77 protein-coding genes, 1 tRNA gene and 1 pseudogene are annotated in these 85753 nt (G+C 73.6%); 19 read left to right on the top strand and 60 right to left on the bottom strand.

Features of this window, described 5'->3' with window-relative positions; translation table 11 throughout:
• Window positions 1-138: 138 nt before the first annotated feature.
• Window positions 139-2994 (bottom strand): DEAD/DEAH box helicase, encoded by a 2856-nt coding sequence (locus tag ACFY0X_RS32330; RefSeq protein ID WP_387759932.1) that lies wholly within the window; start codon window positions 2992-2994, stop codon window positions 139-141.
• Between the two features lie 422 nt (window positions 2995-3416).
• Window positions 3417-4625 carry an aminotransferase class V-fold PLP-dependent enzyme gene (locus ACFY0X_RS32325; protein ID WP_387759920.1) on the bottom strand — a complete coding sequence of 403 codons (1209 nt, stop codon included), beginning with the start codon at window positions 4623-4625 and terminating at the stop codon, window positions 3417-3419.
• A gap of 53 nt (window positions 4626-4678) precedes the next feature.
• Here ACFY0X_RS32325 and ACFY0X_RS32320 point away from each other — a divergent pair, with 53 nt between their 5' ends.
• The gene (locus ACFY0X_RS32320; RefSeq protein ID WP_387759919.1) at window positions 4679-6745 is read left to right on the top strand and encodes a prolyl oligopeptidase family serine peptidase; all 2067 of its coding nucleotides are present in this window, start codon (window positions 4679-4681) and stop codon (window positions 6743-6745) included.
• 186 nt (window positions 6746-6931) lie between these two features.
• Window positions 6932-9313 carry an immune inhibitor A domain-containing protein gene (locus ACFY0X_RS32315; protein WP_387759918.1) on the top strand — a complete coding sequence of 794 codons (2382 nt, stop codon included), beginning with the start codon at window positions 6932-6934 and terminating at the stop codon, window positions 9311-9313.
• A 194-nt stretch (window positions 9314-9507) separates the two neighbouring features.
• Here the strand turns inward: ACFY0X_RS32315 and ACFY0X_RS32310 are convergent, their stop codons facing one another.
• Entirely contained in the window at window positions 9508-10965 is a 1458-nt protein-coding gene (locus ACFY0X_RS32310) for an MFS transporter (protein WP_387759917.1), read from the bottom strand.
• A 48-nt stretch (window positions 10966-11013) separates the two neighbouring features.
• Here ACFY0X_RS32310 and soxR point away from each other — a divergent pair, with 48 nt between their 5' ends.
• Window positions 11014-11487, top strand: a complete 474-nt coding sequence (gene soxR, locus ACFY0X_RS32305) for a redox-sensitive transcriptional activator SoxR (RefSeq protein ID WP_387759915.1) — start codon at window positions 11014-11016, stop codon at window positions 11485-11487.
• 125 nt (window positions 11488-11612) lie between these two features.
• On the opposite strand, the gene ACFY0X_RS32300 is transcribed toward soxR, so the two are convergent.
• From ACFY0X_RS32300 to ACFY0X_RS32280, 5 genes are read right to left on the bottom strand one after another with little or no spacing between them, the layout of a single operon-like run.
• Window positions 11613-12614 (bottom strand): ABC transporter ATP-binding protein, encoded by a 1002-nt coding sequence (locus tag ACFY0X_RS32300; RefSeq protein WP_387759914.1) that lies wholly within the window; start codon window positions 12612-12614, stop codon window positions 11613-11615.
• Complete coding sequence (locus tag ACFY0X_RS32295; RefSeq protein ID WP_387759912.1) at window positions 12614-13612, bottom strand: ABC transporter ATP-binding protein; 999 nt, start codon at window positions 13610-13612, stop codon at window positions 12614-12616. The genes ACFY0X_RS32300 and ACFY0X_RS32295 overlap by 1 nt, the downstream gene beginning before the upstream one ends.
• Window positions 13612-14598: an ABC transporter permease gene (locus tag ACFY0X_RS32290; RefSeq protein ID WP_387759911.1), complete on the bottom strand. Its 987-nt coding sequence runs from the start codon at window positions 14596-14598 to the stop codon at window positions 13612-13614. Before ACFY0X_RS32290 ends, ACFY0X_RS32295 begins: the two co-directional genes overlap by 1 nt.
• Window positions 14595-15719 (bottom strand): ABC transporter permease, encoded by a 1125-nt coding sequence (locus ACFY0X_RS32285; protein ID WP_387759909.1) that lies wholly within the window; start codon window positions 15717-15719, stop codon window positions 14595-14597. The genes ACFY0X_RS32290 and ACFY0X_RS32285 overlap by 4 nt, the downstream gene beginning before the upstream one ends.
• Window positions 15720-15732: 13 nt before the next feature.
• Complete coding sequence (locus ACFY0X_RS32280) at window positions 15733-17481, bottom strand: ABC transporter substrate-binding protein (RefSeq protein ID WP_387759907.1); 1749 nt, start codon at window positions 17479-17481, stop codon at window positions 15733-15735.
• 161 nt (window positions 17482-17642) lie between these two features.
• Here ACFY0X_RS32280 and ACFY0X_RS32275 point away from each other — a divergent pair, with 161 nt between their 5' ends.
• Window positions 17643-19094 carry an aminopeptidase P family protein gene (locus tag ACFY0X_RS32275; RefSeq protein ID WP_387759906.1) on the top strand — a complete coding sequence of 484 codons (1452 nt, stop codon included), beginning with the start codon at window positions 17643-17645 and terminating at the stop codon, window positions 19092-19094.
• A gap of 16 nt (window positions 19095-19110) precedes the next feature.
• On the opposite strand, the gene ACFY0X_RS32270 is transcribed toward ACFY0X_RS32275, so the two are convergent.
• From ACFY0X_RS32270 to ACFY0X_RS32250, 5 genes are all read right to left on the bottom strand, one after another.
• Window positions 19111-19416, bottom strand: a complete 306-nt coding sequence (locus ACFY0X_RS32270) for a helix-turn-helix domain-containing protein (RefSeq protein WP_387759905.1) — start codon at window positions 19414-19416, stop codon at window positions 19111-19113.
• Window positions 19417-19436: 20 nt separating this feature from the next.
• On the bottom strand, window positions 19437-19808 hold the full coding sequence (locus ACFY0X_RS32265) for a type II toxin-antitoxin system RelE/ParE family toxin (RefSeq protein WP_387759903.1): 372 nt from the start codon (window positions 19806-19808) through the stop codon (window positions 19437-19439).
• Window positions 19809-19908: 100 nt separating this feature from the next.
• The gene (locus ACFY0X_RS32260; protein ID WP_387759902.1) at window positions 19909-20931 is read right to left on the bottom strand and encodes a nitronate monooxygenase; all 1023 of its coding nucleotides are present in this window, start codon (window positions 20929-20931) and stop codon (window positions 19909-19911) included.
• Window positions 20932-21012: 81 nt separating this feature from the next.
• Complete coding sequence (locus ACFY0X_RS32255) at window positions 21013-21645, bottom strand: response regulator (RefSeq protein WP_387759901.1); 633 nt, start codon at window positions 21643-21645, stop codon at window positions 21013-21015.
• Complete coding sequence (locus tag ACFY0X_RS32250) at window positions 21642-22847, bottom strand: sensor histidine kinase (RefSeq protein ID WP_387759899.1); 1206 nt, start codon at window positions 22845-22847, stop codon at window positions 21642-21644. Before ACFY0X_RS32250 ends, ACFY0X_RS32255 begins: the two co-directional genes overlap by 4 nt.
• Before the next feature lie 164 nt (window positions 22848-23011).
• On the opposite strand from ACFY0X_RS32250, the gene ACFY0X_RS32245 reads away from it, so the two are divergent.
• Together ACFY0X_RS32245 and ACFY0X_RS32240 are read left to right on the top strand one after the other, a co-directional pair.
• Window positions 23012-24088: an ABC transporter permease gene (locus ACFY0X_RS32245; protein WP_387759898.1), complete on the top strand. Its 1077-nt coding sequence runs from the start codon at window positions 23012-23014 to the stop codon at window positions 24086-24088.
• The gene (locus tag ACFY0X_RS32240; protein ID WP_387759896.1) at window positions 24085-24765 is read left to right on the top strand and encodes an ABC transporter ATP-binding protein; all 681 of its coding nucleotides are present in this window, start codon (window positions 24085-24087) and stop codon (window positions 24763-24765) included. Before ACFY0X_RS32245 ends, ACFY0X_RS32240 begins: the two co-directional genes overlap by 4 nt.
• A gap of 160 nt (window positions 24766-24925) precedes the next feature.
• Here ACFY0X_RS32240 and ACFY0X_RS32235 read toward each other — a convergent pair whose 3' ends face one another.
• Window positions 24926-25636, bottom strand: coding sequence for a GntR family transcriptional regulator (locus tag ACFY0X_RS32235; protein WP_387759894.1), 711 nt, complete (start codon window positions 25634-25636; stop codon window positions 24926-24928).
• Window positions 25637-25817: 181 nt separating this feature from the next.
• On the bottom strand, window positions 25818-26699 hold the full coding sequence (locus tag ACFY0X_RS32230; protein WP_387759892.1) for an NAD(P)-dependent oxidoreductase: 882 nt from the start codon (window positions 26697-26699) through the stop codon (window positions 25818-25820).
• A 227-nt stretch (window positions 26700-26926) separates the two neighbouring features.
• On the opposite strand from ACFY0X_RS32230, the gene ACFY0X_RS32225 reads away from it, so the two are divergent.
• Together ACFY0X_RS32225 and ACFY0X_RS32220 are read left to right on the top strand one after the other, a co-directional pair.
• Window positions 26927-27484, top strand: coding sequence for a TetR/AcrR family transcriptional regulator (locus ACFY0X_RS32225; RefSeq protein ID WP_387759930.1), 558 nt, complete (start codon window positions 26927-26929; stop codon window positions 27482-27484).
• 145 nt (window positions 27485-27629) lie between these two features.
• Window positions 27630-27959: a hypothetical protein gene (locus ACFY0X_RS32220; RefSeq protein WP_387759890.1), complete on the top strand. Its 330-nt coding sequence runs from the start codon at window positions 27630-27632 to the stop codon at window positions 27957-27959.
• Window positions 27960-27963: 4 nt separating this feature from the next.
• On the opposite strand, the gene ACFY0X_RS32215 is transcribed toward ACFY0X_RS32220, so the two are convergent.
• From ACFY0X_RS32215 to arc, 24 genes and pseudogenes are all read right to left on the bottom strand, one after another.
• Window positions 27964-28896: an ornithine cyclodeaminase family protein gene (locus ACFY0X_RS32215; protein WP_387759889.1), complete on the bottom strand. Its 933-nt coding sequence runs from the start codon at window positions 28894-28896 to the stop codon at window positions 27964-27966.
• Between the two features lie 56 nt (window positions 28897-28952).
• Window positions 28953-29981 carry a proline racemase family protein gene (locus ACFY0X_RS32210; RefSeq protein ID WP_387759888.1) on the bottom strand — a complete coding sequence of 343 codons (1029 nt, stop codon included), beginning with the start codon at window positions 29979-29981 and terminating at the stop codon, window positions 28953-28955.
• Window positions 29981-31345: an aldehyde dehydrogenase family protein gene (locus ACFY0X_RS32205; protein ID WP_387759928.1), complete on the bottom strand. Its 1365-nt coding sequence runs from the start codon at window positions 31343-31345 to the stop codon at window positions 29981-29983. Before ACFY0X_RS32205 ends, ACFY0X_RS32210 begins: the two co-directional genes overlap by 1 nt.
• Window positions 31346-31382: 37 nt before the next feature.
• Window positions 31383-32387, bottom strand: a complete 1005-nt coding sequence (locus ACFY0X_RS32200; RefSeq protein WP_387759886.1) for a proline racemase family protein — start codon at window positions 32385-32387, stop codon at window positions 31383-31385.
• Window positions 32388-32507: 120 nt separating this feature from the next.
• Window positions 32508-33371: a dihydrodipicolinate synthase family protein gene (locus ACFY0X_RS32195; protein WP_387759926.1), complete on the bottom strand. Its 864-nt coding sequence runs from the start codon at window positions 33369-33371 to the stop codon at window positions 32508-32510.
• Between the two features lie 130 nt (window positions 33372-33501).
• Window positions 33502-34911, bottom strand: a complete 1410-nt coding sequence (locus ACFY0X_RS32190) for an NAD(P)/FAD-dependent oxidoreductase (protein WP_387759884.1) — start codon at window positions 34909-34911, stop codon at window positions 33502-33504.
• Window positions 34892-35209 carry a (2Fe-2S)-binding protein gene (locus tag ACFY0X_RS32185; protein ID WP_355250421.1) on the bottom strand — a complete coding sequence of 106 codons (318 nt, stop codon included), beginning with the start codon at window positions 35207-35209 and terminating at the stop codon, window positions 34892-34894. Before ACFY0X_RS32185 ends, ACFY0X_RS32190 begins: the two co-directional genes overlap by 20 nt.
• A 97-nt stretch (window positions 35210-35306) precedes the next feature.
• The gene (locus ACFY0X_RS32180) at window positions 35307-36467 is read right to left on the bottom strand and encodes an NAD(P)/FAD-dependent oxidoreductase (protein ID WP_387759882.1); all 1161 of its coding nucleotides are present in this window, start codon (window positions 36465-36467) and stop codon (window positions 35307-35309) included.
• Window positions 36468-36622: 155 nt separating this feature from the next.
• Window positions 36623-37567, bottom strand: coding sequence for a twin-arginine translocase subunit TatC (gene tatC / locus ACFY0X_RS32175; protein ID WP_387759880.1), 945 nt, complete (start codon window positions 37565-37567; stop codon window positions 36623-36625).
• A gap of 112 nt (window positions 37568-37679) precedes the next feature.
• Window positions 37680-37979: a Sec-independent protein translocase subunit TatA gene (tatA, locus tag ACFY0X_RS32170; protein ID WP_387759879.1), complete on the bottom strand. Its 300-nt coding sequence runs from the start codon at window positions 37977-37979 to the stop codon at window positions 37680-37682.
• 191 nt (window positions 37980-38170) lie between these two features.
• Window positions 38171-38383: a hypothetical protein gene (locus ACFY0X_RS32165; protein ID WP_387759878.1), complete on the bottom strand. Its 213-nt coding sequence runs from the start codon at window positions 38381-38383 to the stop codon at window positions 38171-38173.
• A gap of 20 nt (window positions 38384-38403) precedes the next feature.
• Window positions 38404-38610: a hypothetical protein gene (locus ACFY0X_RS32160; RefSeq protein ID WP_387759876.1), complete on the bottom strand. Its 207-nt coding sequence runs from the start codon at window positions 38608-38610 to the stop codon at window positions 38404-38406.
• A 27-nt stretch (window positions 38611-38637) separates the two neighbouring features.
• Complete coding sequence (locus tag ACFY0X_RS32155; RefSeq protein ID WP_387759875.1) at window positions 38638-39594, bottom strand: helix-turn-helix transcriptional regulator; 957 nt, start codon at window positions 39592-39594, stop codon at window positions 38638-38640.
• Window positions 39591-40565, bottom strand: coding sequence for a helix-turn-helix transcriptional regulator (locus ACFY0X_RS32150; RefSeq protein WP_387759873.1), 975 nt, complete (start codon window positions 40563-40565; stop codon window positions 39591-39593). Before ACFY0X_RS32150 ends, ACFY0X_RS32155 begins: the two co-directional genes overlap by 4 nt.
• Before the next feature lie 199 nt (window positions 40566-40764).
• Complete coding sequence (locus tag ACFY0X_RS32145) at window positions 40765-41175, bottom strand: FKBP-type peptidyl-prolyl cis-trans isomerase (RefSeq protein WP_387759872.1); 411 nt, start codon at window positions 41173-41175, stop codon at window positions 40765-40767.
• Window positions 41176-41307: 132 nt separating this feature from the next.
• Window positions 41308-42618 carry an FKBP-type peptidyl-prolyl cis-trans isomerase gene (locus tag ACFY0X_RS32140; RefSeq protein WP_387759871.1) on the bottom strand — a complete coding sequence of 437 codons (1311 nt, stop codon included), beginning with the start codon at window positions 42616-42618 and terminating at the stop codon, window positions 41308-41310.
• 214 nt (window positions 42619-42832) lie between these two features.
• Window positions 42833-43822, bottom strand: a complete 990-nt coding sequence (locus ACFY0X_RS32135) for an FKBP-type peptidyl-prolyl cis-trans isomerase (protein WP_387759869.1) — start codon at window positions 43820-43822, stop codon at window positions 42833-42835.
• 124 nt (window positions 43823-43946) lie between these two features.
• On the bottom strand, window positions 43947-45308 hold the full coding sequence (gene pafA / locus ACFY0X_RS32130; RefSeq protein WP_387759868.1) for a Pup--protein ligase: 1362 nt from the start codon (window positions 45306-45308) through the stop codon (window positions 43947-43949).
• Between the two features lie 121 nt (window positions 45309-45429).
• Window positions 45430-46185 carry a proteasome subunit alpha gene (gene prcA / locus ACFY0X_RS32125; protein WP_359819840.1) on the bottom strand — a complete coding sequence of 252 codons (756 nt, stop codon included), beginning with the start codon at window positions 46183-46185 and terminating at the stop codon, window positions 45430-45432.
• A 31-nt stretch (window positions 46186-46216) separates the two neighbouring features.
• Entirely contained in the window at window positions 46217-47014 is a 798-nt protein-coding gene (prcB, locus tag ACFY0X_RS32120) for a proteasome subunit beta (RefSeq protein ID WP_387759925.1), read from the bottom strand.
• Window positions 47011-47088: pseudogene (locus ACFY0X_RS32115) on the bottom strand (recombination endonuclease VII); the annotation flags it as partial. The pseudogene ACFY0X_RS32115 and the gene prcB, both read right to left, overlap by 4 nt.
• Window positions 47089-47221: 133 nt before the next feature.
• Window positions 47222-47440: a ubiquitin-like protein Pup gene (locus tag ACFY0X_RS32110; RefSeq protein WP_355250385.1), complete on the bottom strand. Its 219-nt coding sequence runs from the start codon at window positions 47438-47440 to the stop codon at window positions 47222-47224.
• 174 nt (window positions 47441-47614) lie between these two features.
• Window positions 47615-49126, bottom strand: a complete 1512-nt coding sequence (dop, locus tag ACFY0X_RS32105; protein ID WP_387759866.1) for a depupylase/deamidase Dop — start codon at window positions 49124-49126, stop codon at window positions 47615-47617.
• 228 nt (window positions 49127-49354) lie between these two features.
• Window positions 49355-51121 (bottom strand): proteasome ATPase, encoded by a 1767-nt coding sequence (arc, locus tag ACFY0X_RS32100; protein WP_387759865.1) that lies wholly within the window; start codon window positions 51119-51121, stop codon window positions 49355-49357.
• Between the two features lie 286 nt (window positions 51122-51407).
• On the opposite strand from arc, the gene ACFY0X_RS32095 reads away from it, so the two are divergent.
• Complete coding sequence (locus ACFY0X_RS32095) at window positions 51408-51710, top strand: ferredoxin (protein WP_387759863.1); 303 nt, start codon at window positions 51408-51410, stop codon at window positions 51708-51710.
• Window positions 51711-51718: 8 nt separating this feature from the next.
• Here the strand turns inward: ACFY0X_RS32095 and ACFY0X_RS32090 are convergent, their stop codons facing one another.
• The 3 genes from ACFY0X_RS32090 to ACFY0X_RS32080 form a co-directional block, all read right to left on the bottom strand.
• A complete protein-coding gene (locus ACFY0X_RS32090) occupies window positions 51719-52333 on the bottom strand; it encodes a hypothetical protein (RefSeq protein ID WP_387759861.1) in 615 nt (204 codons plus the stop codon).
• Window positions 52334-52462: 129 nt separating this feature from the next.
• On the bottom strand, window positions 52463-53422 hold the full coding sequence (locus ACFY0X_RS32085) for a tRNA (adenine-N1)-methyltransferase (protein WP_387759860.1): 960 nt from the start codon (window positions 53420-53422) through the stop codon (window positions 52463-52465).
• Between the two features lie 59 nt (window positions 53423-53481).
• The gene (locus ACFY0X_RS32080) at window positions 53482-54693 is read right to left on the bottom strand and encodes a site-2 protease family protein (protein ID WP_387759859.1); all 1212 of its coding nucleotides are present in this window, start codon (window positions 54691-54693) and stop codon (window positions 53482-53484) included.
• Window positions 54694-54859: 166 nt separating this feature from the next.
• Between ACFY0X_RS32080 and ACFY0X_RS32075 the strand changes: the two genes are divergently transcribed.
• Window positions 54860-55762, top strand: coding sequence for a RecB family exonuclease (locus ACFY0X_RS32075; protein ID WP_387759858.1), 903 nt, complete (start codon window positions 54860-54862; stop codon window positions 55760-55762).
• Window positions 55763-56434, top strand: coding sequence for a response regulator transcription factor (locus ACFY0X_RS32070; protein WP_188299078.1), 672 nt, complete (start codon window positions 55763-55765; stop codon window positions 56432-56434).
• 96 nt (window positions 56435-56530) lie between these two features.
• Here ACFY0X_RS32070 and ACFY0X_RS32065 read toward each other — a convergent pair whose 3' ends face one another.
• From ACFY0X_RS32065 to metH, 3 genes are all read right to left on the bottom strand, one after another.
• Window positions 56531-58135 (bottom strand): ABC transporter substrate-binding protein, encoded by a 1605-nt coding sequence (locus ACFY0X_RS32065; RefSeq protein ID WP_387759857.1) that lies wholly within the window; start codon window positions 58133-58135, stop codon window positions 56531-56533.
• A gap of 221 nt (window positions 58136-58356) precedes the next feature.
• Entirely contained in the window at window positions 58357-59061 is a 705-nt protein-coding gene (locus tag ACFY0X_RS32060) for an HAD family hydrolase (protein WP_387759856.1), read from the bottom strand.
• A 139-nt stretch (window positions 59062-59200) separates the two neighbouring features.
• Window positions 59201-62713 (bottom strand): methionine synthase, encoded by a 3513-nt coding sequence (gene metH / locus ACFY0X_RS32055; protein ID WP_387759855.1) that lies wholly within the window; start codon window positions 62711-62713, stop codon window positions 59201-59203.
• Between the two features lie 136 nt (window positions 62714-62849).
• On the opposite strand from metH, the gene ACFY0X_RS32050 reads away from it, so the two are divergent.
• Window positions 62850-63950 (top strand): hypothetical protein, encoded by a 1101-nt coding sequence (locus ACFY0X_RS32050; RefSeq protein WP_387759853.1) that lies wholly within the window; start codon window positions 62850-62852, stop codon window positions 63948-63950.
• Between the two features lie 321 nt (window positions 63951-64271).
• Window positions 64272-65225, top strand: a complete 954-nt coding sequence (locus ACFY0X_RS32045; protein WP_387759852.1) for a PAC2 family protein — start codon at window positions 64272-64274, stop codon at window positions 65223-65225.
• A gap of 115 nt (window positions 65226-65340) precedes the next feature.
• Here the strand turns inward: ACFY0X_RS32045 and mshC are convergent, their stop codons facing one another.
• The 6 genes from mshC to ACFY0X_RS32015 form a co-directional block, all read right to left on the bottom strand.
• Window positions 65341-66570 carry a cysteine--1-D-myo-inosityl 2-amino-2-deoxy-alpha-D-glucopyranoside ligase gene (gene mshC / locus ACFY0X_RS32040; RefSeq protein ID WP_387759850.1) on the bottom strand — a complete coding sequence of 410 codons (1230 nt, stop codon included), beginning with the start codon at window positions 66568-66570 and terminating at the stop codon, window positions 65341-65343.
• A gap of 242 nt (window positions 66571-66812) precedes the next feature.
• A complete protein-coding gene (locus tag ACFY0X_RS32035) occupies window positions 66813-67649 on the bottom strand; it encodes a carbohydrate-binding protein (protein ID WP_387759849.1) in 837 nt (278 codons plus the stop codon).
• Between the two features lie 126 nt (window positions 67650-67775).
• Window positions 67776-68705: an AraC family transcriptional regulator gene (locus tag ACFY0X_RS32030; protein ID WP_387759848.1), complete on the bottom strand. Its 930-nt coding sequence runs from the start codon at window positions 68703-68705 to the stop codon at window positions 67776-67778.
• 148 nt (window positions 68706-68853) lie between these two features.
• The gene (locus ACFY0X_RS32025) at window positions 68854-69651 is read right to left on the bottom strand and encodes an SCO1664 family protein (RefSeq protein WP_387759924.1); all 798 of its coding nucleotides are present in this window, start codon (window positions 69649-69651) and stop codon (window positions 68854-68856) included.
• A gap of 44 nt (window positions 69652-69695) precedes the next feature.
• Window positions 69696-70265 (bottom strand): DUF3090 domain-containing protein, encoded by a 570-nt coding sequence (locus ACFY0X_RS32020; RefSeq protein WP_387759846.1) that lies wholly within the window; start codon window positions 70263-70265, stop codon window positions 69696-69698.
• A 196-nt stretch (window positions 70266-70461) separates the two neighbouring features.
• On the bottom strand, window positions 70462-71154 hold the full coding sequence (locus ACFY0X_RS32015) for a histidine phosphatase family protein (RefSeq protein WP_387759845.1): 693 nt from the start codon (window positions 71152-71154) through the stop codon (window positions 70462-70464).
• Between the two features lie 203 nt (window positions 71155-71357).
• On the opposite strand from ACFY0X_RS32015, the gene ACFY0X_RS32010 reads away from it, so the two are divergent.
• Window positions 71358-72338 (top strand): magnesium and cobalt transport protein CorA, encoded by a 981-nt coding sequence (locus ACFY0X_RS32010; RefSeq protein ID WP_387759843.1) that lies wholly within the window; start codon window positions 71358-71360, stop codon window positions 72336-72338.
• A 34-nt stretch (window positions 72339-72372) separates the two neighbouring features.
• Here ACFY0X_RS32010 and ACFY0X_RS32005 read toward each other — a convergent pair whose 3' ends face one another.
• Window positions 72373-73419: an LLM class F420-dependent oxidoreductase gene (locus ACFY0X_RS32005; RefSeq protein ID WP_387759841.1), complete on the bottom strand. Its 1047-nt coding sequence runs from the start codon at window positions 73417-73419 to the stop codon at window positions 72373-72375.
• A gap of 250 nt (window positions 73420-73669) precedes the next feature.
• On the opposite strand from ACFY0X_RS32005, the gene ACFY0X_RS32000 reads away from it, so the two are divergent.
• Window positions 73670-74650 carry an aldo/keto reductase gene (locus ACFY0X_RS32000; RefSeq protein ID WP_387759839.1) on the top strand — a complete coding sequence of 327 codons (981 nt, stop codon included), beginning with the start codon at window positions 73670-73672 and terminating at the stop codon, window positions 74648-74650.
• Window positions 74651-74708: 58 nt separating this feature from the next.
• Window positions 74709-76922, top strand: a complete 2214-nt coding sequence (locus ACFY0X_RS31995) for a helix-hairpin-helix domain-containing protein (RefSeq protein WP_387759837.1) — start codon at window positions 74709-74711, stop codon at window positions 76920-76922.
• 154 nt (window positions 76923-77076) lie between these two features.
• On the opposite strand, the gene ACFY0X_RS31990 is transcribed toward ACFY0X_RS31995, so the two are convergent.
• Window positions 77077-77682, bottom strand: a complete 606-nt coding sequence (locus ACFY0X_RS31990; RefSeq protein WP_387759836.1) for a hypothetical protein — start codon at window positions 77680-77682, stop codon at window positions 77077-77079.
• 365 nt (window positions 77683-78047) lie between these two features.
• On the opposite strand from ACFY0X_RS31990, the gene ACFY0X_RS31985 reads away from it, so the two are divergent.
• Window positions 78048-78254, top strand: a complete 207-nt coding sequence (locus ACFY0X_RS31985) for a DUF5703 family protein (protein ID WP_360261758.1) — start codon at window positions 78048-78050, stop codon at window positions 78252-78254.
• Window positions 78255-78433: 179 nt separating this feature from the next.
• Here ACFY0X_RS31985 and ACFY0X_RS31980 read toward each other — a convergent pair whose 3' ends face one another.
• The 3 genes from ACFY0X_RS31980 to ACFY0X_RS31970 all read right to left on the bottom strand — a co-directional run bounded on the left by ACFY0X_RS31980 (window position 78434) and on the right by ACFY0X_RS31970 (window position 81466).
• Complete coding sequence (locus tag ACFY0X_RS31980; RefSeq protein ID WP_387759834.1) at window positions 78434-79270, bottom strand: chaplin; 837 nt, start codon at window positions 79268-79270, stop codon at window positions 78434-78436.
• 369 nt (window positions 79271-79639) lie between these two features.
• Window positions 79640-79876, bottom strand: coding sequence for a chaplin (locus ACFY0X_RS31975; RefSeq protein WP_387759832.1), 237 nt, complete (start codon window positions 79874-79876; stop codon window positions 79640-79642).
• 258 nt (window positions 79877-80134) lie between these two features.
• Window positions 80135-81466, bottom strand: coding sequence for a M20/M25/M40 family metallo-hydrolase (locus ACFY0X_RS31970; protein WP_355267768.1), 1332 nt, complete (start codon window positions 81464-81466; stop codon window positions 80135-80137).
• Between the two features lie 291 nt (window positions 81467-81757).
• Between ACFY0X_RS31970 and ACFY0X_RS31965 the strand changes: the two genes are divergently transcribed.
• A tRNA-Leu gene (locus ACFY0X_RS31965) sits at window positions 81758-81842 on the top strand.
• A gap of 195 nt (window positions 81843-82037) precedes the next feature.
• On the opposite strand, the gene ACFY0X_RS31960 is transcribed toward ACFY0X_RS31965, so the two are convergent.
• The gene (locus ACFY0X_RS31960) at window positions 82038-82307 is read right to left on the bottom strand and encodes a hypothetical protein (RefSeq protein ID WP_387759830.1); all 270 of its coding nucleotides are present in this window, start codon (window positions 82305-82307) and stop codon (window positions 82038-82040) included.
• Between the two features lie 540 nt (window positions 82308-82847).
• Here ACFY0X_RS31960 and ACFY0X_RS31955 point away from each other — a divergent pair.
• A complete protein-coding gene (locus ACFY0X_RS31955; protein ID WP_387759829.1) occupies window positions 82848-83351 on the top strand; it encodes a MarR family winged helix-turn-helix transcriptional regulator in 504 nt (167 codons plus the stop codon).
• Here ACFY0X_RS31955 and ACFY0X_RS31950 read toward each other — a convergent pair.
• From ACFY0X_RS31950 to ACFY0X_RS31940, 3 genes are all read right to left on the bottom strand, one after another.
• Window positions 83344-84684 carry a chloride channel protein gene (locus tag ACFY0X_RS31950; protein ID WP_387759828.1) on the bottom strand — a complete coding sequence of 447 codons (1341 nt, stop codon included), beginning with the start codon at window positions 84682-84684 and terminating at the stop codon, window positions 83344-83346. The genes ACFY0X_RS31955 and ACFY0X_RS31950 overlap by 8 nt on opposite strands.
• Window positions 84685-84829: 145 nt before the next feature.
• Window positions 84830-85513 (bottom strand): TetR family transcriptional regulator, encoded by a 684-nt coding sequence (locus tag ACFY0X_RS31945; RefSeq protein WP_387759922.1) that lies wholly within the window; start codon window positions 85511-85513, stop codon window positions 84830-84832.
• Window positions 85514-85657: 144 nt separating this feature from the next.
• Window positions 85658-85753 (bottom strand): acyl-CoA dehydrogenase family protein (locus ACFY0X_RS31940; protein ID WP_157849844.1); only part of this gene is annotated, 96 nt, incomplete at its 5' end.

Here is an 85753-nt window from a genome sequence, read left to right as displayed (position 1 = left end):
CCCCACCAAACCATGGCTCCGCCCCCGGCGGGGGGGGGGGGCCCCCGCCCCCGCCCCGGGGCCCGGGGGGGGGGGGGGCGGGCGGGGGGGGGCCCGCCGGGGGGGGGGGCGCGGGGCGGGCCCCTCGGGGGTGGCCGGTCAGCCGACGGAGGAGTAGGCGATGATGCCCCGGCGGAGGCCGTCGACGGCCTTGCGGGCCGTCCGGCGGAGTTCGGCGTCCTCGCCGGCGGCGTCCTGGATCTGGCCCAGGACGTCGATCAGCTGCTTGGTCCAGCGGACGAAGTCGCCGGCCGGCATGTCGGCGTCGCGCAGCACCTGGTCGAGGTTGTGGCCGAGCGCCCAGCGGTAGGCGACCCAGGCGAAGCCCAGATCGGGCTCGCGCTGGCCGACGCCCTCGGCGGTGTTGATCCGGTGCTGCTCCTCCAGGGCGTCCAGGTGGCCCCAGATCCGGACCATCTTGCCGAGCGCCTCCTTGGCCGCGCCCTCCGGCACCCGGGGGGCGCCGGCGTCGTCGGACTGGCGGGCCTCGTACACCAGCGCCGAGGCGCAGGCGGCGAGTTCGGCGGCGGCCAGGCCGCTCCAGACGCCCTCGCGGATGCACTCGGAGGCGAGCAGGTCGAGCTCGCCGTAGAGCCGGCCGAGCCGCTTGCCGTCGTCGGTGACGGTGTCGCCCTGCAGGTAGCCGAGGTCGGTGAGCAGCGCGCAGACCCGGTCGAAGGTGCGGGCGATGGTGTGGGTGCGCGAGCGCATCCGGCGTTCCAGCAGCTCGGTGTCGCGGTGCAGCCGGTGGTAGCGCTCGGCCCAGCGGGCGTGGTCCTCCCGGTCGGAGCAGCCGTGGCAGGGGTGCTGGCGCAGTTCGGTGCGCAGCCGGGTGATCTCCGGGTCGTCGGCGGCGGCCGCGCGGCCGCGCCGGAACCGCTCGGGCTCCAGGTGGCCGGCCTTGGTGCGCAGTGCCGAGGCGAGGTCGCGCCGGGACTGCGGGCTGCGCGGGTTGAAGGACTTGGGGATGCGGACGCGTTCGATCGCGGCGACCGGGTGCGGGAAGTCGATCATGGCGAGCCGCTTGACCTGCCGCTCGGCGGTGAGCACCACCGGGCGCGGGCCGTCCTGGAAGTCGGGGTGGCGCGGGCCGCCCCGGCCGGAGCGGTGGACCGGCGGCAGGCCCGGGTCGAGGACCAGGGCGAGGCCGGCGAACTTGCCGGTGGGCACGTGGATGACGTCGCCGGGCTTGAGCTGCTCGATGGACTCGACGGCGGCCGCGCGGCGCTGGCTGCTGCCCTCGCGGGCCAGCTCGTTCTCGCGGTCCTTGAGCCGGCGGCGCAGCTCCATGTACTCGTCGAAGTCGCCGAGGTGGCAGGTCATCGACTCGCGGTAGCCCTCCAGCCCCTCCTCGTTGCGCTGCACCTGGCGGGCGATGCCGACCACCGAGCGGTCCGCCTGGAACTGGGCGAAGGAGGTCTCCAGCAGCTCGCGCGAGCGGTGCCGGCCGAACTGGGAGACCAGGTTGACGGCCATGTTGTAGGAGGGCCGGAAACTGGACTTGAGCGGGTAGGTGCGGGTGCCGGCCAGGCCGGCCAGCGCCTCCGGGTCGAGGCCGCGCTGCCAGAGCACCACGGCGTGGCCCTCGATGTCGATGCCGCGCCGCCCGGCCCGGCCGGTGAGCTGGGTGTACTCGCCGGGGGTGATGTCGGCGTGGGTCTCGCCGTTCCACTTGACCAGCTTCTCCATGACCACCGAGCGGGCGGGCATGTTGATGCCGAGCGCCAGGGTCTCGGTCGCGAAGACGGCCTTGACCAGGCCCTTCACGAAGAGCTCCTCGACCACCTCCTTGAACCGGGGCAGCATCCCGGCGTGGTGGGCGGCGATGCCGCGCTCCAGCCCGTCCAGCCACTCGAAGTAGCCGAGGACGTGCAGGTCCTCGTCGGGGATGTCGGCGCAGCGCTCCTCGACGATCGCCCGGACCAGGGCGCGGTCGGAGTCCTTGTTGAGCCGCAGGCCGGAGCTGAGGCACTGCTGGACGGCGGCCTCGCAGCCGGCCCGGCTGAAGATGAAGGTGATCGCGGGCAGCAGGCCCTCGGCGTCGAGCCGGTCGATGACGTCCACCCGGCCCGGTGTCCAGACCCGGCCGGGACGGCCGTTGGGCATCGAGCGGCCCCGGCCGCGGCCGAAGCGGTCGCGCGGGTTGCGGTCGAGTTCGGAGCGGGCGAGCCGGACCAGCTCGGGGTTGACGGCCTTGCCGGGGTTCTTCAGGTTGTTCTTGGGGCGGCCGTCCCGGTCGGGGTTCGCGAACAGGTCGTACATCCGGTTGCCGGCCATCACGTGCTGCCACAGCGGCACGGGCCTGGTCTCGGAGACGATCACCTTGGTGCCGCCGCGCACGGTGTCCAGCCAGTCGCCGAACTCCTCGGCGTTGGAGACGGTCGCGGAGAGCGAGACGAGGGTGACCGACTCGGGGAGGTGGATGATGACCTCCTCCCAGACGGCGCCGCGGAAGCGGTCGGCGAGGTAGTGCACCTCGTCCATCACGACGTAGCCGAGGCCGTCGAGCGTGCTGGAGCCCGCGTAGAGCATGTTGCGCAGCACCTCGGTGGTCATGACCACCACGGGTGCGTCGCCGTTGACGGTGTTGTCGCCGGTGAGCAGGCCGACCTTGGCGGCGCCGTAGCGCTTGACCAGGTCGCCGTACTTCTGGTTGGAGAGCGCCTTGATCGGCGTGGTGTAGAAGCACTTGCGGCCCGCGGCCAGGGCCAGGTGCACGGCGAACTCGCCGACGATGGTCTTCCCGGAGCCGGTGGGGGCGGCGACGAGGACGCCGGATCCGGCCTCCAGCGTCTCGCAGGCCTCCAGCTGGAAGTCGTCCAGCGGGAAGTCGTACAGCTGCTGGAAGCCGTACAGGGCGGTGGCCTGCTCCTGGGCCCGGCGACGGCTGGCCGCGTACGCCTCGGCGGGGCTGAGCTCCTGGTCGCCCTGGGGCTCTGGATCGGGGGTGTTCATCGCCGTCCGGGTGTGGTTGGTGTGATCTCGCATCTCAGCGAGAGGTTACCCGGCGGGACTGACATCGATAGCACCGTTTTTCCGTGCGACGAGATCGCCCCCGGGGTCGCTCCCGAGGTCACTTCCCTCTCAGATCCATAGTGGCAAATGTCTTCGAGTGATCGGGAGGGGCCAGGTCCGAACGTCTCCGGTCATTCCCGGTGGCATCCGGTGGTTGCTCCCCACCGTCGTCGTCACAGCCGCGGACGGGCGCGGAACGAGCCGCGGATCAGCCGCCGACCCACGGGAGGACAGCCACGATGGCGAACCCCCCGCCACCGGCTCAAGCAGATCGAAGCCGCGCTGGAGACCCTGAATCGGGACCGACCCCGGGAAGGGGCCCGTGGCGACGGGGGCACGTCCGGCCCGGGCCGCCCGACCGCCTACCCGCGCAGCAGCTCCGCCAGCCCGTCCGCCAGCCGCTCGTACTCCCCCGGCCGGTTGTACAGCTGCGCGCTGACCCGCAGCACCCCGCCGCCGGCCCACGGGCGGACCGCGACCCGGGTGCCGAGCCGGCGCCACACCTCGGCCATCAGCGCCTTCACCTGCGGCTCGGTCTCGCCGTACCCGGCCGGCAGCCGGACGGTGCGCATCCACACCCCGGGCGTCGCGGGCAGCGCCGGCAGGCCGGCCCGCTCGACCAGCGCCCGGTGGCCGTACCCGGCGAGGGCGGTGTTGTGCGCGGCCACCGCGGCGCGGCCGAGTCCGCGGAGCAGTTCGAAGCCCGCCGGGGCGGCCAGCCAGGGCGTGTAGTCGCAGGTGCCGCGCCACTCGACGTTGCCCGGGAAGCCGCCGTCGTGCTCCCAGGAGAGCGCCAGCGGGCGCACCCGGCCGGTCCACTCGGGGCGGACGGCGAGCACCCCGGTGGCGCGCGGGGCGAAGGCCCACTTGTGCAGGTTGCCGAACCAGAAGTCGGCGTTCGGGTCGATCGGGGCGGGCAGCATGCCGGGGGCGTGGGCGCCGTCCACCACGGTGGTCACGCCGCGGGCGCGCAGGTCGGCGAGCAGGGCCGGGCCGGCCACCAGTCGGGCGGTGGGCGAGGTCAGCTGGTCCAGGACCGCGACGGTGGTGCGCCCGTCCACGGCGGCCAGCACCGCCTCCCGGACGGCCTGCTCGTCGGGGGCGTCCAGCGGCACCCGGGCGACCACCACCTCGGCGCCCGTCTCGGCGGCCTTGCGGGCGGCCGCCCGGGTCACCGCGCCGTAGCCGTGGTCGGTGACCAGGATCCGGTCGCCGGGCGCGAACGGGATGCTGTCCAGGGCGATCGCGGCGGCCTCGGTGACGTTGGCGACCAGCGCGAGCCGGTCCGGGTCGGTGTCCAGCTCGGCTGCGATCAGGGCGCGGGCGGCGGCGATCCGGGCCGGGAGGTCGGCGAAGAAGCCGTCCGGGTCCCGTTCGTGCTCGGTGCGCAGCCGCTGCTGCGCCCGCTGCACCGGGAGGGGCACGGCGCCGAAGGAGCCGTGGTTCAGATGGGCGGTCCCCGGGGACACACTGAACAGTCCGTCGGCGGCGGGCAGCGGTGCCGGGGGTTCGACGGTCCGCAGGTCCTCGATCACGGTTTCCTCCGCTTGCACCAGACTGATGTGTGACATTTCACATGACAGACTACTGGTCGGGACACGCACCTCGCGACCACCATCGGGCCGTGACCATCACCGACGCCTTCCTTGCCCTCAGCGCCCGTACCGGTCGGTTCACCTTCGGCGCGCCGCGTGCGTTCACCCTCGCCGAGGACGGTACCCGGCTGCTGCTGCTCCGCTCGACCGGTCCGGAGGATCCGGTCGACCGCCTCCACCTGCTGGACACCGCCACCGGCGAGGAACGGCTGGTCGCCGACCCGGCCGCGCTGCTGCCCGGCCGCACCGGCCGGCGCGACGACCTGCCCGCCGTCGAGCGCCGGCTGCGCGAGCGCACCCGGCTGGTCGCCGCCGGCATCGGCACCTACGCCGCCACCGCCGACCTCGCCACCGCCGTCTTCACCCTGGACGGCCGGCTGTTCCGCACCGACACCGCCGCCGGCACCAGCGACGAACTCCCGGTCGCCGGGCCCGCGTTCGACCCCCGGCCGGACGCCACCGGGCAGCGCGTCGCCTACGTCGCCGAGGACGCCCTGTACGTCACCCCCGCCCTCGAACCGTTCTCCCCCGCCGACGGCGCCCGCTGGGGCGTCGCCGAGTTCGCCGCCGCCGAGGAGCTCGGCCGCGCCCGCGGCCACTGGTGGCGTCCGGACGGCGGCGCGCTGCTGGCCGCCCGCGTGGACGAATCCGCCGTCCCCCGGCGGTACTTCGCCGACCCGGCGCACCCCGGCGAGGCGCCCGAGGACTTCGCCTACCCGCAGGCCGGCGGCCCCAACGCGGACGTCCAGCTCTGGGTGCTCGGCCTCGACGGCACCCGGGTCCGACTGCGCTGGGACGCCGAGGAGTTCCCGTACGTCTGCGCCGCCTCCTGGGCCTCCGCCGAGGAGGTGCTGCTCACCGTCGCCGACCGCCTGCAGCAGACCGTACTGCTGCTGAGCGCCGACCCGGCCACCGGCGAGACCGGTGAACTCTCCCGCACCACCGACGCGTTCTGGGTGGACGACCTGCCCGGCACCCCCGCCCGGCTGGCCGACGGCCGGCTGCTGACCGTCCACGACACCCCGCAGGCCCGCGGCCTCGCACTGGACGGCAAGCCGCTGGACACCACCGGCCTGCAGATCCGCCGGGTGGTCGGCCGGCTGCGCGGCCGGCTGCTCTGCGAGACCGGCGAGGGCGACCCCTTCGACCAGTACGTCCACCTGATCGACCCGGACGGCGGCGAGCCCGAGCCGCTCACCCCCGGCCCCGGCCTGCACTCGGCCCTCGCCACCGCCGACGTCCTGCTGCTCACCTCGGCCACCGCCGACGGCGTGCGCCGCGTCGTCAGCCGCGACGGCCGCGAGCTGCCGCTCACCGACCGCAGCGCCCCGCTGCCCCACCGGGTGGAGCCGCAGCTCGCCCGGGTCACCGAACGCGCCCTGCCCAGCGCCGTGGTGTACCCGCGCGACCACGTCCCCGGCCGGCGGCTGCCCGTCCTGCTGGACGTCTACGGCGGGCCCGGCTACCAGGCGGTGGCCGCCGAGCCGCGCCGCTGGCAGCTCAAGCAGTGGTGGGCCGACCAGGGCTTCGCGGTGGTCACCGTCGACAACGGCGGCACCCCGTTCGTCTCCCCGGACTTCACCCGGACCATCTTCCGCCGCTTCTCCCGGGTGGCGCTGGACGACCAGGTCGACGCCCTGCACGCGCTCGCCGAGCGCCACCCGGACCTCGACCTCGGCCGGGTCGGCGTGCGCGGCTGGTCGTACGGCGGCTACTTCGCGGCGCTCGCCGTACTGCGCCGCCCGGACGTCTTCCACGCCGCCTGCGCGGGCGCCCCGCCCACCGACTTCCGGCTCTACGACACCGCGTACACCGAGCGCTACCTCGGCCTGCCGCAGGACAACCCCGAGGGCTACGCCGACGACTGCCTGATCACCGACGCGCCCGGCCTGAGCAGGCCGCTGCTGCTGATCCACGGGCTGGCCGACGACAACGTCCACCCCTCGCACACCCTGCTGCTCTCCCAGGCGCTGACCAGGGCCGGCCGCCCGCACAGCGTGCTGCCCTTGCCCGGGGTCACCCACATGACCCCGGGCGGACTGCTGGAGCAGCTGGCGCAGGCCGAACTCGCCTTCCTGCGGGCCTCCCTGGGGTGATCCGTCGCGCCGCCCGGGCCCGGTGAGGAGAGGGCGCCGCCACCCCGAGGGTGCGGCGCCCTCTCGCTTGCTCCCGACCCCTTCACGTAATCCGTGACATGTGAAATATTACCTGCGCTTCAGCTACCGACCCCGGAGCACCGGAACACCCTCCGAAGCACCCCATCCCCCGAAAGGACCGGTCAGTTGCGCAGACTGTCCGTGGCCCTCGCTGCCGCGCTCACCACGAGCGCGATAGCGGCCACCCTGCTGGGCACCCCCGCCCAGGCCGCTCCCCCCGCCACCCTCACCGCCACCGCGGCCGCCGAGTCCGCCCAGCAGGGCGCCGAGGCCCCGCCCGCGCCGATGGCCCCGCAGGAGCGCGAGCGCCAGGCCCTGCGCGGCAAGGCCCTGGAGCAGCTCAACAACGGCGCGCTCGACCAGGGCGCCGCCGCCAAGTCCGCCGCCAAGCGGGCCCCGGCGAAGGTGCGGATCGGCGACGACTACGTCCAACTCGCGCACCAGCGCACCGACAAGGTCTTCGTGATCCTCGCCCAGTTCGGCGACCAGGTGGACGACACCACCCAGTGGAACGGCCGGCCCCGCTACGGCGGCACCCCGGGCCCGCTCCACAACCGGATCCCCGAGCCGGGCAAGGACGACAACCACACCCTGTGGTCGGCGGACTTCGACCGCGCCTACTACCAGAAGCTGTTCTTCGACGACACGCCCGGCACCGTGTCGATGCGCAACTACTACCGCACCCAGTCCTCCGGCCGGTACGACGTCGAGGGCACCGTCAGCGACTGGGTCACCGTCCCGTACAACGAGGCCCGCTACGGCAGCAACAAGGGCCCGCAGGGCTCCGGCGCCTGGACCCAGGGCCAGGAGTTCATCCGGGACGCCGTCAAGGCCTGGTACGACGGCGAGATCGCCAAGGGCCGCTCCGCCGCCGACATCAGGGCGCAGCTCGCCCAGTACGACGTCTACGACCGCTACGACCACGACAAGGACGGCGAGTTCGGCCGGCCGGACGGCTACCTGGACAACGTCGTCGTAGTCCACGCGGGCGTGGACGAGACCTGGGGCGGCGGCGCCCAGGGCGCCGACGCGCTGTGGGCGCACCGCAGTTGGGCCTTCCCGGACGCGACCGGGCAGACCGGCCCGGAGGGCAACCGGATCGGCGGCGCCCCCGTCGGCGACAGCGGCCTGTACGTCTACGACTACGTCCAGGGCGGCGAGAACAGCGGCGTCGGCCTGTTCGCCCACGAGTACGGCCACAACCTCGGCCTGCCCGACCTGTACTCCACCACCGGCGGCGACAACAGCGTCAACTTCTGGTCGCTGATGTCCTCCGGCTCCTACCTCGGCAAGGGCCCGAACACCACCGGCGGCTACCCCGGCGACCTCGACGCCTGGAGCAAGCTGCAGTTCGGCTGGCTCGACTACGACGAGGCGCAGGCCGCCACCCGCTCCACCCACGCCCTCGGGGTCAGCGGCTACAACACCGACCAGGCCCAGGCCGTCCTCGTCCACCTGCCCGACGGCACCACCCGCACCGACCTCGCCGACCCGTACGAGGGCGGCAGGCAGTGGTGGAGCGACACCGGCGACAACCTCGACAACTCCCTCGCCCGGGAGGTCGACCTGCGCACCGCCGTCGGCCCGGCCGCCCTGGACGCGGCGGTCTGGTACGACACCGAGCAGGACTACGACTTCCTCACCGTCGAGGCCTCCACCGACCAGGGCCAGCACTGGACCGCCCTCGGCGGCACCGTGGACGGCGCCCCGATCGGCAGCACCAACGCCAACGTCCCCGGCCTGAGCGGCAGTTCCGGGAGCTACAAGCAGCTGCACATCCCGCTGGACGGCTACCTCGGCCGGCAGGTCCGGCTGCGCTTCCACGTCACCTCGGACGGCAACACCCACGGCCGGGGCGTCCTAGTGGACGCCGTGAAGGCCACCGCCGGCACCGCCGTGCTGTTCGCCGACGGCGCCGAGAACGGCACGGACGGCTGGACGGCCAACGGCTTCACGGTCATCACCGGCCGCACCGCCGTCAAGCAGCACCCGCGCGCCTACCTCGCCGAGAACCGCCGCTACACCGGCTACGGGGCGTTCCTGAAGACCGGCCCCTACAACTTCGGCTACACCGGCGTCGCGGGCAAGGCCAACGTGGTGGACAACTACCCGTACCAGGAGGGCGTCCTGATCTGGCTGTGGGACACCTCGTACGGTGACAACAACACCAAGGACCACCCCGGCGGCGGGCTGATCCTGCCGATCGACGCCCGCCCGGCGCCGGTCCGCTTCGCCGACGGCACGCTGGTCAACGGGCGGGCGCAGACCTACGACGCGACCTTCTCGCTCAAGCCGACCACCGCGTTCACCCTGCACAAGGGCGGCGTCGCGGTGCGCGTGCCGGCCAAGCCGGCCGTCCCGGTGTTCAACGACCGCACCGGGGTGTACGGCGACGCGGCCACGCCGCAGCTGACGGTGAAGGTGCCGGACACCAACACGAAGATCGAGGTGGTCCGGGAGTCCCAGGGCGGGAGGATCACCACCGTCCGGGTGGGCCCCGCCGCCTGACCCCACGGCCTGACGCGGCCTCCTGAGCCGACCGGCCGGCCTGACCGGCCTGACGGACCGACCCCACCGGCTCGACCCGCTCGACCGGCCCGACCGGCCCGACCGGCCCCTCGGAACGCGCGAAACGGCCCCGGATCCCCCCGACGAAAGGGATCCGGGGCCCGCTCGTGCGCCCGGAGGCGGTCCGGCGCCCCTCAGCGCCCCGGGCCGCGGGCGGTGCGCGCGGCGGTGGCCACCCCGAGGACGGTGATCGCGGCGATCCCGAAGGTCATGTAGCGGGCCGCGTCGACCGGGGCGTCCCCGCCCAGGTTGACCAGGGTCCCGGCCAGCGCCGAGGTCACCGAGAAGGCGATCAGCTGGGTGGTGTTGATCGCCGCGGCCGCCTTGCCGCCCTCCGCCGGATCGTCGCTGCTGCGCATCGCCGCCACGCTCAGGTGCGGGAAGGCCAGCCCGATCCCGGTGCCGGCGACGAACAGCGCCGCCGCCCACAGCACCACCCGGAGCCCGGAGGCGTGCCCGGTCTGCGACAGCCCGTAGACCAGCAGGCCGCCGACCAGCACCAGCGGGGCGGTGCGGACCGCCAGGGCCCGGCCGCGGGCCGACTCGATCCCCACGCTGAACAGCTGGGCGGTGGTCCAGCCGGCCGAGACCGCGGCACCGAGGAATCCGGCCACCAGCGGGCCGAGGCCGCCCAGCTGCTGGCCGAACAGCGGGATGAAGTTCTCCGCCACCACGCCCGCGCAGAGCACCGCGACGGTCAGGTAGAGCCACTTCAGCGGGCTGCCGGCCCGGTAGGTCTGCTGCGGCAGCACCGTCGCCGCCGCGCGGCGCTCGACCGCCACGAAGCCCGCCAGCAGCGCCACACCGGCGAGCAGGCAGACCACCGTCGGCCAGCCGCCCGGCACGGTCGAGCTGACGCTGAAGGCCGCCGCCGCCAGGGTGAGCAGCAGCAGCGAGGGCATCGGCACCGGGCCGCTGCCGTGCCCGTCGCCGGAGCGTCCGGGCAGCACCCGGCGGGCCAGCAGCGCCAGCACCAGCGCGGCGACCAGCAGCAGGACGTACGCCCCGCGCCAGGCGCCGAGCTGGGCGAACAGCCCGCCCAGCGACGGTCCGACCAGGGTGCCGACGCCCCACATCGCGGAGACCAACCCGGCCGCGCGGGTCCACAGCCGCTCCGGCAGGGCGCCGCGGATCACGGCGTAGCCGAGCCCGGCCACCAGCCCGCCGCCGAGGCCCTGCACCACCCGGCCGAGGATCAGCGCCGCCATCGACGGACTGAGCGCGTTGAGCACCGCGCCGGCGCCGAACACCAGGAAGCCCAGCACGTAGGCCCGGGCGGCACCGAGGCGGTCCAGCAGCCGGCTGACCAGCATCGAGGCGATGACGGCCGCCATCAGGAAGCCGGTGGCCACCCACGCGTAGTACCGCTCGCCGCCGATGTCGGCGACGATCGAGGGCATCAGGGCGGCGGTGAAGTAGAGGTTCATCGCGTACAGCGCGACGCCCCCGGCCAGGATCGAGGCGGGGGCGGCGTACCGGCGGGAGAAGAGTTCACGCCACCCGCCGCAGGCCCCGGCGGTCGGCGTCTTTGCCGGGTAACCATCCAGCTCGGCAGCGGTGGTGGCGTTCTTGACGGCAGCTGATTCGGTCACGTCCGGTACGCTAGGACTTCAACAGAACTTGAAGTCAAGGAGCCCGCCATGACCACCGCGCCGGTCGATCTGCTGAGCGTCGGCGAGGTGGCCCGGCGGGCCGGGATCGCCACCTCGGCGGTGCGCTTCTACGAGGACCAGGGGCTGATCTCCTCCGAGCGCACCACGGGCAACCAGCGGCGCTACCGGCGGCACGTGCTGCGCCGGATCTCGCTCATCCTGGTCGCCAAGCGGCTCGGCATCCCGCTCGCCGAGGTCGCCGAGGTCTTCACCGGTCTGCCCGAGGACCGGATGCCCGGCAAGCACGACTGGGAGCGGATCTCCCGGCGCTGGGCCGAGCAGCTGCGCGCCCGCCGGGCCGAGCTGGAGCGGCTGGAGGACGAGCTGACGGGCTGCATCGGCTGCGGCTGCGTGTCGCTGCGCCGCTGCCGGGTGCTCAACCCGGGGGACGAGCTGGCCGCCGAGGGCCCGGGCCCGCGCCGGCTGCTGCCGGAGGAGGGCCTGCTGCCCGTCGAGGAGTGACCGGGCCCAGGAACGACCGGGACGGGGAGCGATCGAGACGGGACGTGCTGGAGCCGGGTGGAACCCGGTCGGACGCGGCCCTCGCAGGGTTCCCCGCCGCGTCCGACCGGGGGTCTTGTGGCGCCTCAGGCCTCCGGGAAGTGGCAGGCCGCCCGGCGCTCGCCGGGCCCGGCGATCCTCAGCAGCGGCCGCTCGGTCCGGCAGAGGTCCTGGGCCTTCGGGCAGCGCGGGTGGAAGCTGCACCCGGGCGGCGGGTCGGCCGGGCTCGGCGGGTCGCCGAGCAGGACGATCCGCTCCCGGTTCCGCTCCGCCTCCGGGTCCGGCAGCGGGACGGCGGACAGCAGCGCCCTGGTGTACGGGTGCGCGGGGCTGCCGTACACCTCGGCCTTGTCGCCGATCTCCACGATCCGGCCCAGGTACATCACCGCGACCCGGTCGCAGACCCGCTTGACCACCGAGAGGTCGTGCGCGATGAACACGTACGCCAGCCCCAGCTCCTGCTGGAGCCGCTCCATCAGGTTGACCACCTGGGCCTGGATGGAGACGTCCAGCGCGGAGACCGGCTCGTCGGCGACCACCAGCCGCGGCGAGGTGGCCAGCGAGCGGGCGATGCCGATGCGCTGGGCCTGGCCGCCGGAGAACTCGTGCGGGTAGCGGTCCAGGTGCTCGGGGATCAGCCCGACCAGCTCCATCAGCTCGGCGGCCCGCTTGCGCGCCGCCGTCGCGCTCTCGCCCTGGACGAGCAGCGGCTCGGAGATGATCCGGGCCACCGTCTGCCGGGGGTTGAGCGAGGAGTACGGGTCCTGGAAGACCATCTGGAGGTCGCGCCGGTGCGGCCGCAGCCGGGCCTGGGAGAGCCCGCCGATCTCGGTGCCGTCGAAGGTGACGGTGCCCGAGGTCGGGTCGAGCAGCCGGACGATCATCCGCCCGGTGGTGGACTTGCCGCAGCCGGACTCGCCGACCAGGCCGAGCGTCTCCCCCGCCCCGACGTCGAAGCTCACCCCGTCCACCGCCCGGATCGGCGCTCCGGGCCGGCCGGTGCGGCCGCGCCGGCCGGGGAAGGTCTTCACCAGGTCCCGTACGGACAGCAGCGGTTCGGCCGCGCCCTTCGTCGACGGCGTGGTCATCACAGCACCCCTTCCGGCACCAGCGGCAGGTGGCAGGCGGCCTGGTGGCCGGGGGCGAGCAGGTCGAGCGGGGGGCGCTCGGCCAGGCAGCGGGCGTGCTCCTCGGCGGACGCGGCGGCGGTGCGGGCGCAGCGCGGGGCGAAGGAGCAGCCGGGGGCGGGGGCGATCAGCGACGGCGGGCTGCCGGGGATGGCCCGCAGCGGGGTGTCGTCGGTGTCGTCCAGGCGCGGCAGCGAGTCCAGCAGGCCGCGCGTGTACGGGTGCGCGGGCCGGGCGAACAGCCGGTCCACCGGGGCCTGTTCGGCGGCCCGGCCGCCGTACATGACCAGCACCTCGTGGGCGACCCGGGCGACCACGCCGAGGTCGTGGGTGATCATCACGACGCCGAGGCCGCGCTCCTGCTGGATCCGGGCGATCAGGTCGAGGATCTGCGCCTGGACGGTGACGTCGAGCGCCGTGGTGGGCTCGTCGGCGATCAGCAGCTCGGGCTCGCAGGCGAGCGCCATCGCGATCATGACGCGCTGGCGCATGCCGCCGGAGAACTGGTGCGGGTACTCGTCGACCCGGCGGGCCGGCTCCGGGATGCCGACCTCGGCCAGCATCTCCACCGCCCGGGCCCGGCCGGCCCTGCGGCCGGCCCTGAAGTGCACCCGGTAGTGCTCGGCGATCTGCTCCCCGACCGTGTAGAAGGGGTGCAGGCTGGACAGCGGGTCCTGGAAGATCATCGCGATCCGGCGGCCCCGGACGGTGCCGAGCTCCCGCTCCCCCAGGCCGCCCAGCTCCTGTCCGTTCAGCCGGATCGAGCCGGTGACGGTGGCGCCGCGGTGCAGGCCCATGACGGCGAGCGAGGTGACGGACTTCCCGCTGCCCGACTCGCCGACCAGGCCGAGGGTGCGCCCGGCCCGAACGGTGAAGGAGATCCCGTCCACCGCCCGGACGCTGCCGCGCGGGGTGTCGAAGGCGACCTTGAGGTCCTCGACCTCCAACAACTCGGTCATCAGTACCTCACTCTCGGGTCGACGAAGGCGTAGAGCAGGTCGACCAGCAGGTTCGCCGCGACGATGAAGAAGGCCGCGAGCAGGGTGACCCCGAGGATGACCGGCTGGTCCGACCGGGCCAGGCCGTCGTAGAACAGCCGGCCGACGCCGGGCAGGCCGAAGATCGACTCGGTGATGACCGCGCCGGCCAGCAGGCCGCCGAGGTCCATCCCGAAGATGGTCAGGATCGGCGTCATCCCGGAGCGCAGCCCGTGCTTGACGGTGACCGTCCGCGGCGGCAGGCCCTTGGCCCGGGCGGTGCGGATGTACGGTTCGGCCATCGCCTCGATCATCGAGTTGCGGCTCTGCCGGGCGTACATCGCCGCGTACAGAAGGGCCAGCGCGGTCCACGGCAACAGCAGGTTGGAGCCCCACCGCAGGGGGTTCTCGGTGAACTCGTGGTACGCGGGGTAGGGCAGCACTCCGGCCGTCCTGACGACGCCCCAGATCAGCATGATCGAGGTGAAGTAGACCGGCAGCGAGGCGGTGCCGACGGACAGCACCATCAGCGCCCTGTCGAGCGGCCGGCCCTTGCGCAGCGCCGAGGTGACGCCCGCGCCGAGGCCGAGGACCAGCCAGAGCACGGCCGCGCCGAGCGCCAGCGAGACGGAGACCGGCAGGCGGTCGGTCAGCAGGTCCCACACCGGCAGCCCGTACTCGTAGGAGTAGCCGAGGCAGGGGAAGCCGCAGTGCACCGCGCTGGGGCCGGAGCCGTACTCGCGGCCGGCGAAGATGCCGCCGAGGTAGGCGAGGAACTGCTCCCAGAGCGGCTTGTCCAGGCCCATCGCCGCCTTGACGTCGGCGAGCCGCTCGGGGCTGCAGGTCTTGCCGCAGGCGGCCGCGGCCGGGTCGTTGGGCAGCAGGTAGAAGATGGTGAAGGTGATGGCGCAGATGGCGAGCAGGATGCCCGCCACGCCGAGCAGCCGGCGGCCGAGGTAGAGGATCACGACCGGCCTCCCCGGGGGTCGAGGATGTCGCGCAGCGCGTCCCCGAGCAGGGTGAAGGCGAGCACGGCGACGAACAGGAAGGCGGTCGGGATCAGGAAGTAGGTCGGGTCGGTCTCGTAGTGCACGATGCTCTCGGCGATCATCTGGCCCCAGGACGCGGTCGGCGGGCGGACGCCCACACCGAGGTAGCTGAGCGCGGCCTCGGTGGCGATCATCCCGGGGATGAGCAGGGTGGTGTAGGCGATGATCGGGCCGGAGACGTTCGGCAGGATCTCGCGGGTGAGGATCCGCCAGGAGCGCGCCCCGCCGACCTTGGCGGCCTCGACGTACTCGCGGTGCTTGAGCGAGAGGGTCTGGCCGCGCACCACCCGGGCGATGCCAGGCCAGGTGAACAGCCCGATCACCAGGGTGATCAGCAGGATCCGGTTGACGTCCTTGGCCACCGACATCATCGCGATCATGAAGATCAGCGAGGGGAAGGACATCGTGAGGTCCATCAGCCGGGACAGCACGGTGTCGGTGCGACCGCCGAAGTAGCCCGCCGCGATGCCGGCCAGGGTCCCGACGACCACGACGACGGCGGTCGCGGTGAACGCGATCAGCAGGGAGACCTGCCCACCGTGCAGCACCCGGGCGAACAGGTCGCGGCCGGTGATGGGCTCGACGCCCAGCCAGTGGCGGGCGCTGATGCCGCCGAAGTCGCCCCGGGGCAGGCCGCCCAGGTACGGGTCGACGGCGCGCTTGTCGAACTCCTCGGGGGTCCAGCCGCCGAGCGAGCCGAGCGGGCCGGCCAGCGCGGCGGCCAGCAGCAGCACGCCGACGGTGACCAGTCCGAACCGGGCCGGGCCCTTGGCCCACAGCTGGTCCCAGACCAGCCGCCAGGGCCCGCGCCCGGAACTCCTCCCGGCGCCCGGCGCCGTGGACCCGGCCACGGCGCCGGGCTCGGCCACGGCGACGGACTCGGCGACGGTGACGGGCTCGGCCGTCCCCCGCCCGGCTCCGGCCGCTCCCGTTCCGGTGCCGACGCTCCCCGCTCCGGCACCCTCCGCGCTCGCCCGTCGCTCGTCACGCTCGGCACCGGCGCGTCCTTCGGCTCCCGAAGGTGTGGTGGTGTTGCTCATCGCTGCCGGTCCCTCACTTGCCCTTGGCGGGGTCCTTGAGGCCGACCGTGGCCAGGTCGATCATGCCGGCGTAGCCCGAGTTGCCGAACGCGCCGGCCACGTTGGTGCCGACCAGCAGCGGGCGGCGCTGCCAGAGCAGCGGAACGGCCGGGGCCTTCCTCATCAGCTCCTCGTCCAGTTGCTTCCAGGCCTTGTTGGCCTCGTTGACGTCCGTCATGGCCGCGATCTGGTCCATCCGGTCCATCGTGGCCTGGTCCTTGAACTGGCTGTAGTTGCCCTGGTTGCCCTTCTCCTTGATGGTGCGGCCGTCGAAGAGGAACGGCAGGAAGGTCGCACCGGAGGGGTAGTCGGGGCACCAGCCGCTGAGGGTCAGCTCGGGGGCGTTCTTGATGTCGCCGACGGTGTCGGCGAAGGCGGACGCGTCGACGGTGTTCACGGTGACCTGGACGCCGGCCTTGGACAGCGACTGCTGGATCGCCTCGGCGCGGGTCTTGTCGCCGGTCGAGACGGTGAGCGAGACCTTGAGGTCGGTCCTGCCCGCGTCCTTGAGCAGCGACTTGGCCTTCTCCGGGTCGCCGGCCACCGGGATCTTCAGCGGGTCGGACTTGGCGCCGCCGGTCAGCGACGGCGGCAGGAAGGAGGTCGCCGCGTCGGTCACCGCGGGCCCGCCGAAGGCGGTCACCTGGGCCTCGCGGTCGACCGCCCACATCATCGCCTCGCGCACCTTCGGGTCGTCGAAGGGGGCCTTGGCGGTGTTCAGGTAGAGCATGTCGGTGCAGCCGGTCTGCTCGGCGACCATGCGGGCCCTGACATCCGCCTTGGGCAGCACCTTGGCGACGGTCTCGTGCTGCATCCAGGGCATGTTGATGGCGTTGGCGTCGGCGCCGTCGCTGGCGATGATCCGGTCGTCGGCCTGGCCTCCCTTGATGCCCTGGGTGACCACGACCCGGTCCGGGTAGGCCTTGCGGACGGTGTCGGTGGACTGGTCCCAGTTGGTGTTGCGGACCAGCACCAGCTGCTTGCCGCGGTCGTAGCTCTCGATCTTGTACGGGCCGGAGGAGAACGGCCGGGCGTCGTACTGGGTGCCCCTCTCCTGGGACTGCGGCACCGGGGAGAACGTCGGCAGGGTGACGGTGTCCGAGAACTCGGCGACCGGGCGCTTCAGGTGGAAGACGATGGTGCGGTCGTCCGGGGTCTCGATGCTCGCCAGGTGCTCGCCGTTCAGCGGGCCCTTGTAGTTCTCGCCGCCCTCCATGTACTGGATCGCGTAGTCGGGGCCGCCGGTGAGGTCCGGGGAGAAGGACCGCTCGACGTTGTACTTGATGTCGGCGGACCGGATCGGCGTGCCGTCCTCGTACTTCAGGCCCTCCTTGAGGGTGAAGGTCCACACCTTGCCGCCCTCGGAGGACTTGCCCAGGTCGGTGGCGAGGTCCGGGACGATCTCGCTGCCGGCCGCGCCCGGCTCGGACTTGAAGGTGGTCAGGGTCCGGTAGATCAGCCGGGTGCCGAAGTCCATGTGCGGCACCACCCAGTTGCGGGCCGGGTCCAGGTGCGCGAAGTCCTGGTTGGTCAGGACGGTGAGGGTGCCGCCCTTGGCCGGGGTGCCGCCGACGACCGAGCCGGCCGCCGCGCCCGGGCCCCTGCTGTCGGAGGGGGCGGCGCCGCTGCCGCTGTCGCTCTTGTCGTTCGAGCAGGCCCCGAGGCCGAGAGTGATTGTCGCCGCGAGGGCCGCCGCGAGGGCGGCGTGGGTGCGCCTGGTCATGTGCAACTCCGCTGTGGGGGGCCTGATCGTCCGACCTGGCCGCTGCGCTGTGTGACCCGTAACATAGTAATGTGAAATTGCACTGCACAAGAGGTGACGCCACCCGTTACCGAGCTGTGTCCGTGCCCCGCATCTCCCCAGCCCCGCCTAGGAGTTCACCGGTGACCCTGCCCCCGACCGGCCTCAACACCGGGAGCCACGACCTCCCGGTCTCCCCCGCCCTCGCCTCCCACATGGCCACCCAGTGGGCCGCCACCCCCCTGCCCGCGGACCGGCGCGTGCCCGGCCACGACCGCTTCCCCGGCCGCCGCGCCCGGCTCTCCGCCGCCTTCCCCGGCGAGCGGCTGGTCGTCCCCGCCGGGCGCCTCAAGGTCCGCTGCAACGACCTCGACCACCGCTTCCGCCCGCACAGCGCGTACGTCTGGCTCACCGGCCTCACCGGCGAGGACCAGGCCGACCACGTCCTGGTCCTCGAACCGGCCGGGCCCGACGGCCACGAGCCGGTCCTCTACCTGCGCCCGCGCTCCCCGCGCGACGGCGGCGAGTTCTACCGCGACCGCCGCTACGGCGAGTTCTGGGTCGGCGCCCGGCCCGACCTCGCCGAGGCCGCCCGGCTCACCGGGGTGCGCTCCGAACACCTCGACGACCTCGGCAAGCTGCTCACCGGCCCACAGCCGCCCACCCGGGTGCTGGCCGGCACCGACCCGGTGGTCGACGAGGCCACCGGACGGCCCACCGGGGACCACCGGGACGGCGAACTGGCCGCCGTGCTCTCCGAGTTGCGCCTGGTCAAGGACCAGTGGGAGATCGGACAGCTGCAACTGGCCGTCGACCACACCGTCACCGGCTTCGAGGACGTCGTCCGCGCCCTGCCCACCGCGCTGCGCCACCACCGCGGCGAGCGCTGGATCGAGGGCGTCTTCGACCTGCGCGCCCGCGCCGAGGGCAACGGCACCAGCTACACCACGATCGCCGCCTCCGGCGCCCACGCCTGCGTGCTGCACTGGATCCGCAACGACGGCGCCCTGGACCCCGGCTCCCTGCTGCTGCTGGACGCCGGCGTCGAGACCGACACCCTCTACGCCGCCGACATCACCCGCACCCTCCCGCTCAGCGGCACCTTCAGCCCGGTCCAGCGCCAGGCCTACGACCTCGTCCTCGCCGCCCAGAGCGCCGGCATCGCCGCCCTGCGCCCGGGGGCCCGGTTCCGCGACTTCCACCGCGCCGCCATGCGGGTCATCGCCGAGGGCCTCGCCGACTGGGGCGTCCTGCCCGTCTCCGCCGAGGAGGCCCTCGCCGAGGACAACGGCCTCTACCGCCGCTACACCCTCTGCGGCAGCGGCCACATGCTCGGCCTCGACTACCACGACTGCGCCAAGGCCCGCGCCGACCGCTACCTCGACGGCACCCTGGAGGAGGGCATGGTCCTCACCGTCGAACCCGGCCTCTACCTCCAGCCCGACGACGAGACCCTCCCCGCCGAACTCCGCGGCCTCGGCATCCGCATCGAGGACGACCTCGTCATCACCCCCGACGGCGCCCACCTGATGTCCGGCGCCCTCCCCCGCGAGGCCGGGGCCGTCGAGTCCTGGATGGCCGACCTGCTGAGCTGAGGCAGCGAGCGGACGATCAGGCCACCTTGATCGTCCGCTCGCCCCGCCGGACCGTCACCTCGACCTCGCCGCCGATCGCCGCGGAATACGCCCGCAGGTTGTCCAGGCTGTCGACCTGCCCGTGCTCGATCTGCGACACCCGCGCCTGGCTCACGCCCATCAGCGCGGCGACCTCCTTCTGGGTCAGCCCAGCCGTCTTCCGCATCTCGGCCAGCTCGTAGCCACGGATCTGAGCAAGCATCTCCTGGCGAACCAGCGCTCGCCTCGTCTCCGCCTCCGGCGTCACCAGCTCGGGAAACCGCTTCACGACCTCGGCTCGCACCTCGGTCCACCTACGCCCCTTCATCGGCGTGCTCCGTTCCGTTGCTCCTCGACGTAATCTGCGTAGCGCATCTCAGCCAACGGGATCGACTCGTCGTACCACTCGGACCAACGACCGGATTTGTCACCGGCCACCAGGATGATGGCCTCCCGTTCCTGGTCGAAGACGAATAGCATGCGCACCTCACTGGCGCCCGACGAACCCGGCCTCAGTTCTTTGAGGTTGTGCAAGCGGCTGCGGTGGATCCGATCCACCGCAGGCCGCCCCAGGGTCGGACCCTCGTCAGCCAACAAGTCCAGCGCCTCAAGAATGTTCTCCGCCGTTTTGGGGTCGTCCTCGCAGACCTGCAAGTACCACTCCTCAACCGGCGCCAGAAGCGTGATCTCCCACATACGGCTACGTTAAGTTGTCTCTTATACGTTACCGCGCGCTTCCCCGCTCAATCCACTCCTGCGAGGGACAACACCCACCGCCCAGCGCGCCCCCGGCGCACTACCCCCGCGCCGCGTGCCAGAGGTCGGCGACGATGGCCTCCGCCGGGCCCGTGCGGGCGAGCTTGTGGGCGGTGCCGGCCCACAGGTGCATGGCGGACGTGTCGCCGCGGCGGGCGGCGGCGGTGCGCAGGGGGGTGGTGAGGTGGTGGACCTCGGGATAGGCGGGCGGGGCGTACGGGCCGTGGCGGTCGATGAAGGCGTTGCGCAGGCCGCGGGCCGGGCGGCCGGTGAAGGCGCGGGTGACGGCCGTCTCCGGGAGCTCGACGAGCGCCGCCCGGTGGGCGGCCGAGGCGCCGGACTCGTCCGACCGCAGCAGCGCCGTGCCCAGCTGCACCGCCACCGCCCCCGCCCGCAGCGCCGCCGCGACGGCCGCGCCGTCGCCGAGCCCGCCCGCGGCGACCAGCGGCAGCGCCGTCACCTCCCGCACGGCGCCCAGCAGTTCGAGCAGCGGCAGCTCCCCCGGCCGGTCCGCCACCCGGTGGGTGCCCCGGTGGCCGCCCGCCTCCGGGCCCTGCACGCACAGCGCGTCCATCCCGACGGCCTCCGCCGCCCGCGCCTCTTCCGGCGTGGTGACGGTGCCGACCTGGGTGCTGCCGGCCGCCCGCACCGCCGCCGCCTCCTCGGCCGTCGGCAGCCCGAAGGTGTACGAGACCACCGGCACCGGGTCCGCGAGCAGCGCGGCGAGCTTGGCGTCCCAGTCGTCCCGGTCCGGCCCGATCTCCTCCGGCAGCGTCACGCCCCACTGGTCGGCCTCGGGCCGCAGCCGCTCCCGGTACGCCGCGACGGCCGCCGCGTCCCCGGGCGGGCCGGGCACGAAGAGGTTCACCCCGTACGGCCGGTCGGTCGACCCCCGTACCGCGGCGATCTGCTCGGCCATCCCGGCGGCGGTCCTCATCCCGGCCGCCAGGAACCCCAGCCCGCCGGCCCGGTTCACCGCCGCCACCAGCTCGGGCGTCGAGGGGCCGCCCGCCATCGGGGCGGCGATCACGGGTACGGCGAGCCGGTCGAGCCGGACGGTCATCGGGCGCTCCTCACACTGCCGCGGGCACGGAACACTGCTGCGGGTCCGGACCGCTGCCGCGGGTACGGCCCGCTGCCCACCCTACGCTCGGCGGATCAGCCCCCGCCGCCGCGCCTCCCGCACCGCCGCCGTGCGCGAGTCCACCCCCAGCTTGGTGTAGATGTGCACCAGGTGGGACTTCACCGTGGCCTGGCTCAGGTGCAGCCGCTGGCTGACCTGCTGGTTGGTCAGCCCGTCCGCGACCAGCCCCAGCACCTCGGTCTCCCGGGCGCTGAGCGCCGCCGCCGGCGTCCGCATCCGCTCCAGCAGCCGGTCCGCCACGCTGGGCGCCAGCGCGCTGCGCCCGGCCGCGGCCGCCCGTACCGCCTGGGCCAGCTCCTCCGGCGGCGCGTCCTTCAGCAGGTAGCCGGTGGCGCCCGCCTCCAGGGCCGGCAGGGTGTCCGCGTCGGTGTCGTACGTGGTGACCACCAGCACCCGCGGCGCGCCCGCCCGGGCGGTGATCGCCGCGGTGGCCTGCGCCCCGTTCATCGCCGACCCCGGCCCGAACTGGAGGTCCATCAGCACCACGTCGACGCCCGCCTCGGCGGCCAGCTCGACGGCCCGCTCGGCGGTGGCCGCCTCCGCCACGATGGCGAAGTCCGGCTCGCACTCCAGCACCGCCCGCAGCCCGGCCCGCACCACCGGGTGGTCGTCCGCGATGAGCAGCCGGATCACGGGCCGGCCTCCGGGGCGACCGGCAGCTGCACCGCCACCGTCGTCCCCTGCCCGGGCGCCGACTCCACCGTGAAACCGCCGCCGAGCGCCCGTGCCCGGGCCCGCATCGACGGCAGTCCGAACCCGCCGTCCCCGCCGGCGCGGCCGGCGGCCGCCGCCGGATCGAACCCGGCCCCGTCGTCGTACACGTCCAGTGCCACCTCACCCTCCATGTAGCTGAGTGTCACCTCGGCCCGGGTGGCCCCCGCGTGCCGCACGGTGTTGCCGAGCGCCGACTGCGCGATCCGCAGCAGCGCGACCTCCTGCGCGGCCGGCAGCCGGACCGGGTCACCGGAGACGTGCAGGTGGACGGGCAGCGCGCCGTGCGCCGCCGTGGTGGCGCAGAGCCGCTCCAGCGCGACCGGCAGCGGGTCGCCGTCCAGCGCGGGCGGGGTGAGCGCCCGGACGAACCGCCGCGCCTCGTCCAGGTTGTCCTGGGCGGCCTGCCGCGCCTGCTCGACGTACCCGGCGGCGGTCTCGGTGCGCTCCGGCAGGGCCCGCTGGGCCGCCCGCAGCAGCAGCTGGACGGAGCTGAGGCCCTGCGCGAGGGTGTCGTGGATCTCCCGGGCGAGCCGCTCGCGCTCGGCCAGCACGCCGGCCGCGTGGTGCGCGGCGGCGAGGTCGGCGCGAGCGGCGGTCAGCTCGTCGATCAGCCGGCGGCGCTCCTCGCTCTCCCGGTACAGCGCCTGGTAGCCGAGCACGGTGGCGGTGGCGACGGCCGCGCCGAGCGCGGGCCCGATCGAGGCGGCGAAGCCGAAGCTCCGCTGGTGCCAGGACCACGCGGCGATCGCCGCGGCGGCGGTCAGCCCGACGGCGACCAGCCCGCCGCGCCGCCCCAGCAGGTGCAGCTCCAGGAAGTACAGCGGGAACGCCAGCCAGACCCCGTCCTGGGTGGCGATCAGCACGCCCGCCCAGGTGACGCCGAGCAGCGCCAGCCAGAGCGCGGCCGCCCGGCGCGAGCGGCGCACGGCGGCCAGCTGCGGTCCGACGGTGTAGACGGCGGCCATCGCGGTGGCCGCGGCGGCGACGGCGGCCGGATCGCCGCCCCGGTCGACGAGGACGGCCCGGGCGACGGCGAGCGCCAGCAGGCCCGCCACGAGCAGGTGCAGGCAGACCTGGAGGACGCGGGCGACGGGGGTGGTCCTGGATCGTTCGGTCGCCATCCGTCCAGCCTAGGTTCCGCACTCGGAGCCCGGCATCAATCAAAAGGTTGAACTCCGCTTCTGCCCTTTGATGCCCAGGATGCAATCCCCGGCGCGATGCCTCCGGGCCCCCTGGCCCGGGACGGTGGAAGAGTCGAGAACACCTGTGCAGAGGAAGGCTCACCTTGTTCGTCGCCTGGAGGGACCTGAGGTTCGCCAAGGGGCGGTTCGCCCTGATGGGAACCGTCATCGTGCTGATCACCGTCCTGGTCGGCCTGCTGTCCGGGCTGACCGCCGGACTCGGCCGGCAGAACATCTCCGCGATCACCGGCCTGCCCGCCGACCACCTGGTCTTCGGGAGACCCGCCGACGGCCAGAAGCTCTCCTTCACCGACTCCCAGGTCACCCCCGAGCAGTGGCAGGCCTGGGCCCGCGAGCCCGGCGTCACCTCCGCCGAGCCGCTCGGCATCACCACCACCAAGGCCGCCGCCGGCCGGCGCACCGCCGCGCTCTCCGCCTTCGGCGTCCCGGAGGGCTCCGGGCTCGCCCCGCAGGGCGTCCGGATCGCCCCCGGCCAGGCCGTGCTGTCCAGGACCGCCGCCGAGAACCTGGGCGGCCTCGCCCCCGGTGCCGGCCTCACCCTGGCCGGGCACCCGCTGCGGGTCGCCGCCGTCGAGGGCGACGCCGCGTACAGCCACACCCCGGTGATCTGGACCAGCCTCGCCGACTGGCAGCAGGCCGCCCCCGGCGGCGCCGGCCACGCCACCGTCATCGCCCTCCGCACGGCCGGCGGCGCCGACCTGGCCGGCGCCGACGCCCGCCACGGCACCGAGACCCGCACCCGCGACGACGCCCTCACCGCGATCGGCTCCTACACCTCGGAGAACGGCTCCCTCCAGCTGATGCGCGGCTTCCTGTTCGCCATCTCGGCCCTGGTGATCGGCGCGTTCTTCACCGTGTGGACGATCCAGCGCAGCGGCGACATCGCCGTCCTCAAGGCCCTCGGCGCCTCCACCCGCTACCTGCTGCGCGACGCCCTCGGCCAGGCCGTCCTGCTGCTGGTCGGCGGCACGGTCGTCGGCACCGCGATCGCCCTCGGTGCCGGCTCGCTGATCGGCTCCGCCGTCCCGTTCGTGCTGGACGCCCCGACCCTCCTGCTGCCCGCGGCCGTCATGATCGCCCTCGGCGCGATCGGCGCGGCCCTGTCCATCCGCCGGATCACCTCCGTCGACCCGCTGACCGCCCTGGGGAGTGCCCGATGACTCTGATCCTCGACCGCATCACGCTGACCTACCCGGACGGCGACGGCCGGCTCACCGCGCTGGACGAGGTCTCGCTGACCGTCCCCGAGGGCTCGCTCACCGCCGTCGTCGGCCCTTCCGGCTCCGGCAAGTCCAGCCTGCTGGCGGTGGCCGCCACCCTGATCGCCCCGGACTCCGGGCAGGTCGTCATCGACGGCACCGACACCACGGGCCTCGACCGGGCGGAGCTCACCGCGCTGCGCCGCACCAGGATCGGCATCGTCTTCCAGCAGCCCAACCTGCTGCCCTCGCTCACCGCCGTGGAGCAGCTGCAGGTGATGGCCCACCTCGACGGCCGGGCCCCGCGCGGAGCGCTCCCCCGCGCCCTGGAACTGCTGGACGCCGTCGGCCTGCGCGACCAGGCCGCCCGCCGCCCGCACCAGCTCTCCGGCGGCCAGCGCCAGCGGGTCAACATCGCCCGCGCCCTGATGAACGACCCCACCGTCCTGCTGGTCGACGAACCGACCAGCGCCCTCGACCACGAACGCGGCGCCGCCGTCCTCGACCTGATCACCGACCTCACCCACCGCCGGGCCACCGCCACCGTGCTGGTCACCCACGACCGCACCCACCTGACGGCCGTCGACCAGGTCGCCGAGGTCCACGACGGGAGGCTCACCCTGCCCGCGGCGGTCTAGCCAGGCAAGGAGCTCCGCCGCCGAAAGCCTGCCCGGGAAAGGTCTCGAAGAGGTGCTCGGCCATGTCGAGCGCGTTGTTCCGCACGCAGTGATTCCTCTGCGCGCGATTCTCTGACGCCGACCATCGCCCAGTACTTCACCCGGACGGGCGGTTCGGCCCCTACCGGGACCGCAGGCGCAGGGCGGAGGGCTCCTGCTCGGCGGGCTTGTCCTCGCCGGCCCACAGGGAGCGGACGTGGCTGAGGTGGCGGGTCATGCAGGCCTCGGCCCCGGCCGCGTCGCCGGCCAGCAGCAGGTCCAGCAGCTCCAGGTGCTCCTCCGCCGAGGAGACCAGCTCGCCGCGCTCGTCGAGCCGGTTGAGGCCGTACAGCCGGGAGCGCTTGCGCAGGTCGCCGACCACCTCGACCAGCCGGGCGTTGCCGGCCAGCCCCAGCAGGTCCAGGTGGAACTGGCGGTCGGCCTCCAGGTAGCCGATCAGGTCGTGCTTGCGGGCCGCCGCGACGATCGCCTCGGCCTGCGGGCGCAGCCGCTCCAGCTGCTCCCTGGTGGCGGTGCGCGCGACCCGGCCGACGGTCGGGACCTCGATCAGGGCGCGGATCTCGGTGTAGTCGTCGAGGTCGCGGTCGGTCAGCTCGGTGACCCGGAACCCCTTGTTGCGGACGGCCTCGACCAGGCCCTCGCGGGCGAGGTCGAGCATGGCCTCGCGGACCGGGGTCGCGGAGACGCCGAAGTCGGCGGCGAGCGCGGGTGCGGAGTAGACGACGCCGGGGCGCAGTTCGCCGGAGATCAGGGCCGCCCGGAGCGCGTGGGCGACCTGGTCGCGAAGCCGCTCCTGTACGGAGATCAGGGTGCGGGATTTGAGGTCGGCCATGGTGTTCCTCCGGGTGGGTGCAGAACACCAGCGTACAATGTCACGTTACGTTGCGTACGCAACCGCCCATGATTCGAACACCCGCCACGGCAGGCTCTCGTGGCGCCGAAAGCCATGGTGGCAGTGGCCGTCGGCCGTGACAACGGCCGACGGCACACGACCTTCGGGTCCGCACGGAGGGCTACGCCCGGCGGAACCGGCCCACCAGCGTGGTCAGGCTGGCCGCACCGTCGCCGGCCGCCACGCCCCGGCGGACCGCCTCCGCCAGGACGGCCGGCAGCGCGCCGTCCACCCCGGAGGCCTCCGCGGTGTGCTGGACGTGCTCGATGCTCGCCAGCGCCATGGCCAGCCGGTCGACGTCCCCGCGGTGGTCCCCGGCGGTGATCCGCGGCGCGTAGAACTCCATCAGCCGCGGCACCAGCGAGGCGGTCGGGAGGGCGTACGGCAGGAACTCCTCGGCCGGGATGCCGTTGGCCTCGGCGATCGACATGGCGTGCAGGTAGCCGACCATCGAGGACCAGAACAGGTCCATCTGGATCTGGTAGTACAGCTGCGCCAGCCCGGGGTCGTCGCCCCGGTAGTCGGCCCCGGTGAGCACCTCCAGGGCGGCCCGGTGCCGCTGGAACAGCTCGACCGGGCCGCTGTAGAAGGTGGACGACTCCGGGCTGCCGATGCCCGACGGCGGCACCTGCACCCCGCCGGTCAGGTGTCCGGCACCGCGCTCGGCCAGCCAGCGGGCGGCCTCCCGGGCCCGCCCGGGGGTGTCCGAGCTGAGGTTGGCGATCACCTTCCCGCCGAGCACCGGCTCGACCGACTCCAGCACCTTGAACACCGCGTCGTAGTCGGTGAGGCTGAGCACCACCAGCTCGTTGGCGGCCACCGCCGCCTGCGCGCCGGACGCCTCCCGCGCACCCCGGGCGACGAGCTCGTCGGCCCGCCCGGCCGTGCGGTTCCACACCGTGACGGCGTACCCGGCGTCCAGGAACGCCCCGGCCATGGCGTGCCCCATCGGGCCGAGCCCGATCACCGTCACGGATCGCTTCGACTGCTGCTCCACGGACATGCGTCTTCCCCTCCTCTGGAACGAACGCTCTATTCAGAGCGCCGGAGCCGACGCTAGCACAGGACTGGAACGAACGCTCTACTCAGAATCTCGGCTAGGATCGCGACGTGAAGACGCCCGAGAGAGTCGCCGCGAAGACGGCCTCGAAGACAGCCGCGACGGCCGTCGCGAAGGCACGCGCGAAGACGACCGCGCAGGCCGAGGCGAAGCCCGGCACCCGCGAGCGGATCGTCCGGGCCACCTCGCGGCTGCTGCAGCGCCAGGGGTACGAGGGCACCGGGATCAAGCAGATCTCCCGCGAGGCCGAGGCCACCCTCGGCTCGGTCTACCACTTCTTCCCGGGCGGCAAGCAGGAGTTGGCCGCCGAGGCGATCCGGCACGGGGACGAGGAGTTCGCCGTCCTGCTGCGCGCCGGGTTCGACTCCTCGCCGGACCTGGGCGAGGCGATGACCGCCTGCACCCGGCTGCTCGCCGAGGAACTGCGCGCGTCCGACTGGCAGGACGGCTGCCCGATCACCAGCACCGCGCTGGAGACGGTCGGCCGGGTGCCGGTGATCGAGGAGGCGGTGACCGAGGCCTTCGCCAACTGGCAGGCCGTCGTGGCGGAACGGCTGAGCGCCGCGGGCATCGGCGAGGAGGACGCCCGCGAGCTGGCCGGCACCGTGATCAGCACCCTGGAGGGCGCCGAGCTCGCCGCCCAGGTCGCCCGCAGCGAGGAGCCGCTGCTGGTCGCCGGCAAGCACCTGGCGCGGCTGCTCGGCTCCTACCTCGACGGTCGGCCCTGACACCCCGGCGCCGAACCCCCGCCGCCGCCACCGCCGCCACCGCCATCACCGTCGGAGAACGTGAGGAGCCGGCGCAGCGGGGGATCCCTTCCCGCTGCGCCGGCTCCGGTCTCACAACTCCCGACCTCGGCCAGGAGTAACGGACTTGTCGATCGATATCGCGCTGTACGACGGCCGCCCGAACAGCGGCCACCGGACCGCCCCCAGGATGCTGCACCTCTCCAGTCCGGGCGAGGCCCTCGACGACGCCCTGGCCCGGCACACCGATCCGGCCCGCCACCGGCTGGGCCGGATCGACCCGTACCGCGACACCCTGTTCAACGAGCAGGACGCCGGCGCGGCCTTCGAGGAGGCCACCGCCCTGCTCGCCCGCTGCACCACCGAGGCGCAGCGGGCGGCCGTCCGCGAGCTTCGCAACCTGCTCGCCAACTGCGCCGCCATCCCGGGCAGTTGGCTCGTCCTGCAGGGTGACTGAACGGCTACTGCCGCCGGTACGCCTCCGCCGCGACGGCCAGGTCCTCCCAGGCCATTCCGACGCTCTTGAAGAACCGCGGCCGCCCGTCCGGCACCAGCGCGTCGCCGCGCACCAGCTCCGCGAGGTTCCACAGCTGCCGCCCGGCCACGCCCGCCATCACCAGGTCCCCGGCCTCCCGGTCCACGACCGCGCGGGCCTCCACGTACAGCTCGGCCCGCTCCACCAGCAGCCCGTCCACCTCCCGCGCGTCCGGCTCGTGCGAGCCGACCGCCGCCACCGCCGCGTGCGCGGGCACCAGCCCGCCGTCGAACAGCGGCGTGCGCGCGGTGGTGCAGCAGACCACCAGGTCCGCGTCGCGGACCGCCCGCGGCCCGCCGACCTCGGCCGTCAGCCCGAGCTTGCGCGCGTACGCCGCCAGTGCCTCCGCCCGTTCGGCGTTGCGCGCCACCACGGTGAGCCGGCGCAGCGGCCGGACGGCGAGCAGCGCGTCCAGGTGCCCGTACGCCTGCGGCCCGGAGCCGAACAGCACCAGGTGCTCGGCTTCCGGCACCGCCAGCCGCCGCAGCGCGGCCGCGGTGACGGCGGGCGTGCGCAGCGCGGTGAGCGCGGCGCCGTCCAGCACGGCGAGCGGCTGCAGGGTGGGCCCGTCCAGCAGCAGGTAGCTGCCGGTGATCCGGGGCAGCCCCCGCTCCGGGTTGGCGGGCGCGACCCCGGCGATCTTCACGCCCGCGAACGGCCCGGCGGCGGCCGGCATCATCAGCAGTTCGCCGGCGGGCACCGGTACGGCCGATCGGGCGGGTGCCGCCTCCGGGTCGAACCCGTCCAGCAGCACCCGCTCGATCGCCCCCACCGCACCGGCGGGCCCGAGCCCGCCGGTGCCCGGCACGGTGTACTGGAGCGGCACAACCTCCGTACCGGGCGGTGCGGGCGGGCTCATGGCGGCCGGCTCCCCGGCGGACGGGCTCGTGGCGGCCGGCTCCCCGACGGACGGGCTCACAGCAGGAACCCCGTTCCCAGCTCGTCGCCCGGCTCCAGGACGAAGCCGTGCTCGCCGGTGCGGAAGGCCGTCCCGCCGACCTCGGTGACCACGCCCGCGCCCTGCGGGTCGCCGCCCGCGAGGAAGCGGCCGGTGAACACCGTCCCGATGACCGACTCGTGGCGCAGCGGCTCACCCGGGGCCAGCCGGCCCTCGGCGGCGAGCACCGCGAGCCGGGCGGAGGTGCCGGAGCCGCAGGGCGAGCGGTCGATCTGGCCGTCGGCGAAGACGGTGACGTTCCGCTGGTTCAACACCCCGTCCTCGGAGGGGAGTTCGTCGTACAGCACGACCCCGTACACGCCCGACAGCCGGGCGTCCGTCGGGTGCGCGACCGCCGCCGACCCGGCCAGCGCCGCTCTGATCTCCCGGCCCACGGCAGTGAGTGCGGGCAGCTGAGCCGGTTCCACGGCGAGCCCCAGGGCGGCGGCCGGCACCGAGGCGTAGCAGGCGCCGGAGTGCGCCACGGCGACCTCCACGGTGCCGCGCGAGGTCTCCACCGGGAGCTTCAGCGCGGTCACCCGGCTGGGCACGTTGCGGAAGGTCACCCCGGTGGTCCGTCCGCCGCTCCGGTGCACCAGGGCGGTGACCCGGCCGGACGGCACGTCGATCCGCACCCGCGCCACGCCGTCCGCGGGGGCCGCCACGAGTCCGGACTCCACCGCCCAGGCGCCGAGCGCGATGGTGCCGTGGCCGCAGGCGGTGGAGTAGCCGTCCTTGTGCCAGAAGAGCACGCCCAGGTGCGCCTCGTCGTCGTCCGGCGGCACCAGGAAGCCGCCGTACATCCCGGCGTGGCCGCGCGGCTCCCGGCTGAGCAGCTGCCGGACCTCGTCCAGCGCGCTGGGCCGGGGCGCGGTCGCGCTGCCGCCCGCGCCGAGCGCGATGGCCCGGCGCTCGGCGACGGTGTCGCCGGGGATCGGCGGCACGCCGTCCAGCACGATCCGGAACGGCTCGCCGGCCGTGTGGTAGTCGACGGTGCGGACGAACATCAGGCGCCACCTCCCGGCAGCACGCTGACGGTCCGGCTGACGGTGTAGAAGTCCAGGGCGGCCTGGCCCTGTTCGCGGTCGCCGTGGCTCGCGCCCTTGGCCCCGCCGAAGGGCAGGTGGAAGTCGACGCCGCTGGACGGGGCGTTGATCCGGATCATGCCCGCGTCCAGCCGGTCGGCGGCGGCCAGCGCCACGTCCAGGCTGCCGGTGTGCACCGAGGTGGAGAGGCTGTGCGGGGTGTCGTTGGCGAGCGCGACCGCCTCGTCCAGGTCGGCGGCGGCGTGCAGCACCGCGATCGGGCCGAAGAACTCCTCGCGCGCCAGCGGGTGTTCGGCCGGCACGTCGGCGAGCAGAGTCGGCTCGACGTACCAGCCGGCCCGCTCGGGCACCCGGCCGCCGGTCAGCACGGTGGCCCCGGCCTCGACGGCCGAGGTGACGGCGCCGGTCAGCCGCTCGCGGGCGGCGGCGTTGATCACCGGCCCGCAGACCGCGTCGTCGACCGCGCCCAGCGCCTTGACCAGCGCCTCGCGCAGCGGCTCGTACGCGGCGCCGACCGCGATCACCCGGCTGGTGGCGGTGCACTTCTGCCCGGCGTACCCGGCGACGGCCGCGGCGATGTGCCCGGCGGCCTGCGCGATGTCGGCGTCCGGCAGCACCAGCGCGGCGTTCAGCCCGCCGAGTTCGGCCTGCACCGGCACCCCGCGCTCGGTCGCGGCCCGCACCACGGCCCGGCCGACGCCGGTCGAGCCGGTGAAGGAGACCACGTCCGCGGACTCCACCAGCGCCGCGCCCTCCGCCGCCGCGCCGGGCAGCACGGTGAACACGTCCTCGGGCAGCCCGGCCAGCTCGGCCAGCCGCAGCGCGCAGGCCGTCGCCTCGGGCGCCGGCTTGAGCACCACCGCGTTGCCGACGGCCAGGGCCGGCGCGGCCTTCCAGGTCGGGATCGCCAGCGGGAAGTTCCACGGCGTGATCAGCCCGGCCACCCCGTACGGGCGGCGACGGGTGAGCAGCAGCCCGGGCCCGGCGGCGGTCTCGTGCACCGCGCCGGAGGGCGCGTACGGCGCCTGGGCGTAGTAGCGCCAGATCGCCGCGGTGCGGGCGACCTCGCCGAGCGCCTCGGCCGACGGCTTGCCGACCTCGCGCACGATCAGCGCGGCCAGCTCGTGGGCGTGCGCCTCCACGGCGTCCGCGATCCGGCCGAGCGCCGCCGACCGGGCGCCCGCCCCGGCGGCGAGCCAGTCGCCCTGCGCCGCCCGGGCCCGCCCGACGGCGGCCCGCACGGCCTCGGCGCCGGGCTCCTCGACGGCGACCACGAGGTCGTCCGGGTCGGCGGGGTTGTACGAGGTGATGGTCACGGCCGGCAGCCCTTCGGAGGAGGTACGGGGAGCAGGTGGGAGGGGGTCAGAGCAGGAAGCCCGCCGGGAACGGGTCGCTCGGGTCGAGGAAGTACTGGGCGGTGCCGGTGACCCAGGCCCGCCCGGTGACGGTGGGCACCACGGCGGGCCGCCCGGCCACCTCGGTCTCCTCGACCAGCCGCCCGGTGAAGGTGGTCCCGATGAAGGAGTCGTTGCGGAAGTCCCGCCCGAGCGGCAGTTCGCCGCGCGCGTGCAGCTGGGCCATCCGCGCCGAGGTACCGGTGCCGCAGGGCGAGCGGTCGAACCAGCCGGGGTGGATGGCCATCGCGTGCCGGGAGTGCTCGGCGGTGGAGCCGGGGGCGAGCAGCTGGACGTGGTGGCAGCTGTGGATGGACGGGTTCTCCGGGTGCACCGGCCGGTCCGGGCCCGCGTTGATCGCGTCCATCATCGCCAGGCCGGCGTCCAGGATCTCCTGCTTGCGCTCGCGCTCGAAGGGCAGCCCGAACTCGGCGAGCGGCAGGACGGCGTAGAAGTTGCCGCCGTACGCGAGGTCGTAGGTGACCGTGCCGTAGCCGGGCACCTCGATCTTGCGGTCCAGGGCGACGGAGTACGAGGGCACGTTGCGGATGGTCACCGCCTTGGCGGCGCCGTCCTCGACCCGCACCTCGGCGACCACCAGTCCGGCCGGGGTGTCCAGCCGCACGGTGGTGACCGGCTCGACCACCGGGACCATCCCGGTCTCGACCAGGACGGTGGCGACCCCGATGGTGCCGTGTCCGCACATCGGCAGCAGTCCGGAGACCTCGATGTAGAGCACGCCGAAGTCCGCGTCCGGCCGGGTCGGCGGCTGGAGGACGGCGCCGCTCATCGCCGCGTGGCCGCGCGGCTCGTACATCAGCAGGGTGCGGAAGTGGTCCAGGTGCTGCTGGAAGTGCACCCGCCGCTCGGCCATGGTGGCGCCGGGGATGACGCCGAAGCCGCCGGTGATCACCCGGGTCGGCATGCCCTCGGTGTGCGAGTCGACGGCGTGGAACACGTGACGGCTGCGCATGACTCACAACTCCCGTGCGAATTCGAATGGTTGGTGCGGGCCGGGCCGGCTGCCGCCGCAGCCGGCCCGGAGGCCCGGGATCGGACGGACGTCGGACCTCGGACGGACGTCGGACGGGGCTCAGACCAGCCCGTCGGCCAGCGCCTTCTCGGTGGCCGCGCGGACGGCCGCCTCGACCTCCGGGTCGAGCGGCCGGCGCGGGGCGCGCACCGGCCCGCCGGGGCGCCCGGCGATGTCCATGGAGAGCTTGATGGCCTGGACGAACTCGGTCTTGGAGTCCCAGCGCAGCAGCGAGTGCAGCGACTTGTAGAGCGGCAGCGCGTTCTCCAGGTCCTTGGAGACGGCGGCGTCGTAGAGCGCCACCGAGGCGGCCGGCAGGGCGTTCGGGTAGCCGGCGATCCAGCCGACCGCGCCGGCGAGCGCCAGCTCCAGCAGCACGTCGTCGGCGCCGATCAGCAGGTCGAGGCCGGGGGCCAGCTCGGCGATCTCGTACGCCCGGCGGACGTCGCCGCTGAACTCCTTGACGGCGACGATCGAGCCGTCGGCGTGCAGCTGGGCGAGCAGCGCGGGGACGAGGTCGACCTTGGTGTCGATCGGGTTGTTGTACGCCACGATCGGCAGCCCGGCCTTGGCGACCTCGGCGTAGTGGGCGCGCACCGAGGCGTGGTCGGCCCGGTAGGCGTTCGGCGGCAGCAACAGGACGGAGCCGGCGCCGGCCTCGGCGGCCTGCTCGGCCCAGCGGCGGGACTCGGCGCTGCCGTAGGCGGCCACGCCGGGCATCACCCGGGAGCCGTCGCCGGCCGCCTCGACGGCGACCTCGACGACCTTGGCGCGCTCCTCGGCGGTGAGCGTCTGGTACTCGCCGAGCGAGCCGTTGGGGACGACGCCCTCGCAGCCGGAGTCGATCAGCCAGCGGACGTGCTCGGCGTAGGCGTCGTAGTCGACGGAGTGGTCCGGGCGCAGCGGCAGCGTGGTGGCGACCATGATGCCGCGCCAGGGACGGTCGGTGTCGTGCTGGGTGATGGACACATGAGCTCCTTGATGAGGTGTGACATTTTACTAGAGGGGACGGGCCGGAGACAAGGTCCCCGGCCCGCCGTCCGACGACGGGCCGCTACGGCGCCTCCGGGCCGGGCCCCGCCGCCAGCTGGGAGAGCGGCACCGGGCAGCCCAGCGGCCGCCGGTCCGGTCCGGGCTCACCCGGGCCGGCCAGGCAGGCCACGGCCGGACCGCACATCCGGCCCTGGCACCAGCCCATTCCGGCCCGGGTGAGCAGCTTGACGGTGCGCGGATCGCCCGCGCCCAGCTCCTCGACGGCCTCCCGGATCGCCGCGACCGGCACCTCCTCGCACCGGCAGACGTCGGTGTCCGGGCGCAGCCAGCCGGTCCAGCCGGCGCCCGGCCGGTGGGCGGCGGCCATCAGCTCCGCGAAGGCCCGCAACCGCGCCCGGCGGCGCAGCAGCGCGGCCGCGGGCGGCTCCCCGGCCACCGCGTGCGCGGCCAGCTCGCCCTCGGCGAGCGCGAGGTCCGCGCCGCCGACGCCGTTGGTCTCCCCCGCCGACCACAGGCCGGGCACGCTGGTGCGCAGCCGGGCGTCGACCTCCAGGGCCACCGCGCCGTCCGGCCCGGTGCGGGTCCGCGCGCCCAGCTCGGTGGCCAGGTCGATCTGCGGCAGCAGGCCGTGGCCGACGGCGAGCGCGTCGCAGTCGATCCGCCGTCCGGTGCCGGGCACCGGACGCCAGTCGGCGTCCAGCCGGGCCACCGTGACGCCGGTGACCCGGTCCGTCCCGTGCGCCTCGACCACCGCGCTGCGCGGGCGCGGCCGCACCCGGTGCCGCAGCAGCGCACCGCCGTGCCCGGCGCCCTCGACCAGCTTGCCGGGCACGCCCGCCAGCACGCCGGGGCGCCGCGCGTACCCGAGGTAGGCGGTGGCCTCGACCACGGCGGGCACCTCGGCCCCGGCGGTGACCAGCGAGGAGGCCGCCGCGAGCAGCAGCGGGCCGCTGCCGGCCACCACGATCCGCTTCCCGGGCAGCACCAGCCCGGCCTTGAGCATGGCCTGGGCGCCGCCCGCGGTGACCACCCCGGGCAGGGTCCAGCCGGGGAACGGCAGCTGCCGCTCGTACGCGCCGGTGGCGAGCAGCACCGACCGGGACCGGACGGTGGCCCGGTCGGTGCTCTCCGGCCCACGGGTGACGTGCACCGCGAAGCCGTCCCCGGTGCGTTCCAGCGCCCAGACCTGGTGCCCGGCCCGGAAGTCGGCCCGCCCGGCGCGCTCGTGCGCGGCGAGCCGGTCGGCCAACCCGGTGTAGGCGGACCAGCGGTGGTGCAGCCGGTCCGGCCGGGCCGCGCCGAGGCCGGGCGCCGGGTGGCGGTAGTACTGCCCGCCGGTGCTCTGCCCGCCGTCCAGCAGGGCGCAGCGCAGCCCGAGGTCGGCGGCGGTGACGGCGGCGGCCAGCCCGGCGGGGCCGGCGCCGACCACCACGAGGTCGAACGGCGGGGAGTCAGACGGCGAGGTCGGCACGGCCGTGGCCCTCCTGGGTGGTGACGGTGGTGCCGGGCTCGGCGGGGAGCAGGCAGGTGCGCTGGTTGGGGCGGCCGTCCACGGTGGCCAGGCAGTCGAAGCAGGCGCCGATCCCGCAGAACGCCCCGCGCGGCCGGCCACCGACCCGGGTGGTGCGCCAGGCGAGCACGCCGTCGGCCCACAGCGCGGCGGCGATCGACTGGCCGGGCAGCGCGGGGACGGGCCGCCCGTCGAACTCGATGTGGTGGGCGGGCCCGGGTTCGGCCTCGACCAGCCCGGCGGGGGTGCGGCGGCGCATCGGCGGCTTCTCCAATCTCGGATCACGGTGGACAGTCGGGAAGGGGTCGCGCGCGGAACGCGGACCCGGGCGGCCGGGCCGTCACCCGGCCGGGCTGCTACGTCGAGGGGAACCGGTCCGCCCGGAACGGCGCGAGGTCCAGCTCCGGCCGCTTGCCGGTGAGCTGCTCGCTGATCAGCAGCCCGGTCGCCGGAGCCAGCCCGATGCCGGCCCCCTCGTGCCCGCAGGCGTGGTACAGCCCGGGTACCCGGGCGTCCGCCCCGATGGCCGGCAGGTGGTCCGGCAGGTACGGGCGGAAGCCCCGGTAGGCGCGCATCACGGTGACGCCGGCGAGCACCGGGAACAGCTGGGCGGCCTGGGCGGCGAGCCGGCTCAGCACCTGCTGGGAGAGCGTGCGGTCGAAGCCGACCCGCTCCCGGCTGGCGCCGATCAGCACCGGCCCGCCCGGGGTGCCCTCGATCACGGCGGAGGTCTCCAGCCCGGCCGAGCCGCTGGCCACGTTCGCCACGTAGTCGGCGGCGTAGACCTTGTGCCGCACGACCCGCGGCAGCGGCTCGGTGACCAGCACGAACCCGCGCCGGGGCAGCACCGGCAGGTGGACCCCGGCCAGCGCGGCGATCTCGCCGCCCCAGGTGCCGGCCGCGTTCACCACGGCGGCGGCGGGCAGCGTCCGCCGGTCGGTCCGTACGCCGCGCACGGCGCCGTCCGGGCCCCGGTCGACGGCGGTGACGCTCTCCCCGGTGATCAGCTCGGCGCCCCTGCGGCGGGCCTCGCGCAGCAGGTGGGCGGCGGCGAGGGCGGGCTGGACCTGGGCGTCCTGCGGGTAGTGGAAGCCGCCGGCCAGGCCCTCGGCCAGGTGCGGCTCCAGCTCGCGCAGCCGCTCGCCGGGCACCTCCTCGGCCTCCACCCCGACGGCCCGCTGCCCGGCGGCGAAGGCCCGCAGCGCGTCCTGGCCGCCGGCGGTGGAGGCGACCACCACGCCGCCCTTGGGCTCGTACTCGATCGCCGGGCCGAGCAGCTCGGCGAGTTCGCGCCAGAGCCGGGTGCTGAGCAGGGCGAGGTCGAGTTCGGGGCCGGGCTCCTTGTCGGAGACCAGCAGGTTGCCCTCGCCCGCGCCGGTGGTGCCGCCGGCCACCGGGCCGCGGTCCACGACGGCGACGGCGAGGCCGGCGCGGGCGGCGTAGTAGGCGCAGGCGGCGCCGACCACACCGGCGCCGACCACGACGACGTCCAGGGGAGGTCTCTCGGTCTTCAGCACGCCAGTAATATGTCACATGCCATGCAACCTGCCAAGACCGCCCCGCCGAAACCCGGGCCACCCCCGACCAGCACGAAGCCCCGGCCCACCGCTCGACGGAGCGACGGACCGGGGCTCCCTCAGGGCCCACCGGCTCGGGCCGGGGCCCTGCCGGCTCAGGTGATGTCGTCCATCTCCTCGCGGCGGGACGCCGGCACCACCGCGCCGGCCGCCGGGGCCGCCGAGGCCTGGACGGACTCCGCACCGGCCACCGGCTGCACCGAGAGGTCCAGGTGCGAGGCCTCCTCGTCGTCCAGCCCGGCGTCCGGGTTGCGGCGGGCCTTGCGCCTGTCGAAGAAGAGCGCGATCCCCACCGCGATGAAGTACAGCGCCCAGATCGGCGCGGCCAGGGCCAGCATGCTCAGCGGGTCGGCGCTCGGCGTCGCGAAGGCCGCGAAGATCGTGATGCCCATGACCATGCCGCGCCACCAGCCCAGCAGCCGCTTGCCGGTGACCACGCCGATGAGGTTCAGCATCACCAGCAGCAGCGGGAACTCGAAGGCCAGGCCGAAGACCAGCACCATCCTGGTCGCGATGTCGAAGTAGTCCTCGGGCGGCAGGATCGGCGTGGTGTTGTTCGGGGTGAACGAGATCAGCACGTCGATCGTGGTCGGCAGCACCAGGATGGCCACGGCCACACCGGCCAGGAACAGCGGCGTCCCGCAGAGCAGGAAGACCACCGTGTACTTCTTCTCGTGCCTGTGCAGACCCGGCGCCACGAAGGCCCAGACCTGGTAGAGCCAGATCGGCACCGTCCCGACCACGCCCGCCGTCAGGGCGACCTTGAGCATCCAGGTGAAACCGGCGGTCAGACCGATGTTGGAGACCTGGGCGCACTTGCCCTTGTAGTGCTCGGCCAGCTCCATGGTGTCGCACCTCGGCAGCGGCTTCAGGAGGAAGTCCTCCAGCTGCTTGTGGTAGACCGCCGCCACGATGGTGATCAACACGATCGCCAGGACCGACTTGACCACGCGGTTGCGCAGTTCCCGCAGGTGGTCGGCGAGGGCCATCCGCCCCTCAGGATCCTTTGACGCCTTCGGCGCCTTGGAGAGCTTGCTCAACCCCGGTCCTCAACTCGTGCGTCGGGACCCGCCGGTCGGCGGGCCTCCGTGGTCGCGCGCGTCGCGCAGGTGGTGCGCGCGGCGCGCGTCGGGTGCCTCACGTGCGCCGCGTTCAGTGCGGGCGGTCGCCGTCGGGCGCGGAGGCCCCGGCGGCGGGCCCGCTCACCGGACGGGCCGTGGCCGACGCGCCCGGGGCGGCCTGGACGGTCCTGCCGTCGGCGCCGTCCACCGGGGCCGGCGCGGGCCGGGCCGGCTGCTCCGACCCGTCGTCCGAACGCATCGCCCGGGCCTCGCTCTTCAGGATCCGCATCGACTTGCCCAGCGAGCGCGCCAGGTCCGGCAGCCGCTTGGCTCCGAACAGCACGATGGCGAGAACCACGATCACCACGATCGCGGTCATCGAGATGCGCATGCGCGACCACCTTCAGTCATGGCGGCCCGACGGGCCGTCCGCTGCGGATGGTAACCGCTGCGGATGACGCCACGACGACGGCCGCCCGAACAGGACAGCGGCCCCCGGTTCGCGGTTCAGGAGCCATCTGAGAGCGTAACCCGCCCCTGCCCGCTCGCAGCAGTCCCCGTACCGCCACGGGCCCGGCCGTGCTACGCGACCGGGACGGTCCGCTCCGCCGCCGGGGCGTCCGCACCCGGCACCGCGTCCGCCAGGTCCCCGGCCGCGGCGGCCAGCGCCCGCGAGGCCCGGTCCACGCCCTGGGCCAGCGCCCGCACGTCCAGCCAGAGCCGGATCGCGAGGACCCCGAGGACCAGCAGGCCCGCGGTGGCGAGCAGGACGGCGGCGACGAGCATCCAGGACATGCGCCCACCCTATACGCGTACTACCCCTCGGCCGGGACGAGCCGCATGGTGCGGACCCCCGCCTCGGTGAGCGCCTCGACGATCTTCTCCCCGGCCGGCTTGCGCACCGCCGCCCCGCAGCGCGGGCAGGCGAAGCTGTAGTGCGCCTGGGCCGGGGTGCGGCCGAGGGTCAGGCGGAAGTCCTCGGCCGGGAGCTCCACCTTCTCCCGGCAGTCGGAGCAGTACACCTTGAATCTGGTCCCGGCTTCCACCGCTCAGGCCCGCCCCTCCCCGTAGGCGGCCAGCGCCTCCCGCGCGGCCGAACGCGCCTGCTCGGCCAGCTCGGGCGGCGAGACGATCCGGCCGTCCCGGCCCAGCCGCAGCGCCAGCGGGCGCAGCTGGGACGGGTCGGCGCTGCGCAGGGTGATCCGCAGCCCGCCGTCGGGCAGTTCCTCGGCCCGGTCGTGGGTGTAGTACTCGGCCACCCAGCGCCCGCCGGAGGAGACCTCGACGACCACCTCGGGGTCGTCCGCCGCCGGGTTGACCAGCCCGCCGCTCAGGTCGCGCGGCTCGCGCCGGGGCGGGTCGGCCGGGACGTCCAGGACGCGGATCTCGGCGACCCGGTCGAGCCGGAACATCCGGTGGTCCTCGGAGGTGCGGCACCAGGCCTCGAGGTAGGTGTGGCCCTCGGTGAGCAGCCGGATCGGGTCGACCTCGCGCTCGGTCATCCCGCCGCGCCCGTGCGAGTAGTAGCGCAGCCAGAGCCGGCGGCCCTCGCTGAGCGCGCGGTCGATGTCGGCGAAGACGTGGCTCTCCGCCTCGAAGGTCACGCCGACCCGGGCGCTGCCCTCGGCGCTCTCCCCCGCCGCGTTCTCGATCTTGGCGACGGCCCGGGTGAGCGCCTCCCGGTCCCCGGCCCGCAGGCCCGGCAGCCCGGCCACCGCCCGGGCGGCCACCAGCAGCGCGGTCGCCTCGTCGGCGGCCAGCCGCAGCGGCTGGGCCACGTCGTCGACGTTGTGCCACCAGATCCGCTCGCCGTCGGTGTCGATGTCGAGCAGGTCGCCGCCGCGGAAGCTGGTGCCGCACATCGGCAGCACGTTGAGGTCGGCGATCAGCTCGCGCTCGCTGATCCCGAACGCCCGGGCCACCTCGGCGACCTCGGCCCCGGGCCGCTCGCGCAGGTAGGTGACCAGCGACAGCATCCGTCGCGTCTGGTCGATCGCATTGCTCATGCCCGCACATCCTCGATACCAGCGACCGCCCGCAGCCGGTCGACCACGTCCGCCCGCAGCTCCTCCGGCCCGAGCACCAGCACGTCCGGCCCGAACTCGGCCAGGTCCGCGCCCAGCCCGTTGCCGTACGGGATCTCCAGTTCGTCCCAGCCCTCGTCCACCCGGGTGCTGGCCAGCGCCTTGGTGCGCAGCGGGAACCCGGCGCCCCGGCGGACCCGGACGGTCGCGGTGGCGGTGGCCCCCTCCCCCGCGAACTTCGCCACGGTGGCCCGGACGTCCACGTGCTCGGGCACGGTGCCGAGGAAGGCCCCGGACCTCGCCTTCACCCTGCCGGTGATCCGGCTGAGCCGGAACACCCGGGCGTCGCCCCGGTCGCGGTCGTACCCGGCCAGGTACCAGTGCCCGCGCCAGCACTCCAGCGCCCACGGCTCGACGCTGCGCTGCTCGACGGCGGCGGCACCGGCCTTGCGGTAGTCGAAGGTGACCGGACGGCGGTCCCGGGCGGCGGTGAGCAGCGGCTCGAACGCGGCCTCCCGGGCGGGGATGCGCGGCTCCAGGGCGGTACGGCCCTCGGCCTCGGCGAACGGCACCCCGGCCGCCCGCAGCTTCTGCAGGGCTCCGCTGGCGGCGCCGGACATCTTGGCCTGCTGCCAGACCCGGGCGGCCAGGGTCAGCGCGGCCGCCTCCTCGGCGTCCAGGGCGATCTCGGGCAGCCGGTTGCGGTCGGCGCGGGCCAGGTAGCCGAGCTCGCCGTCCAGGGTGCTCTCGTCGACGTCGATCACCAGGCCGAGTTCGCGCAGGTCGTCCTTGTCCCGCTCGAACATCCGGTTGAAGGCGTCCTCGCTGCTGTTCTGCCAGGCCTCGCGGTACGCCTCGATGGATTCCCGCAGCTCCTTCTTGGAGAGCGGACGTCTGGTGTTCATCAGGCACAGGGCGAGATTCATCAGCCGCTCTGCCTTGGCGATCGCCATCGCTGACCCTTCCGGTGTGCCGCGCCGCGCGCGGGGTGCGCCAACCGGGCGCTCACCACCCGGCGGGACCGACCGTACCGGTAGCGGTACGCACTGCAAAAGCCGCGTCCCGCACCCCGGGCCCGCACCGTGCCGTTCGGGCCCGGACACGCCCGTGGGCCGGGCCCCCGGAGGGGTCCGGCCCACGGTGCGGGCAGGCTCAGACGGCCAGCAGGTCGACCACGAAGATCAGGGTCGAGCCCTTCGGGATCAGCGGCGACGGCGACTGGTCGCCGTACGCCAGCTTCGCCGGGATGGTCAGCTCGCGCCGGCCGCCGACCTTCATGCCGACGACGCCCTGGTCCCAGCCCTTGATGACGCGGCCGGCGCCCAGCGGGAAGCGGAACTCGTTGGGGCTCCGGTTCCAGCTGGCGTCGAACTCCTCGCCGGTCTCGAAGGTCACGCCGACGTAGCGGACGCTGACGTTCTGGCCCTTCTTGGCCTCCGCGCCGTCGCCGACGACGATGTCGCGGATCTGCAGCTCCGTCGGGGCGTCGCCGATCGGGAAGTCGATCTCGGGCTTCTCGTTGAGGTTGACGCTCACAGTCCCTCTTCTCACGTTCACTGGCATTCACGACCAAGCGGCGGGCGCCCGCACCCGGTCCCTCTCAGGACCACCGTACGGGCGCCCGCCGCCCGTCCGGGCCCGGCCACGCGGCCGGACCCGAAGGTCACACGTGCACCATTGTCACCCGAAAGCGGGTCAGCCCTGACCGGCGTCCAGGATGTCCACCACGAAGACCAGCGTCGCGCCGGGCGGGATGTCGCCCTGGCCCTTGTCGCCGTAGCCCAGCGCGGCGGGGATCACCAGCTCGACCCGGCTGCCGACGGTCTGGCCCTCCAGGCCCTGGTCCCAGCCCTGGATGACCTGGCCGCCGCCGACCGGGAAGGTGAACGCCTGGCCCTTGCTGAGCGAGGAGTCGAACACCTTGCCGCTGGAGAACAGCGCGCCGGTGTACTGGACGACGACCTTCTCGCCCTTCTCCACCTTCGGCCCGGTGCCCTTGATCAGGACGTGCGACTTCAGCTCGGTCGGGTCCTTCGCCCCGGCCACCGGGGTGATCTCGGCCGGCTTCTTGCCGTTGTCCTTGACCTGCGGGAAGTCCGCCGGCGGCGGGGTGACGGTCCCGCTCACCACGGCGTCCGGCGCGTTGGCGTTGCGGATGTCGATCACGAAGATCAGGTCGTCCTTGGCGCCGATCGACATGTCGGCCTTGCCCTGGGAGCCGAACGCGGCGGCCGGCGGGGCCACCACCAGCAGCCGGCTGCCGGCCTTCTTGCCGATCACGGCCTGGTCCAGGGCCGGGATCAGCGCGTCGGTGCCGGCCTGGAAGATCTGCGGCTTCCCGTTGGCGTCGTACGAGCTCGGGATGTCCTTGCCGGTGGTCCAGTCCTTGGCGGTGTAGTCCACCGAGGTCCAGGAGTTCTTCTCGACCTTGGCGCCGGTGCCCTCGGTGAGCACCTTGACGACGAAGGAGCCGTCGGAGGCCTCGCCCGGCACCTGGATCTCGGCCTTCTTGCCGAAGTCTCCGGCGACCGTGGGCAGCACCTTGGCGCTGTCCTTGATCGGCGGCACCGGGTCGGCGGTCGGCGTGGGCGGCGCGGTCTTGGCGGCGTCCGGCTTGGCCGCGGCGGTGTCCTTGGAGTCGTCCTTGTTCACCATGTAGAGCGTGATGCCGCTGCCGACCAGCAGCACCGCCAGCACCGTGCCGAGGATCACACCCAGCTTGCCGACGCCGGGCGGGTTCTCGTCGTACCCGGCCTCCGAGGTGTCGGACTTGCGCACGTTGGAGGCGAAGATCTGCGGGGCGTCGTCCGTCTTGGTCCCGCCCTGGACGCGCGGCGCCTCGCCGGGCTGCGCCCAGCCGGCCTGCTGCGCCAGGATCGCCGGGGGAACGACGATCGACTCGCGGTCCCCGACCGGGCCGCCGGGGCGAGAGGCGGCCGGGTCACCCGCAGAGCTGTCGTTCGCCGCGGTGCCGGCCCCGCCCGGGCTCGGCGTCTTCTCAGTCATGACTCCCCATCCATCTCGCCACGAGGTCTTCCAGGTCTGCGCCCGGCGTGGGCACGCCGGCCTGCGGTCGCACCGCCCGCCCCGGACCTCGGCACCGGGCGGCGCCTGCCACAGTGCGTGGGCAGTATGACAGCTCAGGATGAGGGCGGACGCTTCGCTGTACGAGCGTCCGCCCAAGCGTACGGAATCCCCGGGGTGACTTCGAGAGCCGGACCTAGACCGCTTCGAGAATGTCGATCACGAAGACCAGGGTCGAGTTCGCCGGCACCGAGCCCTGCGCCTTGTCCTGGTAGCCGAGCGCCGGCGGCACCACCAGCAGCACCCGGCTGCCGACGTTCTGCCCGACCAGGCCCTTGTCCCAGCCCTCGATCACGCTGCCGGTGCCGATCTGCACCGCCTGCGCTCCGCCGTGCGTCCAGGAGGCGTCGAACTGCTGGCCGTTGGCCCACAGCACCCCGGTGTACTGCACCACCAGGGTCTGCCCGCTCTTGACCTGCTTGCCCTCGCCCTTGATCAGCACCGCCTGCTGGAGGTCGGTGGGCGCGGCCTGCCCGGCCGGGACGGTGATCGTCGCCGGCGCCTTGCCGTTGTCCTTCACCTGCGGCAGCGTCGCGGCCGGCTCGGTCATCGCCCCGCTCAGCGTGGAGTCCGGCGGCAGGCTCTCCATGACGTCCAGCACGAACACCACGGTGTCGCCGTTGTTGACGCCCAGCTGGGTGGAGCCCTGCTCGCCGAAGGCGGCCGAGGGCGGGGCCACCACCAGCAGCCGGCTGCCCACCTTCTTCCCGATCACGCTCTGGTCCAGCGCCGGCACCAGCTGCCCGCTGCCGGCCTGGTAGAGCTGCGGCTTGCCGTTGGCGTCGTACGAGCTGGGCAGGTCCTTGCCCGTGGTCCAGTCCTTGGCGGTGTAGTTGACCGTCACCCAGTCGCCCTTGTCGACGGTCGTGCGCTCGCCCTCGGTGACCGTGTTCACCACGAACTGGCCGCTGGGCTGCTGGCCCTCGGGGATGGTGATGGTGGCCTTGCTGCCGAATCCGCCGCCCGAGAGCGTGGGCATCGGCGACGCCTCGCCGACCGGCGCGGGCACCGTCGGGGCGGCACTCGCCGGGGAGGGCGACGACGGGCCGGCCGCCTTGGGTGAGCTGCTGCAGGCGACCGCGAGCAGCAACGGCAGGGTGAGAAGCAAACCGGCGGTGCGGCGCACGGTGGTCCTAACTGTCGGTCGAAGTCGGCTCTCCGGACTCGACGGACAGCGTATGCCCGGCACGCGGCCGGCCCCGGTAGACACCACCGGGGCCGGCCGCCGCCTTGACCACGCCGGTTCGCGGCTACATCCCCGCGATCAGCTTCTCCACCCGCTCGTCCACCGAACGGAACGGGTCCTTGCACAGCACCGTGCGCTGCGCCTGGTCGTTCAGCTTCAGGTGCACCCAGTCCACCGTGAAGTCCCGGCGCTGCTCCTGCGCCCGGCGGATGAAGTCCCCGCGCAGCCGGGCCCGGGTGGTCTGCGGCGGGATCGACTTGGCCTCGAAGGTCTTGAGGTCGGTGGTCACCCGCTGCGCCTGGCCCTTGCCCTGGAGCAGGTAGAACAGGCCGCGGCGGCGGTGGATGTCGTGGTACGCGAGGTCGATCTGGGCCACCCGCGGGTTGGACATGCTCATCTGGTGCTTCTCGCGGTAGCGCTCGATGAGCTTGTACTTCATGATCCAGTCGATCTCCTGGGCCACCCCGTCCAGCCGCTCGGTGCGGACGGCCTCCAGGGTGCGGCCCCACAGGTCGAGCACCCGGGCGACGGTGCCGGTGTTGATCCCCTTGCGGTCGGCGAACTCCAGGGCCTTGGTGTAGTACTCCTCCTGGATGTCCAGCGCGCTGGCCTCCCGGCCGTTGGCGAGCCGCACCTGGTGGGTGCCGGTGAGGTCGTGGCTCACCTCGCGGATCGCCCGGATCGGGTTCTCCAGGGTGAGGTCGCGCATCACCACGCCGGCCTCGATCAGCCGCAGCACCAGGTCGGTGGTGCCGACCTTGAGCAGCGTCGTGGTCTCGGACATGTTGGAGTCGCCGACGATCACGTGCAGCCGGCGGTAGCGCTCGGCGTCCGCGTGCGGCTCGTCCCGGGTGTTGATGATCGGACGCGAGCGGGTGGTCGCCGAGCTGACGCCCTCCCAGATGTGCTCGGCCCGCTGGCTGACGCAGAACACCGCGCCGCGCGGGGTCTGCAGCACCTTGCCCGCGCCGCAGATCAGCTGGCGGGTGACCAGGAACGGGATCAGCACGTCGGCCAGCCGGGAGAACTCGCCGTGCCGGGCCACGCAGTAGTTCTCGTGGCAGCCGTAGGAGTTGCCGGCCGAGTCGGTGTTGTTCTTGAAGAGGTAGACGTCCCCCGCGATGCCCTCCTCGTGCAGCCGCCGCTCGGCGTCCACGAGGAGCCCTTCGAGGATGCGCTCGCCGGCCTTGTCGTGCGTCACCAGCTCGACGACGTCGTCGCACTCGGGGGTGGCGTACTCGGGGTGGGAGCCGACGTCGAGGTAGAGGCGGGCGCCGTTGCGCAGGAAGACGTTGCTGCTGCGGCCCCAGGAGACGACCCGGCGGAACAGGTACCGCGCCACCTCGTCCGGGGACAGCCGTCGCTGCCCGCGGAACGTGCAGGTCACGCCGTACTCGTTCTCCAGCCCGAAAATCCGGCGGTCCATGAGCACTCCATTCTCTGTCGGAGCTGTCCGAAACCGCCTCCACGACGACTGGGCCGCCGCAGGGGCACCGGAGTCCCGGACGGCGGCGGCAGGGCCGCCGCACGGGACTCCGCAGGCACTGCTACACCGGCGTGCCGTCCGCCGGGTCGTCCTCGTCGTCCGCCTCGGCGGACTGGTCCCCGTCGAGCAGCCGGCCCAGCTGGTTGCCCAGGATCCGCTTGAACTTGCGCTGTTGGAACCGCTGGCGGTCGAGGACCGCCACCTCCAGCTGTTCCGGCGTGAGGCTGCGCGGGCTGCCCCCGTTGGGGTCGCGGGCGAGCGAGTCCACCGCGACCTTCACCGCCTCGGTGAGGCTCAGGCCGGCCCGGTGGCGCTGGCCCAGGTAGTTGCCGATCGAGTCGGCGTTGCCGCCGACCACCACGTAGTTCTTCTCGTCCACGACCGAGCCGTCCGGCGTGAGCCGGTAGATCTGGTCGTTGTCGGGGGTGCGGCCGACCTCGGCCACGATCAGCTCGACCTCGTACGGCTTCTCGCCGACCGAGGAGAAGATCGTGCCCAGGGTCTGGGCGTACACGTTGGCCAGGCCCCGGGCCGTGACGTCGGCCCGGTCGTAGGAGTAGCCGCGCAGGTCGGCGTAGCGGACGCCGCCGATGCGCAGGTTCTCGAACTCGTTGTAGCGGCCGACCGCCGCGAAGGCGATCTTGTCGTAGATCTCGGAGACCTTGTGGAGCGCCCTGGAGGTGTTCTCCGCGACGAAGACGATGCCGTCGGCGTAGGTGAGCACGACCACGCTGCGGCCGCGCGCGATGCCCTTGCGGGCGTACTCCGCGCGGTCCGCCATGGCCTGCTGGGGTGAGACGTAGAACGGTGTCGACACCGGCGGTCGTCCCCTTCCTGTGAGGTGGTGGCTAGATCAGCGGGGCCTGCGGACCGTTGGGCCGGGCCAGGCGCTCGTCGGTGATGGCCACGACGACCTCCGTGACCTCCTCCTCGGTGAGCCGGCGGAAGCCGTCCTCGGTGATCAGCGAGACGATCGGGAAGATCCTGCGGGCGAGGTCCGGGCCGCCGGTGGCGGAGTCGTCGTCCGCCGCGTCGTAGAGCGCCTGGACGACCATGGTGACGGCCTGGTCGGCCGTCAGGTCGTCGCGGTAGAGCTTCTTCATCGAGCCGCGGGCGAAGACCGAGCCCGAGCCGGTGGCGGTGAAGCCGCGCTCCTCGGACCGTCCGCCGGTGACGTCGTAGTTGAAGATCCGGCCGCGGCCGAGGTCCAGGTCGTAGCCGGCGAACAGCGGCACCACGGCGAGGCCCTGCATCGCCATGCCCAGGTTGCCCCGGATCATGGTGGTGAGCCGGTTCGCCTTGCCCTCCAGGGAGAGCGTGGCGCCCTCGATCTTCTCGTAGTGCTCCAGCTCCAGCTGGAACAGCCGGACCATCTCGATCGCGAGGCCCGCGGTGCCGGCGACGCCGACCGCGCTGAACTCGTCGGCCGGGAAGACCTTCTCCATGTCGCGTTGGGCGATCACGTTGCCCATCGTGGCCCGGCGGTCACCCGCGATCACCACGCCGCCGTCGAACACCGCGGCCACGATGGTGGTCCCGTGCGGGGCCTCGACCACGGCCCCCTCCGGGAGCCCGCGGTGGCCGGGGACCAGCTCCGGCCGGTGCTCGGCGAGGAAGTCGATGAACGAGGACGACCCCGGGGTCAGGAAGGCAGCCGGTAGACGCCCGGTGCCACGAGTGTTGGCTTCCACACGATTCCTTCCAGGTAGCTTGAAGCGCGCGCTGCCCGCACCCTACCCGCCCGACGATCACTGTCCACGGGTGGTGGGGCCGGTGCCGGGCGGCCGGGCGGTGCTCGCCGCCCGGCCGCCCCGGACGGTCGCGACCGTGAATTCGAAATGCCCGGTGCCGGGCTATTGCCCGCCCTTCTGGACGAATCCGCGCACGAAATCCTCGGCATTCGACTCGAGGACCTCGTCGATTTCGTCCAGCACCGCGTCCACGTCGTCGCTCAGCTTTTCCTGGCGCTCCTTGAGGTCCTCGGAATTCTGGCTTTCCGCGGCCTGCTCCTCGACCTCCTCGGAGGAACGGTTCGCCCGCTGCTGGCCGCCGCCGGTGTCCTTGCCCGCCATTTCCCTCACCCCGCTCGATTCGTCTGGCACGGTTCGGTCGCTGCTCGCTGCAACGACCCTATACACAGGGTGCGACTGCCGCTCCCGGTTTGCCGGTGGCGCTTCCTGTCCAACACCCGCTGCCACCCCGGATGATTCCCATTCGGCGGACGTTCACCCGTGGTGATCGAAAAGTTACCCGCCGGACAGCACCCGGAGCAGGTCCTCGGCCGTGCGACAGCGGTCCAGCAGCGCCTTGACGTGGTTGCGGGTGCCGCGCAGCGGTTCCAGGGTGGGCACCCGCTGCAACGAGTCCCGTCCCGGCAGGTCGAAGATCACCGAGTCCCAGGAGGCCGCCGCGACGTGCTCCGCGTACTGCTCCAGGCAGCGCCCGCGGAAGTACGCCCGGGTGTCCTCCGGCGGCTTGGAGACGGCCCGCTCGACCTCGTCCTCGGTGAGCAGCCGCTCGAACCGCCCGCGGGCCACCAGGCGGTTGTAGAGCCCCTTCTCGGGCCGTACGTCGCTGTACTGGAGGTCGACCAGGTGCAGCCGCGGGTTGTCCCACTCCAGGGCGTCCCGGCTGCGGTAGCCCTCCAGGATCTCCCGCTTGGCGACCCAGTCCAGCTGCCGGGAGAGCGACATCGGGTCGCGCTCCAGCCGCCCCAGGACGTCCTCCCAGCGCGTCAGCACGTCCACCGTCTGCTCGTCCGCGTCGGTGCCGAAGCGGTCCTCGACGTACTTGCGGGCCAGCTCGAAGTACTCCAGCTGGAGCTGGACGGCGGTGAGCCGGCGCCCGTTGCGCAGGGTGATCAGGTGCTTGAGGGTCGGGTCGTGGGAGACCCGGTGCAGGGTGCGCACCGGCTGGTCGACGGCGAGGTCCGCGGCGATGAACGAGTCCTCGATCATCGACAGGACCAGCGAGGTGGTCCCCAGCTTGAGGTAGGTGGAGATCTCGGAGAGGTTGGCGTCCCCGATGATCACGTGCAGCCGGCGGTACTTCTCGGCGTCCGCGTGCGGCTCGTCGCGGGTGTTGATGATCGGGCGCTTGAGCGTCGTCTCCAGGCCGACCTCGACCTCGAAGTAGTCCGCCCGCTGGCTGAGCTGGAAGCCGTGCGCCGAGCCGTCCTGGCCGATGCCGACCCGGCCGGCGCCGGTGACCACCTGGCGGGAGACGAAGAACGGGGTGAGGTGGCGGACGATGTCGGCGAACGGTGTCGCCCGCTTCATCAGGTAGTTCTCGTGGGTGCCGTAGGAGGCGCCCTTGTTGTCGGTGTTGTTCTTGTACAGGTGGATGTTCTGCCCGTTGGGCAGCTCCAGCGCGCGTTGCGCGGCGGCGGCCATGATCCGCTCGCCGGCCTTGTCCCAGAGCACCGCGTCGCGGGGGTTGGTCACCTCGGGCGAGCTGTACTCGGGGTGCGCGTGGTCCACGTAGAACCGGGCCCCGTTGGTGAGGATGACGTTGGCGAGGCCGATGTCCTCGTCGGTCAGCTGGCTGGCGTCCGCGACCTCGCGGGCCAGGTCGAACCCCCGTGCGTCGCGCAGCGGATTCTCCTCCTCGAAGTCCCAGCGGGCCCGCCGTGCCCGGTGCATCGCCGCCGCGTACGCGTTGACGATCTGGGACGAGGTGAGCATGGCGTTGGCGTTGGGGTGCCCCGGCACGGAGATCCCGTACTCGGTCTCGATGCCCATCACTCGCCGTACGGTCATGCGGCCCTCCTTGCCCGGTGCACCGCCCCCGACGGGCGGCGCACTCTGACGTACCGCCGAACAACACCGACGCCGGGCCTCTGCCCGCGGACGGTGGGTCGAGCCTAGAACCCGGCGCCGAGCGGCGGGCCCGGAGACGCGCCGTCCGGCTGCGGGGCCGCGAGGCGCCACAGCCGGACGGGGTGCGTACAGCTCCGGGGACCGCTGCCGGCCCGGACAACCGCGTGCTTACAGGTACTGCCCCGTGTTGGCGACAGTGTCGATGGAGCGGCCGGACTCGGCGCCCTGCTTGCCGGTGACCAGCGTGCGGATGAAGACGATCCGCTCGCCCTTCTTGCCGGAGATGCGGGCCCAGTCGTCCGGGTTGGTGGTGTTCGGGAGGTCCTCGTTCTCCTTGAACTCGTCCACGCAGGCGGCGAGCAGGTGGGAGACGCGCAGACCGCGCTGACCGTGGTCGAGGAAGTCCTTGATGGCCATCTTCTTCGCGCGGTCGACGATGTTCTGGATCATCGCGCCGGAGTTGAAGTCCTTGAAGTACAGGACCTCCTTGTCACCGTTGGCGTAGGTGACCTCCAGGAAGCGGTTCTCCTCGGTCTCGGAGTACATCCGCTCCACCACCGACTGGATCATCGCCGCCACCGTCGCCTCGACGGAGCCGTCGTGCTCCTTGAGGTCGTCCGGGTGGAACGGCAGCGAGTCCTTGAGGTACTTGGAGAAGATGTCCTTCGCGGCCTCGGCGTCCGGGCGCTCGATCTTGATCTTGACGTCCAGGCGGCCGGGCCGCAGGATCGCCGGGTCGATCATGTCCTCGCGGTTCGAGGCGCCGATGACGATGACGTTCTCCAGCCCCTCCACGCCGTCGATCTCGGCGAGCAGCTGCGGGACGATGGTGTTCTCCACGTCCGAGCTGACGCCGGAACCGCGGGTGCGGAACAGCGACTCCATCTCGTCGAAGAAGACGATGACGGGCGTGCCCTCGCTCGCCTTCTCCCGGGCCCGCTGGAAGACCAGGCGGATCTGCCGCTCGGTCTCGCCCACGTACTTGTTGAGCAGCTCGGGGCCCTTGATGTTGAGGAAGTAGCTCTTCCCCTGGGGGCGGCCGGTGACCTCGGCGACCTTCTTGGCCAGCGAGTTGGCGACCGCCTTGGCGATCAGCGTCTTGCCGCAGCCGGGCGGGCCGTAGAGCAGCACGCCCTTGGGCGGGCGCAGCTCGTACTCCTTGAAGAGGTCGGCGTGCAGGTAGGGCAGCTCGACCGCGTCGCGGATCTGCTCGATCTGGTTGCTCAGGCCGCCGATCTGCCGGTAGTCGATGTCCGGGACCTCCTCGAGGACCAGCTCCTCGACCTCGGACTTCGGCACGACCTCGAACACGTAGCCGGAGCGGGGCTCCAGCAGCAGGGCGTCGCCCGCCCGGATGGTCAGCCCGCGCAGCGGCTCGGCGAGGCGCACCACGCGCTCCTCGTCGGTGTGCCCCAGGACCAGGGCGCGCTCGCCGTCCTCCAGGAGTTCCTTGAGGGTGACGATCTCGCCGATGTTCTCGAAGGCCATCGCGTCCACGATGTTGAGGGCCTCGTTGAGCATCACTTCCTGGCCGCGCCGCACCTCGTCGAGGGCGACGTTGGGGCTGACGTTCACGCGGAGCTTCCGCCCGCCGGTGAAGATGTCCGCGGTGCCGTCCTCGTTCGCGTCGAGGAAGGTGCCGAAGCCGGCCGGGGGCTGTGCCAGCCGGTCCACTTCCTCCTTGAGGGCCACGATCTGGTCGCGGGCCTCACGCAGGGTGGAGGCGAGCCGGTCGTTCTGGGCGGTCACGCCCGCCAGGTTGGTCTGGAGCTCGACGATCCGCTCTTCGAGGATCCTCGAATTGCGCGGCGAGTCGGCGAGCTTGCGGCGCAACACGGCGATTTCCTGCTCAAGGTACGAGACCTGAGCGGCCTCGTCGGAACCACGAGCGGGCCTGCCGGTGCTGCGGTTGTAGTCGTCATCGTGGGCTGCCACGGTCCTCACCTCCTCCGGGGAGCTGGACGCTTCCAGACCCTACCTGGGACCAGGGGTCCGTAAACCCCTAGATCAAGAAAGATGGAACGGGCGTGTCCGATCTTCGCCCCAGCGTGCTTCCCCTCTGCTAACTGGGATACCCACCGCGCACCGCCCAAAGCGGGCCAGATGTATCGTCGACCGAAGCGATATCCGATCGCGACCACGAGTCTGGGTCCGATCGTTGTACGAATGGCGGGATTGCTCCAGGAATAGGGGCGACCCGGGACAGAAACGGCAGGGGACCATGTCGGTGACCGAGCAGACGGCGGCGGCCGAGGCGCTGGAGGTGTGGATCGACCAGGATCTGTGCACCGGCGACGGCATCTGCGCGCAGTACGCACCCGAGGTCTTCGAACTCGACATCGACGGGCTGGCCTACGTGAAGGGGCCGGACGACGAGCTGCGCCAGCAGCCCGGGGAGACCGCCCCGGTGCCGCTGACGATCCTTCAGGACGTGGTGGACTCGGCGAAGGAGTGCCCCGGCGACTGCATCCACGTGCGCCGGGTCGCCGACCGGGTCGAGGTGTACGGGCCGGACGCGCAGTAGCCGGTCCGTCACACGGCGGAGACCGGGGCGGCGGTCTGGGAGAGGTCCCAGCCGCCGCCCTTGCGCGTCCAGGTGAGGTCGAGTGAGATGTCGGGCCGGAACCGCGGCACGTCCTCGCTGGAATACCCCTGGGCGTGGCCGGTGATGGCGCCGTCCGAACGCACCGCTATCCGGCTCACGGTGAGGTTCTCGCGCTCGGCGAGCAGGGTGGCCACGACCTCCGGGCGCTCTCCCGGGCCGAAGCCGAGCAGGAAGACGGCGTCCGGCGGGGTGCCGGTCTCGGTGGCGCAGTGCGCGGCCACCACCGTGCCGGGGCGCCCGTCGCCGAGCCGGGCGGGCACGCTGAGCGCCGTCTTCACCGGGAACGGGCCGCAGTCCAGAGGAAGTTGGGCCCGGGCCGGATCGGGGGCCGCGGTCGCGGCGAGGGCCTGGGGGGTGCCGTGCGCGGGGACCGGGGTGCCGGTGGCCGGGGAGGCGGCCAGAGCGGCCCCCACCACCGCGCCGCAGCCGGCCAGGGCGACGGCCCAGTGCCAGGGGGCGGTGCGCGCGCGCCCGGGTCCGGAGCGGCCCCGCGGTCCGTGCTGTCCAGCCGTCGCCGTCGTCGTCCCGACCGCGGTCTCCACCAGGCGTCCCCTCCAGAGCTCCAAGCGCCAGGGCGTGAGCGAGCATCGTCCCACACGGCGTCCACGGCCGAAGAGGAAGGGGGTGGTACGAGCAGAGCGCTCGTACCACCCCTTCCGTGGGTCCGGGGCTCAGCCCAGGTCGGGCTGGTCCGCCTCCGTGGCGCGGGCGGCCTTGCGGGCGGCGGCGCGCTCCTGGAGGGAGGGCTCGGGGGAGCCGTTGTCGTAGTCCTCGCCGTACGCGCCCTTGGCCGGACGGCGGCGGCGCAGCGGCGGCTCCACGCCGTCCGCCAGGCGGCGGGCGGTGAGCAGGAAGCCGGTGTGGCCGATCATCCGGTGGTCCGGGCGGACCGCCAGGCCCTCCAGGTGCCAGGTGCGGACCATGGTCTCCCAGGCCTGCGGCTCGGTGAAGGTGCCGTGGTCGCGCAGCGCCTCGACGGTCTTCGACATCTGCGTGGTGGTGGCCACGTAGCAGCAGATGAGGCCGCCGGGGACGAGCGCCCGGGAGGCGACGTCCAGGCACTCCCAGGGAGCCAGCATGTCGAGGATGACGCGGTCGACGTCGGTCTCGACCAGGTTGTCCTGGAGGTCGCCGACGGTCAGCTTCCACGCCGGGTGCGGGCCGCCGAAGTAGCGCTCGACGTTCCCCCGGGCGATGTCGGCGAAGTCCTGCCGGCGCTCGTAGGAGGCCAGCATGCCCTGCTCGCCCACGGCGCGCAGCAGGTACGTGCTGAGCGCGCCCGAGCCGACACCGGCCTCGACCACGCGGGCGCCCGCGAAGATGTCGGCCATCGCCAGGATCTGCCCCGCGTCCTTGGGGTAGATCACGGCGGCGCCGCGCGGCATGGACAGGACGTAGTCGGGGAGCAGGGGGCGCAGCGCGAGGTACGGGACGTTACCCGTGGTGCGCACGACCGTGCCTTCGGGGGCGCCGATCAGCTCGTCGTGGGGGAACGCACCCTTGTGGGTGTGGAACTGGTTCCCGGCCTGGAGCGTGAACGTGTAGTGGCGACCCTTGGGGTCGGTCAGCTGGACCTGGTCCCCGACCTGGAAGGGCCCGCGTCGGCGGGCGGCACCGGTCGGTTCGGACATGCGGCCAATCCTAAGGGAAGCGGACCGGCCCGCCGGACGCGGGTGATCGTCGGCGGCGGTCAGCGGCCGGTGACGGCGGCGGTGAGCCGCTGTTCGATGTCGCTGAGCGAGGCGACGCCGTACACCCGGCCGTCCGGCTCGACGACCAGGTACTCCCCCGCCGGGGTGGTCTGGACGGCCCGCAGCAGGTCCTCGCCGCCGAGGTCGGCGCTCAGCCGCAGCCCGGGTTCCAGGTCCCGGGCGAGCGGGCCGACCGCCACCCAGGGGCGGCGGTGCTCGGGCACCGACCGGACCGCGGACTCCCGTACGAGGGCGATCGGCTCGCCCCGGCCGTCCACCACGATCACCGCGCCGGCCTGGGCCTCGCGGGCCCGGCGCAGCGCCTCGCCGAGCGGGGTGTCGGCGGTGACCTCGACGGCCCGCCGGGCCAGCTCGCGCAGCCGCAGGCCGGGCAGCACCGCCTTGAGCCGGGCGTTGCGCAGGCTGCCGGTGGCGCCGTTCCAGATGATCGCGGCGAGCACCGCGGCCAGCACCGCGTCCACCAGGGTGTCGGTGGTGGTGCGCTCGACGCCGCGGGCGGCGCTCAGCAGCGGCAGGCCGACCAGCACGGCGACGGCCAGCCCGCGGCCGACCCAGGCGGCGGCCACCGTGCCGGTCATCGGCTTGCCGCTGACCGCCCAGACGACCGCGCGCAGCATCCGCCCGCCGTCCAGCGGCAGGCCCGGCAGCAGGTTGAAGGCGGCGACCACCAGGTTGGAGACCATCAGGCCGGTGAGCAGCACCCCGGGCACGGTGGACAGCTCCACCGCCCGCACCGCGAGGTAGAACACGCCGCCGAGCAGCAGCGAGAGCAGCGGGCCGACGAAGGCCAGCCAGAACTCCCGCCAGGGGGTCTCCGCCTCGTTCTCGATCTCGGAGACGCCCCCGAAGAACTGGAGCTGGATCCGCCGCACCCCGAGCCGGTAGCGCAGCGCGACCAGGGTGTGGGCGAGCTCGTGCACCAGGACGGAGGCGTAGAAGGCGACCGCGAAGAGGAACGCGACCAGGTAGCGGGCACCGCCGAGGTCGGGCAGCACCTCGCCAAGCTGCCCGCCGAACACCCAGGTGATCAGCGCGGCGATGACGAACCAGGAGGGGGTGACGTAGACGGGCACACCGAAGGGGCGGCCCATCAGGATGCCGCCGCGGCGCTCGGGCGGCGGCGCGGCCGGACGCCCGTCTTCCGCCTGCGGTGGCCGGTCGGAGGGCTGCTGCCCCCTGCTGTCGCTCACCGTGATCCCTTCGGTCGTCTCCCCCGTCGTGCCCGGTGCGCCCACGCTACGTGATCGCGGCCGTCCGGCGCTGCGCGGCCCTCCTCCCGGTTTCCTACCCACTCGGCCGCGGCTGTGGCAGCACCGTGGCAGCGGGATGACAGCGAAGGGCAATAGGGTCGTAGCCATGCACACCGAGACCAGCAGTGCCGCCGCGCGCCCGGCGGCACCCCCGACCGGCCTCTCGCCGTCCCGAGCGGGGGACTTCCTCACCTGTCCCCTGCTGTACCGGCTGCGGGTGATCGACCGGCTGCCCGAGCCGCCGAGCTCGGCGGCGACCCGGGGCACGCTGGTGCACGCCGTGCTGGAGCGGCTGTTCGACAGCCCGGCGGCCGAGCGGACGCCGGAGCGGGCGCTGGGCCTGCTGCGCCCGCAGTGGGAGCGGCTGCTGGGCGAGCGCCCGGAGCTGGCCTCGCTGTTCCCGGAGGACCCGGACGGCGCGGCGCTGACCCGCTGGCTGGCGGACGCCGAGAAGCTGGTCGGCCAGTGGTTCCGGCTGGAGGACCCGACCCGGCTGCACCCGGTGGAGCGGGAGCTCTACGTGGAGACGGCCCTGGAGTCGGGGCTGCTGCTGCGCGGCTACATCGACCGGGTGGACGTCGCCCCGACCGGTGAGGTCCGGCTGGTGGACTACAAGACCGGCCGGGCGCCCTCGCGGGACTTCGAGGGCAAGGCGATGTTCCAGATGAAGTTCTACGCGCTGGTGGTGTGGCGCTGGAAGGGCGTGATTCCCAAGCGCCTCCAGCTGGTCTACCTCGGCGGGGGCGGGGACGTGGTCAGCTACGACCCGGACGAGGCGGACCTGCTCGCCGTGGAGCGCAAGCTCCAGGCACTGTGGGAGCGGATCGGCCTGGCGGTGGCCACCGGGGACTTCCCGGCCACCCGCAACCGCCTCTGCGACTGGTGCGACCACCAGGCCAGCTGCCCGGAGTTCGGCGGCACCCCGCCGCCGTACCCGCTGCCGGTGCCGCCGGCCCGTACGTCGGATGAGAGTGATCCCACGGGGGATCCGATGAGCAAGGAGTCCTAGGTGACGATCCGAGTGCTGCTGGTCGACGACCAGCCGCTGCTGCGCACCGGTTTCCGGATGATCCTGGAAGCCGAGTCCGACCTCGTGGTGGTCGGGGAGGCCGGCGACGGCCAGCAGGCGCTGGACCAGGTGCGGGCGCTGCAGCCCGACGTGGTGCTGATGGACATCCGGATGCCCAGGATGGACGGCGTCGAGGCGACCCGCCGGATCGCCGGCCCGGGGCGGGACGGCCCGGCCAAGGTGCTGGTGCTGACCACCTTCGACCTGGACGAGTACGTGGTGGAGGCGCTGCGCGCGGGCGCCAGCGGCTTCCTGCTGAAGGACGTCCCGGCCGAGGAGCTGGTGCAGGCGATCCGGGTGGTCGCGGACGGCGCGGCGATGCTGGCGCCGAGCATCACCCGCCGGCTGCTGGACATGTACGCCACCAAGCTGCCCTCGGGCGACGAGGCGCCGCCGCAGGCGCTGAGCGCGCTGACCGAGCGGGAGCTGGAGGTGCTGAAGCTGGTGGCGCGCGGGCTGTCGAACGCGGAGATCGCGGCCGAGCTGTTCGTCAGCGAGACCACCGTCAAGACGCACGTGGGCCATGTGCTGACCAAGCTCCAGCTGCGCGACCGGGTCCAGGCGGCCGTGTACGCCTACGAGAGCGGGCTGGTGCGCCCGGGCGCCCTGTAGGCCCGTGGCGGCCCCGCGGGGCCGCCGGAACACGACGGCGGCCCGTCCGCTCCCCCGTACCGACGGGGAAGCGGGCGGGCCGCCGTGCTGCGGGCGCTACTTGTTGGTCCGGCTGATCTCCCAGAAGCGGAAGTAGCCGGTGGTGTCGACGGTGGACTCGACGCCGGTGACGTACGAGCGGGCCGCGAAGAAGGACTTGTTCTGGTACAGCGGGACCAGCGGCACGTTCTCGGCCTCGATCTGCTGGATCTGCGCGTAGGTGGCGGCCGCGGCGCTGCGGTCGGTCTGCTTGAGGCCGTCCGGCACCAGCTTGCCGCTGATCCGCGGGTCGTCCCAACCGTGGTGGTAGGCACCGCCGTTGACCAGCAGCGGGGCGAGGTAGTTGTCCGGGTCCGGGTAGTCGGCGAACCAGCCGATGACGTACGCCTGGTACTTGCTCTCGGCCCAGCCCTTGCGGTACGAGTCCCAGTCCGGCTCCTGGGCGAGCGTCACCTGGAAGAGGCCGCCGGTCTCCAGCTGCTTCTTCAGCGTCTCGGCCTCGTTGCTGCCGGCCCGCGAACGGGACCAGGTGAGGGTGAACTTGACCGGGGTCTGGACCTTGGCGTCGGTCAGGATCTTCTTGGCCTTGTTGACGTCCTGGTCGCCGTAGCGGTCGAAGAAGGCCGTGCTGTGGCCGGGCAGCCCGGCCGGGACCATGGAGTAGAGCGCCTGGACGGTGCGGGCGAAGACGTCGCGGGCCAGCGCCTTGCGGTCCATCATCTGGGCGATGGCCTGGCGGACGGCGACGTTGCTCATCAGCGGGTCCTTGGTGTTGAGGACCAGCGAACGGGTGTCGTTGCTGTCGCCCTCGGTCACCTGGAGGTCGGTCTTGCCGCCCTGCTGGTCGGAGCGGACCTGGGCGGCGGTGTTCGGCTCCAGGCTGTTGTCGGTGAGGTCGACCTCGCTCCGGTCCAGCGCGGCCTTCAGGTCCTCCGACTTGTCGAAGTACCGGACGGTGAACTTGTTGTTCCGCAGCTTGGCCTCGCCGCCGTACTTGTCGTTGGCCGACAGCACGACCTTGCCCAGCTGCTTGCCGCCGTTCAGGTTCTCGACCGAGTCGATGCGGTACGGGCCGGAGCCGATCAGCTTGTCGTTGGCGACGAGCTTGTCGGCGGGGTAGGCCTGGTGGTCCACGATGGCGCCGGCCGGGGTCGCCAGCTTCGCCGGCAGGGTGGCGTCGGGCGCGGAGAGGTGGAAGAGCACCTCGTTGTCGCCCTTGGCCTCGACGGACTTGATCGAGTCGAGCAGTTCGACCGGGCCGTTCGGGTCGTTGATCTTCTTGGTGCGCTCGATCGAGTAGACCACGTCCTGGGCGGTCATCGGGTGACCGTTGGAGAACTTCAGGCCGGGCTTCAGGGTGCAGTGGTACTCGGTGGCCTCGGCGCTGGTGAACTCGCAGGACTGCGCGGCGTCCGGGGAGGGCGAGCTGGCCGCGGCCTGGAAGGTGAGCAGCGACTGGAAGGTGTTGCGCAGCAACAGCCAGGATCCGGAGTCGTAGGCGGCGGCCGGGTCCAGGACACCGGTCAGCTGGCTGGTGCCCATGGTGATGGACTTGCCGCTGTCCCCCTTGACCACGTCGGTCACCGATCCGCAGCCCGCCACCGACACGGCGACCAGGCCGGCGCAACCGAGTACTGCCAGGCGTTCAGCTGAAGTCTTCACGAGGCGCGTCCTTCTGGGTGGCACGAACTGGAGTAGCGTGCCACATCGAACACGCACGACCGGTACCCGTGCAGATGACGTTTGGGACACGGTGGTTCAGGGCATCACGGCACGCCCGACGAGTTGTCAGCCAATGCCCGTTTTCTCCCCCGACGGCTTCGTCCCGGAGGCCCGCGAGGTCGCTTACCGGCCAGTAAGGCCGGGTCGCAATGAGACGACAATCACACTCGCGAGGTGACCAGGGAGCGCAACAGGTCGAGGTCGACCCGCTCCAGCGAGGGCAGCACCAGCCGCCCCGGAGCCGGCTCGATCGCCGCCACCGAGGGCACCGCGATCACCGGGCAGCCGGCCGCCTCGCCCGCCCGCACCCCGGTCGGGGTGTCCTCGATCACCACGCAGCGGGCCGGGTCCGCCCCCAGCCGCCGGGCCGCCTCCAGGTACGGGTCCGGGAACGGCTTGGTGCGCGGCACCTCGTCCCCGCCGATGGTGAAGGCGAAGTGGTGGGCGCCCAGCGAGCGCAGCACGATGTCGATCACGTGCCGGTGCGAGGCGGACACCATGGCGGCCGGGATGCCGTGCGCGGCAAGGGTGTTGAGCAGCCGTTCGGCGCCCGGCATGAGCGGCACCCCGCCTGCCAGCAGGTCGACGAAGCGCTGGTTGACCAGCACGCCGAGGTCGGCCGGCGCGATGTCCGCCCCGGTCCGGGCGACCAGGTAGTCCATCACCCTGGCCATCGGGCCGCCGACCACGTGGGCGCGGTCCGCCTCGTCCAGCTCGTGGCCCAGCTCGGCGAAGAGCGAGGCCTCGGCCTGCCACCAGAAGTCCTCGGTGTCCACCAGCGTCCCGTCCATGTCCAGCAGCACCGCCTGGAGCCCGCGGTCGTCCCCGTGGTCGAGGATGCGCGCGGAGGTGGGGCTGGTCGTCATGGCAGGTGTCCTTCCGGCAGGCCCGGGGCGTTCCGGGGAAGGCACGGGCCGGCCCGCTGGTGAGCGGACCGGCCCGTTCAGGATCATCCAGGATACGCCCGCTTCGCCCGGAAGGAGCGAACGCGGCACGAACCGGGCGTTACCGGGCGTTGAAGTACTTCGCCTCGGGGTGGTGGATCACGATCGCGTCGGTGGACTGCTCCGGGTGCAGCTGGAACTCCTCGGAGAGCACCACGCCGATCCGCTCCGGCTTCAGCAGCTCGGCGATCTTGGCGCGGTCCTCCAGCTCGGGGCAGGCCCCGTAGCCGAGCGAGAAGCGGGCGCCGCGGTACTTGAGCGCGAACATGTCCTTGACGTCCTGCGGGTCCTCGCCGGAGAAGCCCAGCTCGTAGCGGACCCGCGCGTGCCAGAACTCGGCCAGCGCCTCGGCCAGCTGCACCGACAGGCCGTGCAGCTCCAGGTAGTCCCGGTAGGAGTTGCCGGCGAACAGCTCGTTGGCCGCCTCCGAGATCCGGTTGCCCATGGTGACCACCTGGAGGCCGACGACGTCCCGCACCCCGGACTCCTCCGGGCGGAAGAAGTCGGCCAGGCAGAGCCGGCGCCCGCGCCGCTGGCGCGGGAAGGTGAAGCGGGTGCGCTCGGTGCCGTCCTCGTGGAAGACGATCAGGTCGTCGCCCTTGGAGTTGGCCGGGTAGTAGCCGTAGACCACGGCCGCCTCCAGCCAGCCCTCGGTCTGCAGCCGGTCCAGCCAGGCCCGCAGCCGCGGCCGGCCCTCGGTCTCCACCAGCTCCTCGTACGAGGGGCCGTCGCCGGTGCGGGAGGCCTTCAGGCCCCACTGCCCCTTGAACAGCGCGTCCTCGTCCAGCCAGGAGGCGTAGTCGGCGAACGGGATGCCCTTGACGATCCGGTCGCCCCAGAACGGCGGGGTCGGCACGGTGTTGTCGACCGCGACGTCGGAGCGGATCTGGCCGAGGTTGACCTCGGGCTCCGGCTCCTCCACCTCGACCCGGGCGTGCCGGCGCTGCTTGAGCTCCGGCAGGGCCGCGCCGGGCACGCCGCGCTTGACCGCGATCAGCGCGTCCATCAGCCGCAGGCCCTCGAAGGCGTCCCGGGCGTAGCGGACCTCGCCCTCGTAGATCTCGTGCAGGTCCTGCTCGACGTAGGCCCGGGTGAGCGCGGCGCCGCCGAGGATCACCGGGTAGCTCGCGGCCAGCTTGCGCTGGTTCAGCTCCTCCAGGTTCTCCTTCATGATCACGGTGGACTTCACCAGCAGCCCGGACATCCCGATGACGTCCGCGTTGTGCTCCTGCGCGGCGTCCAGGATCGCCGAGACCGGCTGCTTGATGCCCAGGTTGACCACGTTGTAGCCGTTGTTGGACAGGATGATGTCGACCAGGTTCTTGCCGATGTCGTGGACGTCGCCCTTGACGGTGGCCAGCACGATGGTGCCCTTGCCCTCGCTGTCGGACTTCTCCATGTGCGGCTCCAGGTGGGCCACCGCGGTCTTCATCACCTCGGCGGACTGGAGCACGAACGGCAGCTGCATCTGGCCCGAGCCGAACAGCTCGCCGACCACCTTCATGCCGGCCAGCAGGGTGTCGTTGATGATCTCCAGCGCCGGGCGCCCGGCCAGCGCCTCGTCCAGGTCGGCCTCCAGGCCGTTCCGCTCGCCGTCGATGATCCGGCGCTGCAGCCGCTCCTCCAGCGGGAGCGCGGCCAGCTCCTCGGCCTTGGAGGCCTTGACCGAGGCGGCGGAGACGCCCTCGAACAGCTCCAGGAGGCGCTGCAGCGGGTCGTAGCCGTCCCGGCGGCGGTCGTAGACCAGGTCGAGCGCGGCCTCGCGCTGGTCCTCCGGGATCCGGGAGATCGGCAGGATCTTGGAGGCGTGCACGATCGCCGAGTCCAGGCCGGCCTCCACGCACTCGTGCAGGAAGACCGAGTTGAGCACCACCCGGGCGGCCGGGTTGAGGCCGAAGGAGATGTTCGACAGGCCGAGCGTGGTCTGCACCCCGGGGTGGCGGCGCTTGAGCTCGCGGATCGCCTCGATGGTCTCGATGCCGTCCCGGCGGGACTCCTCCTGGCCGGTGGCCAGGGTGAAGGTGAGGCAGTCGACCAGGATCGAGCCCTCGTCGATGCCGTAGTCGGTGGTGAGTTCGGCGATCAGCCGCTCGGCGATCGCGACCTTCGCCTCGGCGGTGCGGGCCTGGCCCTGCTCGTCGATGGTCAGCGCGATCAGGCCGGCGCCGTGCTCGCGGGCCAGCGAGGCGATCCGGCCGAAGCGCGAGTCGGGGGCGTTGCCGTCCTCGTAGTTGACCGAGTTGAGCACCGCGCGGCCGCCGAGCGCCTCCAGGCCGGCCCGCAGCACGGGCGGCTCGGTGGAGTCCAGCACGATCGGCAGGGTGGAGGCGGTGGCCAGTCGGCCGGCGATCTCCTTCATGTCGGCGACGCCGTCGCGGCCGACGTAGTCCACGCAGAGGTCCAGCAGGTGGGAGCCGTCCCGGATCTGGTCGCGGGCGATCTCCACGCAGGCCTGCCAGTCGCCGGCCAGCATCGACTCGCGGAACTTCTTGGAGCCGTTGGCGTTGGTGCGCTCGCCGATCGCCAGGTAGGAGGTGTCCTGGCGGAACGGCACCGCCTGGTACAGCGAGGCCGCCGAGGGCTCCGGCCGCGGGTCGCGCGGGGCGATCGGACGGCCCTGGACCCGCTCGACCACCTGGCGCAGGTGCTCGGGGGTGGTGCCGCAGCAGCCGCCGACCAGCGAGAGGCCGTACTCGCGGGTGAACACGTCGTGGGCGTCGGCCAGTTCGGCCGGGGAGAGCGGGTAGTGGGCGCCGTCCTTGCCGAGCACCGGCAGGCCCGCGTTCGGCATGCAGGACAGGCCGATCCGGGCGTTCTTGGCCAGGTAGCGCAGGTGCTCGCTCATCTCGGCCGGGCCGGTGGCGCAGTTGAGGCCGATGTAGTCCACGCCCAGCGGCTCCAGCGCGGTGAGCGCGGCGCCGATCTCGGAGCCGAGCAGCATGGTGCCGGTGGTCTCCACCGTCACCTGCACCAGCACCGGCAGGTCGAGCCCGGCCTCGGCCAGGGCCCGCTTGGAGCCCAGGATGGCGGCCTTGGTCTGCAGCAGGTCCTGGCTGGTCTCCACCAGCAGCGCGTCGGCACCGCCGGCGATCAGCCCGGCCGCGTTCTGCTGGAAGCCGTCGCGCAGCGTCGCGTACGGGGCGTGGCCGAGGGTCGGCAGCTTGGTGCCGGGGCCGATCGAGCCCAGCACCCAGCGGACGCGGCCGTCGGCGGCGGTGTGGGCGTCGGCCGTCTCGCGGGCGATCCGGGCGCCGGACTCGGACAGCTCGAAGATCCGCTCGGAGATCTCGTACTCGCCCAGCGCGCTGAAGTTGGCGCCGAAGGTGTTGGTCTCCACGCAGTCCACGCCCACCCCGAAGTAGGCCTCGTGGACGGACCGGACGATGTCCGGGCGGGTGATGTTGAGGACCTCGTTGCAGCCTTCGAGGTTCTGGAAGTCCTCCAGCGTCGGGTCCTGCGCCTGGAGCATGGTGCCCATGGCACCGTCGGCGACCACCACCCGGGTGGCGAGCGCTTCACGCAACGCGTTCGCGCGGCTCTGCTGAGTGATGGACGGGGTGGCTGCTGTGGCCATGGGGCTTCTCCCTGGTGCGACGGCTGTCGGCTTTGCGCACCCGCTTGGTCGGGCGCGCACGTGGCCAGGGTATCCGGCCCACCGGTCGGCCCGCCGTGCCATTCCGTATCCTGAGCGCTCGATCGCGAGGGGGAGCATGCGCGTGACCAGATTCCGGACCTCCGCGCAGCGTGTCGGCCGGGCCGTGACGGCCCCGTTCCGCATGCTGCGCGACCGCTGGCGGGCCTGGTCCCGGTGGCGCCGGGCCCTGCTGGTGCTGGTGCTGGTGGCGGCCGTCCCGGCCACCGCGCTGGGCTCGGCGTTCGTGGTGTTCCGGCTGCACTACACCGGCGAGCCCGCCGCCGACGCCCGTACCCGCGGCCGGGACGCGCTCTGGCTCGGCCACGCCTGGGTGGACGGCCGCAAGACCGAGGCCGACGTGGCCGCGCTGGTCCGGCAGCTGGCCGGCACCGGCATCCGGGACCTGTACGTGCACACCGGCCCGCTGGAGCACGACGGCTCGCTGCCGCCCGCCGTCCACCCCCGGGGTCGCTGGTTCACCGACGCCGTCCACCGGGCGCTGCCGGGCGTGCGGCTGCAGAGCTGGCTGGGTGACGAGGTCAAGCCGGAGAAGGACGCCCTGGACCTGGAGGACGCGCCCACCCGGGACCGGGTGACCGCCTCCGCCCGGCAGGTGCTGGACCTCGGCTTCGACGGCGTGCACTTCGACATGGAGCCGATCCGCCCCGGTTCGGCCGGCTGGCTGGCCCTGCTCGACCAGGTCCGGCCGGTCACCGCGGCGCGCGGCGCCCAGCTGTCGGTGGCGGCCCCGCAGATCGACCCGGTCCCGGGCCTGCACACGGCCGGCATCCTGCTCACCGACCACGGCAAGTGGTGGGACCGGGCGTACTTCACCGAGACCGCCCGCCGGGTCGACCAGATCGCGGTGATGAGCTACGACACCTCGATGCCCACCGAGCCGCTGTACGGCGGCTACGTCGCCCGGCAGACCGAACTCGCGCTGCGGTCCACCCCGGCCGACGTGGACCTGCTGATGGGCCTGCCGTTCTACTGGGACGACAAGTGGGGCCACTGGGGCGACGCCGAGACCGTCCGGGCCGCCGTCCGGGGCGTGCGACTGGGCCTGGGCCGGGAGGACCGGCGGCGGGCCAACTTCGGCGTCGCGCTGTACGTGGACTTCGCCTCGCTGCCGGAGCACTGGGCGGCGTACCGCAGCGGCTGGGTGGGCACGCCCTGAAGGGTGCCCGAGCGCCCGGCACCCGGCCGCCCCGTCGCTCCGCGCCACCGGACGGGCACGGTCCGCACCCGAACCGGTGGCTGACGAACCGTCAGCCCGGGGCCTTCCGATATCCGGTGGATCCCGGCCGTCCGCTCCCCCAGACTGTCCCGGTGCCCGGCCGTGGTGCGCATCAAAGCCCGTAGGCTGGGCAGGTAGGGACCGTGGAGCGAGGCGTTCCACGGGAGACGAGAGGTTCGACAGTCGGCAGCCGGCCGTCGGCGCCCCGGCAGGCCAGCCGGGGCGGCGCGGGTCCGACCGCCGACCGGAGGGAGACGCTGGGTGATCGAGTTGGAAGATGTTCCCGAGTTGATCGACCCGGTGATGGTCTGCGCGTTCGAGGGCTGGAACGACGCGGGCGACGCCGCCTCCGCGGCTCTGGCGCACCTGGACGAGACCTGGAGCGGCAAGGTGTTCGCCGCCCTGGACGCGGAGGACTACTACGACTTCCAGGTCAACCGGCCCACGGTCTGGCTGGACGGCGGCGTCCGCCGGATCACCTGGCCGACCACCCGGCTCTCGGTGGTCCGGGTGACGGAGCCGACGACCAGGGACGTCGTGCTGGTCCGCGGCATCGAGCCGAGCATGCGCTGGCGCTCGTTCTGCAACGAGCTGCTCGGCTTCGCGCACGAGCTGGGCGTCGAGCTGGTGGTGATCCTGGGCGCGCTGCTCGGCGACACCCCGCACAGCCGCCCGGTGCCGGTGAGCGGCGTCACCTCCGACCCGGAGCTGGCCCGCCGGCTGGACCTGGAGGAGAGCCGCTACGAGGGCCCCACCGGCATCGTCGGGGTGCTCCAGGAGGCCTGCACCCACGCCGGCGTGCCGGCCGTGACGCTCTGGGCCGCGGTGCCCCACTACGTCTCGCAGCCGCCGAACCCCAAGGCCACGCTGGCCCTGGTCAACAAGCTGGAGGACCTGCTGGACCTGCGCATCCCGCCGGGCGAGCTCGCCGAGGACGCCCGGGCCTGGCAGCTCGGCGTGGACCAGCTGGCCGCCGAGGACAGCGAGGTGGCCGAGTACGTCCAGCAGCTGGAGGAGGCGCAGGACACCGCGGAGCTGCCGGAGGCCTCCGGCGACGCGATCGCCCGCGAGTTCGAGCGCTACCTGCGCCGGCGGGAGAACGTCGGGCCGACCGGCGAGAAGCCGGTGGCCGGGCACGCCACGGCGGAGCGGCCGGCCGAGCCGGAGGCGCCGGGCGGCGCCCGGGAGGGGCAGGACGGCTCCGAGGAGGAGTGACCTCCGCACGACCGCCGTGCGACAGGCCGTCCGGCCCGCCGTACGACGGGCCGGACGGCCGAAGGGGCGTCAGGACATCCGGTCCTGACGCCCCTTCGGCGTGTGGTGCGGGGTGTTACAGCGCGACGCCCAGCAGGGCGTCCACGGTGCGGGTCACCAGGCCGGGCGCGCCGGTGTCGGTGCCGCCGTCGGCCTCCTGCCGGGCCGCCCAGCGGTCGACCGCGGCCAGCGCGGCGGGCGCGTCCAGGTCGTTCGCGAGCGCCGCGCGCACCTCGGTGAGCAGCTGCTCGGCCGCCGGACCGTCCGGGCGGGAGACCGCGGCGCGCCAGCGGGCGAGGCGCTCGACGGCGTCGTCCAGGGTGCTCTTGGTCCACTCCCAGTCCGCGCGGTAGTGGTGCGAGAGCAGCGCCAGGCGGATCGCCGCCGGGTCGACGCCCTCGCGGCGCAGCGCCGAGACGAAGACCAGGTTGCCGCGGGACTTGGACATCTTGTGGCCGTCCAGGGCGACCATGCCGGCGTGCACGTACGCCTTGGCGTACGGGTGGGTGCCGGTGGCGACCTGGGCGTGCGCGGCGCCCATCTCGTGGTGCGGGAAGGAGAGGTCGCTGCCGCCGCCCTGGATGTCGAAGGACATGCCGAGGTACTGCAGCGCGATGGCGACGCACTCGATGTGCCAGCCGGGGCGGCCGTGGCCGAGCTCGGTGTCCCAGGCGGGCTCGCCCGGGCGGGCGGCCAGCCAGAGCAGGGCGTCCAGCGGGTTGCGCTTGCCGGGGCGGTCCGGGTCGCCGCCGCGCTCGGCGAAGACCGGGCGCATGGCCTCGCGGGTCAGCCCGGAGACCTCGCCGAAGTGCGGGTCGGCGTCGACCGAGAAGTAGATGTCGCCGTCCACCTCGTAGGCGGCGCCGGAGGCCAGCAGCTTCTGGACGATCGGGACGATCCACGGGATCGACTCGACGGCGCCGATGTAGTGGGCCGGCGGCAGCATCCGCAGCGCGGTCATGTCCTCGCGGAACAGGGCCGTCTCGCGCTCGGCCAGGGCGGTCCAGTCCTGCCCGGTCTCGACCGCGCGGGCGAGCAGGGGGTCGTCGACGTCGGTGACGTTCTGGATGTACAGGACGTCGTGACCGGCGTCCCGCCAGACGCGCTGCACCAGGTCGAACGCGTTGTAGGTGGCGGCGTGGCCCATGTGGGTCGCGTCGTAGGGGGTGATGCCGCAGACGTAGATCCGGGCGGTGCCGTCCAGCGGCACGACCTCCCGGACCGTGCCCGCTGCGGTGTCGTGGATACGAAGGGGGAGCCCCTGACCAGGCAGGGCGGGAACCTCGGAGGCGGGCCAGGCATGCATGGCAACAACTTTAACCTTGCGAACATTTGAAAGCCTAACCAGTGCGAAAGATCGACTGGATTCGCTTCCTGCCGTTGCCCGGCGGTTTCCCGACTGGTAATGCACGGGATCCGGCCGCCGTTCCGGGCGCGCCCGGCCCTGCTCGGGGCACCCGTGGCCCCGGTTCCGGACACGGTTGAGCGCCCGGCCGGCCCTGCCGCCGACCGGGCGCCCGGCGCCCCCGGGGGACGCGGTCGGAGCCGCTACGACCGCTTCCAGAGGGCCGGCACGTTCGGCGGCTCCCAGCCGGCCATGGCGGTGTGCGCCTGGAGGCAGGTGTAGGAGACGCCGGAGTAGGTCACGCGGTCGCCCGCGCTGTACGAGGTACCCGCAGCCCAGGTGCCGCCCGGCGGCGTGGTCGGGGTGGAGGTGGCGGTCGGGGTGGGCGTGGGCGTCGGGCTCGGCGTGCCCGGGGTCTGCGGCACGTTCAGCACGAAGTCGAAGGTGCCCTCGCGGGTCGGCCCGTTCTGCCGGACGTTCATCAGCAGCCGGGCGTCGTAGATGGTGTCCGTGCTGTTGCGCGGCTCCCCCGGGAAGTACAGCTGGGTGGTGACGATCGGGCGGCCGGGGGCCTGGAGCTTGACGTGGATGTGCCGGGTGCGGCCCGGGTAGAGGCCGGGCACGATGGTGTCCAGCTTGTACGCGCCGTTGGCGTCGGTGAACTGGTGGCCGCGGAAGGTGTAGGTGACGTTGTCGTAGTCGCCGTCGTTGTCCGCCTGCCAGAAGTCCAGCAGCACGCCGGAGATGGGCCGGCAGGCGCGGCCGAACACGTAGCCGCTGACGACCAGGTGGGTGCCGGGGCCGTCGTTGACCATCGAGCTGCGCAGCGGGGAGTTGGGCTTGAAGTACGGGCCCTCGGTCTGCTCGATGGTGGGGGCGTCCCCGTCGTGGCACTCGGGGGTGAAGCCGAGCGGCTCGCCGCTGCTGATCCGGTCCCGGGCCAGGGCGACTCCGCCGCCGACCAGCAGCGGGGCGGCGCCCAGCGCGGCGGCGGCCTTCAGGACGGTCTTGCGGCTGATCATGCCGTCGGGCGTGGGCATGCGCCGTCTCCTTTTCGTGAGGCGGGGAGGTGGGGGGCGGCCCTTGCCATGGTGGGGGCATGACAAGGGCCGAACCGGCGACCCGTTCGCGCGCGCCGGACCGGCCACCGGTGGCCAGCAGCAAAGTTACGGGCCGTCCGGCGCGACCGCGATGGACATGATCCGGGGATCGTGGTGATTTCCGTCGACCCTGGACCGGAACTCCCCCGGGGTCATCCCGGTCTCCCTGCGGAAGAACCGGCAGAAGTACGCCGGGTCGGCGAAGCCCGCCTCCTTGGCGACCTGGCGGATGGTCAGATCCGTGCAGGCCAGCAGCCGTTTGGCCTCCAGGGTCTGCTGGCGGCGGATCAGTCCGCCCGGGGTCCGGCCGGTGGCCTGCTTCACCAGGGTCTGCAGGTGCCCCGGGGAGACCCCGAGCTCCTGCGCGGTGGACGCCACCGAGTGCCGCACCCCGCCCGGCCGGGCGATCAGCCGGGTGAAGGCGGCGGCGACTTCGGCCGGCCGGCTGGGCACCGCCGGACGGTCGGCCGGGGCGCTGGCGCGCAGCGCCCGGACGATCAGGATGTGCAGGCTGGCCCGCAGCACACCCTGGTAGCCGGGCGCCCTGGTCCGGTACTCGTACTCCATGTCGGCGAGCAGCCCGGCGACCGCGTCGGCCTGTTCGCCGAGGGCGAGGGCCGGGCGGGTGGCCAGGGCCCGCAGGGCGGCGAGGTCCTGGGGGTGGCCGAGCAGGAAGTCCTCGTTGAACAGGACGACCCGTCCGACCAGGTCCTCGGTGTCCCCCCAGTAGTGCACCTGGCCGGGGGTGATCACGCACAACTGGGGCGGCGCCAGCGGCCGGTGCACGAGGTCCAGGACGTGGGCGCCGTGGCCGCCGGTGACGTGGACGATCTCGTAGAAGGAGTGCCGGTGGGGGAAGCCGGCCCGGGACAGCGGGCCGATCGCGTCGAAACTGCCGATGGCGAAGGGGAGGAGCTGGGGCAGCGGGACCTGTAGCCGGTGTAACGGCAGGTCCGGCGCGGTTCGGGGGGTGGGGGTGGTCCGTCGCACATCCATCGGAGCAGTGTGCGACCTGTTCCGGGGACAGGTCCAGACCATCTGTGCGCCGTTTTCCCGAACCGGTCCAGACCACCGTCCGGACCGGTCCGGACCACCGGCGCTCCCGGGGGGCGGCGGGGCCCGCCCCGGGGGCGGGCCGCCCCGGCTACACCGGCGGCCAGGGGATCGCGGGCCAGTCCTCGGGCGGCAGCGGATGCCGTCCGGAACCGCGCAGCCCGGCCACCCGGGCCCGGGTCGCGTCCAGTTCGGCCGCCGTCAGGTGCGGGGCGAGGCGCTCGGCGAGCTCGCCGTCCAACTGCTCGGCCAGCCGGGCCAGCACCTCCAGCGCCTCGGCCGGCAGTGGGTCACCGGCCCAGCCCCAGAGCAGGGTGCGCAGCTTGTCCTCGGTGTTGAAGGTGACGCCGTGGTCGATGCCGTACACCCGGCCGTCGGCGGCCGGGATCAGGTGGCCGCCCTTGCGGTCGGCGTTGTTGAGCACCGCGTCCAGGACGGCGAGCCGGCGCAGCCGCCGGTCGTCGTGGTGCACCAGCAGGGCCGTCCGCCCGCCCTCGACCTCGGCCCGGACGATCGGCAGCCAGCCCGCCTCCGGACCGCGCGGGTCCTGGAGCGCGAGCAGCGGCTCGGCCCCCGGGTCCGGCTCGACCCACAGCTGCACCATGCCCGGGCCGTGCGGGCCCTCGCGCAGCACGGTGGGCGGCACCAGCCCCCAGCCGGTCGCGGCGGACAGCTCGTACGCGGCGACCTCGCGCCCGGCCAGCGTGCCGTCCGGGAAGTCCCACAGCGGGCGTTCACCGGCCACCGGCTTGTAGACGGCCTGGGCGCTCAGCGAGCCGTGCGCCACCGTGCAGTACAGCGCGGCGTTGGAGGCGTCGGTGAGCCGGCCGTGCACGGTCAGCTCGCCCTGGCGCAGCAGCGCGAGGGCGGTGGGCACGTCGGCGGCCAGCGCGGCGGCCGCCGACGGGTCGGCCTGCGGCGGGGTGTCGGTGTTCAGCGCCGGTAGCCGTTCGCGCGCGGGCACAGGTGGCCCTCCGGGTCGAGCGGCAGGTTGCAGAACGGGCAGGGCTTGCGGCCGGCCGCGACCAGGTCCAGCGCGCGCTTGGCGAAGACCCGGGCCATCGCGCCGGACAGCCGCACCCGCAGCATGTCCGGGCCGGTGTCGTCGTCGGTGAAGACCGCCTCGGCGGCCTCCTCGTCCTCCTCGTCCTCGACCAGCGCCTGGGCCTCGACCACCAGGCAGCTCTCCACGCTGTCCCAGGCCAGGGCCATCGTGCCGACCCGGAACTCCTGCTCCAGCGGGAGGTCCAGCGGGGCGGTGTCGAGCAGGTCCTTAGGGGCGGCGGCCGGGATGGCGGCGTCGCCGCCGCTGCGCCGCAGCGCCTCGTCCAGGACCTCCTCGATGCGCTCGGCGAGCGCCGCGACCTGGTTCTTCTCCAGCAGCACGCTGGTGATCCGGCCCCGGGCGCTGGCCTGAAGGTAGAACGCCCGGGCGCCGGGCTGGCCGACGGTGCCGGCCACGAACCGTTCGGGCTGGTCGTAGAAGAAGACCTGACGGGGCACGCTCTCGCTCCGGATCGTGTCGGTCGGCGCGGTTCCGCCGGGGGCGGGTCGCGGCCGGATGGACTCGTTAGTCACCCTACGACCTCCGGGCTCCGGCCGGGGAGCCGAGCCGACGGCCGCGGGCGGGGTGGCACCCGGGGAAGCGGACGGTGCCGCCCGGACGGCGCCTCCCCGGACGGCCCGTCGGCGGCGCGGGTCAGACGGTGCCGCCGACCACCGCGTCGCCGGCCGGGGTGGCCGCGGCGGGGCCGGGCTTCGGGGCGAGCGGGCCGAGGTCGCCGGTGTCGCCCATCCTCAGCACGAAGGGCCGCTGCGGGGTGTAGCGGATCGCGGTGACCGAACAGGGCTCGACGCTGATCCGCTGGAAGTGGTCCAGGTGCAGCCCGAGCGCGTCGGCCACCACCGCCTTGATCACGTCGCCGTGCGAGCAGGCGATCCAGACCGCGTCCTCGCCGTGCTCGGCGGCGATCTTCTGGTTCCACTCGCGCACCGCGTCCACCGTGCGGTGGCTCAGCGCGCGCAGCGACTCCCCGCCGGGGAAGGCGGCCGCGGCGGCGTGGTCCTGCACGGTGCGCCAGAGCGGCTCCTTGGCCAGCTCGGCCAGCGGGCGGCCGGTCCAGTCGCCGTAGTGGCACTCCCCCAGCCGCTCGTCCGCGGCCGGCGGGCCGAGTTCGGGCCGGACCGCCAGCAGCGGTTCCAGCGTCTGCCGGCAGCGCTCCAGCGGGCTGCTGACGGCCTGCACCAGCGGGATGCCGGCCAGCCGGCCGGCCAGCGCGGCGGCCTGGTCGCGCCCGGTGTCGTCGAGGTCCACGCCGGGGGTCCAACCGGCCAGGATCCCGGCGGTGTTCGCGGTGGAGCGGCCGTGACGGACGAGCAGCAGGGTGGGCATGGGGTCAGCCTACGGCCTCCGGGCCCGGCCGTGGGGCCCGGTTCTCCGCCCGGATCTCCGCCCGGCCGCACGGTCGGGCGCCGGCCCGGGCGCCGCGGGCCGGCGGACGGGGCACCGGTCGGGTGCCGGGGACGGGTGGACCGGTGGACCGGTTCCTCCCGCGTCCTCGCCGGACGGCCCCGCCCCGGGTGACAATGGCCCGCATGATCGTCCACTGCGCCGCCTACCACGACGGCCGCCGGATCGAGGCCCCCGAGGACCTGGCCGGCGCGCTCGCCGCCGCCCGCGCGGCCGGTCCGGACGGCTTCGTCTGGATAGGCCTGTTCGAGCCCACCACCGAGGAACTCGACCAGGTGGGCCAGGAGTTCGCACTGCACCCGCTGGCCGTCGAGGACGCCGTCAGCGCCCACCAGCGCCCCAAGGTGGAGGCCTACCAGGGCTCGCTGTTCGTCACCCTGAAGACCCTCGGCTACCACCCCGGCGCGCACGTCGTCACGGTCGGCGAGGTGATGGTCTTCCTCGGCCGGGACTTCGTGATGACCGTCCGGCACGGCGAGGACAGCCCGCTCAGCGGCCTCCGCGCCACCCTGGAGCAGGATCCCGAACTGCTGCGCTACGGGCCCAGCTCGGTGCTGCACTCGGTCTGCGACACCATCGTGGACGGCTACATGGACGTGGCCACCGCGCTCCAGAGCGACCTGGACGAGCTGGAGGCGGACATCTTCGCCCCCGGCCGGGTCGGCCGCGACACCGCCGGCCGGATCTACGGCTACAAGCGCCAGGTGATGTCCGTGCGCCGGGCCACCGGCCCGCTGCTGGAGCCGATGCTCGCCCTGGAGCGCGGCGCCCGCTTCGTCCGCTCCGAGACCGCGCCCTACCTGCGGGACGTCGCCGACCACGTGGCCCGGGTGAACGACCAGGTGGACGGCATGGACCGGCTGCTGTCCGACATCCTGAGCGCCAACCTGGCGCAGGTCAGCGTCCAGCAGAACAACGACATGCGGAAGATCTCGGCCTGGGCGGCGCTGGCCGCCGTGCCGACGATGATCGCGGGCGTCTACGGGATGAACTTCGACGACATGCCCGAGCTGCACCAGGCCTGGGGCTACCCGGCGGTGCTGGTGCTGATGGTGGTGGTCTGCCTGGTGCTGCACCGGGTGTTCAAGCGGCACGACTGGCTGTAGCGCCGGTCGTGCCGCCCGCCCGCCGCCCGTCCGGTCACGCCAGCCCGGCGCGCTCCAGCGCCTCGACGCCGGTGCGCAGCGCCAGGATCCGCTCGTCCAGGGTGAACCCGGCCGGGGCCAGGGTGAGCGTGCTGACGCCCGCGTCGGCGTAGGCCTGCATCCGGTCGGCGATCCGGGCGGTGTCGCCGATCAGCGAGGTGGCGTCGATCAGGTCGTGCGGGACGGCGGCCGCGGCGCCCGCGTAGTCCCGGGCGAGGTACTTCTCCTGGACCTCGTCGGCGGCCTGCTCGTAGCCCATCCGCCGGGCGAGCTGGTTGTAGAAGTTCTTCTCCTTGCTGCCCATGCCGCCGATGTAGAGCGCGGCGTACGAGCGCAGGGCGTCCACGCCGGCCTTGACGTCCTCGCCGACCGCGAGGTTCACGGTCGGGCAGAGGTCGAAGCCCTCCAGGGTCCGCCCGGCCTTGGCCCGGCCGGCCGTCAGCGGGTCCAGGGAGAGCGCGGCGTGCTCGGGCGAGAAGAAGATGCCGAGCCAGCCGTCGGCGATCTCGCCGGTCAGCTCCAGGTTCTTCGGGCCGATCGCGGCGATGTACAGCGGGATGTGCTCGCGCACCGGGTGGACGGTGAGCTTGATCGGCTTGCCGGGGCCGCCGGGCAGCGGCAGCGTCCAGTGCGCGCCCTCGTGGACCAGGCGCTCGCGGGACATCGCCTTGCGGATGATCTCCACGTACTCGCGGGTGCGGGCCAGCGGCTTGTCGAACTTCACGCCGTACCAGCCCTCGGACACCTGCGGGCCGGAGACGCCGAGGCCGAGCCGGAACCGGCCGCCGGACAGGGTGTCCAGGGTCGCGGCGGTCATCGCGGTCATCGCCGGGGTGCGGGCCGGGATCTGGAAGATGGCCGAGCCGACGTCGATCCGCTCGGTCTTCGCGGCGACGAAGCTGAGCACCGTCGCGGCGTCCGAGCCGTACGCCTCCGCCGCCCAGCAGACCGAGTAGCCGAGCCGGTCCGCCTCCTGGGCCACGGCGATGTTGTCGGCGTCCATGCCGAGCCCCCAGTAGCCGAGGTTGATCCCGAGTCGCATCTGCCGCACCTTCCAGTGGGTTGGGGTTGTGGCGAGGGTAACCGCGCCCGCGCCGGACATGCTACTGACGGGTAGTGGTGGGCTGGGTCACACTCGCCCGGGTTTCCGCCCCGGTGATCGTTCTGCGGGTCGGCACCCGTGTCCGGGTACCGGCCGCTACGCTCAGCCGACGTGGGGAGTGCTCTTCCCACCTGCGCGTTTACCGGCCTCCGGGGCTCCCGGGGCCACCGGCCAGTGGAGGGCCCGTCCGATGGAACAACGTCACCTCGGCCGTACCGGCCTCCAGGTCTCCCGGCTCGGCCTCGGCACTATGACCTGGGGCCGCGACACCGACGAGCACGAGGCCGCGGAGCAGCTGAAGGAGTTCGTGGACGCCGGCGGCAACCTGGTCGACACCGCCGACGTGTACGCGGACGGCGGCGCCGAGTACCTGCTCTCCCGGCTCACCGACAGCCTGATCCCGCGCTCCGAGCTGGTCATCGCCACCAAGGCCGGCAGCGTCCCCGAGTCCGCCCGCCGCTTCGACGGCTCGCGCGGCCACCTGCTCGCCGCCCTGGACGCCTCGCTGCGCCGGCTCGGCACCGACTACGTCGACCTGTGGCAGGTGCACGCCTTCGACCCGGCCACCCCGGCCGAGGAGACGCTCAGCGCCCTCGACATCGCCGTCGCCTCCGGGCGCGCCCGCTACGTCGGGGTCTGCGACTTCAGCGGCTGGCAGCTCGCCAGGGCCGCCACCTGGCAGCGCGCCCACCACGGGCGGGTGCCGCTGGCCGGGGCGCAGCTGGAGTACTCGCTGCTCCAGCGCGGCATCGAGCGGGAGGCGATGCCCGCCGCACTGGACGCCGGGGTCGGGGTGCTGGCCGGCTCGCCCCTCGGGCGCGGGGTGCTCACCGGCAAGTACCGGCACGGCATCCCCCAGGACTCGCGCGGCGCCTCGCCGTACCTGACCGGGTTCGTCCAGCCGTACCTCGGGGAGCGCTCGCGGCGGATCGTGGACGCCGTCGCCACCGCCGCCGACGGGCTCGCCAGCACGCCGCTGGCGGTCGCGCTGGCCTGGGTCCGGGACCGGCCCGGGGTGGCGAGCGCCCTCGTCGGGGCCCGGACGGTGGCCCAGCTGCAGGCGGCGCTGTCGGTGGAGGCGCTTACGCTTCCGGATGAGATCCGTGGTGCGCTGGACGACATCTCGTCGCCGGTGCACCACTACCCGGACCAGGGGTGGACGGAGCTGTGACCCCCGGCCCTGGCTGTCGAGCAGAACCTGCAGTGGAGTGACCTTGGAGCGGACGACGATGACTGACACGGGCAACGGCGCTCCGGAGGTGACCGCCGGGGGCCGGCTGAGCCCGGAGACGAAGGCGGCGAAGTTCGCGGAGCTGGCCCAGCGGATCCGCGGCATGCAGTCGGAGGACGCCGCGGCGAGTGCCGCGCGGGCGGGTGCCGCCCGGGCGGAGGCCTCGATGGCGGAGGCGTCGACGGCAGAGGCTCCGGAGCCCGAGGGGTCGGAGCCCGCCGCCCCGACCGCCCCGGCGCCTGCCCCTGCCGCCCCGACCGCTCCGGCGCCCGCCCCTGTCGCCCCGACCCCTGCCAGGGCCGTGACGGTCCCCGCCCCGGCCGCTCCCGCCCCGGTGGTGTCCGACCGGCAGCGCGCCGAGGCGATCCGCGCCACCGCCGAGGTGCTGGCCGCCGGCGGCGCCCCGGCCGAGCTGGCGGCCGCCGCCGTGGCCGAGTTCGGTGAGGAGGCCCCCCGGCGGCTGCGCGAGGACCCGTGGGCGGTGCTGGGCCTGCCCGGTGTCCGCCCCGAGCACGCGGACGGCTTCGCCCGTGAGCTGCTCGGCCCCGAAGCCGGCCCGGGCGACGAGCGTCGTGCCCGGGCGCTGGTCGCGTGGCTGCTGGAGCAGGCGGCGCTGCGCGGGCACTCGGCCCAGGAGGCGGCCGAGGTGGCGGCCGGGCTCGAACGGCTCCGGATGCCCGACCCGGGCGCCGCGATCCAGGCCGCCGTCGCGGACGGCCGGGTGCTGCCCTTCCAGGAGGAGCTGACCGGCGCCGAGGCGCACGCGGCGGGGGGCGGCGAGGAGGACGAGGCGCCGACCCGCACGCTGCTCGCCCTGGAGGGGCTGGCGATGGCCGAGGACAGCCTCGCCGAGAAGCTGCTCCAGCTGATGGCCACCTTCGTGCCGGGCGAGGACCCGGCCGACGAGGCCACCGACCCCGACGGCGAGGCCACCGACCCCGACGAGGCCGAGGAGGAGGCCGGGGAGAGCGGGGCCGCCGAGGACTCCGCCGAGCGGGCCCCCGCGGCCCCCGGCCCGACCGCCTGGGCGGCCGCCGCCGAGGCCGCCCCGTCCTCCTCCGCGACCGCCCTGATCACCGCCGCCGCCGAGCACGCCCTGGTGCTGCACACCGGCGGCGAGGCCGCCCGCGCCGAGCCGGCCGCGCTGGTCACCGCCGCCCGGGGCCTGGGGCTGCGGGCCTGGGCCGCCACCTGGACCGACCAGGGCCGGGACTCCCTCGCCGCGCTCGCCGGGGCCGGCACCGGGGCCGAGGCCCCCGTGGTCACCCTCGCCGGGCTGCTCTCCGGCGCCGCCGGCCCCGGCCGCGCCCCGGACGGCACCCTCGCCCTGGACCTGCTGGTCCTCCTGGACGCCCCGCTGCTGGACGTCGAACTGGCCGCCACCGTCCTGGAGTCGCTGGCCGACGGCACCCGGCTGGTGCTCAGCGGGGACCCGGGCCAGCTCTGGTCGGCCGGGCCCGGCCGGTTCTTCGCCGACCTGCTGGCCGCCAGGGCCTGCCCGGCGGTCGCCTCCCGCACCCCGGACTTCGGCCCGATCGGCGAGCTGGTCTCCGGCATCGGCATCGGCGAGCTGCAGCCGGTCGAGGCGCCGGACAAGGAGGTGGTCATCCTGACCGCCAAGGACGCCGGCGAGGCCGTCCACCGTGCCATCCAGCTGCTCACCGACTCCATCCCGCGCGCGCTGGGCATCCCCGTCGAGCAGGTGGTGCTGCTCACCCCGGGTCACGGCGGCGCGGCCGGCACCCGCGCGCTGAACGCCGCCGCCAAGGCCCGGCTCAACCCCGGCCCCGGCCGGTTCGGCGGCTTCGACCCGGGTGACCGGGTGGTCGACTCCCCCGCCCCCGGCGTCACCCGCCCGGCCCGGGTGCTGGACGGCGACGCCACCGGTCTGCACCTGGAGTACACGGACGGCTCGCGCCGGACGGTCCCGCCGGCCGAGGCCGCCCGGCTGCGGCACGGCTGGGCGCTGACCGTCCACCAGGCGCTCGGCCGGCGCTGGCCGGGCGCGGTCGTGGTGCTGCCGGAGGACGCCGCCCCGGCGCTCACCCGGCAGTGGGTCTACACCGCCTTCGGGCGCGGCGAGCGGCACCTGTCCGTGGTGCACGCGGCGGGCCCGGCGCTCGCCCAGGCCGTCGCCGAGCGCCCGGCGCAACCGCGCACCACCCGGCTGCGGGCGGTCCTCGCCGAGAACACCGCAGCCTCGGAGAACTGACCGGCGTTCCGGCGGGCCTCGCGTCGTGCGTCCCGGCCGGCCCCGTCGCGTCGTGCGTTCCGGCCCGCCGGCCGGGACGCACGCGCCGGGCCGGAACGCACGACGGGCGGGCCCGGTGGTCCCGGGCCCGCCCGTCGGCTCGTCCTGGACGGCGTCAGTCGTCCGGGTCCTCGTCGTCGTAGACCTCGCTGACGTCGAACCGGCAGATCAGCAGCTGCGGGTCGGCGTGCTCGAAGGGCTCGGGCAGCCACTCGCCCGGCTCGGTCGGCTCGGCGGCCGCGACCCAGAGCGTCGAGTCGGCCTCCTCCAAGCCGAACTCCTCGCTGCGGGCGGCGATCTCGTCGGGCTCGTACTCGCCGAACAGCACGCCGATCGCGGCGTTCACCTCGCCCGCGCCGACTTCGCCCGGAGTCAGCGACTCGTCCAGCCGCTCCGCCTGGGCACGCAGCCGCTTGGGGTCGACGACGTGGTAGTCGCGGCGGATCAACACACTGATCGCCTCGGGCTGTTCGGGGCCGTGGTAACCGCCGGGGCCCTCGTCCCCGGGGATCTCGAAGGGCGTCACCTCGTCGTAGGCCTCGTACAGGAGCTGGTCGTAGGCGATGGCCGCCGTGGCGAGCTGCTCGTAGGCGGCGGACACGGCGGGATCATCGGCTGCGTTGGGGCTTGACACCGCTTCCAGATGACGGTCGATGGCGGCCTTGACCGCCTCAGCGGCGGCGCGTACCTCGGCAATGGTGGGCTGCGCGGCATCAGACATGGTGCAGACGCTATCTCCCCGCGGCGCCGGTACGCACAGCGGTTGTCACCTACACCCGCGATTTCACCGCAACTTCCGCCCTGATGTCCGATCTCTTCCGTTTCGTCCTCCGGTGACACCGGCGCGAAGCGGGCGCGCAGGGCGCGCGCCGGGCCCGCCGAGGCCGCCCGGGTGCCGCTTCGCGCGCCGGGATCGGGGTATTCCCTTCACAGCGGCAACAGAACTGATGGACTGTCAGTCGACCGCGCGGGTCGTCGCCCTCCGGGCCGCCGCCTCCGCGCGGGAGGACGGCCGGAAATACCCGGGCCGACTGTCCGGGGCAGGCCGTAGGCTTGCCCGAGGTGATCCCCAGGAGGAGCGTTTTGATCCCACGGAAGCCGGTCCGGCAGCCGGAGTACGAGTACCAGTCCCTGCGCATGCCGCGCGGCACCACGCGCAACGCGGCGCGCCAACTGCTCACCGAGCACGCCGAGTACGGGCACTGGGAGCTCGACCGGCTCAGGTTGTTCCCCGACGGCAGCCGGACGGTCCGGTTGAAGCGGCGGATCATCCGGCAGGTCCGGAGCTGGTGACGGGCGGGGCGCCGCGGCCCCGGGCAGGGCTCGCCCCGAGCCCTCACCCACCCGCGGCCGCCCGTTCGCTCGGCGGCCGCGGGTGCGTCGTTCCGCGGCGGGCGCGCGGGCCGGGTCCGGCACGCACCCCGAGGGCCTTCCTCAGGCCCCGGGCCTGTCGACGACAGGCCCTCAGCGGGTCAGCGGGCGCCGGCCCGGGCCCGGCGGTAGAGCACGCCGCCGCCGAGCAGCAGCGCGAGACCGGCGGCACCGAGCAGCTCGACGCCGCCGGCCCCGGTGGAGGCCAGCTGGGCGGCCGGAGCGTCCGCGGCGGCGGGCGCCGCGACGACCGCCGCGGTGGACTCGCCGCCGATGCGCGGGTTCGTCACCTCCTCGGCGGAGACCTGCGGCGGGGTCGGGCAGGCCTCGGCGCAGCCCTCGGCCGGCGGGGCCGGGGTGGGCGGCACGACCTTCTCCACGTTGGCGCAGTGGTTGCCGAACGCCGGGTTGGCGACGCCGACCACGTTCACCGAGTTGCCGCACGCGTTGACCGGGACGTCCACCGGCGCCTGGACGCTGTTGCCGGAGATCACGCCGGCCGAGTTGGTGGCGGTGCCGGAGGCGCCGGCGCCCGGGACGCCGGCACCCGGGAGGTTGGCGCCCGGCACCGTGGTGCCCGGAACGCCGGTGCCCTGGCTCCCGCCGGTACCCGAGCCGTCGACGCCGCCCGCGCCACCACCGGTGTGGCCGCCGCCACCGCCGGTGGCCCCCGAGCCGCCGCCGGGCTGGCCGCCCTGGGCGGGCTTGCCCGCCGGGTGGCCTCCGCCGTTGACGTTGGCGCAGTGGTTGCCGAAGGACGGGTTCAGCAAGCCGACCACGTCGATCGTGTTGCCGCAGGCGTTGATCGGCACCTGGATCGGCACCTGGACCGAGTTGCCCGAGACGACGCCGGGCGAACCGGTGGCCACCCCCTGTGCCTCGGCTCCCCCCGCATAGGCGTAGCCGGCGGTCGAGGCCAGCACACTGCCGGTGGCCACGGCCGTGAGGATCCCCTTCTTGGCTACATTCCTCATGTTTTCCCCTGACATTTCGAGACGACGTGTCGACCTTGACGTGAACCTTCAAGAAAGTCGGAATTTCGGTATATCCGTAAATCACGCAAGGGCTTCGGCTGCACACGGGTTAACGAGGGGCCAACCGGGAGGTTGAGCCGAACGAATCAGCTTCACCCGATCGAGCGATCGTGTCGGGTGCCGTGTATCCGGCGGCCCCGGGAGGACCGCCGGCCGGCAGCCGACGGGCGCCGACGGGCCGCCGGGAACGCGAAGGCCCCCGGCGCGGCGCGTCCGCCGCCCGGGGGCCGTTCCGAGTTCGGCTCAACAGGCCTCGGCGGCCCGGAGGTCGACTCAGACGTTGGCGCAGTGGTTGCCGAAGGCGGGGTTCAGCACGCCGACGACGTCCACGGTGTTGCCGCAGAAGTTGATCGGGATGTGCACCGGGACCTGGATCTGGTTGCCCGACAGCACACCCGGGGAGCCCGCGGCCACACCCTCGGCGCCCGCGTGAGCGGACGCGACACCGGCGGCGGCGAGCACCAGACCACCGGTGGCGGCGGTGACAGCGGCGATCTTCTTGACCTTCATCATTCCTCCTGTATGGACAACGCAACCCGTTCGGCGGGCTGCACAGGGATGAACGACGCTGCGGCAAACGGGGTACGGAGTGGATCTCCCATTCACCCGCAACGGTGAGGTCTCGCACAAATGATCAACCAGGAAATTCCGGAGGAACCGTTTCTGTCGATCTCCTTCTCCCGGTCCCACAATCATCCGCTCGGACAATGCGGCCGGCCCGCCCCCGGCGCTCCGGGAACGGGCCGACCCAGTCGCCTGATCAGGAATTCAGCAGGCGTCGATGAAGCGGTCCAGCACCCGGGCGCCGAACTTCAGGCCGTCCACCGGCACCCGCTCGTCCACGCCGTGGAACATCCCGGCGAAGTCCAGGTCCGGCGGCAGCTGGAGCGGCGCGAAGCCGAAGCAGCGGATGCCCAGGTCCTGGAAGGACTTGGCGTCCGTCCCGCCCGACAGGCAGTACGGGACCGCGCGGGCGATCGGGTCCTCGGCCCGCAGCGCGGTCTGCATCGCCTCGACCAGGGCGCCGTCGAAGCCGGTCTCGATCGCCTTGTCCGAGTGGATGCTCTCGCGCTTCACGCGCGGGCCGAGCACGCTGTCCAGCTCGGCCAGGAACTCCTCCTCGTAGCCGGGCAGGAAGCGCCCGTCCACGTGCGCGGTGGCCTGACCGGGGATCACGTTCACCTTGTAGCCCGCGCCGAGCATGGTCGGCTGGGCGGTGTTGCGCAGGGTGGTGCCGATCATCTTGGCGATGCCGCCGAGCACCCGCAGCGTCTCGTCCATGTTCTCCGGGTCCAGCTCGACCCCGAGCGCGTCCGACAGCTCGTCCAGGAAGGCCCGGACGGTCTTGGTGATCCGCAGCGGGAACTGATGCCGGCCGAGCCTGGCGACCGCCTCGCACAGCTCGGTGATCGCGTTGTCGTCGTTCTCCATCGAGCCGTGGCCGGCCCGGCCCTCGACCGTCAGGCGCATCCAGTGCATGCCCTTCTCGGCCGTCTCCACCAGGTAGAGCCGGACCTGGTCGTTGACCGTGAAGGAGAAGCCGCCGACCTCGCCGATCGCCTCGGTCACGCCCTCGAACAGTCCCGGGTGCTTGTCCACCAGGAAGCGCGCCCCGTAGGTGCCGCCGGCCTCCTCGTCGGCGAGGAAGGCCAGCACGATGTCGCGCGGGGGCTTGCGCCCGGTGCGGAGCCGGTCGCGGATGACCGCCAGGGTCATCGCGTCCATGTCCTTCATGTCGACCGCGCCGCGCCCCCAGACGCAGCCGTCCGCGATCTCGCCGCCGAACGGGTCGTGGGTCCAGTCCGCGGCGTTGGCCGGCACCACGTCGGTGTGGCCGTGGATCAGCAGGCCCGGACGGGAGCGGTCCTCGCCCTCGATCCGGACCACGGTCGAGGCCCGCCCCTTGGCCGACTCGAAGATCTTCGGTTCGAGGCCGAACTCGGCGAGCTGCTCGGCCACGTACTCGGCCGCCTTCCGCTCGCCCGGGCCGGAGCCGTCCCCGTAGTTACTGGTGTCGATCCGGATCAGATCGCGACAGATCTCGGCGACCTCCGACTCAGCCGTCACCTTCGGGGCCGCCGACTCGCTCCGCTCGCTCACGGTCACTCCTCGTCTTGGGCCCGCACCGACGCACCAGCGCGCCACCCCCAGGACCTGCACCCGGGCCGTACGAGCACGTCCGCCCATCCTCCCCCAGCCCCGTATCCCGATCCAGCCCCCGCACGCTCCCGAAACCCCCTGGTCACGCCCCCGCCACAGACTGCCCCTCGCCGCCGCCACCGGCCCCGCTCCCCCGCCGGGAACCGTTTTGGGAGCCCAAGCCGATCTTTGCTACAGTTACATCTGTCAGCGCGACGGACGAGAGATCGGAAGCCGCGAGGACGACACCCGGTCCGGGTGGCGGAATGGCAGACGCGCTAGCTTGAGGTGCTAGTGCCCTTTATCGGGCGTGGGGGTTCAAGTCCCCCCTCGGACACCGACGGAAGGCCCCAGTTGATCTGGGGCCTTCCTGCTTTTCGGCTTCTTCCGGCACGGCTTTCCGCCGGGGCCTCCCCCACCGCTCTCCACTGGGTCCGACCGGCCGGATGCCCGGCCGGTGGGTACCGGCCGGGCATCCGGGGTGGGTCTGATCCGACGGGACGGTGCCCGGGTCAGGCCCGAGCGGGTCGGGTCAGCTCTCGACGAAGGTGGCGCCCGAACCCGTGAAGGAGCCGGAGACGCCGTTGTCGTCGGCCCAGATCCAGAAGTCGGCGTGCGAGACGCCGTCCGGGCCGACGTGGGATTCGACGGCCGCGAGACCGGCACCGTTCTCGTTCGCGGTGAAGTAGCCCTTGCCGTAGTTCGCGTCGATGCCTTCGGCGGCCGACGCCAGGCCGGCGCAGCCGAGGACGAGCGGGACGGTGAGAGCGCCGACAGCCACGACTCGCTTGAGAGCACGCATGAAGATCTCCTCCACGGAGTTTTCCGGATCTGGTGGCGGCGCCGGTCGGCCCCGCCGCGATTCAGACAGCCACGGCCCGCATCCCGTCGCAACCGGCGCCGCACCCCGTCCGGCCTCGCGTCCCGTCGGAATCGCCGCTCTCACCAGCAGAAATACAGTTCGTATGCCCATCTCACAGGATCATTCGGCCGGAGCACACCCGCGTCACTCTCCGTGCCGACCACGGCCGCGACGCCGGCCCGCGGTCGCGCCGCCCCGATCCCCGGCGGCATCATTCGAACGGCCCGATACGCGGCTCGGACGTACGGGAACAGTTGGCTAGCACCTCGGGACCGACGGGTCCCCGCAGGGGCTCACCTCCGATCCCCGCCGAAGTCTCCGCCATGGCCGACGAGTCGGCGGGCCACCCCTTGACAGGCGTTCCGAGCAGTGCAGAATGACTTCATTATGAAGCAGGTAAATAACTCAGGGGAAGCGGCGACCGGCCCGTTGGGGCGGGATGACGAGGGCCGGCTGTACGACAGCAGGGTGCGGACGGCCATGGGCATGTTCACCAAGGGCGGGGACACCCTGGCGCTGGAGGCGGCGGCCGCCGCGCGGTCGGCGTTCCACGCGGTGGAGAGGCTTCGGGCGCACGGATCACGGGGACGGGGGCTGAGCGCGGGGGCGCTGGACGTGCTGGTACGGCTCGGTGCGGCGGGTGGGGCCGGGGAACCGGGGCTGACGGTGGGCGAGTTGGCCCGGGCCGGCGGGGTGACCCCGCGCAACGCGACCGGGCTGGTGGACACCCTGGAGCGGGAGGGGCTGGCCCGCCGCTCCCCCGACCCGAAGGACCGGCGGGCGGTGCTGGTCACCGCGACGGCCGAGGGGCTGGCCTGGCTGGAGGAGTTCCGGGTGCCCACCGAGCGCGCGATGGCCGCCGTCTTCCGCGGCTTCAGCCCCGAGGAGCTGGCCCAACTGCGGCACCTGTGCCTGCGGTTGGTGGAGAACCAGCAGCAGATCGAGCAGTACCTCGGCGCGGGCCCGGAGGCCGATGTCAGCTGACGGCCGGGGTGGCGTCCCGCTTCGGCCGGCCGCGCAGCGACTGCGCGGTGACGAAGGCCGCCACCGTGGACACGATCAGCAGCGGCATCGAGTTCGCCGCCTCGCCGCCGAGCAGCATGGCGGCCAGGACGGTGCTGGTGACCGGCAGTCCGGTGACGGCGGCGCTGGAGGCCGCGAGGCCGACGGCCAGGGCGGGCGCGGCGCCGAGGCCGGGCAGCGGCGCACAGGCCGTGCCGAGGGCCGCACCGAGCAGGATCGCCGGGAAGATCGGGCCGCCGCGCAGACTGCCGAGGGCGATCGACCAGGCCAGCCCCTTGCAGAGCACCAGGGCGAGCAGCGCCCCGACCGGCCAGGCGGCCGGGTCGGCGGCGAGCGCGCCCAGGGTGGCCTGCCCGGAGAGCGCGGCCTCCTCCGGGGAGCGGCCGGTGAGCAGCGCGTAGGCGGCGAGGCAGCCGCCGACGGCGACCGCGCACAGCACCGTGCGCAGGGCGGTCTGCCGTGCGGTGCCGGTCGCGGTGAGGACCTTCACCCGGCGGCCGACGCCCTGCCCGGCCACGCAGACCACGGCGATCGCGACGGCCAGCGGGACGCCCCAGAGGAAGTCCCCCGGGTCGGGCACCCCGCTCTTCGGCAGGCGCGGCAGCGAGAGCGCGCCGATCGCCAGGCCGGTCCAGTGGCCGAAGCCGGTGAAGACCAGCGCCCCGAGCCCGCCGGCCAGCAGGCTGGGCAGGATCATCGCGATCAGCTGCGGGCCGCCCAGCCCGGCCGCCTCGATCAGCATCACGGCGGCCACCAGCGGGCTGCCGAAGATGGTGGAGATCGCCGCCGCCGCACCCGCCGTACCCAACACCGCCACCAGCCGCGGCTGTTCGGCCCTCCTGGCGGAGCGGACGGCGAGCAGGGCGAGGCCGCCGCCGAGCGCCATCAGCGGCGCCTCCGGGCCGAGCACCACGCCGAGCGGCAGACCGGCGAGCGCGGCCAGCACCACGCCGGGGACGGCGGCCGGCGGTGTGGGCGGGCCGCCCAGCCCGTCCACCGGGACGTGGCCGCCGCGCCCGGGCAACCGGGTCACGACCGGGGCGAGCAGCAGGCCGGCCAGCAGCAGCGCCGGCAGCGGCCACCACCAGGGCGCCCGGCGGTAGCCGGCCGCGGTCGGCAGGCTCTCCCAGACCCAGTGCTGGAGTTGGTGTTCCAGGCCGACGAAGCCGAAGGCCGCCAGCGAGACCGGGATGCCGACCAGGGCCGAGATCAGCAGCAGCCGGAGGTAGCCGCTGTGCGGCAGCGGCTCGCGCAGGGGCGGGCCGCCGCCCGGCTGCCGGGACGTCGTCGGCATCGCCGCTCCCTCGCGCTCCCGGGCCGCCCGCCGCCCGGGAGGCCCCGTCCTGCGGCCGAGTCTCGCCCCGGGCCGGAAGCCCCGCACGGCGCGGGAGCCGTCGCCCGGGGCCACGGCGGCCCCGGCTGCGCCGTACGGGTGATGGTCAGACCTGGCGGGCGTCGGTGCCCAGCGCGCTCTCGATGCCCTGGACCATCCGCCACAGCGGCGCCCGGCGGCTGGCGACCAGCACCACGACGTCGTCGGAGTCGCCCTCGGCGGCGGCCTCGGCCGGGCGGTCGCTCCAGGTGCCGGTGACGAAGGCCATCGCCGCGTCCACCTCGGCCACCCAGTCGCTCTCCCCACCCGAGCGCAGCCAGGTGCGCAGGGCGTGGTTGTGCGCGGCGACCACGGCCGCGGCGGTCACGTCCGCGCGCAGCGGGCCGTCCGGGCGGTCGGCGTAGCGGCCGCGCAGGTAGGCGGCGAGGGTGTGCTCGTAGCGCCAGACCACGGACAGCTCGTACGCCCGCAGGCCGGGCACCTTGCGGGTCAGGCGGTAGCGCTGGACGGAGAAGGACGGCTGCTCGGCGTACATCCGCAGGACCAGGCGGGCGGCGTCGCAGGCGTGCTTGACCGGGTCCTCCTCGCCGGTGCCGGAGTCCAGGAACTCCGTCATCTCGGCGAGGCTGCGCTCGTGGTCGGGGAAGACCACGTCCTCCTTGGCCGGGAAGTAGCGGAAGAAGGAGCGCCGGCCGACACCGGCCAGCGCGACGATGTCGTCGACGGTGGTCTGTTCGAAGCCGCGCTCCAGGAAGAGCTCGAAGGCCGCGGCCACCAGCGCCTCGCGCATCGCCGGCTTCGAGGGCCCGTCAGTCATGGGCTGGTCCTGCTCTTCCTTCTCGCTCATCCACCGGAACCTAACATCCGCGCCCAGGGGGCGGCGCCGACGGCCGGGCCTCTCGCGGGCCCCGCCGTCGGGCACGTCCTGAGCGGGTTACGGGAGGTTGCGGGCCATCACGATCCGCTGGACCTGGTTGGTGCCCTCGTAGATCTGCGTGATCTTCGCGTCCCGCATCATCCGCTCCACCGG

It is taken from the genome of Kitasatospora sp. NPDC001547, assembly GCF_042894165.1.
Taxonomy (GTDB): Bacteria; Actinomycetota; Actinomycetes; order Streptomycetales; family Streptomycetaceae; genus Kitasatospora.
The sequence above is the reverse complement of the archived record's forward strand: the minus strand, read 5'-3'. Positions and strand labels throughout refer to the sequence as shown.

Coding starts and splice junctions, on each gene's coding strand:
- ACFY0X_RS32330 (WP_387759932.1), bottom strand. CDS start 2,994: ATGAACACCCCCGATCCAGAGCCCCAGGGCGACCAGGAGCTCAGCCCC.
- ACFY0X_RS32325 (WP_387759920.1), bottom strand. CDS start 4,625: ATGTCACACATCAGTCTGGTGCAAGCGGAGGAAACCGTGATCGAGGAC.
- soxR (WP_387759915.1), top strand. CDS start 11,014: ATGACCACCGCGCCGGTCGATCTGCTGAGCGTCGGCGAGGTGGCCCGG.
- ACFY0X_RS32300 (WP_387759914.1), bottom strand. CDS start 12,614: ATGACCACGCCGTCGACGAAGGGCGCGGCCGAACCGCTGCTGTCCGTA.
- ACFY0X_RS32295 (WP_387759912.1), bottom strand. CDS start 13,612: ATGACCGAGTTGTTGGAGGTCGAGGACCTCAAGGTCGCCTTCGACACC.
- ACFY0X_RS32285 (WP_387759909.1), bottom strand. CDS start 15,719: ATGAGCAACACCACCACACCTTCGGGAGCCGAAGGACGCGCCGGTGCC.
- ACFY0X_RS32280 (WP_387759907.1), bottom strand. CDS start 17,481: ATGACCAGGCGCACCCACGCCGCCCTCGCGGCGGCCCTCGCGGCGACA.
- ACFY0X_RS32265 (WP_387759903.1), bottom strand. CDS start 19,808: ATGTGGGAGATCACGCTTCTGGCGCCGGTTGAGGAGTGGTACTTGCAG.
- ACFY0X_RS32260 (WP_387759902.1), bottom strand. CDS start 20,931: ATGACCGTCCGGCTCGACCGGCTCGCCGTACCCGTGATCGCCGCCCCG.
- ACFY0X_RS32250 (WP_387759899.1), bottom strand. CDS start 22,847: ATGGCGACCGAACGATCCAGGACCACCCCCGTCGCCCGCGTCCTCCAG.
- ACFY0X_RS32240 (WP_387759896.1), top strand. CDS start 24,085: ATGACTCTGATCCTCGACCGCATCACGCTGACCTACCCGGACGGCGAC.
- ACFY0X_RS32235 (WP_387759894.1), bottom strand. CDS start 25,636: ATGGCCGACCTCAAATCCCGCACCCTGATCTCCGTACAGGAGCGGCTT.
- ACFY0X_RS32230 (WP_387759892.1), bottom strand. CDS start 26,699: ATGTCCGTGGAGCAGCAGTCGAAGCGATCCGTGACGGTGATCGGGCTC.
- ACFY0X_RS32215 (WP_387759889.1), bottom strand. CDS start 28,896: ATGAGCCCGCCCGCACCGCCCGGTACGGAGGTTGTGCCGCTCCAGTAC.
- ACFY0X_RS32210 (WP_387759888.1), bottom strand. CDS start 29,981: ATGTTCGTCCGCACCGTCGACTACCACACGGCCGGCGAGCCGTTCCGG.
- ACFY0X_RS32200 (WP_387759886.1), bottom strand. CDS start 32,387: ATGCGCAGCCGTCACGTGTTCCACGCCGTCGACTCGCACACCGAGGGC.
- ACFY0X_RS32195 (WP_387759926.1), bottom strand. CDS start 33,371: ATGGTCGCCACCACGCTGCCGCTGCGCCCGGACCACTCCGTCGACTAC.
- ACFY0X_RS32185 (WP_355250421.1), bottom strand. CDS start 35,209: ATGCGCCGCCGCACCCCCGCCGGGCTGGTCGAGGCCGAACCCGGGCCC.
- tatA (WP_387759879.1), bottom strand. CDS start 37,979: ATGCGCATCTCGATGACCGCGATCGTGGTGATCGTGGTTCTCGCCATC.
- ACFY0X_RS32165 (WP_387759878.1), bottom strand. CDS start 38,383: ATGTCCTGGATGCTCGTCGCCGCCGTCCTGCTCGCCACCGCGGGCCTG.
- ACFY0X_RS32155 (WP_387759875.1), bottom strand. CDS start 39,594: ATGAGCAATGCGATCGACCAGACGCGACGGATGCTGTCGCTGGTCACC.
- ACFY0X_RS32150 (WP_387759873.1), bottom strand. CDS start 40,565: ATGGCGATCGCCAAGGCAGAGCGGCTGATGAATCTCGCCCTGTGCCTG.
- ACFY0X_RS32145 (WP_387759872.1), bottom strand. CDS start 41,175: ATGCCAGTGAACGTGAGAAGAGGGACTGTGAGCGTCAACCTCAACGAG.
- ACFY0X_RS32140 (WP_387759871.1), bottom strand. CDS start 42,618: ATGACTGAGAAGACGCCGAGCCCGGGCGGGGCCGGCACCGCGGCGAAC.
- pafA (WP_387759868.1), bottom strand. CDS start 45,308: ATGGACCGCCGGATTTTCGGGCTGGAGAACGAGTACGGCGTGACCTGC.
- ACFY0X_RS32110 (WP_355250385.1), bottom strand. CDS start 47,440: ATGGCGGGCAAGGACACCGGCGGCGGCCAGCAGCGGGCGAACCGTTCC.
- dop (WP_387759866.1), bottom strand. CDS start 49,126: ATGACCGTACGGCGAGTGATGGGCATCGAGACCGAGTACGGGATCTCC.
- ACFY0X_RS32095 (WP_387759863.1), top strand. CDS start 51,408: ATGTCGGTGACCGAGCAGACGGCGGCGGCCGAGGCGCTGGAGGTGTGG.
- ACFY0X_RS32085 (WP_387759860.1), bottom strand. CDS start 53,422: ATGTCCGAACCGACCGGTGCCGCCCGCCGACGCGGGCCCTTCCAGGTC.
- ACFY0X_RS32075 (WP_387759858.1), top strand. CDS start 54,860: ATGCACACCGAGACCAGCAGTGCCGCCGCGCGCCCGGCGGCACCCCCG.
- ACFY0X_RS32060 (WP_387759856.1), bottom strand. CDS start 59,061: ATGACGACCAGCCCCACCTCCGCGCGCATCCTCGACCACGGGGACGAC.
- metH (WP_387759855.1), bottom strand. CDS start 62,713: ATGGCCACAGCAGCCACCCCGTCCATCACTCAGCAGAGCCGCGCGAAC.
- ACFY0X_RS32050 (WP_387759853.1), top strand. CDS start 62,850: ATGCGCGTGACCAGATTCCGGACCTCCGCGCAGCGTGTCGGCCGGGCC.
- mshC (WP_387759850.1), bottom strand. CDS start 66,570: ATGCATGCCTGGCCCGCCTCCGAGGTTCCCGCCCTGCCTGGTCAGGGG.
- ACFY0X_RS32035 (WP_387759849.1), bottom strand. CDS start 67,649: ATGCCCACGCCCGACGGCATGATCAGCCGCAAGACCGTCCTGAAGGCC.
- ACFY0X_RS32030 (WP_387759848.1), bottom strand. CDS start 68,705: ATGGATGTGCGACGGACCACCCCCACCCCCCGAACCGCGCCGGACCTG.
- ACFY0X_RS32015 (WP_387759845.1), bottom strand. CDS start 71,154: ATGCCCACCCTGCTGCTCGTCCGTCACGGCCGCTCCACCGCGAACACC.
- ACFY0X_RS32010 (WP_387759843.1), top strand. CDS start 71,358: ATGATCGTCCACTGCGCCGCCTACCACGACGGCCGCCGGATCGAGGCC.
- ACFY0X_RS32005 (WP_387759841.1), bottom strand. CDS start 73,419: ATGCGACTCGGGATCAACCTCGGCTACTGGGGGCTCGGCATGGACGCC.
- ACFY0X_RS32000 (WP_387759839.1), top strand. CDS start 73,670: ATGGAACAACGTCACCTCGGCCGTACCGGCCTCCAGGTCTCCCGGCTC.
- ACFY0X_RS31995 (WP_387759837.1), top strand. CDS start 74,709: ATGACTGACACGGGCAACGGCGCTCCGGAGGTGACCGCCGGGGGCCGG.
- ACFY0X_RS31990 (WP_387759836.1), bottom strand. CDS start 77,682: ATGTCTGATGCCGCGCAGCCCACCATTGCCGAGGTACGCGCCGCCGCT.
- ACFY0X_RS31975 (WP_387759832.1), bottom strand. CDS start 79,876: ATGAAGGTCAAGAAGATCGCCGCTGTCACCGCCGCCACCGGTGGTCTG.
- ACFY0X_RS31960 (WP_387759830.1), bottom strand. CDS start 82,307: ATGCGTGCTCTCAAGCGAGTCGTGGCTGTCGGCGCTCTCACCGTCCCG.
- ACFY0X_RS31955 (WP_387759829.1), top strand. CDS start 82,848: ATGGGCATGTTCACCAAGGGCGGGGACACCCTGGCGCTGGAGGCGGCG.
- ACFY0X_RS31950 (WP_387759828.1), bottom strand. CDS start 84,684: ATGCCGACGACGTCCCGGCAGCCGGGCGGCGGCCCGCCCCTGCGCGAG.
- ACFY0X_RS31945 (WP_387759922.1), bottom strand. CDS start 85,513: ATGCGCGAGGCGCTGGTGGCCGCGGCCTTCGAGCTCTTCCTGGAGCGC.